Origin of the sequence: Ktedonobacter sp. SOSP1-85, from assembly GCF_016587415.1 — a bacterium.
Taxonomy (GTDB): Bacteria; Chloroflexota; Ktedonobacteria; order Ktedonobacterales; family Ktedonobacteraceae; genus Ktedonobacter.
This window is the reverse complement of the sequence record NZ_BNJI01000003.1, coordinates 55,664-171,006: the sequence shown is the minus strand read 5'-3', so window position 1 is coordinate 171,006 and position 115,343 is coordinate 55,664. Positions and strand designations below refer to the sequence as shown.

At 54.1% G+C, this 115,343-nt stretch carries 99 protein-coding genes and 9 pseudogenes (2 of these 108 running past the window's edge); 47 read left to right on the top strand and 61 right to left on the bottom strand.

The features are described 5' to 3' along the window. Positions 1–34 carry the beginning of a LuxR C-terminal-related transcriptional regulator gene (locus KTE_RS38725; protein WP_201391416.1) on the bottom strand. Its footprint begins 3,146 nt before the window's first position, so the window shows 34 of its 3,180 coding nt (coding positions 1–34); it begins with the start codon at positions 32–34; its stop codon lies off the left edge, out of view. On the opposite strand from KTE_RS38725, the gene KTE_RS38720 reads away from it, so the two are divergent. Both KTE_RS38720 and KTE_RS38715 read left to right on the top strand, forming a co-directional pair. Further along, positions 14–1,039, top strand: a complete 1,026-nt coding sequence (locus KTE_RS38720; RefSeq protein ID WP_201391414.1) for a transposase — start codon at positions 14–16, stop codon at positions 1,037–1,039. The two genes, KTE_RS38725 and KTE_RS38720, sit on opposite strands and share 21 nt — an antisense overlap. A 255-nt stretch (positions 1,040–1,294) precedes the next feature. Continuing rightward, positions 1,295–2,080, top strand: a pseudogene (locus KTE_RS38715) (IS6 family transposase). Between the two features lie 19 nt (positions 2,081–2,099). Here the strand turns inward: KTE_RS38715 and KTE_RS38710 are convergent. The 3 genes from KTE_RS38710 to KTE_RS38700 are packed head-to-tail and all read right to left on the bottom strand — an operon-like array spanning position 2,100 to position 4,100. Further along, positions 2,100–2,999 (bottom strand): ABC transporter ATP-binding protein, encoded by a 900-nt coding sequence (locus KTE_RS38710; protein WP_236600915.1) that lies wholly within the window; start codon positions 2,997–2,999, stop codon positions 2,100–2,102. Between the two features lie 32 nt (positions 3,000–3,031). After that, a complete protein-coding gene (locus KTE_RS38705) occupies positions 3,032–3,358 on the bottom strand; it encodes a hypothetical protein (RefSeq protein WP_201391412.1) in 327 nt (108 codons plus the stop codon). After that, complete coding sequence (locus tag KTE_RS38700) at positions 3,348–4,100, bottom strand: transposase (RefSeq protein ID WP_236600914.1); 753 nt, start codon at positions 4,098–4,100, stop codon at positions 3,348–3,350. Before KTE_RS38700 ends, KTE_RS38705 begins: the two co-directional genes overlap by 11 nt. A 45-nt stretch (positions 4,101–4,145) precedes the next feature. Here KTE_RS38700 and KTE_RS38695 point away from each other — a divergent pair, with 45 nt between their 5' ends. Beyond that, positions 4,146–4,553, top strand: coding sequence for an MFS transporter (locus KTE_RS38695; RefSeq protein WP_201391410.1), 408 nt, complete (start codon positions 4,146–4,148; stop codon positions 4,551–4,553). 44 nt (positions 4,554–4,597) lie between these two features. Continuing rightward, the gene (locus KTE_RS38690) at positions 4,598–4,951 is read left to right on the top strand and encodes a hypothetical protein (protein WP_201391408.1); all 354 of its coding nucleotides are present in this window, start codon (positions 4,598–4,600) and stop codon (positions 4,949–4,951) included. Between the two features lie 146 nt (positions 4,952–5,097). Here KTE_RS38690 and KTE_RS38685 read toward each other — a convergent pair whose 3' ends face one another. Beyond that, positions 5,098–5,928: an SDR family oxidoreductase gene (locus KTE_RS38685; protein WP_236600913.1), complete on the bottom strand. Its 831-nt coding sequence runs from the start codon at positions 5,926–5,928 to the stop codon at positions 5,098–5,100. 119 nt (positions 5,929–6,047) lie between these two features. On the opposite strand from KTE_RS38685, the gene KTE_RS38680 reads away from it, so the two are divergent. Further along, the gene (locus KTE_RS38680; RefSeq protein ID WP_201391406.1) at positions 6,048–6,683 is read left to right on the top strand and encodes a TetR/AcrR family transcriptional regulator; all 636 of its coding nucleotides are present in this window, start codon (positions 6,048–6,050) and stop codon (positions 6,681–6,683) included. A gap of 381 nt (positions 6,684–7,064) precedes the next feature. On the opposite strand, the gene KTE_RS38675 is transcribed toward KTE_RS38680, so the two are convergent. The 3 genes from KTE_RS38675 to KTE_RS38665 all read right to left on the bottom strand — a co-directional run bounded on the left by KTE_RS38675 (position 7,065) and on the right by KTE_RS38665 (position 9,566). Beyond that, on the bottom strand, positions 7,065–7,850 hold the full coding sequence (locus tag KTE_RS38675) for an IS6 family transposase (protein ID WP_201391404.1): 786 nt from the start codon (positions 7,848–7,850) through the stop codon (positions 7,065–7,067). Positions 7,851–7,928: 78 nt separating this feature from the next. After that, the gene (locus tag KTE_RS38670; protein WP_236600912.1) at positions 7,929–8,708 is read right to left on the bottom strand and encodes an MIP/aquaporin family protein; all 780 of its coding nucleotides are present in this window, start codon (positions 8,706–8,708) and stop codon (positions 7,929–7,931) included. A gap of 39 nt (positions 8,709–8,747) precedes the next feature. Continuing rightward, positions 8,748–9,566, bottom strand: coding sequence for an IS6 family transposase (locus tag KTE_RS38665; RefSeq protein ID WP_201391403.1), 819 nt, complete (start codon positions 9,564–9,566; stop codon positions 8,748–8,750). A 739-nt stretch (positions 9,567–10,305) separates the two neighbouring features. Here KTE_RS38665 and KTE_RS38660 point away from each other — a divergent pair. The 5 genes and pseudogenes from KTE_RS38660 (at position 10,306) to KTE_RS38650 (ending at position 15,769) form a co-directional block, all read left to right on the top strand. Beyond that, on the top strand, positions 10,306–11,340 hold the full coding sequence (locus tag KTE_RS38660) for a UDP-N-acetylmuramate dehydrogenase (RefSeq protein ID WP_201391401.1): 1,035 nt from the start codon (positions 10,306–10,308) through the stop codon (positions 11,338–11,340). Between the two features lie 569 nt (positions 11,341–11,909). Continuing rightward, entirely contained in the window at positions 11,910–13,415 is a 1,506-nt protein-coding gene (locus tag KTE_RS48350) for a hypothetical protein (protein WP_236600911.1), read from the top strand. A gap of 38 nt (positions 13,416–13,453) precedes the next feature. Beyond that, complete coding sequence (locus KTE_RS38655; protein WP_307812088.1) at positions 13,454–14,317, top strand: FAD-binding protein; 864 nt, start codon at positions 13,454–13,456, stop codon at positions 14,315–14,317. Then, positions 14,311–14,643 (top strand): annotated as a pseudogene (locus KTE_RS48345) (DDE-type integrase/transposase/recombinase); the annotation flags it as partial. The gene KTE_RS38655 and the pseudogene KTE_RS48345, both read left to right, overlap by 7 nt. 409 nt (positions 14,644–15,052) lie before the next feature. After that, positions 15,053–15,769, top strand: a complete 717-nt coding sequence (locus tag KTE_RS38650; RefSeq protein ID WP_201391397.1) for a response regulator transcription factor — start codon at positions 15,053–15,055, stop codon at positions 15,767–15,769. An 85-nt stretch (positions 15,770–15,854) separates the two neighbouring features. Here KTE_RS38650 and KTE_RS38645 read toward each other — a convergent pair whose 3' ends face one another. Beyond that, on the bottom strand, positions 15,855–16,715 hold the full coding sequence (locus KTE_RS38645) for a DoxX family protein (RefSeq protein ID WP_236600910.1): 861 nt from the start codon (positions 16,713–16,715) through the stop codon (positions 15,855–15,857). A 52-nt stretch (positions 16,716–16,767) separates the two neighbouring features. On the opposite strand from KTE_RS38645, the gene KTE_RS38640 reads away from it, so the two are divergent. The 3 genes from KTE_RS38640 (at position 16,768) to murB (KTE_RS38630) (ending at position 20,729) form a co-directional block, all read left to right on the top strand. After that, entirely contained in the window at positions 16,768–17,760 is a 993-nt protein-coding gene (locus KTE_RS38640; protein ID WP_201391395.1) for a cell wall metabolism sensor histidine kinase WalK, read from the top strand. Positions 17,761–18,061: 301 nt separating this feature from the next. Beyond that, the gene (locus KTE_RS38635; protein ID WP_201391393.1) at positions 18,062–19,456 is read left to right on the top strand and encodes a cell wall metabolism sensor histidine kinase WalK; all 1,395 of its coding nucleotides are present in this window, start codon (positions 18,062–18,064) and stop codon (positions 19,454–19,456) included. 163 nt (positions 19,457–19,619) lie between these two features. Then, a complete protein-coding gene (gene murB / locus KTE_RS38630; protein WP_201391391.1) occupies positions 19,620–20,729 on the top strand; it encodes a UDP-N-acetylmuramate dehydrogenase in 1,110 nt (369 codons plus the stop codon). Positions 20,730–20,826: 97 nt separating this feature from the next. On the opposite strand, the gene KTE_RS38625 is transcribed toward murB (KTE_RS38630), so the two are convergent. The 12 genes from KTE_RS38625 to KTE_RS38570 all read right to left on the bottom strand — a co-directional run bounded on the left by KTE_RS38625 (position 20,827) and on the right by KTE_RS38570 (position 35,736). Continuing rightward, positions 20,827–21,843: a hypothetical protein gene (locus tag KTE_RS38625; protein ID WP_201391389.1), complete on the bottom strand. Its 1,017-nt coding sequence runs from the start codon at positions 21,841–21,843 to the stop codon at positions 20,827–20,829. A gap of 76 nt (positions 21,844–21,919) precedes the next feature. Next, positions 21,920–23,908 carry an acetoin utilization AcuC family protein gene (locus KTE_RS38620; protein ID WP_201391387.1) on the bottom strand — a complete coding sequence of 663 codons (1,989 nt, stop codon included), beginning with the start codon at positions 23,906–23,908 and terminating at the stop codon, positions 21,920–21,922. Further along, a complete protein-coding gene (locus KTE_RS38615; RefSeq protein WP_201391385.1) occupies positions 23,883–24,644 on the bottom strand; it encodes an HPP family protein in 762 nt (253 codons plus the stop codon). Before KTE_RS38615 ends, KTE_RS38620 begins: the two co-directional genes overlap by 26 nt. Positions 24,645–24,650: 6 nt before the next feature. Then, a complete protein-coding gene (locus KTE_RS38610; RefSeq protein ID WP_201391376.1) occupies positions 24,651–25,805 on the bottom strand; it encodes a CaiB/BaiF CoA-transferase family protein in 1,155 nt (384 codons plus the stop codon). 392 nt (positions 25,806–26,197) lie between these two features. Beyond that, positions 26,198–27,220 carry a universal stress protein gene (locus KTE_RS38605; RefSeq protein ID WP_201391374.1) on the bottom strand — a complete coding sequence of 341 codons (1,023 nt, stop codon included), beginning with the start codon at positions 27,218–27,220 and terminating at the stop codon, positions 26,198–26,200. 626 nt (positions 27,221–27,846) lie between these two features. Then, a complete protein-coding gene (locus KTE_RS38600) occupies positions 27,847–28,026 on the bottom strand; it encodes a VIT1/CCC1 transporter family protein (RefSeq protein WP_255553086.1) in 180 nt (59 codons plus the stop codon). 21 nt (positions 28,027–28,047) lie between these two features. Beyond that, positions 28,048–28,236, bottom strand: coding sequence for a hypothetical protein (locus KTE_RS38595; protein WP_201391372.1), 189 nt, complete (start codon positions 28,234–28,236; stop codon positions 28,048–28,050). A gap of 138 nt (positions 28,237–28,374) precedes the next feature. Continuing rightward, positions 28,375–29,043, bottom strand: a complete 669-nt coding sequence (locus KTE_RS38590) for a hypothetical protein (protein WP_201391370.1) — start codon at positions 29,041–29,043, stop codon at positions 28,375–28,377. A gap of 16 nt (positions 29,044–29,059) precedes the next feature. Then, on the bottom strand, positions 29,060–29,710 hold the full coding sequence (locus KTE_RS38585) for a hypothetical protein (protein ID WP_201391368.1): 651 nt from the start codon (positions 29,708–29,710) through the stop codon (positions 29,060–29,062). A 136-nt stretch (positions 29,711–29,846) separates the two neighbouring features. Beyond that, positions 29,847–31,814, bottom strand: coding sequence for an FAD-dependent oxidoreductase (locus KTE_RS38580; protein ID WP_201391365.1), 1,968 nt, complete (start codon positions 31,812–31,814; stop codon positions 29,847–29,849). Positions 31,815–32,007: 193 nt separating this feature from the next. Further along, complete coding sequence (locus KTE_RS38575) at positions 32,008–33,264, bottom strand: acetate kinase (RefSeq protein WP_201391363.1); 1,257 nt, start codon at positions 33,262–33,264, stop codon at positions 32,008–32,010. A gap of 114 nt (positions 33,265–33,378) precedes the next feature. Further along, entirely contained in the window at positions 33,379–35,736 is a 2,358-nt protein-coding gene (locus tag KTE_RS38570; RefSeq protein ID WP_201394504.1) for a phosphoketolase, read from the bottom strand. A 768-nt stretch (positions 35,737–36,504) separates the two neighbouring features. On the opposite strand from KTE_RS38570, the gene KTE_RS38565 reads away from it, so the two are divergent. Further along, a complete protein-coding gene (locus tag KTE_RS38565; protein WP_201391361.1) occupies positions 36,505–37,671 on the top strand; it encodes a cell wall metabolism sensor histidine kinase WalK in 1,167 nt (388 codons plus the stop codon). Positions 37,672–38,106: 435 nt separating this feature from the next. Here the strand turns inward: KTE_RS38565 and mgtA are convergent, their stop codons facing one another. Together mgtA and KTE_RS38555 are read right to left on the bottom strand one after the other, a co-directional pair. Then, on the bottom strand, positions 38,107–40,671 hold the full coding sequence (mgtA, locus tag KTE_RS38560; RefSeq protein ID WP_374226883.1) for a magnesium-translocating P-type ATPase: 2,565 nt from the start codon (positions 40,669–40,671) through the stop codon (positions 38,107–38,109). A gap of 215 nt (positions 40,672–40,886) precedes the next feature. Further along, positions 40,887–41,531, bottom strand: a complete 645-nt coding sequence (locus KTE_RS38555) for a DoxX family membrane protein (RefSeq protein WP_201391357.1) — start codon at positions 41,529–41,531, stop codon at positions 40,887–40,889. Between the two features lie 422 nt (positions 41,532–41,953). Between KTE_RS38555 and KTE_RS38550 the strand changes: the two genes are divergently transcribed. After that, positions 41,954–44,014: a PAS domain S-box protein gene (locus KTE_RS38550; RefSeq protein WP_201391355.1), complete on the top strand. Its 2,061-nt coding sequence runs from the start codon at positions 41,954–41,956 to the stop codon at positions 44,012–44,014. 49 nt (positions 44,015–44,063) lie between these two features. Here the strand turns inward: KTE_RS38550 and KTE_RS38545 are convergent, their stop codons facing one another. Both KTE_RS38545 and KTE_RS38540 read right to left on the bottom strand, forming a co-directional pair. Further along, entirely contained in the window at positions 44,064–44,759 is a 696-nt protein-coding gene (locus tag KTE_RS38545) for a VIT1/CCC1 transporter family protein (protein WP_201391352.1), read from the bottom strand. 95 nt (positions 44,760–44,854) lie between these two features. Beyond that, entirely contained in the window at positions 44,855–45,895 is a 1,041-nt protein-coding gene (locus KTE_RS38540) for an NAD(P)-dependent oxidoreductase (RefSeq protein ID WP_201391351.1), read from the bottom strand. A gap of 356 nt (positions 45,896–46,251) precedes the next feature. Here KTE_RS38540 and KTE_RS38535 point away from each other — a divergent pair, with 356 nt between their 5' ends. Then, the gene (locus tag KTE_RS38535; protein WP_201391349.1) at positions 46,252–46,584 is read left to right on the top strand and encodes a hypothetical protein; all 333 of its coding nucleotides are present in this window, start codon (positions 46,252–46,254) and stop codon (positions 46,582–46,584) included. A 61-nt stretch (positions 46,585–46,645) separates the two neighbouring features. Here the strand turns inward: KTE_RS38535 and KTE_RS38530 are convergent, their stop codons facing one another. The 4 genes and pseudogenes from KTE_RS38530 to KTE_RS48335 all read right to left on the bottom strand — a co-directional run bounded on the left by KTE_RS38530 (position 46,646) and on the right by KTE_RS48335 (position 50,755). Next, positions 46,646–47,677, bottom strand: a complete 1,032-nt coding sequence (locus tag KTE_RS38530; protein WP_201391347.1) for a universal stress protein — start codon at positions 47,675–47,677, stop codon at positions 46,646–46,648. Positions 47,678–48,426: 749 nt separating this feature from the next. After that, positions 48,427–48,795: pseudogene (locus KTE_RS50195) on the bottom strand (universal stress protein); the annotation flags it as partial. Positions 48,796–49,710: 915 nt separating this feature from the next. Further along, positions 49,711–50,316 (bottom strand): hypothetical protein, encoded by a 606-nt coding sequence (locus KTE_RS48340; protein WP_236600907.1) that lies wholly within the window; start codon positions 50,314–50,316, stop codon positions 49,711–49,713. Next, entirely contained in the window at positions 50,204–50,755 is a 552-nt protein-coding gene (locus KTE_RS48335) for a transposase (protein ID WP_236600906.1), read from the bottom strand. The genes KTE_RS48340 and KTE_RS48335 overlap by 113 nt, the downstream gene beginning before the upstream one ends. A gap of 420 nt (positions 50,756–51,175) precedes the next feature. On the opposite strand from KTE_RS48335, the gene KTE_RS38515 reads away from it, so the two are divergent. Continuing rightward, entirely contained in the window at positions 51,176–51,517 is a 342-nt protein-coding gene (locus KTE_RS38515) for a hypothetical protein (protein WP_201391343.1), read from the top strand. Positions 51,518–51,549: 32 nt separating this feature from the next. Here the strand turns inward: KTE_RS38515 and KTE_RS38510 are convergent, their stop codons facing one another. The 3 genes from KTE_RS38510 to KTE_RS38500 all read right to left on the bottom strand — a co-directional run bounded on the left by KTE_RS38510 (position 51,550) and on the right by KTE_RS38500 (position 54,237). Continuing rightward, a complete protein-coding gene (locus KTE_RS38510) occupies positions 51,550–52,584 on the bottom strand; it encodes a universal stress protein (protein ID WP_201391341.1) in 1,035 nt (344 codons plus the stop codon). 221 nt (positions 52,585–52,805) lie between these two features. Then, complete coding sequence (locus KTE_RS38505) at positions 52,806–53,627, bottom strand: ATP-binding protein (protein ID WP_201391339.1); 822 nt, start codon at positions 53,625–53,627, stop codon at positions 52,806–52,808. Between the two features lie 52 nt (positions 53,628–53,679). Then, entirely contained in the window at positions 53,680–54,237 is a 558-nt protein-coding gene (locus KTE_RS38500) for a universal stress protein (protein ID WP_201391337.1), read from the bottom strand. 371 nt (positions 54,238–54,608) lie between these two features. On the opposite strand from KTE_RS38500, the gene KTE_RS38495 reads away from it, so the two are divergent. The 6 genes from KTE_RS38495 to KTE_RS38470 are packed head-to-tail and all read left to right on the top strand — an operon-like array spanning position 54,609 to position 59,673. Beyond that, positions 54,609–55,787, top strand: a complete 1,179-nt coding sequence (locus KTE_RS38495) for a 4Fe-4S dicluster domain-containing protein (RefSeq protein WP_201391334.1) — start codon at positions 54,609–54,611, stop codon at positions 55,785–55,787. Beyond that, entirely contained in the window at positions 55,768–56,235 is a 468-nt protein-coding gene (locus tag KTE_RS38490) for a cyclic nucleotide-binding domain-containing protein (RefSeq protein ID WP_201391333.1), read from the top strand. Before KTE_RS38495 ends, KTE_RS38490 begins: the two co-directional genes overlap by 20 nt. A gap of 4 nt (positions 56,236–56,239) precedes the next feature. Further along, positions 56,240–57,082: an FAD/NAD(P)-binding protein gene (locus KTE_RS38485; protein WP_201391331.1), complete on the top strand. Its 843-nt coding sequence runs from the start codon at positions 56,240–56,242 to the stop codon at positions 57,080–57,082. 1 nt (position 57,083) lies between these two features. Then, the gene (locus KTE_RS38480) at positions 57,084–57,872 is read left to right on the top strand and encodes a hypothetical protein (RefSeq protein ID WP_201391329.1); all 789 of its coding nucleotides are present in this window, start codon (positions 57,084–57,086) and stop codon (positions 57,870–57,872) included. Beyond that, positions 57,853–59,139, top strand: a complete 1,287-nt coding sequence (locus tag KTE_RS38475; protein ID WP_201391327.1) for a Ni/Fe hydrogenase subunit alpha — start codon at positions 57,853–57,855, stop codon at positions 59,137–59,139. The genes KTE_RS38480 and KTE_RS38475 overlap by 20 nt, the downstream gene beginning before the upstream one ends. A 15-nt stretch (positions 59,140–59,154) precedes the next feature. Next, positions 59,155–59,673 carry a hydrogenase maturation protease gene (locus KTE_RS38470; RefSeq protein WP_201391325.1) on the top strand — a complete coding sequence of 173 codons (519 nt, stop codon included), beginning with the start codon at positions 59,155–59,157 and terminating at the stop codon, positions 59,671–59,673. Positions 59,674–59,785: 112 nt separating this feature from the next. Here KTE_RS38470 and KTE_RS38465 read toward each other — a convergent pair whose 3' ends face one another. The 3 genes from KTE_RS38465 to KTE_RS38455 form a co-directional block, all read right to left on the bottom strand. Beyond that, positions 59,786–60,931, bottom strand: coding sequence for an FAD-dependent oxidoreductase (locus KTE_RS38465; RefSeq protein ID WP_201391323.1), 1,146 nt, complete (start codon positions 60,929–60,931; stop codon positions 59,786–59,788). Positions 60,932–61,058: 127 nt separating this feature from the next. Further along, positions 61,059–62,072 (bottom strand): universal stress protein, encoded by a 1,014-nt coding sequence (locus tag KTE_RS38460; RefSeq protein ID WP_201391321.1) that lies wholly within the window; start codon positions 62,070–62,072, stop codon positions 61,059–61,061. A gap of 123 nt (positions 62,073–62,195) precedes the next feature. Beyond that, positions 62,196–63,161, bottom strand: a complete 966-nt coding sequence (locus tag KTE_RS38455; RefSeq protein WP_201391319.1) for a universal stress protein — start codon at positions 63,159–63,161, stop codon at positions 62,196–62,198. Positions 63,162–64,144: 983 nt separating this feature from the next. Here KTE_RS38455 and KTE_RS50190 point away from each other — a divergent pair. After that, positions 64,145–65,545: pseudogene (locus KTE_RS50190) on the top strand (HAD-IC family P-type ATPase). Between the two features lie 41 nt (positions 65,546–65,586). Here the strand turns inward: KTE_RS50190 and KTE_RS50185 are convergent. The 6 genes and pseudogenes from KTE_RS50185 to KTE_RS38425 form a co-directional block, all read right to left on the bottom strand. Next, positions 65,587–65,712 (bottom strand): annotated as a pseudogene (locus KTE_RS50185) (isoprenylcysteine carboxylmethyltransferase family protein); the annotation flags it as partial. A gap of 66 nt (positions 65,713–65,778) precedes the next feature. Next, complete coding sequence (locus tag KTE_RS50180; protein WP_374226869.1) at positions 65,779–65,877, bottom strand: DUF2933 domain-containing protein; 99 nt, start codon at positions 65,875–65,877, stop codon at positions 65,779–65,781. A 223-nt stretch (positions 65,878–66,100) separates the two neighbouring features. Then, positions 66,101–66,481 (bottom strand): cupredoxin domain-containing protein, encoded by a 381-nt coding sequence (locus tag KTE_RS38440; protein ID WP_201391313.1) that lies wholly within the window; start codon positions 66,479–66,481, stop codon positions 66,101–66,103. Beyond that, positions 66,478–69,318 carry a heavy metal translocating P-type ATPase gene (locus tag KTE_RS38435; protein WP_201391311.1) on the bottom strand — a complete coding sequence of 947 codons (2,841 nt, stop codon included), beginning with the start codon at positions 69,316–69,318 and terminating at the stop codon, positions 66,478–66,480. Before KTE_RS38435 ends, KTE_RS38440 begins: the two co-directional genes overlap by 4 nt. A 15-nt stretch (positions 69,319–69,333) precedes the next feature. Next, the gene (locus tag KTE_RS38430) at positions 69,334–69,474 is read right to left on the bottom strand and encodes a hypothetical protein (protein WP_201391308.1); all 141 of its coding nucleotides are present in this window, start codon (positions 69,472–69,474) and stop codon (positions 69,334–69,336) included. Between the two features lie 294 nt (positions 69,475–69,768). Next, the gene (locus KTE_RS38425) at positions 69,769–70,176 is read right to left on the bottom strand and encodes an Hsp20/alpha crystallin family protein (RefSeq protein ID WP_201391306.1); all 408 of its coding nucleotides are present in this window, start codon (positions 70,174–70,176) and stop codon (positions 69,769–69,771) included. Positions 70,177–70,579: 403 nt separating this feature from the next. On the opposite strand from KTE_RS38425, the gene KTE_RS38420 reads away from it, so the two are divergent. The 3 genes from KTE_RS38420 to KTE_RS38410 all read left to right on the top strand — a co-directional run bounded on the left by KTE_RS38420 (position 70,580) and on the right by KTE_RS38410 (position 71,845). Continuing rightward, a complete protein-coding gene (locus tag KTE_RS38420; RefSeq protein WP_201391304.1) occupies positions 70,580–70,867 on the top strand; it encodes an SHOCT domain-containing protein in 288 nt (95 codons plus the stop codon). 30 nt (positions 70,868–70,897) lie between these two features. Continuing rightward, positions 70,898–71,329, top strand: coding sequence for a DUF302 domain-containing protein (locus tag KTE_RS38415; protein ID WP_201391301.1), 432 nt, complete (start codon positions 70,898–70,900; stop codon positions 71,327–71,329). A gap of 105 nt (positions 71,330–71,434) precedes the next feature. After that, positions 71,435–71,845, top strand: coding sequence for a glutaredoxin family protein (locus tag KTE_RS38410; RefSeq protein ID WP_201391299.1), 411 nt, complete (start codon positions 71,435–71,437; stop codon positions 71,843–71,845). Here KTE_RS38410 and KTE_RS38405 read toward each other — a convergent pair. Beyond that, complete coding sequence (locus KTE_RS38405; RefSeq protein ID WP_201391297.1) at positions 71,820–73,241, bottom strand: cell wall metabolism sensor histidine kinase WalK; 1,422 nt, start codon at positions 73,239–73,241, stop codon at positions 71,820–71,822. The two genes, KTE_RS38410 and KTE_RS38405, sit on opposite strands and share 26 nt — an antisense overlap. Positions 73,242–73,244: 3 nt before the next feature. After that, the gene (locus KTE_RS38400) at positions 73,245–73,916 is read right to left on the bottom strand and encodes a response regulator transcription factor (RefSeq protein ID WP_201391295.1); all 672 of its coding nucleotides are present in this window, start codon (positions 73,914–73,916) and stop codon (positions 73,245–73,247) included. A gap of 339 nt (positions 73,917–74,255) precedes the next feature. On the opposite strand from KTE_RS38400, the gene KTE_RS38395 reads away from it, so the two are divergent. Both KTE_RS38395 and KTE_RS38390 read left to right on the top strand, forming a co-directional pair. Next, positions 74,256–75,443, top strand: coding sequence for an ISL3 family transposase (locus KTE_RS38395; protein WP_201391293.1), 1,188 nt, complete (start codon positions 74,256–74,258; stop codon positions 75,441–75,443). Positions 75,444–75,819: 376 nt separating this feature from the next. Then, positions 75,820–76,113 (top strand): hypothetical protein, encoded by a 294-nt coding sequence (locus tag KTE_RS38390; protein WP_201391291.1) that lies wholly within the window; start codon positions 75,820–75,822, stop codon positions 76,111–76,113. A gap of 71 nt (positions 76,114–76,184) precedes the next feature. Here KTE_RS38390 and KTE_RS38385 read toward each other — a convergent pair whose 3' ends face one another. After that, complete coding sequence (locus tag KTE_RS38385; RefSeq protein ID WP_201391289.1) at positions 76,185–76,859, bottom strand: transposase; 675 nt, start codon at positions 76,857–76,859, stop codon at positions 76,185–76,187. A gap of 125 nt (positions 76,860–76,984) precedes the next feature. Between KTE_RS38385 and KTE_RS38380 the strand changes: the two genes are divergently transcribed. From KTE_RS38380 to KTE_RS38370, 4 genes are all read left to right on the top strand, one after another. Further along, a complete protein-coding gene (locus KTE_RS38380) occupies positions 76,985–77,230 on the top strand; it encodes a hypothetical protein (RefSeq protein WP_201391280.1) in 246 nt (81 codons plus the stop codon). A gap of 375 nt (positions 77,231–77,605) precedes the next feature. Beyond that, positions 77,606–77,983 carry a glycoside hydrolase family 15 protein gene (locus KTE_RS38375; RefSeq protein WP_201391278.1) on the top strand — a complete coding sequence of 126 codons (378 nt, stop codon included), beginning with the start codon at positions 77,606–77,608 and terminating at the stop codon, positions 77,981–77,983. Positions 77,984–77,996: 13 nt separating this feature from the next. Further along, positions 77,997–78,218 (top strand): glycoside hydrolase family 15 protein, encoded by a 222-nt coding sequence (locus KTE_RS50175; protein WP_374226868.1) that lies wholly within the window; start codon positions 77,997–77,999, stop codon positions 78,216–78,218. A gap of 80 nt (positions 78,219–78,298) precedes the next feature. Next, complete coding sequence (locus KTE_RS38370; protein WP_201391276.1) at positions 78,299–79,798, top strand: RNA-guided endonuclease TnpB family protein; 1,500 nt, start codon at positions 78,299–78,301, stop codon at positions 79,796–79,798. Between the two features lie 122 nt (positions 79,799–79,920). Here KTE_RS38370 and KTE_RS38365 read toward each other — a convergent pair whose 3' ends face one another. Together KTE_RS38365 and KTE_RS38360 are read right to left on the bottom strand one after the other, a co-directional pair. Beyond that, positions 79,921–80,541: a heavy metal-associated domain-containing protein gene (locus tag KTE_RS38365; protein WP_201391274.1), complete on the bottom strand. Its 621-nt coding sequence runs from the start codon at positions 80,539–80,541 to the stop codon at positions 79,921–79,923. A 23-nt stretch (positions 80,542–80,564) separates the two neighbouring features. Further along, positions 80,565–82,130, bottom strand: a pseudogene (locus KTE_RS38360) (transposase). A gap of 733 nt (positions 82,131–82,863) precedes the next feature. Between KTE_RS38360 and murB (KTE_RS38355) the strand changes: the two are divergent. The 4 genes from murB (KTE_RS38355) (at position 82,864) to KTE_RS38340 (ending at position 86,944) form a co-directional block, all read left to right on the top strand. Continuing rightward, complete coding sequence (gene murB, locus KTE_RS38355; protein WP_201391272.1) at positions 82,864–83,901, top strand: UDP-N-acetylmuramate dehydrogenase; 1,038 nt, start codon at positions 82,864–82,866, stop codon at positions 83,899–83,901. Positions 83,902–83,964: 63 nt separating this feature from the next. Further along, entirely contained in the window at positions 83,965–84,942 is a 978-nt protein-coding gene (locus tag KTE_RS38350; protein ID WP_201391269.1) for a universal stress protein, read from the top strand. Between the two features lie 513 nt (positions 84,943–85,455). After that, positions 85,456–85,920 (top strand): MerR family transcriptional regulator, encoded by a 465-nt coding sequence (locus KTE_RS38345; protein ID WP_201391267.1) that lies wholly within the window; start codon positions 85,456–85,458, stop codon positions 85,918–85,920. Beyond that, positions 85,907–86,944 carry an aldehyde reductase gene (locus tag KTE_RS38340; RefSeq protein WP_201391265.1) on the top strand — a complete coding sequence of 346 codons (1,038 nt, stop codon included), beginning with the start codon at positions 85,907–85,909 and terminating at the stop codon, positions 86,942–86,944. Before KTE_RS38345 ends, KTE_RS38340 begins: the two co-directional genes overlap by 14 nt. A gap of 196 nt (positions 86,945–87,140) precedes the next feature. Here the strand turns inward: KTE_RS38340 and KTE_RS38335 are convergent, their stop codons facing one another. Next, on the bottom strand, positions 87,141–90,035 hold the full coding sequence (locus KTE_RS38335; protein ID WP_201391263.1) for a cation-transporting P-type ATPase: 2,895 nt from the start codon (positions 90,033–90,035) through the stop codon (positions 87,141–87,143). Between the two features lie 216 nt (positions 90,036–90,251). On the opposite strand from KTE_RS38335, the gene KTE_RS38330 reads away from it, so the two are divergent. Continuing rightward, positions 90,252–92,714 carry an HAD-IC family P-type ATPase gene (locus KTE_RS38330; RefSeq protein WP_201391261.1) on the top strand — a complete coding sequence of 821 codons (2,463 nt, stop codon included), beginning with the start codon at positions 90,252–90,254 and terminating at the stop codon, positions 92,712–92,714. Between the two features lie 77 nt (positions 92,715–92,791). On the opposite strand, the gene KTE_RS38325 is transcribed toward KTE_RS38330, so the two are convergent. The 3 genes from KTE_RS38325 to KTE_RS38315 form a co-directional block, all read right to left on the bottom strand. Beyond that, positions 92,792–93,706, bottom strand: coding sequence for a ferritin family protein (locus tag KTE_RS38325; protein WP_201391259.1), 915 nt, complete (start codon positions 93,704–93,706; stop codon positions 92,792–92,794). Between the two features lie 162 nt (positions 93,707–93,868). Continuing rightward, the gene (locus KTE_RS38320) at positions 93,869–94,189 is read right to left on the bottom strand and encodes a hypothetical protein (RefSeq protein WP_201391257.1); all 321 of its coding nucleotides are present in this window, start codon (positions 94,187–94,189) and stop codon (positions 93,869–93,871) included. Positions 94,190–94,212: 23 nt separating this feature from the next. Beyond that, positions 94,213–94,380: a hypothetical protein gene (locus tag KTE_RS38315; protein ID WP_201391255.1), complete on the bottom strand. Its 168-nt coding sequence runs from the start codon at positions 94,378–94,380 to the stop codon at positions 94,213–94,215. A 514-nt stretch (positions 94,381–94,894) separates the two neighbouring features. Here KTE_RS38315 and KTE_RS38310 point away from each other — a divergent pair. Further along, positions 94,895–96,958, top strand: a complete 2,064-nt coding sequence (locus KTE_RS38310; RefSeq protein WP_201391253.1) for a heavy metal translocating P-type ATPase — start codon at positions 94,895–94,897, stop codon at positions 96,956–96,958. Here the strand turns inward: KTE_RS38310 and KTE_RS38305 are convergent. The 3 genes from KTE_RS38305 to KTE_RS38295 form a co-directional block, all read right to left on the bottom strand. Beyond that, positions 96,932–97,315 (bottom strand): glycosyltransferase, encoded by a 384-nt coding sequence (locus tag KTE_RS38305; protein WP_255553085.1) that lies wholly within the window; start codon positions 97,313–97,315, stop codon positions 96,932–96,934. The genes KTE_RS38310 and KTE_RS38305 overlap by 27 nt on opposite strands. Positions 97,316–97,378: 63 nt before the next feature. After that, positions 97,379–98,074 (bottom strand): RNA polymerase sigma factor, encoded by a 696-nt coding sequence (locus KTE_RS38300; RefSeq protein WP_201391249.1) that lies wholly within the window; start codon positions 98,072–98,074, stop codon positions 97,379–97,381. Between the two features lie 194 nt (positions 98,075–98,268). Next, positions 98,269–98,730, bottom strand: a complete 462-nt coding sequence (locus KTE_RS38295) for a MarR family winged helix-turn-helix transcriptional regulator (protein WP_201391247.1) — start codon at positions 98,728–98,730, stop codon at positions 98,269–98,271. A gap of 63 nt (positions 98,731–98,793) precedes the next feature. Between KTE_RS38295 and KTE_RS38290 the strand changes: the two genes are divergently transcribed. Both KTE_RS38290 and KTE_RS38285 read left to right on the top strand, forming a co-directional pair. After that, positions 98,794–99,444, top strand: a complete 651-nt coding sequence (locus KTE_RS38290) for an ankyrin repeat domain-containing protein (RefSeq protein ID WP_201391245.1) — start codon at positions 98,794–98,796, stop codon at positions 99,442–99,444. A gap of 341 nt (positions 99,445–99,785) precedes the next feature. Further along, the gene (locus tag KTE_RS38285; RefSeq protein WP_201391243.1) at positions 99,786–100,682 is read left to right on the top strand and encodes a transglutaminase domain-containing protein; all 897 of its coding nucleotides are present in this window, start codon (positions 99,786–99,788) and stop codon (positions 100,680–100,682) included. 202 nt (positions 100,683–100,884) lie between these two features. Here the strand turns inward: KTE_RS38285 and KTE_RS38280 are convergent, their stop codons facing one another. Together KTE_RS38280 and KTE_RS38275 are read right to left on the bottom strand one after the other, a co-directional pair. Then, positions 100,885–101,610 carry an IS6 family transposase gene (locus KTE_RS38280; RefSeq protein WP_201391240.1) on the bottom strand — a complete coding sequence of 242 codons (726 nt, stop codon included), beginning with the start codon at positions 101,608–101,610 and terminating at the stop codon, positions 100,885–100,887. Between the two features lie 483 nt (positions 101,611–102,093). Continuing rightward, positions 102,094–102,384, bottom strand: coding sequence for a GYD domain-containing protein (locus KTE_RS38275; RefSeq protein ID WP_201391238.1), 291 nt, complete (start codon positions 102,382–102,384; stop codon positions 102,094–102,096). A gap of 293 nt (positions 102,385–102,677) precedes the next feature. Between KTE_RS38275 and KTE_RS38270 the strand changes: the two are divergent. Continuing rightward, positions 102,678–103,398: pseudogene (locus tag KTE_RS38270) on the top strand (IS6 family transposase). Between the two features lie 114 nt (positions 103,399–103,512). Next, positions 103,513–103,674: a hypothetical protein gene (locus KTE_RS38265; protein WP_201391236.1), complete on the top strand. Its 162-nt coding sequence runs from the start codon at positions 103,513–103,515 to the stop codon at positions 103,672–103,674. Between the two features lie 381 nt (positions 103,675–104,055). Here KTE_RS38265 and KTE_RS38260 read toward each other — a convergent pair whose 3' ends face one another. Further along, positions 104,056–104,874 carry an IS6 family transposase gene (locus KTE_RS38260; RefSeq protein WP_201391234.1) on the bottom strand — a complete coding sequence of 273 codons (819 nt, stop codon included), beginning with the start codon at positions 104,872–104,874 and terminating at the stop codon, positions 104,056–104,058. Between the two features lie 296 nt (positions 104,875–105,170). Here KTE_RS38260 and KTE_RS48325 point away from each other — a divergent pair, with 296 nt between their 5' ends. After that, positions 105,171–106,919 carry a hypothetical protein gene (locus KTE_RS48325; RefSeq protein ID WP_236600905.1) on the top strand — a complete coding sequence of 583 codons (1,749 nt, stop codon included), beginning with the start codon at positions 105,171–105,173 and terminating at the stop codon, positions 106,917–106,919. Positions 106,920–107,221: 302 nt separating this feature from the next. After that, positions 107,222–108,001, top strand: coding sequence for an SDR family oxidoreductase (locus KTE_RS38250; RefSeq protein ID WP_201391232.1), 780 nt, complete (start codon positions 107,222–107,224; stop codon positions 107,999–108,001). A gap of 155 nt (positions 108,002–108,156) precedes the next feature. On the opposite strand, the gene KTE_RS38245 is transcribed toward KTE_RS38250, so the two are convergent. The 3 genes from KTE_RS38245 to KTE_RS38235 all read right to left on the bottom strand — a co-directional run bounded on the left by KTE_RS38245 (position 108,157) and on the right by KTE_RS38235 (position 112,168). Further along, positions 108,157–109,455 (bottom strand): transposase, encoded by a 1,299-nt coding sequence (locus tag KTE_RS38245; RefSeq protein WP_201391229.1) that lies wholly within the window; start codon positions 109,453–109,455, stop codon positions 108,157–108,159. Positions 109,456–109,547: 92 nt separating this feature from the next. Beyond that, positions 109,548–110,834: an MFS transporter gene (locus KTE_RS38240; protein ID WP_201391227.1), complete on the bottom strand. Its 1,287-nt coding sequence runs from the start codon at positions 110,832–110,834 to the stop codon at positions 109,548–109,550. Between the two features lie 101 nt (positions 110,835–110,935). Then, on the bottom strand, positions 110,936–112,168 hold the full coding sequence (locus KTE_RS38235; protein ID WP_201391225.1) for an RNA polymerase sigma factor: 1,233 nt from the start codon (positions 112,166–112,168) through the stop codon (positions 110,936–110,938). 344 nt (positions 112,169–112,512) lie between these two features. Here KTE_RS38235 and KTE_RS38230 point away from each other — a divergent pair, with 344 nt between their 5' ends. Together KTE_RS38230 and KTE_RS38225 are read left to right on the top strand one after the other, a co-directional pair. Further along, complete coding sequence (locus KTE_RS38230; protein ID WP_201391223.1) at positions 112,513–113,070, top strand: GNAT family N-acetyltransferase; 558 nt, start codon at positions 112,513–112,515, stop codon at positions 113,068–113,070. Between the two features lie 57 nt (positions 113,071–113,127). Then, a complete protein-coding gene (locus tag KTE_RS38225; protein WP_201391221.1) occupies positions 113,128–114,705 on the top strand; it encodes an IS1182 family transposase in 1,578 nt (525 codons plus the stop codon). 127 nt (positions 114,706–114,832) lie between these two features. On the opposite strand, the pseudogene KTE_RS50170 reads toward KTE_RS38225, so the two are convergent. Both KTE_RS50170 and KTE_RS38215 read right to left on the bottom strand, forming a co-directional pair. Next, a pseudogene (locus KTE_RS50170) lies at positions 114,833–115,135 on the bottom strand (SIS domain-containing protein); the annotation flags it as partial. 110 nt (positions 115,136–115,245) lie between these two features. Continuing rightward, positions 115,246–115,343, bottom strand: a pseudogene (locus tag KTE_RS38215) (IS6 family transposase); its annotated part runs 7 nt beyond the window's last position; the annotation flags it as partial.

Genomic DNA, 115,343 nt, shown 5'->3' with positions numbered 1-115,343 from the left:
ACCAGGTGAGAACATGCGCGGCTGGCTTTGGCATCGGTTTCTTTCTTCTTCCCAACAGACGTTTCCCCAACATCCCAACATCCCAACGCGGGTGAGTATAGCAGAAGCGAGGTACGTTGGCAAGCCTGTGTATGTGCTCAAGATTGACCTGTCAGCAACGTTCAATGACGTATGCAACGAATGGCTCAAAAACGACCGGCAGCCTGTTGAAAAAATCTTTGTCGAGCTTGACATGAGAGGATGGGTGAAGTGCAATGTAACAGGAGGAGTAACGACCGTGATGGGTTTCAAAGAGCGAACGTTTGCCCCTTTGACGGCTGTATCTTTAGAGGAACTGGTCCCGCAGGACCATTTTTATCGACATCTGGAACGCAAACTTGATCTCTCGTTTGTGCGAACGTTTGTCGAGGAGGCCTATGCCAGCAAAGGCCGGCCTTCTATTGATCCGATAGTGTTCTTCAAGCTCCAGTTGGTTATGTTTTTTGAAGATATACGCTCTGAGCGCTTGCTCATGCGTTTAGTTACTGACCGGCTCAGCGTTCGCTGGTATCTTGGCTACGACCTGGATGATCCTTTGACTGACCATTCAAGCCTGAGCCGTATTCGAACGCGTTACGGTCTCGCTATTTTTCGTCGCTTTTTTGATGCCATTCTTGAACAATGTCAACAGGAACATTTGATTTGGGGGAGAGAGCTCTACATCGATGCGACTAGAGTAGATGCCAATGCCTCTCTTGACTCATTGGCCACTCGTTTTGCGGTCGAGGCACGGGAAGCTTTCCAAAAGCACTTGCAGGAGCTCTTTCAGGAGGGGAACGAGCAGCAAACAACAGAGCCTGATCCCTCTCCCACCGAAACCAACTATCAGCCCATTGTCTTCTCAACATCCCTTGCAAAAGAAGAGCAAGAGATACGCTTGGCGCAGCAAGCCTCCCATCATGATTGGTACGCCAAAGGGGGAGAGCAACAACGTGAGGTGCGAGGGCTGAAACCTGGCCAAATCATGCTTGACTCTGATGTGCAATACCTCCTGGAATAAAATCAGATGAACTGGAACGCATGAACCTTGCGTTTGCTTTCAAAAGGTTTTACTCTAAAAAGAGGAGAATACACGTGTTTGTCGATGCCTCGCGTATGCGGAGGGGGAACTCATGCCCAGGCAACGATATGAGCGCCGAGAACCGACACACGAATGGTCGGACATTCGTCCGTTGCTTAAAGAGGTTGTGTTGCAAGAATGAGGGTGCGATGGTACACTCTTCTTTATTTGAGGCGTAGCCGAGGAGTACCCTTGATGAGTCATCAGCATTCGTTCAAGTGGCGTCACTTTCAGCCCGACATGATTCTCCTCTGTGTGCGCTGATACCTGCGGTACGCGTTCAGTTATCGTGACCTGGAAGAGATAATGCTCGAACGGGGTCTGCGTATTGATCACACGACGATCTATCGCTGGGTGCAGCGGTATGCGCCGGAACTGGAAAAACGCTGCCGACCGTATCTCAAAGCATGCAACGACTCCTGGCGCGTTGATGAGACCTATCTTAAGATCAAAAAAGCCTGGGTCTATCTCTACCGAGCCGTCGATTCCGAAGGGAAGACACTGGAGTTTCTCTTGAGCCCGACGCGCGATGCCGAGGCAGCGAAACGCTTCTTCCTGAAAGCACTCGCCTCGACTGCTCGTTTCGTTCCTCTGGCATGTCCGGTCGCTGAGCAGGTGACTCAGCCCATAGCTCTGACTGACGTCATAACCATCACGTCAGCCCCTCGTGTGATCAATGTCGACAAGAACGCGGCCTATCCCAAAGCCATTGGTGAGCTCAAATCCGCTGGAGCGCTGCCTCAGCACGTGGAGTTGAGACAGGTGAAATATCTCAATAATCTCATCGAACAAGATCATCGCTTCATCAAGCGGTTGACGAAGCCGGGGATGGGCTTCTTTTCCTTCGAGACAGCTTGGCGAACCGTACAAGGCTTCGAGGTGATAAACATGATTCGGAAAGGGCAACTACAAGGCGTGAACAAAGGAGATGTGCGAGGCCAGAATGCCTTTATTGCCAGGTTCTTTGGAGTGGTCGCTTAAACGACACCAGGAAGGAACTTCATTCTTCTTTTGATTTCTTCATAATTCTTGCAACACAACCCATGACCAAGATCTGGTCGGCAGAGAGAATCGTCGAGAGGCGATGCGCAATCGCCAGCGTCGTGCGTCCTCTCCTGAGTTCAGCGAGAGCCATTTGTATGAGGCGCTCGGTATGGGTATCGAGCGCGCTGGTCGCCTCGTCGAGAATCAAGATGCGCGGATTTTTGAGGAAGACACGAGCGATGGCGACGCGCTGCTTCTCTCCACCTGAGAGCGTGTTGCCACGTGGGCCCACCACGGTCTCGTAGCCGTGAGGCAGTTGCAGAATGCGTTCGTGGATCTGTGCAGCCTGTGCTGCGGTCATCACCTCTTCATCAGTAGCACCGGGATATCCGTAGGCGATATTCTCGCGAATCGTCGCGTTGAACAAGTAGGTTTCCTGTGTGACGATCCCGATCTGCTGGAGGAGGCTCTCCTGCGTCACGGAGCGCACATCCTGGCCATCGATCTCTACCATGTCTTGCTCCACATCGTAGAACCTAGGGAGCAGATAGGCTGTGGTGGTCTTGCCTGCGCCGCTTGGACCAACCAGGGCGACGAGTTGCCCTGGTTGAACCGTGAAATCGACATCTATCAGTGTTGGTCGCTCCGGTTGATAACGGAAATGTACATGATGGAAGCGAATATGTCCGGTGACCTGACCAAGTGCCTTGGCATGGGAACGATCGGCAATCTCGATGGGAAGATCAAGGTAGGCGAAAAGGCGTTCGAAGAGGGCGAGTGCTGCTTGGATGTCGAGAGGGACGCCGAGCAACTGACGTAGGGTGGGAAAGAATTGGCTTTGGAGTGTGAGAAAGGCGACCAGTGAACCAAGGCTGATCCGGCCTCCAATGACCTGAAGTCCTCCGGAATAATACACCAGAGCTGGGCTTGACTTTGTACATTTCCAATTTAATAACAGACTGCCCACGATAATCGCTCAAGGGTGGAGCGGGGCACTAAAACCACGCCTGGATCGGTGGGTGATGTGGGAAAAGTTCCCTGGCCCCACAGACGGCGCCTGATGAGAGCGAGCACATCACAGAACGTGGCAGTGTGCTTGCGGTACCAAGCGGCTTGAGCGACAGGAAGCAGTCCATCAGGATGCAAAGCCCTCCCAAAGAGTGTCACGAGGCTGAAGAGGCCAAAGAGGAGAGGCGTCGAGCGCTCAATGGCGCGATCCGACCATTGGCGTTGTGTTTCGATGCCCAGATGGGCGCGTCCCTCCTCAAATGTCACTTCCAGACTCCAGCGTGCGCATAAAATCCTTGATGATCTCTATTGCTGGCTGGGCAGGGTCAGTGGAAAAGATGGCTTTTGGAAGATGCTTGCCTGAGGGATCGCGCGTGAGAACCCATCGAATCGGTAACGGCTGATATCCATAGCGGTACCACAGAGCCGTGCCGGTGCAGATCTGCAGGATTCGTTTTCCTTGGCCATACCAGTCCAGGGTGAGGGGTTGCCAGACGGTTTGCGAGTCCTGTAAGATCATTTCCAGAGCAGGAAGACGTTGGCCCACCACCCGCGGGCGACCAATGGTCTGCTGAGTGCGCTCTGGAGGTGGTTCGTGGAGCACTGCATCCAACTGGCCAGTTGTGAGTAGGGCCACCTGCTGATGCTGGGCATGCAGACCCAATTCCAGCACACTGTACGCAGTGTCGCCCATCAGCTTGATAGGCTGATCGGGAAGCCATCGGCGGACCAGACTGATCATCTGATGCGCCCACATGCTGATGGTTTTGTGTCGCTTTCCCAGCCGTGTGCTCACTTCGGGAGTCGTCGCGAGCACACACAGGAAAGGTAAAGCCCATCTCTGTTTGGTCCAAGGAAGGCCCACGACCACTGCCATCACAATCCAGCGCAATCCGGGGCTGCTCACCGAGCGTTCTTTACTGGAGAGCGCGCTGTCGCGGTAATGCCCTCGCTTGCTGATTTTGCTGCCCCACCGCCGTTCCAGCGTTTCGTCGATGACCAGATCCACACAGGCTCCGGCTGGTACAAAGGTTTCGACGATCAGCAGGAAGAGTTGGCGGCTCCGCTTTATATCGCCCTTGGTCCTACATGGGCTTTTGGGTTAAACGCTCTCTCGTTTCTTGTCTCATTTCTGGTCATTATGGCAATCAAGCTCCCAATAATAAAGGAGGATACGGCAAAGGAGAAGCAGGGATTTTGGTCTGAGTTTATGGAGGGCCTGCGCTTCTTTGTGGGGAGTCCTATTCTTATTACGTTACTTATTAGTGGCATGATTTTTATGTTCGGTGGGATGGCATATAACTCCTTTGAGTACCTCTACGGAGTAGAGAATTTGCATATACCCGAAGTCTGGCTAGGGTTATATGTTGGGAGTTTTGGTATAGGTGTGGTGTTGGGGCTTCCATTCATTGGGTACCTAGCAAAGCGCTTCACCGAAGTCAGGTGCTCTGGATTGGTTTGATCTGTAGTGGCGTTGTGATGATGATTCTCTCACGGAGCACTACCATGATTCCAGGCATGATTTGTGGCTTCTTATTTGGTGTTTTTAGCTCCTGCATATTCGTTTCTGTACGACCATTGACTGTCCTGGTGACGCCTCGCAAATTGATTGGGCGTGTCATGGCTTTTGAGATACCAATGATTACCGTCGCGTCCCTGACAGGAGGTTTGCTTGCTAGTACACTCGCCTCGACGCTTCTGGCTAATTTAGATGTTACAGTCTCAGGCATGCATTTTGGTCGCCTCGATACTATCTTTCTTCTGATAGGGATCATGAGTATTAGCGCAGGAATCTTCGCGCGGTTGACCCTTTTCCGAGCTGTGAAGAAGTATCGAGCTGAGCAGGCAAATGCTGGCTAGATTTGCAGATCTTAAATGCATACAGGAGGTATGCAATGGCTGAGTGGTCGCTTGTGTAATGTGACCGACCAAGAACAAAGAGCGTTCGCAGGAGCCTGGATTGAGGGACGAGCGAACGCTCTCTAATTAAGAAACAGGTGAAATACCTAGAGTCTATTGAAAAGCATCCCGCCTTCAGCATAGATCTCAGAACCAACCACGAAGGAGGAATCCGAGGACGCGAGGAACAGAGCAACCTTGGCGATCTCCTCAGATGTTCCTAATCGTTTGACAGGCGAACGTTGCCCAATATGTTGTTTGAACGCGGCATATTGTTCTGGTGAGAAACTTCCCAGGATTGAGGTTTCGGTTGGGCCAATCGTGATGGTATTGACGCGAATACCACGCTCAATTAACTCAGAGGAGAGAGAGCGAGAGAGCGAGTGGATCGCGGCTTTGCTTGCCGAATAAATTGAACTGCCGGGAATTGCCATGTGGGCATTGATCGAGCCACTGAGAATGATGGATGCTCCATCATTCAAAAGGGGCAAGGCTTTCTGAATGGTGAAGAATGCCCCTTTAAAATTGGTGTTGATGACCGCGTCAAAGTCTTCTTCCGTGATTTTTCCAAGCATACCTTGAATGACAATACCTGCATTGACAAAGAGAATATCTAAATTGCCAAAGGTGGCTTTTGTTTGCGCCATCAGCTCATCAATATCACTGAGTTTTGAAACATTCGAGGGAACAGTCAGCACACCTTCACCCAATTCTTTCTCGACAACCTCTAATGTTTCACGGTTGCGTCCTGAGATCACGACTTTTGCACCCTGGGCATGAAACTCCTTGGCAGTAGCGAGGCCGATACCGCTATTGCCTCCAGTTACCAAAGCCACTTTTCCTTGAAGTTTAGACATAGATGTATCCTTTCGATAAAGAGGTCGAGAGACAGGCTTATCTGTCCTTTTCGAACAGAAGACCACCAGACTAGAGAGCATGAAGGAGAACTCGCCTGTATCGGCTACTTTATGGTATAGTATTAGCGGACGATAATCCGTTTCTTAGCACATTATACGGACGATAATCCGTTTTGTCAAGAGGGCATAGGAGGCTTTACATGGAGCGACCAGGGAAGGCTGTTGAGCTGAAACAGAGGCGTGAAGAGCGTCGTGATGCAGTAGCTAATAAGCAGCAGTTGCTGCAAACAGCGCAGGAGCTTTTTGCAGAGCGTGATATTGAGTCGGTCACGATGACGGAAATTGCAAAAGCGGCTGGCGTTGGGCAAGGAACTCTATATCGACATTTTGCCCATAAAGGGGAACTTTTAGAAGCATTACTTACCCCACATTTTGAGCAATTTCAGAAAGAGGCGAAGGGCAATTTTGGTTTTGAGCAGGGTGAGGCACAACCAATTCAGCTCATCTATCTGTTCCTCAAGAAGTTCGCGCGCTTCATTGAAGAGCATACAACGTATCTGTTGGCTTTATACAGGGCATATCAGGCGCAGGGGGATCGGAGTTTTTATCAGTGTGAAGGGTTTACCTGGAACAGGGAAAGAGTTGTATTCTATTTCCAAATTGCCGTGAAGATGGGGGCATGTCGTGCAGATCTGGATTGCGAGTACCTCGCGGAGTGCTTGTTGGCGGCGATTCAGGTGGACCTCTACCTCTATCAGCGGCATACGCTTGGTTGGAGTGAAGAGCGCATTGTGAATGGTCTTGCTCAACTTCTTGACGGTCTGGACGTACATTGAGGTATTAATTGCGAATGCGCTTGAGTTGGAACGCCTATGGTTTTTGGGAGAACAGTGAGTCAGAGTCTCTTTTTCGTAGGCTGCTCTCGAAGAAAGCACACACCTCTGCAAGATGCGGACCTGTCTGCCAGCCGAGAAGTGGTCGAAGCCTTCCTCACGGCCGCGCGTGGCGGGAACTTTGACGCGCTGCTCGCCGTGCTCGATCCAGAGGTGGTACTCCGACGCGATCCCATGTCCGTGCCTGCGGGCGGAGCAGGAGAGCTTCATGGTGCAGCGGTTGTGGCGAAGCAGTTTGTGGGACGAGCCCAGGCAACCCAGACGGTTGTGTTGCAAGAAATCGCAAAGAAAGAAACTGGATGTGGTTGTTCCTCACCATCTTTCTTACACGGCCGCTCCAAACAGCGTGGCAACCAGTGCGACCTGCCCTCCGACATCTCCTTTTGCCACCCCTTGTACTTGCCCTTTCCTCAGGATGTTCATTATCTCGTATCCTTGTAAGGTTCGCCAGGCCGTCGCGAAGGTGAAAAAGCCCATTCCTGGCTTCGTCAGCCGTTTGATGAATCGATGGTCTTGTTCAATCAGATTGTTGAGGTATTTCACCTGCCTCAATTCTACGTGTTCAGGCAGGACTCCAGCGGCTTTCAAGTCGGCAATGGCTTTGGGATAGGCCGCGTTTTTATCGACATTGATCACACGAGGAGTCAGTATCATGGAAGTGGGAACTGTCGGAGCCGTGGGCTGTGCTCCCTGTTCCTCGCTGGGACACGCTTGAGGTGCGGAAACCACAGTGGAGTGCAGCACTTTGCAGAAAAAGCGTGTAGCAGCCTCGGCATCGCGGGTTGGACTCAAGAGAAACTCCAGCGTGTTCCCTTCGGAGTCGACGGCGCGATACAGATACGTCCAGGCTTTTTTGATCTTGATGTCTGTTTCGTCTACTTTCCAGGAGTCACTGCAAGCTTTCAGGTACGGTCGACAACGTTTTTCCAGTTCGGGAGCGTAGCGCTGAACCCAGCGATACACGGTGGTGTGATCGACGCAGAGTCCACGCTCGGACATCATCTCTTCCAGATCGCGATAGCTAAGCGCGTATCGTAGGTACCAGCGTACGCACAGGAGAATAATCTCGGCTTGGAAATGACGCCATTTGAACGGATTCTGCTCGGCCATGGGGTCCTCATTTGCTTTTTTCGCTTCACTTTAGCAAATCAGCTTACTTCTTGCAACACAGCCTGCACAGTTCCTCCGTCACGGCGTGATCAATTTTCCCTCCTGATCGGTATTGATTTGTGGCGCTTTGATATGGTTAAAGATGCATCGGTAGCGTGGGGCGTGGAACAGCTTGGCCGTCAACACATCGTGTATGCCCACCAGGCTCAGCAATCGAAAGAGGCCCACGGCAAGCAGTGCCCCGATGGGAGAAGCAAGGACATACGCCCACTGGTCGCGCCAGAACCAGGAGACCAGAGCGGGGCCAAAGCTGCGAGCGGGATTGAGGCTGGAGCCAGAGATGGGCGCAGCCTGCCAGTAGAAGAATGCCACCAGAAGCCAGGTCATGAAAGGGGTCCAATGCATCAGGCGATGGCTGCTGAGAAAGAGAAAAATCGCCAGAACCAACAGGCAGGTGAGTCCCATCTCGATGAGAAACACGCTCCAGATAGGATATCCCATCCCTGGAGCGGTGATCCCATTGTGGACACGTGCCGCGCTCTCCTTCCAGATCAGCACGGCCACTCCCGCCCCGAGCACAGCCCCAAGCATTTGACTTGCGAGATAACAGGCAAGATCATGCTGATGCATCTTGCCTTGCAGCCAGAACGCGAGCGAGAGAGCCGGGTTGAGATGGGCGCCGCTCAGCTTGCCCAGAGGTGAGATAGCCACGAGCGGTCCGCTTCCCGCGAGCATCAATCCCGTCATCAGCCGGCGCACGCTGTGATTGGGAAGCACGGTAGCCAGCGGTGAACCTGAGCCGAACATGAGGGTGACCACGCTGAGTACGATGAAGGGATGTGTCAGAATTGAGAACACAGAAGATCACATCATGTCTGGCTCCATCCAACACTCCGTTTAGGCTACCAGGAACAGGGCTTTCAAGGTATCCAATCGATGGCAGAACAGACGGCGTTGATCAGCAAGAGAAATGTATTGCTTCATCGTGGTACGAAACCGGAAGAACTGGCGTACCTCGTCGAACGCCCTGCAGAAGCGTGATGCCGACGTGAAGCTTCCAAATCCGCGCATGGGATAATAGCGCTGCTTGATCCCACGATGGTCTTGTTCCAAGCGGTTGTTCAGGTACGGGTTACAGCGATGGAGAACCTCATAGCCGAGCATCACACGGATCGCTCGTGGATAGGAGTTATGCCCGTCGGTCGTTATGCGTTCTGGCACAGAACCAACTGTCTCAACCGCCTGCTTGAAAAACCGTTGAGCTGCATCCATATCCCGTTTCTCGCTCAGCATGGAATCAACGAGATTGCCATCCCGGTCGATGGCCCGATAGAGGTAACACCACTTCCCGTGGACTTTGACGTAGGTTTCATCGACGTACCAGGAGGCTTGCGCTTGTCCGCGTCTTCTGGCACGGAGTTGATCCGCCAACAACGGTGCAAAACGAGCTTCCCAGTCCCGAACCGCCTCATAGGTAAACACAAAACCGCGTTCGAGAAATATCTCAGCGAGGTCACGTAGACTCAGCTTATAGCGCAGGCGCCAGAGGACAACAAGAAGAACAATCTCTGTCGGGTATTCTAAGTAATTAAAAGGAGTGCCAGTTCGTTCATTAAAGATGCGTTGGCAGGTTGAACAGCGGAAGGTTCGGTAGCCGAGTACTGTTTTCTTCCTCTGTTCCCTGATCACTGTGGATAGACAAGATGGACAGTTCATGAGGCACTCCTACAAAAAATACTTGCGTGATCATCAGTTTACCACAAAAGGAGGGATCTCGGCTTGAGGTCTTGTTCTCAGTTCTGACGCATCCCTGGAGAGCGGTCAGACGTCGACGAACAGGTATTCCATCAGTGTGAGCACAATGCCATCGATCTGTGTTCACCTTGAATGAGAAGAAACAGTGTGTATGTGACAGGGAACAGAGTGACTTGGAGGGGCAAGAGAAAACAATATGTGATGGTCGTGTCTGGGTTTCTTGCATTCTGCGCTCACTGCCACTGCAACATCTCACCACAGCTCGCTGCAGTGCAACGTCATCCTTGACAGCACTTGACACCATCCCACCATCCCCTCACATTCCCTTACGAAAGGTGAGCTACATGAGAACCTCTTCTGCACCTACCCTTGCTTGTTCTCGCATCCTGGTTGGCGTATCAGCAGCGGCAATGGATGAGAAACCCCTGTCACAAAGGCAACGTGCTACTTCTGGAGCCGAGAGAGGGGGCTGATTAGAACGCCTGGGGATTTCCTTGCCTGCCAACCTGTAGCAAGCGTGTGAACACCTTTCCGCCGAGAGACAGAGGGCGAGTTTCATAGCTGCGGACAGGTTGTTGATTGGATGGTCCTGGACTGTCCCGGCAGCCGGAGCGTTGCTTCAGGAAGATCTCGATGTGCTTGTCATCCTGAACGAGCTTCGAGTCGGCCGCTTTCGCTTACGGAAGTGAGGAAAAAACACATGGTTCTCGCTATCGAACAAGCATACAAACTGATGCACTCCCATTTTCGTGACCGGGTGTGCCGAAACGAACCGCTGACGCAGCATTGCTCCTTTGAAGTCGGAGGACCAGCTGATCTGTGGGTTGCCCTGGAAACCCATGAGGAACTGGAGTCCTTGCTCCGTCTCTGTACTACCCATCAATGGCCGCTCTTGCTGGTCGGGGCGGGAAGAAACGTCATTTTTGCTGATGCAGGCGTGCGCGGCATCGTTGCCCGAATGGACCTCCAACAGTACGAAATCGAAGACCATCGTAATGGTACTGCCACACTGATTGCAGAGGCAGGAGTACGCTGGCCTCAAGTGCTGCATCAGGTGATTCCCGCAGGCTGGGCAGGCCTGGAATTTGGGATTGGCATCCCGGGAACCCTGGGCGCTGGCCTGATCAGTAACGCCGGCGCTCATAACCAAGAACTGGGACAGGCGCTCGAATGGATCGAAGTCTTAGATGCCCGGAATTGCAATACTCATCTCGGAGATCCGTTTCCCACCCTGGTCACCCGCCGCTATGACCGTGATGATTTAGATCTTGGCTACCGCCACAGTCGTTTCCGCATCAATCGCTACACCCATCTCGATGGACAAGGGAACCTGATCTTCCCGATCCGTCAGTTGATCGAGCCCGCAGAAATTGTTGTGAAACTGGGACTCCGTTTGCATCGTGAAGATCCTCAACAACTGGCTGCGCGTTGTAACGGGTACATCGAGGAGCGCCGGGCCGATGAGCCGCCCCTGCCAAGAACCGGACCCATCTTCAAAGATCCTCCTGGGTATCTGGCAAAGGATCTCATCGCACAGGCTCATCTTCAGGGGAAAACCTTCGGCAAAGCACAGATCGCTGTACAGAATCCTAATTACATTGTCAATACCGGTGATGCGACGGCGAGAGAGATATTCTCCCTCATCGTAGAGGCTCATCAAGGGGTTCTGAAGCACGCTGGCATAGAACTGGCATTGAATGTTGACATCCTCGGAGCCTGGCCTGGTCGTCCTTAAAAGGATTCGAGGGGATTTCAGCTAGTTTGGACTCCCCAACGGCGTGAAATCATTACTGAGGAGGGCTTGTGCGAAGAGACAAAGACGGCAGTGAACGCTATCATGGATGCCTGAGAAGGGGCCACGAGTGCCGTTGTTATTGATGCCATGACAAGTGGAGCAGCATCGGGTGCTGTCTGTGCATCAGCTTCCGCCACGGGTACTGTCTATGCCATTGAAGAGTGGATGTTTTGCTCTTGGGGATACGCTCTCATCATTGGTAGAGCAAGCGGTACCAGGCCTGGTAACGCGGCTGGAACGGGACATGCGTGCCTTTCTCCTCGCAGGAGCGGGTAATGATGTGTAGCCGTTTGTGATACGTGGCATCAGGAGAGATTTCCTGACGGTGACACCAAATAGTATCGCACGCTTATGCTGCAGGTTATCGTATTCCATACATTGGATTGCTCATTGGGCTTGAACACGAGTGGATACACCAAGGAGCGGGTATCAGGGGCTTTACGAGTTCTGCTCTCCTTGAAAAGAGACATCCGTAGCTCATCCTAGAGGACATTCTGTGGGGAGAGAGCATGGCAACGTATCCAACCATCACGCGACGACAGTTATTGGCGTATACATTAGGTATAGGTATAGGAGCAGCCAAGGCTGCTCCCTGGTATTTTGATGTCAGGAATGTGTTTCCCTTTCATACAAGGAAAGGGCTAAAGAAATTTCATCAGCCTCTACGCGGCATTGGTCCTGGGGGGATTCCGGTTGCCACTCCAGACGCCTTTGTCGCTCCCACCACAGGGGTGACGCATTATTCACTCTTCATCAGGCAATTCACGGTTCAATTACATCCCGACCTTGGAGCAACAACGTTATGGGGCTATCACTCGGTCGTTCCGCTTGGTGGGCGAGCGCAAGTGCAGAGGCACCTTGGAGGCATCTTTGTGGTGCAGCGCGGGAAACCAATACAGGTCACGTTTACGAATGAGTTGCCACCGAAGCACATTCTGCCAGTTGATAGGAGTGCCAACTTCCCTGGTGCTCAGAAACAGCAGAATGCAACGACGACGCACATACACGGTGGATTTGTACCCTGGACCAGCGATGGCTGCCCATGTACCTGGTTGACGCCAGATGGGCAGTATGGACCGAGTGTGCAGAGTCAAAATGGGAACATCTACAAATTGCTCAACCCTCATCTCGAACCTGATCAAGCGGAGTACTACTATCCCAACGATCAGAGTGCACGACTGGTCTGGTATCACGATCACGCTTACTGTCTTACCCGGCTCAATGCCTCTGCTGGAATTGCCAGTGCCTATATTATACGCGATCACTTCGAGTCTGAATTGCGTAACGATGGCCTGCTCGACTTTGTGGAACATGGTGGGCGCGAGATTCCTCTCATTATCCAGGATAAGATTTTCGTTGGAACTGATCTCGAGCGCAAAGATCCCAGTTGGCCGGGCCCCAGGGAGGTGGGCAGCTTGTGGTACCCCCACGTCTATGAGACGAACCGTTGGTCGCTAGGTCCTCATCCTCTGGGTTTGCCACCAGATCGCTCGGTTGTCCCAGAGATGTTCGGTGATACCATGCTTGCGAATGGCACGGTATATCCCGAGACAACCGTTGAGGATCGGCGCTATCGCCTACGTGTTCTCAACGGTTGCCAGGCGCGATTCCTGAACCTGCAATTGTATATAGATAATGGGAGTGCGGATAGCATTACTCTCAACAATAATTCAGAGCCGACCAATGCAGCAGGCCCCGATTTCTTTGTGCTAGGGACAGAAGGGGGATTCCTACCCAAGCCAGTGCGTGTTCCTTCCAATCACCCGTTCGATCCCGCCTCTCTCAAGGGTAGCCTCATTACAGCCCCTGCTGAACGTTGGGATCTCCTTTTCCCTGAACGTAGGCCCAGGTTTCGCCCTTTCCCTTTTCCAAAGAAAGGATCATACGCATGTTGTTTGACAGGGAACAAGCTTATACCGTTCTTCATCCTCATTTTCCAGGGCTGCTCCAGCTCCAGGAGCCGTTGGCGCCCCATTGTTCTTTCGAGGTCGGGGGGCCAGCTGATCTCTGGTTGACCCTGCAAACCCCTCAGGAACTAGAAGTCTTGATTCGGATGTGTATGACCCATCAGTGGCCTTTACTGCTGGTGGGTGAGGGAAGAAATATCCTTTTTGCTGATGCTGGTGTTCGAGGCATTGTCGCCCGCATCGATTGGCAACAGTATGTAATTGAAGAACGCTCAGAGACATTGATTGCTGATGCTGGCGTTCGCTGGTCTCAACTGCTTCCTCAACTGCAAGTCTTAGGGTGGGCCGGACTCGAATTTGGGATTGGCATTCCTGGAACCCTGGGGGCTGGTCTGATCAGTAATGCCGGTGCTCACAATAGGGATTTAGGACAAAGCTTGCAATGGATTGATGTGCTCGATGCACGTGCTTGCAATACGGGTCAGTATGATGTGTTTGTCCCCCTGGTTGAAAGACATTATGCCCGTGAGGATTTAGATCTGGGTTACCGGCACAGTCGTTTTCGTGTCCATCGTGCTACTCATATCGATACTGATGGCAAGCTCGTCTTTCCAAGCAGACAACTGATCGAACCGGCTGAAATTGTGCTCCGATTAGCCTTGCGATTGCAGCGCAAATACCCCCACCAGATAGCCGCTCTTTCTCACCAATATATGCAGGAGCGTCAGACCCAGGAGCCTGCCTTGCCGAAAACTGGCCCTGTCTTTAAAGATCCTACAGGATCTCTTGCAAAAGACCTGATTGCGCAAGCGGGCCTTGGAGGAAAAGCCATAGGCAATGCGAAGATTACTGAGCAAAATGCAAATTATATCGCTAATCTGGGAGGTGCAACCGCTCAAGAAATCCTGTTGTTGATTCTTATGGCCCACCAACACGTTCTGGCACAATCTGGAATCGATTTACTGTTAAACCTCGAGATTCTGGGTGAGTGGCCTGTGGAGCAGGTCTAGAATATGTACCACGCGTCATTCTCACTGACCAATTGGCAAGCTATGTCATTGTGAAAAAAGAAATCATGCCAGGTGTGGAGCATCGCCAGCACAAAGGCTTGAATAATCGCGCCGAAAACTCACATCAGCCAACTCGGTAACGCGAACGCACGATGCGAAGGTTGAAATCTTTGGGTCAGGCCCAACGTTTTCTTTCGGCCTTTGGTCCTATCTCTGACCATTTTCGGCCCCAACGACATCGCCTCAACGCATCAGCGTATCGTGCACTCTTGCAGGAGCGCTTTCATGTAAGGAACGAGATCACAGGAGTAGAACGAGCCGCATAGTACACCAAACTCCTCGCCCCTTTTTTGCTTTTGCCCTTCCTCTTGCTCATCTTTTCAAGAGAACGCTTCCTTTCTCTCGCTAAGTTGACAATACCTTCCATCAAAACGGGTCAATCTCAAGGTCACTGGATTTTGCCACCAATACCAATGTGTCCAAGAGCCTCTTTGGTTTCATTACCCGCACGGACAAAGAACTGTTTCTTAACGAAGACAGGAGCCTGTACCTCTGCAGGGGTTGTGGCTGAGTTTGGTCGATGGCAGCACGGGCATGGCTTTTCTTTGATGAGTGGTGTGGGATATACTAAGGGCACACATTCGTGCCAGAGAGAGGAGTTGTGCTTGTTCCCAGGACATGGTTCATCACGTGATTCCTTCTCATGGGAACGCCGCCTCGAGAGGATAGACAGCTATGGCTGCAAAGAAAACCACCGTTGTGACTGCTGATGATGATCCGCGTTTGCTGCGGCTCGTGTCACGCAGCCTTGAACTTGAGGGCTATGAGGTCATTGCTACCCAAGATGGAGCGCAAGCCCTTCAGGCTGTGGAAACCAGAATGCCCGATCTTGTGCTTTTAGATGTGATGATGCCCAAACTTGATGGCTTTATGGCCTGCACGCGGATACGCGAGTTCTCCACCGTTCCCATCATTGTCATGACCGCCAGGGGCCAGGACAAGGACAAGGTCCTCGGGCTGGATTTAGGAGCCGATGATTATCTGACCAAACCCTTTAGTGTCGATGAACTCCTGGCGCGTATTCGCGCCGTTCTTCGGCGTACCTCCTTCGCGACGACCGAGGGGAAAGGGATGCAAGCCACGACGAAGATCGGTGAGCTGACCATCGATTACGCGCAACATCTGGTCAAGCGAGGGGCAACGGACATTGTGCTCACCCCTGTCGAGTATCGTCTCTTTGCCTATATGGCGCAGAACGTTGGGCGCGTCCTGACGCATGATCAATTGTTGGAACATGTCTGGGGCAGTGAATATCTGGGAGAGAGCCACATGCTCCAGGTCAATGTGAACCGCCTCCGGCAGAAAATCGAACCAACACCGTCTCAACCACGCTATCTCCTGACCAGAATCGGCATTGGCTATCTCCTCGTCGACCCGCAGCCCATGCCATAAAGGGAAGCTTGCGAACCAACGTGAAGAACAAACGAGGAGTTGCGTCGACGCAACTCCTCGTTGAGAGTGTTTGTGATTCCTGTGTTTAACTTGTGGCCACCTTGGGAAGGGGCGCCTGTTTTTTCGCGAGCGAGCCTGTCCAGGGCGTTCCCAGTAACGGGAGCAGGTACCGATCTACACCGTAGTAGCCAGCAATCCGCCAGGACAGCACCAGGAAGAGAGCCAATGTTCCAATGATGGGGTTGATACTCACCGCGCCCGCCAGCAGGAAGTTCAGGTTCATGAAGACACCGAAGAAGGCGGCAATTCCTGTCAATACTCCAAAGATCAAGCCCAGGCCAATGCAGACTTCGCCGAAGGTGACGATATAGGAAAAGATGGCAGCGTTGGGCAGGACGAAGTGTTGGAGAAAGGCAGCATACCAGCCCTGCACCGCTGGATGAGGGCCTCCTGCCTGGGCCAGTGCTCCTGCGATAAAGCCCTTAAGCCCTGCCCCATCGTGGCCGCTGAAGACCCAGGCTCCTCCCTTGACGGCCTGGCCGAAAGACGCGTCGAGCGTAAAGGACCGGCCCGTCAGTTTCTCCAGGCCAGCAGTGAGCCACTCATAGCCAACATACAAGCGAACGATGATCCAGAGCCAGGCGATGCGGGTGTCCGCGAACAGGAACCGTGCCACTGGTGGCTCGGCAATTTGAGTTGACGCGCGTGGTTGAAGTGTTTTCAACATCTGCATGATGTTTCCTCCCTGAAACGATATGTACGCTCGATTGAACGAAAACGGATGATACCCCAGAGAAGAACAATCCTTGCTCACCAGTACCAGTGGATCGGCGCCCTCGGTTGTTACCTCCCTGACAGTGATAAGCATATCTGGTAGGACTCTCTCACCCGTCACAGCCAGGGAAAGAGGTATCACAGCCATATCACATGCAGAAAATCTCTTCATAAGCGCTTTCCTGTCTGCCTCCCAAATATGGGAGCATAAAGAAGGGACACAGGTGCGCCTCCCCAGGCGGCGCTTTCCTCCAGAAACCTGGGCAACCACGTGTGCACTCCTACAAGACGAAACGGTGTATCAGCACCAGGAAATTATCCAACAACCTTGTGGGAAGCGCCTGCCTATCCTGGTCAACGCTGTCCCACTCTCTTCTTCTCATTGGCACAGTATGGAGCCCTCAGAGCATCACTCCCTGGATCAATGCGAGCAAGAATGCCTGGCCCTGGTGATTCACCAGGATGTGAGTGCGCTCAAGCAGGCCGAGTCCCTCAAAGATGAATTTATTGGCATCGCGGCCCATGAGCTACGTACACCGCTCGCAATCCTCAAAACAGCCGTGAGTAGTTTCATTCATCAAGCGGTGCGTGGGCATGGCACCCTACTCGAAGACTGGCAACTGGAAAGGCTCGAGGATGTTGAGCAGGCGACCAATCGCTTAACCGATTTAACGAAAGACCTGCTGGACGTGACCCGTTTACAGTCAGGCCGCAACGTCCTCCAACGGGCTCCCACCAATATTGTCGCGCTCACCCGACGCGTGGTCGAGCGTTTTGCCCGGATGACAACGCGGCATCATATAGAACTACAAACCGCACAAGAGGCCCTTGAAGTCACTATCAACGCGAAACGTATTGAGCAAGTCCTCACGAATTTATTCTCAAATGCTATCAAATATAGTCCGCAAAGGGGATCAGTGATTGTCCGTTTTGCTGCCAGACCAGCCGAGAATATGCTGGAGATTCAGGTCCAGGATACCGGGATAGGCATTCCCCAACAGCAGCAGGCAAGTATCTTTGGGCACTTTATCCGCGCTGACAATGCCAGGGCCGCGGGCATTAGCGGAACCGGACTGGGCCTGTATCTCTGTCGGATGCTCGTTGAGCAACACGGGGGACGCCTCTGGCTCACCTCAGAGGAAGGGAAAGGCTCAGCCTTCTTCCTGACGCTCCCCATTGGGGACGTGTCGCAGGGCGAGAACGCGACTGCCACATAAGTTCCAGCTCTTCTCTCCCATCTCTCCCACCTCCTTCTTTGTGACGGGATGCAATCAAACCCGGCATGTTTGTGTTAGTATTGTGATATCTCGTCATGTGCGAGTGACGTGCTTGTGTCTCTCTCCAGGCTATACTACAGTCACATCAGTGACGATCTACTAGCCAACAAAAGGAAATGCCGTGAATGCTCCAATGCCACGAACGTGTGGCTGCTTTTCTGTGCCTGGAGAGAGCTTGGGGACCACACCAACAACCTCATGCTTGGATCTGATGGTGTATGCACGATTGTTAGGAAAACAAGTGTTTGCAGGAGAAATCGATGCTGCCACAGCGGCAGCGCGCCTGCTTCACATGCTCTTGCGTTGTGCACATCAGCTCCAGGGAGCGCTTCTCCTTTGCCTACCCGAGCAGCACTCTCGCGAAGTTGCCCATGTTCTGGCGCTTCACTTTCCACTCATAGGAGGTCTTACTACGCATGGGCAGTGGTATCTTCTGTCCTTGCAGGGGATTAGTATGCAGCATCTCTTGCAGATACTTCCTTCTCTTCACACACAGGATGCCATCATGCAGGCAACGCCTCTCACCGAGGGACGCGTCTCCTATCCTCTGCCAATTACGCTGCCTTCTCACGTTGTGCTGGAGGCGCATGTGGGTGAGCATGCAAATGAGCACGGCGAAGCAATTCCAGCATCACGCTTCCATTTGCCACCCGTTGCCACGTTGCTCATGATGCAAACGACAGGTGATACGCAGCGTGTTATCGAGCCAACTCCCTCCAATACATTGCCGCTCTGCGTTCAGGAGGCCGCAGGAGTGGCTCTTATGACGATGCTTCTTGCACTCGTGAGCTTGCATCCATCTTCTTCTGGAGGGAATTTCATCCAGGCCGAATCTCAAGAGACCCTTAGCCACGAGTTACGTAGCCCACTTGCGGCAATCAAAGGTTACACCCATACCTTGTTGCGCTATGAACACCGTATTCAGCCTGAGGAACGGCGTGAGTTTCTCCAGGAGATCGATGAGGCAAGCAGCCATCTCGCAAGCCTGGTCGATCAGCTCATCGAGCTCTCCCAACTGGAGACGGGGACCCTTCTTTTTGAGTTTAGCCCTACCAATCTGGTGACGGCCGCTGAACAAGCCCTGCTAGGGGCTCGGTCACGCTGGGAACAGCATATGTATGCGCATGCGCAGCAGCCTCGCTTCTCGTTGCGCCTGGAGGATGAAGACACGTTGGGGGAGCCGCTGGTGTATGCTGACCCACAACGGCTGCGCTATGTCGTGGATATGTTGCTCGACAACACAGTCAAATATTCGCCCCAGGGAGGCGAGATCGAGATTCTCCTGCGTCACCCCTTACCCACCACTCTCCTGCTCGGGCAAGAGCGGGACAGGTTTGAACCGCAAGGGAGCGCCCAGGAAGCGCATGAGACGACAGAAGCCTTCATCGAGCTCTGTGTGCGCGACCATGGTATTGGCATTCCGCCCCAGCAGTTGCAGCGCATTTTTCACCGCTTTCACCGGGTCGATAGGAGTCTGACACGTGAAGTGAGCGGGCTAGGGCTAGGACTGACCCTTTGTAAATATATCATTCATAAGCACCGGGGACTGATCTGGATTGAGAGCACGTTAGGCGTGGGGAGCACGGTCCATGTGATCCTTCCTGCCTACCAGGAAGAGGGGGGGTGCTCTTTGTGATCGGCACCTGATCTCTTGTTGGTTTCTGTATCATTCCTGTGAGGGGGTATGGCCTCTGCTTGGTAGAGGATCAGTACACCACATATGCTCTTCCCTATCAGACAACGCTCACGCAACCCCAAAGGAGAGCGTATTTGTAGGACAGAGAGGCAGAAAGGGACACATGATGAGAGCGTTTGACATCGACAACTCCTATAAGATGCTTTCTCCCCATTTTCATCAACGTATTCATAAGCAGGAGCCTCTGGCCAGGCATAACGCATTTGGCACAGGCGGGACCGCTGATCTCTGGCTCACCTTGAAGACGCGAGAAGAGCTCGCAAAAATGGTCCAACTCTGTACGAAAGAGAACTGGCCGCTCCTGATAGTCGGCGCAGGCTCTAACATCCTCTACGCTGATGCTGGGATCCGTGGTATTGTTGCGGAGATGGGGCTATCCTCCTATGACATTGAGCCTCTGTCTGAGCAAGAGGCCCTTGTGCTTGCCGATGCTGGAGTCCGCTGGGAACGTTTGCTGAGGCGCACAGCCTCTCTGGGCTGGGGTGGTCTTGAGTTCGGCGTGGGTATCCCGGGAACACTGGGTGGAGGCGTCGTCAGCAACGCAGGCTCTCATACACAGAGTCTCGGCGATGTCTTGAACTGGATAGAGGTCCTGGATGCGCGCGGGTGTAATTTGAAGACGCAAGGCGAAGATGCCGTTGCCATTCTGCGGCGTTATCAACATGCGGAACTGGCGCTCGGTTATCGCACGAGCCGCTTCCGGCAGCAGCGCCGCGCCACAATAGACGCCGAGGGACACCTGGTATTGATCCCGCGAGGACTGATTGAGCCCGGAGAGATTGTGGTACGCCTGGGTCTGCATCTCCAGCGAGAGGATCCTGGCGTGCTCACTTCCCTCATCGAGAGGCAGAAGCAGGCGCGCCAGCAAGCGGAGCCGGAGCAGCGGCATATCGGCTCAGTCTTTATTGATCCTCCTGGAAGGCGGGCCGATGAACTCATCGCCCAGGTTGGCCTACGGGGCGCGTGCTATGGCAAGGCGCAGATCTCGCCCAAAGACGCCAATTATATCGTCAATCTAGGTGGGGCAACGTCGAGTGATATCCTGGCTCTCGTCGTCAAGGCACATCACCAGGTCCTGCTCCACTGCGGGGTCCAGCTCGAGCTGAATCTTGAGCTCCTTGGCGAATGGCATACCCAGCAGGTCCAGGCTGTGCCCATAGAAGTGAGCTCTGCCACGGCACAGGCATCCACTGAGCCGCATCCCAATGTCTAAAAGCTTTCTGCTTCAAGAAGAGGGCCCGCGCGCCATCAGGGAGTCTTGATGGTGCACGGACCCTCTTCTTGGGTTATATATGCAAGAGCCGGGCCACTCATGGTTCTTGCGAGGTGAGCATATCCTCCACGGCACGGCGCGGCGTGGGCGTCGTGGAGTATGTGTATCCCATGCGCAGAATCATTTGTGGGTAGTCGGATGGCCCCAAAAGCGTTTGCAGTTGGGTGCGCATTTCCGGGACCTCCAGCGGCTGATTGAAAAACGAGGCCTGAATGCCCTCTGTGCATGCTGCCAACAAGACCCGTTCCAGGGCCTGGCCTGCCAGTAACCAGTCGAGCGGCGAGTCGCCAAAGGTTCCCAGGATCGCCAGCACAGGGGCCTGCTGCAGGGCGCACTGTATTGTGTGCTCTTCGCTGTGGCTCAGGTTCAGCGTTCGCACCCAGAAGGGACGGCCTCCTCCACGCGGGTGGGCCGAGACAGGTATCCCATCAGGAGCGGGCTCCGGCCGTAACCACTGCGCCAGCTCAGCGCGAAAGCCCTTATTGGCCCATTGCTGTCGATCTCCCTTCAGAATAAGGTCCGAGAGACGCTGGCGCAACTCTCCTTCCACAAACCGTATCCAGGCTCCTTCAAGGCCTACTTGCTTGCTCAACTGATCAAGCGATGAGCGTGGTATCGGCTCAGGAGAGACGTCTCCGCGATAGGTGTGGCGCCATGGGAGCGCAGAAAAGAGGCGTCGATCCTCTTCATTTGGTTCATGGGAAGAGATGACGGTCATCCTGGCGACCAGGTTGGCACATTGGGAATCGGGGAGAAGCCGGAGCGTCTCTTGCAGACCAAAGTAACGCAGCGCCACTTGTATATTCATACAGGCCGCACCACAACTGATGAGGAGCTCGCGCCCCTGGGGATCAGCAATCGGCAAGCGACGCGAGAGATCGGCATAGACCTCAAGGGTGTTACCATGCACCTGAAAGAGCCAGGGTTGCACGTTATATTCGGAGGGAGCCAGCGCCGCATAGTGTACGACAAATTGGAGTTGTTCCGTGATTGATCCCTCACGCGGAAAGGCTCCTTCTTGCATAGCGGGTGAAGACGCATGAAACGTGTCCATAAGTTGTTCCTTTCCTCTCCAGTGGCGAGAGCTCGACACCAACATCACACAACGGGTTCCTTCTCCTGAAAATACATTACACCAGCGCCGAAGGGGTACGTTGAATAACCTGGCGAAACTCTTCAACTTCGCGAGGATCAACCCATTTGCCAATCCGCACCAGCAAGACATTGACTGGATCCATCATGATATCAGGTTCCGTAGTCGCAAATTCAGCGAATCCTTGAGAAGCGAACAGGTGGATGAGCATTTCTCGGTAGCGATGGGGGGTGCTATGGAGTCCTTCGATATCCCAGTGCCAGGAGAGACCCAGCGCACATAAGATGAGGTCCTCCAGCGTCTCCAGTTCAAGGGCAAATTCGAGCAAACGCCTGGCAACACCCAGTCCACGCCAATGCTCGCTGACCTCAATAGCGATTTCATAGGCATTTTCGAGTTTGCTCCACCAGTTATCTAGTGGCGCGAGCGTAACCTGGCCAATGATGGCGCCCTCTGGCGTATGAGCGAGTGCCAGGGCGCAATCTGGATTTCGCGCAATCGAAAGAAGCAACTGGTGCTCTCGCTCCGGGAAGCGAGCGAAGGCATGCATGCCTGTGTCGACATGGAAGCGCTCTACGAGCGAGGTCGGACAAAAATCGCGCAGGATGACCTTCCCGCGAGGCGTGGAAATGACCCGGCTGCGAGAGGGCGTCTCCCCCTTATCAGGATGGAGCAGGTCAAACAGGCCTGTCAGCGGGGACGGCGTCTGGCGAGCTGGTAGAGGAAACGCGTGGCGAACCGCCGAGGGAAGAAGAAGGCGGCGTGCTAGAGTGGCTACCAGCCGATTCTTCCAGCAAATTTCGTCATGCCGGGGTTGGACCGGAATCGCATCGCGCGCATCTTCAAATGTCGTTGGGAAGCGCCGTTGTGACAGATTCTCTTCTGGAGCCAAGAGAGCAGCCGCGTCCTCAGTGCGCTGGTCAGCTATCCAGACAGGATACCATTGCGTAACCCAGGAGGGAGGAAGGCGTGGTGGGAGAGGAAGCTGGGCCATTTCCGCCCAGACACTACTCCATGCTCGCGGAACCACGCGATAGAGGTCATAGCCCCCGCCTCCTACGGCGACCCAGCGTCCGGCACAATAGGTATGTGCGAGCTCATGTGCGAGCTGCGCCTGGGCCTTGATGCCGCGCATACTCAAAGAGAGATGCGTGAGCGGGTCCCAGGCATGGGTATCGCAGCCATGCATACTGATCAGGATATCCGGCCCAAATGAGGTGAGTAGCGGAGCCAGCAACATCTGCATGACCTCTACATATGAGTCATCCTCGGTAAAGGGCTCAAGCGGCACATTGACGGTATAGCCTCGCCCACTCCCACTGCCCAGTTCCATAAGCTCGCCAGTCCCTGGAAACAGGGAGCGGCCCGTTTCATGGAGCGAAATGGTCAGCACACGCGGATCATCATAAAACGCGTTTTGTACACCATCACCATGATGTGCATCAAAATCGATGTAGGCTACTTTAGCTTCACGGGTACGCAAAATATGCGCAATCGCGATGGCGATATCGTTATACACACAGAAGCCCGAGGCCTGGCTCGCCTGCGCGTGGTGCCAGCCACCAGCCGGGTGGAAGACGTGGAGTGGCTGCGTGTCATCTTGTTTGCACTCTTCCTGATTGGCTCCCATGACGGACTCCAGCGCCGTTATTGTTCCTCCCACAATGGTCGACGCCGCTTCATGCATTCCTGGGAAAACGGGCGTATCGCCTGGGCCAAGACCATAGCGCGCCTCTAGCTGCAACTGCTGTTGCTCATCTAGCGCAGGTGTGGGCATGCTCAAGCGCTGTACAGCCTTGATGTAGTCCTCGCTATGGATGAGGCGTAATGTCTCAAGCGAGGCCGGTTGGCCTGCCCTCAAGCGTGTCTGCGCGCTATCAGGATGCCATAGATCACTAGCTTCGAGCAACTCTATGCATGCCTGTAAGCCCCGCGCATGCAAAGGATGCTGTGGGCCAAAATCATAGCCTAATTCAGCGTTTTCAAAAATCAAGGCGGCATTATGCCTGTTCGAGGCGTGTGACATGGTTTTGCTCCTCTGTTTGTTGCTGCCCACTGGCAAACTGAATGCCTTCTTGGATCAGGCGCCGCAGGAAGGGACCGGGATTGATCGTGGCAACACGAAGTATGGCCTGGCGCGGTTCATCGCGTGATTCTTCTAACTTCCAGGGTATGATGACCAGGCTACTGACGGGCACATGCAGCTCTTCCGCTGCCACCAGAGCCCTGACAAGAGGAGCCAGGCCGCCCAGAGGCAGCGCGATGCGGATCTCAAAGCCTGGCTCAGACGCCCCTAGCAAACGTATCATAGCGTGCAGTATATCGCTACGCGACAGTAACCCCACCAGTACATCCTCTCCACCCTGGCCTGGCTCAATCACTGGAAGGCAGTTGATGCCTCGGTCAATGAACACTTGCGTGGCGGCGGCAATAGAGGTCATAGGCGTAACATAGGCCGGGACAGGGGGCATAATCTCGTTGAGTGGAATGTCCTGCCATGGGTATGCCAGAGAGAGCGTGGCTTCTTTCTGTTTTGCGAGCGCGATAGCTAACTCTACATCCTGTATGGTTAGCAGGCCTTTCAACAGGAGGATGGGTGCGGACTTGAAAGCACCAGGTCGCGTCTGCTTCTTATTACGCACTGTATGAGCTACGGGGAGGTGGTGAAAATGGTGCTGGCGCAGTATATGGACCGCCTGCCCAAGCGTTGCCTCTGGCTCAATAGTCACGAGTGTGGTAGACATAATATCGCCGACAATCATAATGGTTTACCTCGTTTCGACTGTCTGACGAAGAGAGCATAGGTTGTTATCTTCGCCAAGGCGAGGAGGAGCATTATAGAGCCTGGGAGGTGTTGCTTCAAGGCGCAGCGGTGAGCCAAGGAGCCGAATGCACCCAGCTGTCGGGTGCGGGCATTCCCAGATAAATCCACGATGGGCAAGCTGTGGATCATGAAAGACATCACTAATAGAGCGTATTGAACCCGAGGGAATGCCAGCACGATGCAGGTCATCGAGCCAGTCCTGCGTCGTACGCTGTAGAAAGAGCTTTTGTAGAGCAGGAATCAGTTCCTCGCGATGTAGGACGCGTTGGGCGTTGGTTGTGAAGCGAGGATCGGTCGCCAGTTCCTCTTGGGCCAGCACCTGGCAGAGCAGGTGAAACAGGTGATCATTGCCACAGGCGACAACGATATGCCCATCACGCGTGGCAAATGACTGGTAGGGCACGATATTGGGATGAGCATTTCCATAGCGCTCGGCTTCTTCGCCGGAGACAAGGTAGTTGGAAGCGACATTTCCAAGTAATGAGATGGCTGCCTCTTGCAGAGAAATGTCAATATGTTGTCCCTGCCCGGTCTGATCACGCACACGCAGGGCCGCGAGAATGGAGAGGCAGGCCAGAACGCCGGCCATAATATCGGTGATGGGGCTCCCCACTAACGTTGGCTCTCCGTCAATCGCGCCCGTAATTGCCATCAGGCCTGATTCCGCCTGCGCAACAAGATCATAACCAGGTTGTGCCGCGCGAGGCCCATCCTGTCCATACCCGCTGATAGAGCAATAAATAAGACCAGGATTGAGGTGTTTCACATCTTCATAGCCCAGCCCTTTTTTAGCCAGCGACCCCGGGCGAAAATTCTCGACAACGACCGTTGCCTGGCGAAGCAATTCAAGCAGTTGCTGCTTCTCCTCGGGCTCATTGAAATCGAGAGTCACGCTCATCTTATTGCGATTCAATCCCAGGAAGTATGCGCTCTCGCCTCCGGCAGAGGGGGGACCAAACCCGCGTGTATCATCACCCTGCCCCGGTCGCTCAACCTTGACGACCGTAGCCCCCAGGTCCCCCAGCATCATGGTACAATAAGGGCCTGCCAGGACGTGCGAGAGATCCACAACAATGATATCTGAGAGAACAGCATTCATATAAGCACGCTCCTCCCGCTCTAGCATAATACGATTGAGCGGATGACTTCAGCCATCTTTCCCTCTCACTCGTCTCTTAGCAAGAGGCGAAGGGACGCTATGGCTATCTTTGCTACACAACAGGCTGGTATGGATATGCTATGACATAGCATAAGACGTAACGTTCACAATGGCATCAAAGAAGCATACCTGCTCCTCACAGAATGCTCACGCACCTCTTCCATCAAGAAGCGTGCTCCCGCTTAGTCAGAGCATGCTTGCGGCGCTCCTATCCTGTCTCCAATCTTTTCTCACAAACCTTTCAAAGGAGGCCTGGCTGACACAACCTCTTCACATCTTTGCGTCTTCCCTGGCATTTGTGGAGACAATAATTCTAAGGTCCGGCATAAGACTTATGACAGATGTGAGGCCGAGTGCTCTTCGTGCTTAGGCTTGCCTTGTTCGCTCTGCCTAAATGGCCTTGTGATGAGCATCGGACATTTTGTGTCATTGAGAACCTTTTCGGCCACGCTGCCCAGCAGGATACGCTGGACCCCGCTTCGACCATGCGTCGCCATGGCTATCAAGTTAGCGCACTCACCTTCAATAACACTCTGGGTGTGCTCCACATGCTGGACAATGGTTTCTCCAACCTCTGTAGCACATATGACAGAGGTTGTGAACAGCACATCCTGAGAGGCGAGGGGATTCTGTTTGAGGCGCGCGATAACCATTTGCAGGTAGTCCTCAGCCGCCAGCATCGCCTGCTCCACTTGCTCAGTGCTGGCCTTCTGCTGGAACTTCCATCTGCTGCTTGCTGCGGGTGGAAGGGCAACGACCTGGACGAGATGGAGCTCCCATGGCGTCGTGGGACGGAGCGTAGAAACCAATTGGAGCGTTGGCTCCAGGGCTCTCTCGGCCAGCTCTGAGCCATCCAGGGGCACGGTAATGCGCCAGGATGGGGTCATGGAGAGTACGGATGGGTGCCCATGCGCATTGAGAACCAGGATAGGAACCGGGCTACGGCGTGCGAGCTGGCGTGCCACACTGCCTAGCACCCAGTTCGCCAGATCTGTTTTTCCTCGGCTGCAGAGCACAATCATATCAGCCTGTTCCACGCGGGCGGCAGACGCGATGCCTGGAGCTGTAGCTCCCAGCTCGATATCCGTTTCAAGCGGAATGCCTGTCAGTTCAGCGGCATACGTTTTGGGGATGATCGAAAGGTAGTGGTGCGCGAGCGCATACTGCGTTTCCAGCGCGCTGGGGGCCAATCCCATCACAGGCTCAGCGCCAAACGAACCACTCCGTACAGGCGTGTGAATCACGCGTACCAGGACGAGTGAGCCTCCCGAGGTACGCGCGATACGTGCTGCAAAGGGAATCGCCTGTTCAGCGACGGCTGTCCCATCCAGTGGGACCAGAATATGATGAAACATGTGTCAAAATCCTTTCATTGAAGAGCATTCGCTACTCCTGAAACGCTTCCTTAATCGCTATAAGCTATAGAAACTGTATGGCTTATCTATCACGTGTCAATAACAGCCTATGGCCCTGCGTTCACAAAACCTTCTCAAATCACAACCAGAAACGTTCACTCTTCACAACCAGCAAGAGCACGTAAAAGCCATCTTTTCCATTCCTCCCCCTCTCGCAAGCGCACCTCCAGGTAAAAGGAGGGGTAGCGCTCACTTTTCAAGCGTCCTCACAAACAGTAAGGCCATATTGTTATGTCCTTGAGAGAGATATAGATGCGAGATCCTCTCGTGAACGTTCTGAGGCATGAAAGAAATAACATTCAATGGAGGTATTGAGAGGTCCAGATGGAGTGAAGAAAGAAGGAGTTTCTCATGAAGACCATGATTTACTCTTGCGTTATCGCCACAGACCTGGTGCCACCAGGGCGCCACTGCGAATTCAACCGGCAGAACACCAGTTGACGGCCATGGGAGGCCAGCATCATAACCAGGGCGGCTTTTTCTGCGCTCACTGTGGCCAGGAATTTGCACTGTTGGTATGTGCGTCGCTTTAACCACCCCTGCCTATTCAGCGCTTTACGTACCCATCATTTGCGCCTTATCCACTGAATGGATGAAGGCGCCCAGAGACTGACCATGAAATGGCGCGCGATCAGAAAGGCTGCTGCCGCCGCTAACCCACCAATAACGGCGGTCTGCAAGGCGCTACGTAGAGGCCTGATATCGGTGAAGCGACTTTTGTCATAGCCAAAGATCAATAACGCCAGGAGGGTGACCTTGACCCGTTTTCATAGAGTGACAAACCCGACGCTCTCGCTAACCCCGTCTCCTTTTCCTTCGACGATGAGTTGGTGTAGCACCGTCCTCAAGACCTTTCCCATCTCGTTCAACTGCTCATGGGCCGTCTCAAAAAGTGTAGGGCTGCCTATGGGATGCGCAACGAGTTTAAGCTCATCAGTAAGTTGGCTTGAAAGCATCTTTCCAGACTCTCCTGCTTCCATAAGGCAGAGGTATGCCTGATTTCTTGCCAGTAAAAAGGAAAAGCATTGAGCGAGCCTGCGAAGGGCCTTTAGCCAAAAGGGTATCTCGTTGCGCATCCCATGGGTTGTTGTATGTTATGGGGCCACAGGACCCTGCTCCGTGGCTGGCTGCGAACGAGAGGTGGTAAGTCGGCGCGCCATGGTGCGGTTCGCCGATTGGAGAGCGCGCACAAACAGCCAGCCGGCAATGAGCATCACCCCCACCAATCCAATCCACATGACGATCAATGCAACCGTCGGATTCGCGTTACTGGTAAAGATGTGGGCAAAGCCAGCCAGGTAGCCCTGGCTATTCGCCTCGATCGCGAAGACCAGCGCCCCATAATACAGGGTCGCACCCAGGACGAGAAACGCGGTCGCCAATCGATAGGCGGTCACATCATCGTCGACCCGCCGCGAGAGCTTCACCGCCAGAGCCAGCAGCAGGCACAGCGCGGCCAGCGGCCCGGTGAGCGGGAGGGCCTGGTTGACAACGATATTAGGCGCAAAGAAGATCCAACTCAGCGCAAAGGTCATTAACAGCACAGCATCGCGCATGAGCAGGTACGACATCCACCAGATATCCGCGCCCAGGCGCAGGCCGCAGCGGCGCAGGGTGCGCAGCACATATGGACGGCCCAGATGCAGCATCAAGGTCATCGTCCAGAGGACGGGAAGGAAAGCGACGATCGTGGCAATCAGCCATTGTGATCCACCTTGGACAAGCGCATTCGTAATTGCATTGGCGACATCATCGGGTTTCATGGCTTTTCTCTCCTTCTTATTTCGTCGAAGACGATGATTCTGAGATCGCTGTTTCATTGGCGCGGCCGCCGGTTTTTAAGCTATAGCCCGCAGCGATTGCACCCAAGATTGCCAGGAGGGCAACAGAGACATACCCCAATCCAACGGCCCAGTGCGGATTGCTACTGGTAACCAGGAAGGAACTGATGTTTGCCAAGGTGCCGCTTACCACACTGTTCGATTGCACACCCAGCACATAGGGTATAAAGTAGAAAGCAGCGCCCACCGCCAGGAGCAAGGTCGTCAAACGAAAATCGCGCAGGTTGTGATCAGGATCACCAATCAGCTTGATCAGCAGGGCTCCAAAGAGGCAGACCGCCGCCAGCCCTCCGGTAAGCGGGAGCTGATCGGTTGTGACCACATCCGGGAAGAAGAACATAAAGCTCATTATGACGCCGGAGATAATCAGCAGGTCACGCAAGGCAATGTAGACCAGCCAGAGCAGGTCCGCGCCCAGGCGCAAGGTAAAACGATCGATCATATCGAGAATGTATGGGCGAGCCAGGTGCAGGCCCAGGATCACCAGCCAGATGATCGGCAGCGCCGCTGCTAGCGTTCCTTCCAGAAACTGCTCGCCACCGGCATTTACCCCATTCACAATGGCCTGTGTCAGTTGATCGGGTGTCATCGCGTCTCTCCTCGTTCTTTCTCTTTTGCGAGGTATGAGTGCATGGCTAGCACCCCGCAAGAGCTCGGATACTCTAAGCATCTCTTTTGCAAGAGACACTTGTTCCTCATGTCAACAATTCATCTCTGACCAGTTTTTAGTCTCTTTTTGCTGCTTTACCTTCTTTCGCCGCAACTACATGCACACTCGGACAGAGGTACGCAACATCACAGCGCAGGCAGCGACTCGCCTCGCGACGGGCCTGTTCTTCTGTCAAGCCGAGCGCGAATTCCTGCGAGCGATTGCTGACCGCGTCTTTCTGGCGCAGCGGCATAATCGCGCGCGGGGTCGCGCGCAGATCCAGAGTAATCAAGCCACCAGAGGGCAGCGTTGAAGCTGTCTGAAACTCATCTTCTGGCAATTCACTCACTGCGCTCGGTGAGAGCTGACGCAGATACGCGTGAATTGATTGCGCAGCTTTGCGGCCATGAGCCGCCGCATGAATGATGTCTGTCGGGCCAGAGGTCACATCCCCGGCAGCAAACACGCCAGGGGCCCCGGTCGCCAACGTGGTTGGATTGATGAGCAACCCACCCCAAGGAGCCACGCCGACACTGGTGCCCTCCGGCAAAAATGCAGGATCGGGGGCCTCGCCAATAGCCACCAGGATGGTCTCGACTTCCAGATCGAACTCGGTCCCAAGCACCGGTTCTGGTCTGCGCCTGCCCTGAGCATCTGGCTCACCAGGAAGCATGCGCTGGCAGCGAACCGCGACTAGCTTACCATCCGCGCCGAGGAGCTGCACTGGAGCAACCGATTCCTGAAGCGCAATGCCTTCCTCCAGTGCCGCCCGTACCTCTTCAACCTGCGCGGGCATCTCCATGCGTGTGCGGCGATAGAGGATGCTGACCTGTTGCGCACCAGCGCGCAAGGCCGAACGCGCGGCATCCAGGGCAGTGCTACCGCCGCCGACCACCGCCACCTTTCCGGAGAGCCTGGTCTCTGGCTGGAGATTAAACGCTTTGAGGAAGGTCGTCGCCGGAATGACTCCTTCCCAGAGCAATTCGCCCCAAATCCCCAGGCGCTGGCTACGCTGCGCTCCAACCGCCAGTAACACCGCGTCAAACTCTTGCTGGAGTTGAGAGAGCGAGATATCTCGTCCGATGGCCATATTGAAGTGCATTTCCACCCCAAGCGCGCGGATGGCCTCGATATCGCGGTTGAGTTCCGCGCGGGGCAGGCGATATTCGGGGATACCGACGGCCATCATGCCACCGGCCACTGGCATAGCATCAAAGATCGTGACGCGATAGCCACGGCGAGCCAGGTAGTAGGCCGCGCTCAGGCCAGTCGGACCAGCGCCCACAATCGCGACACGCTCGGGATGGTGCTGCGTAGGATGCGGGATCACCCGTGTGTTGGAAGAATGATCGGTGGCGAAGCGTTTCAGGTCGCGGATGGCAATCGGCAGGTCAAATTCGGCCCGTCGGCACGCATCTTCACAAGGAGCCGTGCAAACACGACCACAAATGGAGGGAAACGGGTTGGACTCTGAGGCGACCCGCAGCGCTTCCTCGTCTCGTCCCTCGGCGATCAGGCTCACATACAAACCTGCGTTAGTACCTACTGGGCAGGCCGCCTGACAGGGAGCGCGCAGATCTTCTTTGCGCTCTCCTAGCCAGCTTCGCCAGCTTTGCCAGATAGCCTTTCGCTCGGCAACATGCCAGGCACGACCCTCGCCCCAGGGCGTTTCCCCAGGCTCTTCAGGCGTGGCGCGAGTATAGGCGTCAAGCGGCAACCAGCCACCCTCTGGCGGCAGATACGTAAGAGGGCCACGCCGCGCAAACGCGATCTCCTCTAGGCTCTTCTCAATGGTGATAGCATTCGTCGGACACTCCTGTGCGCAGACCTGGCAGCCGATGCAGTCTGCTACCTGGACTGGGGCCAGCATCATCCAGCTACGTGCGGCTGACTTGCCAGGAGTGGGGCTGAGCAGCTCTTGCTCCTGCCCTCGCTCTCCCTCTCCTGACGGGCGAGTCATATCCAGACAGCGCACTGGGCAGAGATCCATACAAATACCGCAATTAATGCATGCGCTTGAGTTGACATGAAAACGATAGGCCATACTCACCTCCTTGTGCGAAACAGCTCGTTCGCACTCACACGATTCCAGTCGGGTGTTCTCGCTTGCTGTAAAGACGTTGCCACATCTTTCCTTTGAAGAAGAGTATAAAGCCGATCTATCACATCAGTATCACGCCGATTGACATTGGAATCACAGCTAACTATCAAGCGTGACACGGTACGCAAGGATCTGCTCATCCTGGGCATTTCAGGTCTTCTTGAGAGGAATGCTGGCCCATTTTCCAGCGCCAGCATTCCTGCGCAATCACCCAGTTTTCCTGGGCATGAACGACCAGGACACGAATATGTGAAGTAGGAGTAGCGATGTCCTGGTCATCTGTCGATCCTGCGACGCTATTTTTGGCCTCATCAAGCTGAAGCCCCAGAAAGCCGAATGCCTGGCAGACCGCCGCTCGTATAGGAGCAGCGTGTTCCCCCACGCCACCAGTAAAGACAAGCGCATCCATGCCGCTCAGCGCCGCAAGCATGGCCCCGATAGCAGTTCGAAGTCGATACACGTACATGTCTCTGGCCAGCACCGCGCGTGGATTCCCTGCCTCTGCCGCTGCGAGCACGTCCCGCATGTCGTGAGATAGACCTGAGATCCCACGCAGACCAGAGCCTTGATTGAGGACCGTATCCAGGTGTTCGATGGTATAGCCCTGGTGGCGTAGCAGGTGGAGCAAGATGCCCGGATCGATGGAGCCAGAACGGCTCCCCATCATGAGCCCCTCCAGCGGCGTAAACCCCATCGTTGTATCCACACTCTGCCCGTGTGAGATTGCCGCAAGCGAGCACCCATTGCCCAGGTGACAGGTCACCAGTTTCAACGACGCAAGAGGGCGTCCCAACAGCGATTCGGCGCGTTGCGAGCAATACTGATGACTCAGCCCATGAAAGCCATAGCGACGAATGCCCTGGGCAATCCATTCGTATGGGCCGGGATAATATGAGACAGCAGGTGAGAGATGACGATGAAATGCCGTATCGAAGACGGCAAGCTGTGGCGTTTGTGGCAAAGAGGCTTCGATGCTGTGGATACTCTCGAGGGCCGCTGGATTGTGTAGAGGGGCATATAACGCGAGCTGCGCAATGGCCTCTTTGACTGCTGGTGTAATGAGGGTTCCATTCTCATACTGCGCGCCACCATGGACCACACGATGCCCGACAATATCAATTTCCGCAGATCGGGTGAGTACCTGCGTTGGACCACTCCACAGGGTCCTGATAGTATGTGCTACGGCAAGGGACCACTCTATCTTGCCCGTAAAGGTCTGTTCAGTGTGGCGACCAGCGCTGGTTACCACATGCAGTTGCATCTGTTTACTCCCCATCTGCTCCAGATGAGCGGCCCACGTTGCTGCCGGTGGCTCACCTGGCAAGTTGCCAGAGACAACGTACAGGCAGCATTTCAAACTACTTGACCCCGCGTTTAACACCAGGATATTCACCAGGCTCCTCCTTGAGGATAGATTACCAGCGGAACACAACAATGCCTGCCAGGATCACCCATTCCTCCATGGCTTGGCAGGCATTGCGTCTTCCTAACAAGTGCGAATACTCTCTCAGTCAGTCCATACCCAATCACGTACGTGCGGCATATCTTCAAAATTGGCTCTCACATAGGCTTTGTGCCGAGCAAGCTGATCGTTGCACTCAGCGATAAGAGGAGGGGTGAGCGCTCGCACACGAGGAGCACGTCGCATCGCCTCGATACAGAGGTGATAACGGCTCATGCCATTCAGCACTACCATGTCAAAGGGCGTCGTCGTCGTGCCCTCCTCGTTGAAGCCACGCACATGGAAGCGAGGCGTGTTGGGACGCCCGTGTATGATCTCGTGAATCGCTCGTGGATACCCATGGAAAGCGAACACGACAGGCTTATCCTGCGTAAAGTGCTCGGCAAATGTCGCCTCATCCAGGCCATGCGGGTGCAGATAGGGATGATAGAGCGTCATGAGATCAACGACATTCACGACACGCACTTTCAATTCTGGGAGATGTCGACGTAACCACCAGGCCGCCGCAATCGTCTCCTGCGTGGGAATGTCACCGGCACAGGCAAGCACGACATCTGGCTCGACCTGGTCATCGTTACTGGCCCAGTGCCAGGTCGACAATCCTCGCGCGCAATGCGCGACCGCGTCCTGCATATTCAGCCATTGCAATTGTGGCTGCTTATCAATCACGATCAAGTTCACATAGTTGCGACTGCGGAAGCAATGATCGGCCACAGAGAGTAACGAGTTGGCATCTGGTGGTAAGTAAATGCGCGCCACTGTCCCTTTTTTTGAAAGCACGGTATCGATGAGCCCGGGTCCCTGGTGACTAAACCCATTATGGTCATTGCGCCAGCAGGTTGAGGTCAACAGAATGTTGAGCGATGCAATTGGCTCGCGCCAGGGGAGTTTGATCTGCTCCTCCAACCATTTTGCGTGCTGAATGGTCATGGAGGCCGAGACCATCGAGAAGGCTTCATACGTCGCAAAGACGCCATGTCGTCCTGTCAGCAGATAGCCTTCTAACCAGCCCTGGCAGAGGTGCTCGCTGAGCACTTCCATGACGCGTCCATCTGCGGAGATATGATCATCATTGGCCATGATGGTTTCAACCGAGCAGCGATTCCCAACTTCAAACACGTTCCCAAGGCGGTTGGAATTGGTTTCATCAGGGCAAAAGAGGCGAAAATTGTGCTGCTGCGCATTCCTGGTAAAGATGTCACGCATCATCTTGCCGAGCTTACGGGTGGATTCGTGGCGTTCACGTGCAGGCTGCTGCACCTCAAGAGCGTAATCTGTAAAGCCTGGGAGATCCAGGTCATCCAGCACCTTCCCTCCATTTGCATGCGGATTGGCTCCCATGCGACGCTCTCCTACGGGGGCGAGCGCTGCAAGCTCGGGAAGAAGACGCCCGTGCTCGTCAAAAAGCTCTTCCGGTTTATAGCTGCGCATCCACTGCTCAAGCAGACGCAAGTGCTCGCTCTTTGTTTTGACCTCCGCTATCGGCACCTGGTGTGAGCGAAACGACCCTTCAATGGGGAGACCATCGACTTCTTTTGGCCCTGTCCATCCTTTGGGGGTACGTAGAATAATGGCAGGCCACTTTGGTCGCATGCTGACACCATTCCTGCGCGCCTCCTCTTGCGTAGAACGGATCTGCTGATAGCAGGTATCGAGCGTCTCAGCAAAAACCTGGTGCATGTGCAGAGGATCGTCGCCTTCAATGAAATGGGCCTCATAGCCATAACCCGCGATGAGACTGCCTATCTCGTCGTTACTGCTACGTCCCAGCACGGTTGGACCAGAGATCTTATATCCATTGAGATGGAGAATAGGAAGCACAGCCCCATCACGAGCCGGGTTCAAAAACTTGATGCTTTTCCAGGCTCCCTCTAGTGGCGCTGTCTCTGCCTCTCCATCACCGATAACAGCGGCAACAATCACATCCGGATTGTCAAATGCCGCGCCGAAGGCATGTGAAAGTACGTAGCCAAGCTCTCCTCCTTCGTGAATAGAACCTGGGGTAGGGACACTGACATGGCTTGGGACGCCCCCCGGTGTCGAGAACTGGCGGAAGAGATGACGCATGCCCTCAGCATCCTGGGTGATGTGAGGATAGATATCTGTATATGTGCCTTCCAGATAGACATTCGCTACGATCGCAGGCCCACCATGTCCAGGGCCGGCCAGGTACAGCATATTGGCGTCATATTCTTTAATCAGGCGATTCAGATGCACGTAGATGAAGCTCAGACCCGGTGACGTTCCCCAATGGCCGAGGAGTCGCGGCTTGATATGTTCGGGGCGTAGTGGTTCCCGTAATAAAGGATTCTCCCGCAAGTAAATTTGTCCGATGGTGAGATAGTTCGCTGCATTCCAATAGCGATGGAGCAAATCAAGATATGCCGGATCAAGCAGTGGCATCATACCCTCCTTGTAAAATGTGTCTCTCTAATTACTGGTCCTCTAGAGAGGATAGCGCAGTGATGACACGATCTGCTCACAAAAATGGGGCACAACCACACAATGCGTATACGAGCCTCTCATCGCTGTACGTTGCCTGGTCCCTGTGAACGACCAGTGACAAAGAAACAGCTTGCCCTGGGCAGGCTGTGTGGTGAGATCTCTCTCTCACGTATGATGAACCCGGCTATTTTCCATGCGTAAGAAAATTGCGTACAGGGCAAGGATATCATCATGCACTCCCTTTTGTGACCTGATTGTGATATTTTCTGGGCCAGTAGAGGTTCCCTTGTGTTCTTAGTGATGTAGGATACAAAGACAGAATAGGAACATATCCCGTTTAGTAAGGAAGATAATGTGATTGCCCAAGAGCGACCATCCTGTAGCTGCTCTTCTCCGCCAGAGAAGAGTACATCTACCCCCCCATGTTTCGACCTGATCATGCTTGCTCGCTTCGTTGGAAGGCAACTTTTCACTAAGGAAATAGAAGTAGCTACAGTGGCTACGCGTCTCCTACAGCGTCTCTTGCATGTTACGGCTTCACAAAAAGGTGCCCTTCTCTTCCCAGAGCAAACATCTCTGCTGGGCGAGGGCCCTAACCCCGTCTCCCAGCATTTTCCTGTGGTTCCGCGTTCCTCTTCAGGGGAGAAGAAACGCTGGTATCTTCTGGCGTCTCAAGGAATCAGCATAGAGGACGTGGCACAAACGATAGCACGTCGTTCCCCCAACGTGCTCAACGAACAGCCTCTATCAGGCGTCGTGGAGTGCACGTTCTATCACCTGCCAGTTGCGGTCCCTTCTCAAGCTGTTCCAGCTGAGTTGACGTTCGAGCAAGGGGCGACATCTAGCGACGAGGCCGAAGCTCATATTCATTCTCCCCATTTACCTTCACATGTAGAGTTCCTCCTCTTCCAGGAAGGCTTCGTTCCAGAGGAAGTGTCCGAGAGCAGTGGTATCAAGTCAACGCTACCAGCATCTCTCCCTTTATGCATACAAGAAGCGGCTGGTACAGTGCTGATGATGATGTTCCTTGCGCTTGTAGGCGCACCATCACCAGTTCCTTCTCCTGTAAGAAAACAGGAGAAGGAACTGGTACAAGCGGAGTTGCTAGCAACATTAAACCACGAATTACGGAGCCCGCTCGCAGCTATCAAGGGCTATGTGGAAATATTACTGCGCCACGAGCAACGTATCCAACCGGAGGAACGCCACGAATTTCTTCTGGCAATTGATGATGCGAGCACGCGTCTGACAAAACGTATTCACAACCTTTTAGAGCTGTCCCAACTGGAAGCAGGAATAGCTCTATTTGAATTCAGCAGCGTTAATGTTGCAGTGCTCGCGCGTGAGTCTTTTCTGACAGCCAAAGTGCGCTGGGAGCAAGAAAATACATCTTCTTCACAAGAAGGGGACTTTTCTCTCTCTCTAGAAGATGAAGATGGCTCTCCCACACTGGACGAACCTGTAATCCAGGCCGACCGACAACGTTTGCGAGAAATGCTTGAGCATTTGCTCCACAACGCTCTCCAATATTCTCCGCAGGGGGGAGAAATTGAGGTCTTGCTGCGTCCGGTACCACTTTCCGAACTTAGAGCAATGCAGGAAGAAAAGAGCCAATTCAGACAGACCTGGTCAGAAGGTGAAACAGTTCCTCCCATGTTGGAGATCCGGGTGCGCGATCACGGTATCGGGATTCCTCATAGCCATCAACAGAGCATCTTTGACCGTTTTCGCCAAGTAGATATGAGCTTGATCCGTGAAGTCAACGGGCTTGGTTTGGGGCTCTCGATCTGCAAACATATCGTTGATCTGCATAAAGGAAGCCTCTGGGTAGCGAGCGAGGTCGGAAAAGGTAGCACGTTCCATATCTGGTTACCAATCAGGAAAGCCGTGTGAAGGAGGTAGCCTTTCCTCGGCGTGTTCAACTGTCCTTTGAGCAAGTGTACCCCTTGCTCAGGCCCTTCGTCGAGTGGGCTTGTTTCAAGTAGCCGCTCATCCCGACATCGTTGAGCATGTCCACGAAAGCACACCCGAGCAACTGGCGCAGGAGTATCGTGCAGGCACCTTACCGCTTCCGCTTATGGCTGGGGCATTCGCCAAAACGTCTGGGGCCAACCCTGCGGTTCAAGGATGGTACGCTAGGAGACGCATGGACCCTCCTCTGCGCAATGTGCAGAGGAGGGTTTCATTCACCTTCTTTTTTCAAATGCCTCGATGCTACTTCCAACTTTCGGTTTCAACCGTGGGCAAACCCCATTCGCTTTGCGGCAAGCGGGCGACTACGTACAAGCCGTCCGAGAGAGGCTTTTGCGCTCACCATTTCCAGTCCACTCAACTCCTTCGCATAATCGGTCGTTTCACTGCTTCAACTAAGAGCAAGTAGGTCAGGGTCATCGCCGCCAGGAATAGGAAGTACAGCCCTGGCAGAGGCACGAAGCCAAAAAGACGGGCAACAAATGGGATAAAAGGAAGAGCCAGTCCCACCACCACAATCAGACACGTCGTGATGACCAAGGGACGGCTGGGGCGACTGCGGAGAGGATTTTCAGCAGTGCGGATCACAAAGAGCACCAACGTCTGGGTTGCCAGCGATTCGACAAACCAGCCAGTCTGAAACAGCGGCTCAGATGCGTGAAAGACAGACAGCATCAGCCAGAAGGTCAGGAAATCGAAGATCGAACTCACCGGGCCGATAAACACCATAAAGTTGCGAATCAGGCGAATATTCCAGTGTTGTGGCTTCCGCATAAAGCTGGCATCGACCCGATCCGTTGGAATGGTCACCTGCGCCAGGGAGTAGAGGAAGTTGTTGAGCAGGATCTGGGTTGGCAGCATCGGCAGGAAGGGCAAAAAGAGGAAAGCCCCGGCCATACTGAACATATTACCGAAGTTGGAACTCGTTCCCATCAACAGAAACTTGATGACGTTGCCAAAGGCCTTGCGCCCCTCCAGAATGCCCTGATGCAGGACCGGCAGGCTGCGCTCCAGGAGCACAATGTCGGCTGCATCCCTGGCAACATCGGCTGCGGAGGCCACCGAGATACCCACATCCGCAGCGTGCAGTGAGGGAGTATCATTAATGCCGTCTCCCAAAAAACCTACGACGTGATGCCGGCGCTTTAACGCCAGAATGATGCGGTTTTTCTGCGCGGGTGAGACGCGCGCGAACACCTGCGTTTGTTCCGCGATGTGACCAAGCGCAGCATCGCTGATGTGGTCCAGGTCGCTTCCCAGGATCATTGAATCCACCGGGAGACCCACCAGTGAGCAAACGTGGCGCGTCACCAGCTCGTTATCTCCAGTTAAAATCTTCACCTGGACGCCGTCGCGCGCGAGGGCCTGCAGGGCCGCTGCTGCATCCGACAGTGGTGGGTCAGCGAACGTCACGAAACCCGCCAGGATCAGATGCTGCTCATCCGAGATGTGGTAGGCAGGCTTTGGGGAAACTGCGCGAAAAGCAACAGCCAGGACGCGGAACCCCTGAGCACTCAGGCGCTGAGATACCTGCGTATAGTGCTCTCTGTCCTCGGTACTCAACGGATGAGGAGTCCCATCGAGTTCGTACTGGTCGCACACCTCCAGGACACTTTCCGGTGCCCCTTTGGTGATCAGGGTGGCGTGTTCCCCTTTGGCAACCACCACGGAGAGGCGCCGCCGCTCGAAATCAAACGGGAGTTCCGCTTGTTTGCGGTAGGCATCCAGGTCGAGCTGCTTGTGCTGAACGATCGCTTCGTCGAGGGGGCTGCGAATGCCGGTCTCATACGAACTGTTGAGATAGGCAAGGAGGAACACCCGCTCGGATGCCTGTTCCGCCAGGTCCAGCGCTTGATCCAGTGCTATGGCCCCGCCAGTGAGCGTTCCAGTTTTGTCGCTGCAGAGCACATCGATACTGCCAAAGTTTTGCATGGATTCCAGATGCTTCACAATCACTTTCTGCCTGGCCATCCGCACGGCGCCCTGACCCAGTGTCACTGTCGTGATCATGGACAGGAATTCTGGCGTCAGGCCAACGGCAAGCGCAATCGCAAACAGCACCGACTCGAAAAGGTTATGATGAAACAAGACGGCAATGAGAAAGATAAAGAGGACCAGAAAAAAGACCGTCTGCATAATCAGGAGCGCGTAGCGACGAGTGCCCCGCTCAAAATTGGTCTCCGGCGGCCGATGCCGCAAATGCTCGACAATATCGCCAAAGGCGGTTGCCCTGCCGGTCGCGGTGATGACAGCAGTCGCGGTGCCGCTGATGACAGAGGTGCCGAGAAAGACTCCATTCTGCTTTTCCGCGAGGGCCCATCCACCGCCTTCCTCTAACTCAGCCGTTTTGGCGACCGGGAGGGATTCTCCAGTCAGCGCTGCCTGCTGCACATGCAGATCAACTGTTTGGAGCAGACGAGCATCGGCAGGGACGAGATCGCCTGCGGTCAGACGAATGACATCACCGGGCACGACCTCACGACGAGGAAGCTCTTGCCATCGTCCATCTCGCAGCACGCTTGCCATCGGCGCGACTCCGGCGCGCAGCCGCTCAACTGCCCGTTGCGACCGGTACGTCTGGATAAAGTCGAGAATGATGCCGAACAGCACAATCAGCACAATGATGCTTGCGCTGACTTCTTCACCCAAGACAGCAGTCACCCCACTGGCAATGAGCAAAATGATGACCAGGGGATTCAGGAACAGGCGGGAAAATTGCGTGATCCCGGCCATGTGGGGTGCGCTGGCGGTTTCGTTGGGCCCGCTCGTTTTGAGGCGACGATGGGCTTCCTCGGTACTCAAGCCCTCTTCAGAGGTTTGAAGCCGGACGTACAGCTCCGGCAGCGAGTAGGTGAGGACGTCCTTTGCCAACGTAGTCGACAGAGGTGCGCTGGCTTCAGCAGTTGTTTGCTGGGTAACTATTGGGGGCACGGGCATGGTTCCTTTCTTGTTTCACGAGATGCTGGCATGAGCGTGTGTTACCGAGCGTCCTCCCGAAGAGGACAATGGCCGTAGAGATGCACCGGTGCAGTACGCTTCCTCTACCAAAGGGCTTTGACAATAGCTATTGTCAAAGCCCTTTCCTCACACATTTCTCCACTTGTATGGAAACTGCAGGTATGTTCCTGCAACCTCAACTAACTTGTAGTAGCCGTTGCAATGCGCGTCTGTTTCCTGGTCAGTGAACCCGTCCAGGGGGTACCCAGCAGCGGCAGCAGGTAGCGGTCAATGCCGTAGTAGCCCGCGATCCGCCAGCCCAGGACCAGCAAGAGCGCCAACGCACCAATCACCGGGTTGACGCTCACCGTCCCTGCCAGCAGGTAGTTCAGGTTCATAAAGACACCGAAGAAGGCGGCGATACCGGTCAAGGCGCCAAAGATCAAGCCAAGACCGATCAACACCTCGCCAAAGGTAACCGTGTAGGCAAAGATCCCCGCGTGAGGGAGCACTACATGCTGGAGGAAGGCCGCGTACCAGCCCTGTACCGCCGGGTGTGGTCCACCTGCCTGGGCCAGTGCGCCCGCAACAAACCCTTGGATAGCGACGCCGTCATGTCCACTGAAGACCCAGGGGCCACCTTTGGCAGCTTCGCCAAAGGAGCCAATGGCGATAGAGTGACCGGTGAGCTTCTCGAAACCAGCGGTCAGCCATTCATAGCCGACATATACACGAATGATGAGCCAGAGCCACGCCATACGCGCATCCGCAAAGAGAAATTTTGCCACAGGTGGCTCTGGAATCTGGGTAGATGTACGAGGCTGAAGTGTGCTAAACATACTCATGTTTCTCTCCTCCGTGAAAGAAAATCTATGATCAAGATAATGACAAGGTCTGTTTCTCTGAGAGAGGTGGTGACCGTATCCTCTCGCCGTTGAGTGCTGCTCGCGGTCACCATCTCTCTGACAGTCATAAGCATACACTTCTCTTCTCACTCCCCCATCACAACCGCTCGCAAAAACCTTACGAGCACATCACAGCCAGAATAGGCTTATAGCACTCGGCCAAGTTAGCCCCGTCCATGTATCATCCCCTACCGAATAGTTAACCTCATGTGGTAGTATCTATAGAAGAAAAGGATAGACAGCAGTGCGAACAGATGACAAACGCACCTCTCGTTCCAGCAAAGCTGGGAAATAGTTGAAAAGTCACGAGTGAAGAGAGCGACCGAACGAACATCAATCATATCTCAAAGAGGTTTTTGCTCATGAATCAGGATCGCCACGCTCACCACCAACAGCATGGTGATAGATATGCCGCAGAAGCAACGCCATTCATCGAGGAGAAAGAGATGAGTGCCCTTGAGTGCACGACTATGGCAACGTTACGAGATCTGCTGCGTCTCTCTCCCGACGCATTGATTGTGGTCAGTCATGAAGGCTCCATTGTTTTTGCAAATAAGCAGATGGTGGCCCTGTTTGGCTATCGCCAAGAGGAGTTGATCGGTCAACCTCTAGAGTGCTTGCTTCCTGAACGTTTTCGGACAGCACATGTCGCCCATCGCACCACGTATACTGCTGCACCACGTATGCGATCTATGGGAGCCGGACTCAATCTGTTTGGGAAGCGGAAAGATGGAAGCGAATTTCCCGTGGATATTAGCCTGCGCCCGGTTCTCGTGGGAGACACAGTGCATGTCATTGGCGCGATTCGTGATATGACCATCCAGCGTCTTCTGGAGCAGGAGCGTCTACAGCAAGCCGAGCGTCTCCGTATGCAAGCCGATCTCATCAATCTCTCGCGCGACGCTATTCTCGTACGAGATCCCATTAGTCGCATCCTCTCCTGGAACCATGGGGCGGAAGAACTCTACGGCTGGACGGCTCAAGAAGTTCTTGGGCGCATAACGCACACCTTGCTGAAAACCCGCTTTTCAGGGAGTCAAGCGACCATTGATGCACAGCTTGAGCGAGAGGGCCGATGGGAGGGAGAACTTCACCATATCCATCGTGACGGCCATGTCGTGATTGTAGAAAGCCGGCAGGTTCTTATTCGTAATCCACAGGGATCAGCAACAGCTATCTTAGAGATCAACCGGGACATTACTGAGCGGAGGCAAGTAGAACAGGCCCAATCGCGGATCCACGCTACCACCATATCCCAGCGTACCTTTCTCCAACAAATTCTCGATAGCTTACCAAGCAGTATCTATGTCGTCCATGGGAAGGATGCGCGCCTGGTGCTGGCGAATCGCGCGGCTGCCACGATCTGGGGTGCTGTCTGGCCTCTCGAGCAGCCTATGCAGACGTTTCTCGAGACGCACACTATTGCTATTGTCGATCAGCAAGGACAACAGTTCCCTTCAGAGGCTTGGGCGACCATGCGCGCGCTCCTGCATGGGGAAACCGTCTTTCAGCATCAGGAATTTATTCGTCAGCCCACGGGGAAAAGTCTCCCTATTCTGGTCAATGCCGTGCCGCTGACTTCAGCATACTGGCACAGTGTAGAGACGCCAGAGACGCAAGAAAATCAGCCCCATGAACAGGAGCCGCTGGCCCTGGTCGTTCACCAGGATGTCAGTGCATTAAAAGAGACGGAATATCTCAAGGACGAATTTATTGGCATCGCGGCCCATGAATTGCGTACGCCCCTGGCGATCCTCAAAACATCTGTGAGTAGCATGATCGTGCAAACGGCCCGTGGTCATGGTCCACAACTGGCTGACTGGCAGCAGGAGATGTTACAGGATATCGAGTATGCGACTGATCGCCTCACGGATCTGACCGAAGATCTCCTCGATGTCACTCGTTTGCAAGCAGGCCAGATTGTCTTACAGCGTGCTCCGACAAACATGATTTCCCTGGCACAACGGGTTGTGGAACGTTTTCGTCAGACGGCGACCCGGCATCACCTGGAATTGCGAACAGAACACACAACCCTCGAAGCCCCTATCGATCCCAGGCGCATCGAACAGGTATTAACGAATCTGCTCTCCAATGCGATCAAATATAGTCCACAAGGCGGGCCAGTGACTGTGCAGCTTGAAGCGAATATCGCGGCCCAATCGGTCGACGTTCGTGTGCAGGATGCTGGTATTGGCATTCCTCAACAGCAACAAGCCCAAATCTTTGGCCGGTTTATGCGTGCCGATAATGCGAAGGCCGCTGGCATCACTGGCACTGGCCTGGGTCTCTATCTCTGCCGTACGCTCATCGAGCAACATGGAGGACGGCTCTGGTTTGAGTCCAAAGAAGGGAAGGGCACGACCTTCTTCCTGACGCTTCCATTGGCAACACCGGATACCACAGATACCATCTCATACAGATAAGGAGGATTTCGCCCTATCCATTGCATGGATGAAGGCGCCCAGAAGTTGACTATGTAATAGCGCGCGCAATCAGAAAGGCAGCCGCAGCCGCTACCCCACCGATAACGGCGGTCTGCAAGCCACTACGCAGAGGCCTGGTACCTGTGAAGCGCCCTTTGACATAGCCAAAGATCAGGAGCGCCAGGAGGGTGATACCAACGGACGTTATTAAGGCTGTCTGTGCAGTGGCAAGCAGGATGTAGGGACTCAGTGGTATGATGCCACCAACGATATAAGAGAGCGCGATGGTCAGCGCGCTGGCGAAGGCACGCCTGGGATCTGGCTCTTCCAGTCCAAGTTCAAAGCGCATCATAAAATCAACCCAGGCTTGGGGACGCTTACTTAACGCGTCCACAATGGGGGCACTCTGTTCCGGCGTCAAACCGTACGAGGCGAAAATTTCTCTGACCTCTTCTTTCTCCGCACCTGCTTTCTCCTGGACCTCCAGTTGCTCTCGTTTTCGCTCACTTGCATAATGCTCCGCGTCGCTGCGCGCAGCGAGATACCCTCCAAGCCCCATTGCAATCGATCCTGCGGCGATTTCTGCGAGTCCCGCTGTCACAATAATAGCGGTCGAACTCACAGCTCCTGAAAGGCCAGCGGCAAGGGCAAATGGCACGGTGAGGCCATCCGACATACCAATGACAATATCCCGAATAGTATCGCTGGCGGTGAAATGGCGCTCGATATGTGGTGTTTGTGGCATGATCTACTTTCTGTCCTTTAGGTATACACGTATTCAAACCCCATCTTCACTTACCTCCAACCAGGTACGCATTCCTGACAACAACGGATGTATGCTTACCCAAGCGGTACCTGGTGCTGTGGCCTGGCGTGCAAATAGCCGCGAATATTTTCAATAGTGATGTCGAGGATACATCGCAAAGCTTCTCTTGTGTTAAAGGCCATATGGGGAGTGATGATCACGTCGGGATGATGGTAGAGCGCGTGATAAGAAAGCAATTGTTTGCACTCCTCGGCTTGCGAGGGCATAGGAGACATATTCCCTTCATACTGGAGAAGCTCTTCGCCCTCGGCGGTGTCGAGTCCAGCCCCTGCCAGGATATGTGCGTGCAAGGCCCAGAGTAAGGCCTCGTTATCTACTAGCGCTCCACGGGCGGTATTTATGAGCAACGAGCCTGGCTTCATCCAGCCCAGAGTCTCACGGTTCAAGAGATGGTACGTCTGCGGATTTGCTGGCACATGCAATGTGACGATATCCGCCTGCTTTAAGAGGCACGGCATATCAACATACGTCACACCTGGCATGTCTACGAGCTGTGGATTGCGCTGTATATCGTATACCAGTACTTGCATCCCGAACCCCCGGGCAATATGGATGACACGCGAACCAATCGATCCGGTACCTATGACGCCGAGTGTTTTGCCGAAGAGATCCATCCCACATAGGTCACTCATTGCAACACCTTTCCCCCGCTCATGCGCCAGAATACGGTAGAGCTTGCGCGATAAAGCCAGTAGCAGGGCAAATGTATGCTCGGCGACCGCGCTCTCCCCATACCCCGGGACATGCGAAACCACAATCCCACGTTGCGTCGCGCAGGGGAGATGAATATGCTCGTATCCCGTTGAGCGTGTTGTAATGTAACACAATTTAGGCATCTTCTCCATCTGCTCACAACCAATATGTGAGTGCACAAAGGGCACAAGGATCTCCGTTTGCGCCAGCATCTCTGGATTGGCATCTGCCAGGGGACCCGGGATCGCCAGAATGGCCAGCTCATCTGATGCCAGCTGTTCAGTAAGGTACCGGCTTTCATCCGCAGTGGCCTCAGTAATAAGCATCTGTCGCTTTGCTGGATGTGTATCTTCTGTGTACATATGTTCTCTCCTCTCTTGCGGCCAAACATTCTCTTCCCATTGTGTGGGGTCACTAGAGTAGAGCATAGAGAACTGCCATCACAAACCTATCAAAGCAGAGCTTCTGGTGTCACAACCACCTTACAAAGGTTGAATTTCGACAGTGATTGTTTTGAGAAAGGCGTGTTCCTTGCTCGTGATCCAGTCGTGAGGGAACAACGTTATGCTTCTATAGAGGAAGATATTGTGGTGGAGGAAGGATACTCTACAGCTTTATCGGGTGATGCGCATGTATTTCTCGTCCGCGATGCGGGAAAGAGTAGCACCACTGACAGAAATCAAGCAGTTCATATAAAGCTGAGAAAAGGGGGATAGTGATGACACTCTATGAACCACTTAACATCTGTCTACTAGCAACAGAGCAGCGGTATCCTCAGCATGTCATGGAATTCAATGAGAATGTGTTGGGTTCAGTGGGATGTAAGACAAAGGGTTGGAAGGCAGTAGATATGCTAGCATTCCTGGAAAGCTCCTGGCCTGAGCTTCTTGAGGCCATGGCCCTCCTAGTTGTGGATGGGCAGCAAAGCTCCATCTACATCCCTACCTACTCGACGCAAAAGCCCGCGTTTCACGTTCATCTACGTGGGCATATCCCCGCTCAGCTCTGCCATACAGAGGTGCGCCAACACGCGCTTGTCGCGGTTCACTAGCACACGCGTGTACTTCTTTGAGGAGGCGGTGATTATGATCACCGCCTCCCCTCTAATAGCACTAGAACAATCCCACGAAGGGGTGTTGTTGCCATTCCTCTTGCGTTTTTCCGTTTTTCAGTTGTATCTCGTGAGGACCAGAATGGGCTTTGCGTATGCTCGCTGGTCGCACGATGAGTAGTGGTCGACTGGCTCTTGAGAGCACCCGCTCGGTAATGCTTCCTATTGCCCAGCGCGCCAGCCCCTTGCGCCCATGGGTCGCCATGGCGATACACTCACAACCAGGGGTATTCTGGTCTGCCAGGTGTCCCTTCTCGCTGGCGTCGAGGATGGCCTGGGCAACCTCGATATCACAATGCAGTGAGGAGGTCAGATGTAAGTGCATCGTTGGTGGACATTCACGAAGAAGTCGCACCTCAAGCTCTTTCAGGTAGCGCTGGGCGTTGCGCATCAGCGGCGAGCCCTCTTTATCCGTTACGCCGTCTTGCACAAAAAGCGGGAGGACACACAAGAGATGTAGCGTGGCCGTGCCCGAGAGTGAGAAGGCATAACTCAATTCGATTGCCGGCTGCAACGCCTCTTCAGCCAGCGCCGATCCATCCAGGGGAACGAGTACCGCTATCTCCTGGTTCGTAGAGAACATGTCAGGGGTATCCTCTTCACGGAACACCAGGACCGGGACCTGGCTATGGCGCGCGACCTTTTGGGCGACGCTTCCCAGCAGCCAGCGTTTCGCATCTCCTTTGCCGTGACGGCACATGACAATCAGGTCCGCCTCCTCTTGCTGGACATACTCCAGAATCGCGGTCGCGGGATCACCCTGAACAACGCTCGTGGTCACTTCAAGGCCCTCCAAACAGGGAAAGGTCGTGACCTGATTGAGGTAATCGTGCGCGCTTTTCTGGTCGGCTTCTATGGCATCGGCCAGGATCATCGTTGCATCAGCAGAGATCCACGCATACTCCATAGGAAGCAAGGTCGCGCGCACCAGAAAGAGTGATCCGCCAGTCTTGTGCGCCAGCTGTGCCGCGGGAAGCAAAGCGCCTTCCGCCCGCGTTGAACCATCCAGGGGAACAAGAATCCGTCTCATCATAAGACAACTCCTTCTTCTTGAGGAAAGCGCCTGCCCACTGTATCGGGCAGTACGGACCTTTCCCTTCGCTTTTCATCATGGCCTACGATGACTCTCATCGTAAAACGCTCATCCTACTATGCCTGCACCACAGAGCCTCTCACGGCAGTTTTCTCACAGGTCCGCACATCCCTTGGTCGCTGCTCGCTTGCCTCGATAACGAGGAGGGGTAGGTTCGTCTGGACCAGCACACGTTCAATCACATCGCCCATCGGCCAGGGCGTGGTTCCATAGGCCTCATCCTTCATGAGGAGCAGGATGGTATCAGGCGTCCCAGCCGTGGTTGCTTTTTCTGACGCTTCCCTGTGTTCAGCACACCGTATCAGGAGATCTGTGATGTCGCTGCCCACATCAAGGCTCCAGGTGACGGGGAGATGGTTCCCGGCGCTATCATCAAACATGGAATCTTTGATGGCGCGTAGATGTTCCTGAACGGAGGAAATTTCCTTCTCCAGGGATTCTCTGGTAGCGTTACTTTGCACAGTTCCTACCAGGTGAACGACGGCCCGCCCGGAGGCAAGCACCCTGGCCAGGAACGCTGTCGCCTGGAACACGGAGCAGGCATGGGTTCGCTCGTTCGCGGCCACGAACAGGTGTAATGGTCGTCGTGCTTGGCCCGGGACAATGTGTGGATGTGGTCCATGCTCATGCAAGATGAGGACGGGTAATGCTGTGTGACGTAGTACCTCTCTGGTCACGCTCCTGCTCACCTGGTAAGACAAAGACTCGTGGTCGCGGGTGCACAAGATAATAGCATCGCAAGCGTGCGTACACGCCACATCGAGAAGCGTTGAGACAACAGGTCCAACGACGACCAGGAGTTCAACTGGACAATGTTGCAACCAGGGTAAGGCGAGCAGGGTATCCAGGTAGGCGTTTGCTTCCTCACACGCGGAGGCCGTCGCAATTTGAGCTGATGCCGGAAGCGCCAGAGACGCGGGCCACCACTCAATCGCTGGCGTGACGACGCGTAATAACACAAGGCTTCCATGCTGGGCCTGAGCCATCTGGGCCGCGATAGGGATAGCGTGCTCCGCGCGCGGGGAACCATCCAGTGGAACAAGAATTTGGCGAAACATACGTGCGCTCCTCCCTTGTGACAATGGTTACGATATACTGCCGTTCTCTGGAAGAGGTGGGGAAAAACGTTTCCCCGCCGTCTTTCACAAGCATAGACCAGCATATTCACCGCCTTATCACAGGAGCCTCACTCCTCCACACGAAACGATCACAATGACCTGCCCAAAACAGGCTCTTCCGAAGACATCGAACTGCAAAAGAGAACTGGCCTTAGGCGCCAGTTCTCTTTTGCTTCTGTTTCGTTTGCTGGTGTGTCAGACTCTTTGCTTTCTTATTTTCTAGTTGGAGTCCCGGAACATATGAGGAATGGAGCAGTGAATGCCGAAGACGGATCTTCAACCTCTGTGCTTTACGCGGCCCTGCTCGGGCGAGGTCATAGGGTCGGCTCTTTTGTCTATGGTCGATCTGCTCAGCATCCACCGTCCATGTCCTCATTCCACCATTCCTCCTCCCCTCCTACACTTATAATATAGGTCATACACTTCTCAAGGCGATCACAAAGCAGGTTAAATCTCTCACCAACGTTTCACATTTTTCCTGGCAAAAAGTACTTTGTTTCTTGTTTGGACTAACGGCTACCCGCCAGAACATCGATTGAAGTTCCGTGAAAGCAGCCCAGAACGATGAAAAAGCGAGCAAATCCGCTACAGTGGAAGCAAAGCAGGGACTTTAGGCTCCTGCCGAGTCAGGGGATAGCGCGTTCGCTTCGGCAATTTCGTGCCTTTTGCTCTGCCCGCCGATTTTCCACGTGGTTGTGGGGGTCGGGCAGGGGACCCCGAATGTGGCAACAATTTGTGAAGCCCGCGACGCACCTGTTGTGGGCTCGGACAACGTTGCTTGTTTTCCCACGGGCGAAACTGAGCCTGGACCTCATCACGAGCGAGAACAATGATATTGTGAGCGATGGCAACGAGCTAACTCCAGACAGTAAATTGTTGTGGGGTGCGCACGCGCGGTTTGTCCCACAACAAGCTTTGTTTCTCAAAGCGGTATCCATGTTCCTGACTAAAGCGATGGACGTATCCCAAGGCAACCTGAGCGACATCGGCTTGCGGATCGCCGATCCAGACAAACCAACTGGTCCGTGGATCACGTTTGGTTCGACTCGCTGTCGGCCGCACGACGCGGACCACCGTCACGTCCAGCCAGGCCGCATTTTTGAGGTGCATCTGTTGCCAAACGCTCACCTCGACAGGACGGCCCGCCTGGTCCTGCCCGCTCCACTCTCCCGTTGGGTCCGCGTGCGTTGCCTTGTCGGATGGTTGCAACTTGTCGCCCCATTTGCGAGGCGCACCGCGTTTGCCTGTTGGGGGAGGAGCGGGGCGGTAAAAACAGCGATTGCCTTTGAGTCGGATCAAGGTTCCTGTGATCGGCAAGCCACTGAGTTGGCACCACAACCAGGCCGAGTCATACCCACGATCCATGTAGGCCAGGGTGTTTTTCGGGAGGTGAGGAGCCAGACGCGCCAGTTGGAGAGCGGCCACCTGGGCCGCAGTGGTCGAGGTCTCGATGCGGCGCATGGTCCAGGACGTAGGTCCAGCTACCTGGGGTGGCTGGCAGGGCGACCACGGTCGAAAACTGCCACCCGTAGGTAATGGCCTGTTCTCCATCCGGCAAATTGGGTACCTTTTGCCCGCTGCGATCCGGCGAGGTCACCGCTTTGGGACGCGCAATGTTGCTGGCATCTATGCCAATGCGCAAGGGGTGATCCAGGGCTGGTCGAACGAGGTACTCAAGAAACAACTCGCGCAAACGGCGCTCGTCGATTTTGCCGTCCGACAAGGCTTCATAGACGCTGTCCCACGTCCGTTGAAAATGCGGCGACAGCGACAATTCGATCAGCGATTGAGCCTCACACTCGCTCAGCAGGGCGTCCAACAAGTTGAACAAGGCGTCTTTTCCCTGGAGAAAGCTGCTGTACACGGCGTGACGAAATTCGTTCCATGTGTTAAGGTGCATTCGAGCAAGCTCCTGCGTATTCGTAATACAGGAACCTTACTCGCTTGGGTGGCTTTTCGCAAGGGAGGTCACCCAGTTCTTAGTTAGTCCAAACTAGAAACTTTGTAGGCTATATTATTGCCGCAAAAAGGCACTCATGTGATTATTGCGCTTCTCTGTGCAATGCACTGTGAGCAAAATGAGAGAACCAGAAGGCTATGAAGTGACGACCGTGAGAACTTGTGAGCATATCTTTAAGTGGAGAGTTGTTTATCGCGGACCATGTTCTCTGGCACACGCGAGGTATAGAAGGTGGATTAAGCAGATGACGCAAACGCAGCAGGACTGGTCAACAGAGGCCACGCTATATCAAGCGCGGGAAGCGCCTGCCCCTGGCAGGCAGAGAGCCTGATCGCTTATAAACGCTACCCGGTCCCCATCTTGACGCTGGTGCTCCTGGTACTCAGCGCTGGCTTCTGGCTGACCAGGCTGCCATTCATCTCGCATTGGCTGCTCTTTAGCGGTATCCTCCTGGGCGGCCTCCCTCTCATGTGGGATACGCTCAAGCACCTGTGGCGTCGTGAAATGAGCGTTGACCTTATCGCGATACTCGCCATCATTGGTTCGCTGCTTTTACAAGAGTATCTCGCGGAGACGGTGATTGTGCTTATGATGGCGGGAGGAATCGCCCTGGAGGACTTCGCGCTGCGTGCAGGGAAGCTTCCCCAAACACGAGAGAAGGAACATGCTTATTCTCTGCATGTTCCTTCTTTAGCCTCTTAAAAGATATACAGGGGACTCTTGGTGGCGAGCCTCTATCCCGGTTGCTGTATCTCCTGATGCGAAACTGTTGCTGCGCTCGGGATATATTCTTTGGGCGTGGCATGCGTGTGTGCAATCAGCAGAGGCACCGTTGTCATGTCCAGTACATGTTCGGTAATACTTCTATGTAAGAGGTGTTGTAAACCAGTTCTACCATGGGTAGACATAGCGATCAGATCGCAGCCTGCGTATCCCGGGACATCGCCAATACACTCGCTTTCACGAAAAATGCGCTTCCAGATCTCCTCTTCACGTGTATACGTTACCACGGAATAACTTGTCGCAAATGTCGAGGAGGCAAACTCGCCCATACGCAGACGTGTGGCAATCGAAGCCAGGTAGGCCTCTGCTTCCGCCTGCACGGCCTTATTTTGCTGCTCCGCCTGAGCGCTTGTGAAATGCTCATGAGCAGTGACGGAGCGGATAGCGCAGGTAAGATGGATCTGCCCTTGTGCGCTGCCCGCCAGGAGGCGCGCCATCTCCGCCGCGGGCAGCAAGGCTTCCTCAGCCTCTGGTGAGCCATCTAGTGGCACCAATACTCGTGGCACGTGGAATGACTGGCCTGGTTGAAGCATTAGAGGGGAACACCCGTCGCGCATGACTAAAACCGGGACTGGACTGTGACGAATTACATACTGGGCGATGCTGCCAAAGAACCAGCGTGCAACCCCTGTCTGCCCCTGGCTTCGCATTACGATGAGGTCTGCCAGTCGCTCTCCCGCAAGCTGTACAATTGTAGTACCGGGGATACCAATCACCACCTCTGTGGATACAGCGATATCCTCCAGTTTCGAGGTACGAATGACGTGTTTGAGATAGGTCTGGGCATCATGGACAAATGTTGTACGAATTTGCTCAGCCATGTAGCCAGGTACTGTTGGATAGAGACTTGTATAGAGAAGCTCAGGCGTAATTACTTTCACAAGCAATAGCGAGGCGCCAGTTGCACGTGCCAGGAAAGCCGCCATAGGTAACGCCTCTTCAGCACGTTTTGAGCCGTCAAGTGGGATAAGTATGCGCTTGAACATAGATGATCTCCTTCGTCCACTTTGACCTTGACACTCATCAGATCGCGGCATCAAGATGGTATCAATATTGTGTTACCAGGAGTGTAGTTGTTATGCCTCACATGTTTCTCTCGCTCTTACGAAAGCATATCACAGCTCGATCACGGCACTCGCAGTGTCGTTACAGCTTATTCTACTACTAGACTAAGCGTAGCGCGAGGTACACTCTAGCGGTGACCTTGTCAGAAGTTGTTGTACTGTTTCCATAAGAGGAGAGGTCGTTGTGAGAAGGATATGTGTAACCCCTGGCTCCAATGCAGACTCAAAGGGTTCCCAGTGTGCAGCCTGTACGGCGTACAAATCTGGGCGACCATCTGAAGCCAGAATAGCTTCAGGGGACGCTTCATGGTTGGTACCATCGAAATGGCTTTGCCAGCGACCATGGAGCCGTGCCAGCGCGACCTCTGGCGGCGGGCAGACACACTCGATAAAGACAACCTTGGCCCCAATGTCACCGCTGTATGCGCCAATACCTGTCGTTCCTCTCGACGTGAAAAGCTGGCATCAAAGATTACCGACTGCCCCTGCTCCAGATATGGTAGCGCGCGTTGTGCGAGAGCAGCATACGTCTTCCTGTTCCAGGAGGGGGTATAGGTTCCTTTGCCATAATGTTCCGCCTGATGCATAGCGGGCGACTGCTGTGTGAGTTGTTTACGGATGACATCCGAGGAGAACAAGGGAAAGGAGAGATACTGTTGCAATGCGTGAGCGAGCGTGCTCTTCCCGCTCCCCATGAGCCCGCCTATGCAGAGTAGCAGCGGGTGGTGCGTGTCGCTGTTTGTGGTGCGAACGGCGAAGGCAAAGAGGTCAGAGGCCTCCTGAATAGCTTGCCTGCTCTGATTAGTTTCGATCTCGGGATCATCGAGGAGGAATGAGGTCACCTTGCCGCGTACGCAAGCTCGGTAACAGATATAAAAAGGGAAAAGTGTGTAGAGATCGGTATCCCCGGTCTCCGCGATATAGGCCTGGAGGAAGTTCATTGCGAGATCATGGTGCTGTGCCATCTCTAGCTCCATTTCTAGGTCTAGGAGACCTTGCACCCAGCACTAGTTACTTTTATTGCTCATGGGGCGCATGGTCGACATGTGTCAAACTTCTCAACCTATTTTCCGTTGTTCCTGGCAACGTTTGGTGCTCCTCTGCTTCAGGATAGAGAAGGTTGGACATCCAGTGCATCAGTTTTTGTACTAGTTTCATTCCAGGCCGCTCTTCCAGGCGGAAAAGGCAGAGGGAACTGGTAACCTCATCCAATACCTGCTGCGCGATGGGTCGTGGGAGTAAGACAGTCCTACTCTCGCGGATAAAGAGGAGGATCTTGTCACACATCATTTCTTGCGCAAAGATCTGAATGCTACGCGCCGCATCTCGCGTTTCTATGGCGCATGGCTCTATAGCGACCCTTACTTGCGCAGCTTGACAGCGTATGGCTTCAAGAAAGTCATTCGCCTGCTCAATCAGTTCGAGGCGTGGACCCTCTGCCCATTGTTGTTCTGAGAGAGGAAGCAAAGCAAGAGGGGTCAAGACCGCTCTGTGTTTGCGCGCAAAGCGTGCCGCCTTGTTCAGTGCCTCCAGGTCTATATCTTCTACGAAGGGCAATAGAAAACGGCTACCCATAACCGTCACCTCCTTTGCTTCACAATCTATATCTCGGAAAAAAGATTTGTCGCAGTCAAGAACAAAGCTTCCTATTCATCATAGCAACAATATCCTATGAATATTACAAAACCATCACCAGTGCTTTGCTTGTATTCACAATGCCTTCACGCTTCTACCCTATGCTCTCGACTCCATGGTACAAAGGGAACGAGGCATTGTGTGCTTTTCGTGATGTGAAGGTTTTCTTGTGTGACTATATTGAAATTATCTGAGAACATCATATATACCTGAGAGGAATGGCATTAGGAATAGCTGAATCGTCAGGAGATGAAGAGCATGAACGTGTTGGTTGATTGCATCTCCCAAAGAACAGAAAGGATCTATCAACGATGACTGCCGCTTCAATAACCAGGACCTATGCCGTGGTAGAGCGTCAGCATATCCAGCAATTGTTTGAAGTGCTCTCAACCCATGGCTATCAGCTTATCGGACCAACGGTACGTGACTGTGCCATCATGTACGATGTGATTACTTCCGTAGATGATCTTCCTATTGGCTATACCGATGAGCAGCGTGAGGGCTATTATCGCTTAAAAAAGCGTGATGACGAGGCGCTCTTTGGCTACAATGTAGGGCCTCATTCATGGAAGCGTTTCCTGCATCCTCCCGTACTCCGTCTCTGGCGTGCCAGGCGCGAACACACGGGAACGAGTTTTCAGATCACCCCTGAACTGTCAGAAGTGCCTAAGCGGGCCTTTATCGGCGTACGCTCCTGCGATTTGCATGCCATTTTCATTCAGGACCGCGTCTTCCTGGGAGACAGGTATGTTGATCCCGCTTACCAGGAACGGCGCAACAACATTTGCATTATCGCGGTGCAGTGTGGCCAGGCGGGCGGCACCTGCTTCTGTACCTCGATGCAAACCGGTCCCCGGGCGAGCCATGGCTTTGACCTGGCGCTCACCGAAGTGCTAACGCCACCCCGCCATTATTTTGTCGCGGAAACGGGAACCGCGCTTGGGGCAGAGCTCCTCGAGGCGATTGACCATGTAGAGGCAAGCGAGGAGGCAATCCAGCAAGCCTACGCTCTTACGGAGCAGGCCAGTCAGCAAATGGGCAAGACCATGGATACCACTGATATCAAGGATCTGCTCTCTCGCAACCTTGAGCACCCGCAATGGGAGAATGTCGCCACGCGCTGCCTGACCTGTGGCAACTGCACCATGGTCTGCCCCACGTGTTTTTGTACCTCGGTAGAAGACACGACAGATGTCACTGGAACACAGGCCGAGCGCTGGCGCACCTGGGATTCTTGCTTTTCCCAGGACTTCTCCTATTTGCACGGTGGGAGCGTGCGCTCGTCCGCGAAATCCCGCTATCGTCAGTGGATGACGCATAAGCTGGGGACATGGATTGATCAGTTCGGGAGCTCAGGATGCGTCGGATGTGGGCGCTGCATTACCTGGTGCCCAGTCGGCATCGATATTACAGCAGAGGTTCGCGCCATACGCGCGAGTGATTCCTTTGTCCGGAAAGGAGACGAGGATTATGAGCACCCCACCCCTTGAAGCAGCCATTAACGCCCATCCGTTCTTTATCGGCATCGCTCCCCGCTACAGGCGCCTGCTCTATGAATGCGCGGTTGAAACGAGCTTTGATGCTGGAACCTACATTTTTCATGCGGGGGAACCTGCGTCCCAGTTCTATCTTCTGAGCTCGGGCAAAGTCGCGCTGGAGATAAGCGCCGCACCACGCGGCCCCTTGTTGATCGATACCCTGGAGTCTGGTGAGGTGCTTGGTTGGTCCTGGCTCTTCTCACCCTATATCTGGCATTTTGATGCGCGAGCGCTTCTGCCAACACATGCCATTGAGATCGATGGAACATTTCTGCGTATGCAAGCCAAGCAAGACCACCTGTTTGGCTATGAATTGATGACGCGCTTTACGCAAATCCTGATCGAGCGCTTACAAGTCACACGCATGCAATTACTCGACATCTATAACCCACAGGGGTGAGGGAATGATGGAGCCCGCTCAGACACAAGTCACGCTCCCCCGGCTGTACCAGGTGCGGCGGCGCTGGCATGAAATACGCGATACCGTTTCGCTTGCTCTCGAGCCCGTAGATGGTGGTGAAATTCCGTCCTTCGCCACCGGGCAATTCAATATGCTCTACATCTTTGGCGCGGGCGAAATTCCTGTTTCGATCAGCGGGCATCCCTTGAGAGCGAGGCCCCTGCTTCACACCATACGCACGGTTGGGGCCGTCTCCCGGGCGCTCTGCCAGCTCAAGGCAGGTGAGACACTTGGCGTGCGTGGTCCCTTCGGCAGCCACTGGCCCCTAGAACAGGCTGAGGGCAAAGATATTCTCATCATCGCAGGCGGCCTGGGACTCGCACCCTTGCGACCTGTGCTCTACCAGGTCGCGGAGCAGCGCGCAAAGTATGGGCGTATGACCCTGATCTATGGAGCACGTACACCCGCCGATGTCCTGTATGCCCGCGAACTCGCGCGCTGGCGAACCCGCTTTGATTTCGAGATCAAGGTCACGGTAGATGCCGCGCCCGGAGACTGGCGCGGCAACGTCGGCGTGGTAACGCGCATCATTCCCCGCGTGGCATGTGATCCCTCCAACACGCTGGCCTTTCTCTGCGGGCCAGAGATTATGATGCGTTTTTCCGCACTTGAGCTCGCAAAGCGCGGCCTGACCCCGGAGCAGATCTATGTCTCCTTAGAGCGCAATATGCAGTGCGCCACGGGCTGGTGTGGTCACTGCCAGTTCGCGCCCTACTTTGTCTGTAAAGATGGTCCGATTTTTCCGTATCACCGTGTCCAGCATCTGTTGAATGTGCGGGAGGTCTGAGATGAGTGCGACCCATAAGCCCAAACTCGCGGTCTGGAAATTCGCCTCCTGCGATGGCTGCCAGTTGAGTCTGCTTGATTGCGAGGATGAGCTCTTAACATTGGCGGGCGAGATCGAGATCGCCTATTTCCTCGAAGCCTCCCAGGCTATCCAGCCAGGCCCCTACGATCTCTCACTCGTGGAAGGCTCCATTTCGACGCCCCATGACCTGGAGCGTATCCAGCATGTCCGCCGTGCCTCGAAGTACCTGGTCACCATTGGTGCGTGCGCGACGGCGGGTGGCATTCAGGCGCTGCGGAACTTTCAAGATAGCCAGGAGTACCTGGCGCTGGTCTATGCCTCTCCAAACTATATTGAGACGCTTCAGACCTCGACTCCCATTGCCAGCCATGTCCGGGTCGATTTCGAACTCTCTGGCTGTCCCATTAATAAGCAGCAGCTTTTGGAGGTAATCAGCGCCTATCTGCATGGTCGCAAGCCCAACATCCCCGCGTACAGTGTCTGCATGGAGTGTAAACGCAGGGGGACGGTCTGCGTGATGGTCGCGCAAGGCACGCCGTGTCTGGGACCGGTCACGCACGCGGGCTGTGGCGCGATCTGCCCAGCCTATAACCGTGGCTGCTATGGTTGCTATGGACCCAAAGAGACGCCAAACATGGCGGCCCTCAGCGCGCAGTTGTGCCAGTGTGGACTCCGCAGGCAGGAGGTCGTGCGTGTATTGCGAGGCGTGAATGCGTATGCTGAGGCCTTCCGCCGGGAGAGTGAGACATATGAACAGCAAAACCTATAACGTCGACTACCTGGCTCGCGTGGAGGGCGAGGGCGCGCTCCATGTTCAGGTAAAAGGCAGCCAGGTCACCGATGTCAAATTGAAGATCTTTGAGCCACCGCGCTTTTTTGAAGCGCTGTTACGAGGCCGGGCCTATAGCGAAGCCCCCGACATCACGGCGCGCATCTGCGGCATCTGCCCTATCGCCTACCAGATGAGCGCTGTCCACGCGATGGAAGACGCGTTGGGGATCAAAGTAGAAGGCCAGCTTCGCCTGCTGCGTCGTTTGCTCTACTGTGGCGAATGGATATCCAGCCATGCCCTGCATATCTTCTTCTTGCATGCCCCCGACTTTTTAGGATATCCCGACAGTATTCAGATGGCGAAGGATTATCCCGAGGTGGTTCGCCGGGGACTACAACTCAAGAAAGCCGGGAACGCCATCATTGCCTGTATCGGGGGACGCGAGGTCCATCCCATCAATGTACGCGTGGGTGGCTTCTACAAACTCCCCTCCAGGCGGGACCTCGCTCCGCTAGCGGAACAAGTAAAATGGGCTCGCCAGGCGGCCTTAGAGACAGTGCGCTGGACCGCTCAATTTCCCTATCCTGATTTTGAGCAGGCGTATGAGTTCGTTGCCCTCTGTCCCGCGCACGAATATCCTCTGGATGAGGGGCGGCTGACCACGACCAGGGGGGTATCGCTGAATGCGCGGGAGTTTGAGCAGCACTTCATCGAAGAGCAGGTCCCCTACTCGCACGCGCTACACGCGGTGCATAAGGGTATTGGCCCCTACTGTGTGGGCCCCCTGGCTCGCTATACCCTCAACTTTGACCAGTTCCCTGAACTCATCCAGGAAGAGGCCAGGGGCGCGGGGCTAGGGCCTATCTGTCGCAATCCCTTCCGCAGCATTATCGTGCGTAGCCTTGAGGTGCTCTATGCCTGCCATGAAGCCTTGCGGCTGATTGAGCAATACGAGCCACCTGATCGCGCGGCCATCGAAGTTGTCCCACGCGCCTCTGAAGGATGGAGCATCACCGAAGCACCGCGGGGCATCCTCTATCATCACTACCAGCTTGATGAGGAGGGTTTGATTCTGAAGGCAAAAATCATTCCCCCCACTTCACAAAACCAGAAGATGATCGAAGAGGATCTTCGCCGCTACATCCCTCAGGTCCTGAACGCTCCTGGCGACCAGCTCCTGCAACGCTGTGAACAGATGGTGCGGAACTACGACCCCTGTATCTCGTGCGCGACCCACTTCCTTAAACTCACCATTGAGAGATGATCCCTGGTGTGCGCCATGAACAGGAAATCAGGCCCGGGTAGAGCAACAGAGCAATTCCAGCAGCCAGCGCTCAGCGTTATTGGTATTGGGAACGAGGACCGCAGTGACGATGGACTGGGACTTCTCATCGTCAGAGATCTGCGCCAGCACTCATGGCCTCACACCCAGATCCTGGAAAGTAGCGGCGAGGGGACCGCGTTGCTGGAGGCCTGGGAAGGGACCAGCAGCGCGATTGTGATTGATGCCGTGGTAACCGGCGCTCCTCCAGGAACGCTGTATTCCTGGAACCTGTGCACGCATCCCCTGCCTTGTCGCTCTGCCTCTTCCTACTCCAGCCATACCTTTGGTCTGCCCGAAGCGCTGGAACTGGCCCAGATCCTCCAGTGCTTGCCAGAAATGCTCCTGCTCTATGGCATCGAAGGAGCCTGCTTTGAGCCGGGACACCGGCTTACCCCGGCCGTAGCGCATGCGATGCCGATCCTGCTCCAGTCGCTGGAGCGCAAGCTCCACGAACTGCTACGAGACACGCTGTAAGCGCTATGTGATAAAGTCGACATGCATAGATGGCACGTAAAAAACGAGCGGATGGCTGCAACTGAGCATTCTTTCTCAAACTCGGTTGCGACCACCCGCTCGTTTTCACATGTTAGTGGGTTGCCTCATTTGAGGCGGGTTCAGCCCAAGGAACATTCCCTCTCCCAGGGTTGTCACTCCCCTCTACATGGCTGTGCTTCTGCTGCCTGAGATAGCGATGGATCTGTAGTCCCACATCGCGTCCTTCCCGCAAGGCCTCCTCCAACGACTCCAGGCTATGGACGACATCTCCCGCGGCAAAGACACCTGGCATGAGCGTCGTAAAGGGGTCTGTCAGTCGCAGCTCCTCACCACATGTCGTTGCTATGGTCAGTCCGCGAGGGAGAAATGACAGATCGGGAGCCTCGCCAATGGCGACAATTACCGCTTCGACGGGATAGCACCGTCCGCGCCCCGGGGCAAAGGCCAGGTGCGAAGTGTGATCGTCGCGGACCCAGCGTGTCTTCTGACAACGTATCCCACAGACATTCATATCTTCCGTTCCCAGGAAGCTCTTCGGCATGGTGAACTCGTGGATGGAGATGCGCTCATGCGGGCGCAGCAACTGCTCTCTTGCGGTTACAGGCAGTTCCGACAGGGGGGCTGGATAGAACACGTGGACGGATCTGGCCCCTGCTTCTACAGCATGAGCAGCGACGTCAAATGTATAGCGACTTCCTCCCAGGACAACGACCGTTCCCGCACATCCACCCTGTGAGGAGAAAGGCCGGGTGGAGAGTATCTCCAGCGCGGAGCACACACCTTTCAGCGCCTCTTCGCCTGGCAGATCGATAGGTACCTGCTGTTGCACGCCGACTGCCAGTAATACGGCATCAAAGCTCCGGCGTATCTCGTCAAACGAGATATCGCGTCCAATGCGGGTCCGTAAGCGAAGTACGCCCCCTGGTCGCAAGAGGAGCTCAAGTAACTGCTCTCTGGCCTGAGACGACAAACCAAAGGAAGGCATGTCGAGGGCGAGCATTCCACCCGCAGTCGGTTTCTCCTCGAAGATCGTGATCTGGCTATATCCCAGAAGCGCCAGGACATGTGCCGCATTGAGTCCCACTGGTCCTGAGCCAATAATTGCGATACGCTCGTCATAGACGTTATGGAGTATTGGAGCCATGGGGACAAGCAGCGAGTAATCCAGCAGCTTTGTATCAGGGTTCGAGATCACTACCTGTCCGCCACTCGTCCTGATCTGTGTGTGGTAAACCATTCCCAGCTCCTTTCCAACAAGAGAGATGCATTGTGGGCGTGCTCTCTCCATACTTCCCTTTCTCTCTAGGATAGGATCGTGCTCTCACACATACATCTCTAAGCACAGGTCCTGTTTCTCGGTCATATCACATGTTATTCTGGTAGCCCTCCTCCTCCAGATGCTCTTTCCTAATCATATCCGCCGGGCGCACCAGTAGTAACGGAAGCCTGGTTGCTTGAAGCACACGTCCAGCAATACTGCCCATCGTCCACTTTTTGATTCCACTATACCCATGCGTTGTCATGGCAATGAGATCACAGGGTTCAATGACGGCGCCATCTTCTGCTCTCTCACCATCCTCAGCAACCCGGACAATCCCTTCCGCGATATCCCTCTCCACGGAGACGGACCAGGTGAGTTTGAAGCGGAGCTCGGGGCCAACGTTGGCCACCAGGCCTTCGCGAATACATGTACAGGTCGCTTGCAGATTCTGCCTGGCATTTTGCAGCAGCGCCTCGCTTTTTGCCCCTTCGCTGCTCTCTTTTGGCACCATAACCATCTGGGTGAGGTGGAGTTCTCCTTGCCCAGGAGATGACAAGGCTGCCACCAGGGCTGCCGCAGGAGCGATCACATCCTGAGATCGAGCTGAAGCATCTAATGGGATCAGGGCACGAACACCATTTGCGCCACCGCCGTTGGGGTGAGCGAGCAGAGGTTTCTCATCGCGGAGAATGAGTACCGGGACAGGCGCATGATGAACCACCTTCTCTGCGACGCTACCTAGCACCCATCGTTTCACCCCTGTATACCCATGACTGGACATCACCACAAGGTCAGCTGAGAGTGTGTTGATCATAGAAAGGATAACAGTTGCTGGATTCCCCAGCACCACCTGCTTCTTGAGCGTCACCCCTGCCAGGTCAGGGCGGCGAAGCAAGGCATCAAGGTAATTACTGGCATTAGCGAGACTACTATTGAGAATGGCATGCATGGCAGCAGGCTGCATCACGCCATATGAGAGATACGCATAGGAAACATCGGCTACCTGCAATAGGGTGATCGTTCCACCTGAGATACGTGCCAACCGCACTGTAACTGGTAATGCCCCTTCGGCAAGAGGTGATCCGTCCAGAGGCACAAGAATCTGTTGAAACATCATCAAGCTCCTCTCTCTCCTTTGATCAAAGGTCTCTCTGCTCCTACTCTTAGAAGAAAGTGCTCGCCTTCATGATATATGCACGCTTCCCTCAATGGGCTCACTCCATCTGGAGGTACTCTCCATTCATCCACCATTCGATTCGCCTGCTGATATTTGAGGACGCACGATAAGTGTGGGAAGCCTGGTTGCTTCAAGTACGCGTTCAGTGATACTTCCCATGATCCAGCGGTCAGCACCTTCTCGTCCGTGTGTTGCCAGTGCGATCATATGACAGGGCTGGGTCTCCCTAACGTCTTGCTCTTGAGTGTCGGTCTCAGCAATCTTGATGAGGGTATCAGCGACATCTCTACCAAGCGCAACCGATGATGACACCAAGAGATGCAAATGTGCCATCTCCCCTTCGTGGAATTTCTGTGCGACAGAGCATAAATAGGCATGCGCTCTCGTTATTGCCTCTTCAGCTTGCTCATCCTGATGAGAGAGAGGCACGATATGTGTCAGATGGAGGCGTCCCTGTGCCGGAGCAGATAATGCTGCGCAGAGGCCTCCTGCTGGAAAGAGTGCCGTTTCGGCCAAGGGTGAGCCATCGAGAGCTACCAGCGTACACATCGAACGCGTTCCATTTGGTGTCAGAGGCAATGAGCTCCCCCCGTCCTCACGAAGAACTAGAACAGGAACATCACTCGCGTGTGCAACTTTTTGGGCAACACTCCCTAAAGCCCAGCGTTTGAAGCCTGTCATGCCATGGCTGCACATGACAATCAGATCGACGGCTTGTAAGCGCGCCGTCGAAAGGATGGTCTGAGCAGGCATACTATCGGCGACCTCCAGGGTCGTCGGGATATGCGTCAACGCTTCTCTTACCGCAACAGCGTGTAAATAGGTGCTTGCTTGTGCATGGAGTGTTTCCACATGCTTCTCCGCAGTCTCTGGCGGTTGCAGGAAAGAGACCACCATGTCAGCAGAATGGGTAAGCACTCGAAGCAGGATGACCGAGCCACCGCAAGCGTGTGCAATATGAGCAGCAATGGGAATGGCACGCTCAGCCCGATCTGATCCATCCAGTGGAACTAAAATTTTTTGAAACATGGATTGCGCTTTGCCTCCAAAGCCTTTCACTCATTGAGTGAGATCTACAGACAAGCTTACTGTTCTATACATGTATTCTTTTTACGCCTCTGTTCCTTTCTTTCACCGAGAGTTGTCTCATGGGTGCTTTGTGCTTCCACCTCGACAGGCATTTTCCCTCGGCAATGGACCCAATAAGCAGGCATCTTCTCAGTGGTTTCTGTCAAATAGATGGTGCATTGCTGTGCATCAACCACTAAATGGGCAGGCTTCTCCAAGAATGCAGGCTCTTGCTGTTGAAGCCATGCCATCACCTCCGCAGTTGTCTGGCAATGTGGGCAAAAGGCTCGGTCACCAAGGACACTGCGATTGCTCCTCAGCAGATGTTTGGGATACCAGCTCGCAAGAGCCAGGAGGCATATCCGAAGAGGTTCATGCAGATCCATTTCATCCCATCCTTCCTCTGTGGCGTCCCTGCTTCTTGTCGAGAGAATCGTAAACCGTGCAATGCGACGTGGGCTTGAGATGCTTTTTGCAAGAGAACTCATGAGCGTGCTCTCTGCTATCTAGCTCTGCAAATCCCAGTATGAGCGGCCAGCGCTACGACGTAGCGCGGAGTCTCTCCATTTCCCGCATTAAACAAGCGGTTTCAACCACAGCACATGTTGAGAGAAACGCTGTGGGCACATGGTACGATAGCATTATCGTAACAAGGCGTGCAAGTCAACTATTGCCCAGAAAGAGACCCAAGCAGTGAGCGCCTACCGATGCCCAGATCACTCGATGTTGAGACGGAACAGGAGAGATTTCCAACTTCCAACAAGCCGCTCTTGCCTCGCACATCTTTCGGGAGGGGCACGCAGAGGAGAAGCGTTGTCAGAGGGATGTACCATGATTCTGAAAAGGTGAGGTACGGCAAGAGACTACGGTCCTGTTTGTGCGTGTGGTCACAGTGGAAAGAGAAGCTCCTTCATCAGAAGAAGCTTCTGCAGGAGAACACATAGATGTCCAGCCAGATGCCATCCGAATCGAGATCACGTGAGACTAACGCTGCTTCGACATCGCCTGTTTCTTCGGACGCGATCTCCTCACACAAAAGACCTCAGCAGCCTCAAATCGAATCGGTGACGGCACGTTTCCCGCCACCAGAACAAGCATCGATTCCTCTCCTGCTTCGAGCGTTACACTCAACGCAGCAAGGACTGACCAGCCGTGAGGCGGCTCGACGCCTGGTCGCCTACGGGCCAAATGAACTTCGTCGGCACGGTGATCGTACATGGCTCAAAGATTTTGCCGTGCAATTCATTCATCCCTTGGCACTGCTCCTGTGGGCTGCGGCAGCACTTGCCCTCGTTGCCCACACAGCTGTCCTTGCGATAGCGATCATCGGAGTGATCCTGCTCAATGCTGTCTTTGCGTTCTGGCAAGAACAGCAGGCAGAGCGTGCGGTCGAAGCACTCTCTAGCTATCTTCCTCATCGGGCGACGGTCATACGAGATGGTCGTCGACAAGGGATCGTGGTGCGAGAGTTAGTACCGGGGGACGTTCTCCTGATTGAAGAGGGCGATGCCATCAGTGCTGATGCACGCCTCTTCGACGGTGCCCTGGAGGTGGACATGTCCATGCTCACCGGTGAATCGACGCTAGTTGAGCGGTATGCAGGAGCACCTGAGGCCGAAGGAGATTTCCTTTCGCAATCGGATCTGGTGTTCTCTGGAACGGTTTGTACAGGCGGCCGGCACACACTCTGGTCTATCGGACGGGGATGACGACTGAGTTGGGTTGTATTGCGGCGCTCACTGAGCGGGTTGGTCGAGAGGAAAGTCCTTTAGAGCGACAGGTGCGACGCGTCGCCTGGTTGATTGCCGCAGTGGCAACCGTAGTAGGCCTCGCGTTTTTGCCCATCGGTGTCCTGGCGGGCCTTTCCTTACGGGACGCGTTTGTGTTTGCAGTAGGGCTGTTAGTCGCGAATGTGCCAGAAGGGCTTTTACCAACCATCACCCTGGCGCTGGCAATGGCGGTACGTACCCTGGCCCGCCGTGGGGCATTGCTGCGCCGCTTGAGTGCGGTCGAGACGCTTGGATGTACCGATGTGATCTGCACTGACAAGATGGGCACGCTTACCCGTAATCGGATGACGGTGACGCTCCTCCTCGACGCAACGCTTGCACAGGACTTCCTCTCTGGGGAGAGCGCAAGCGGCAAGCATGCGCTCCTCCAGTCATTACTTGTTACTATGGTGTCCAGCTCCACTGCTGACGTTGACGAACAGCGAGAAATGGGAGATCCAACAGAAGTCGCGCTGTTACATGCGGCTGCGATGTTGGGTGCGGATGTCAGTTCGTCGGCTCGTGATAGGCGGCATCATGCGCTGTTCCGCTTCGATCCCACACGACGGCTCATGAGTACCGTTGATATGACAGCGGAAGGCAGATATGTTGGGTATACCAAAGGAGCGCCAGTCTCGGGTTGTGCGCGGACGGACGAAGCTAAAAGCGAAGAGGATGAACACCCCTGCATTAATGATGACCAGGAGCCAAAGGCCATAGGCTGGTGCTTCATGTGTGTGCATTGGAGAACTCCTTCTGATGATTGTTCTTTTCTTTTTATCAAGTGCTACTGTTTTTGGCTGTCCTGTCTATTCTCCCTGGTGATCATTTCTATCATGGTTCCCGTGTCCAAGATGCATAAAGAGCATCATCAAAGGACACAGCAGGAAGAGCAAAAATGGAAGCACGCCCAGCAGGTGTGCACTATGTTCTGTGATGAGAAAAAAACGCTGATGGCGAGAAAGCCGAGAAGTACCCAGGTCGCGATTCGTGATTGGAATCCTCTTCCTCTCGTCGGTGGATGATCATGGACGTTCTTCATCTCATGGCCCCTCTCTCTACGGTGTGGTGGCTTGCATGCGCAGGCAACACGCATGCACATGCGACAATGCTTGTGCCTCTCGTACTTCACTATTCGACAATAATCTTTCCCCGAAGCATGCCCATCTGACAGCTGAACTCATATTCGCCGGGTTGCTCTGGGAGAAACTCTACCGGGATGGTTTCCCCGGTTGGGAGCCGGGCGCTCTTGCCGAAGTGGCTCAACACGACCATCTCTGAGCAAGCGGCCGCCTCTTCACGGCGAAAGTTGAAGCGTACCGGCTTGCCATGTTGGACGACAATCACATCGGGGGTATAGCTGCCTTTGACCAGGATCATGGCCTCCTGGTAGCCACGAGAGGTGCTTGTTGCCCGTACACTACCCTTGCGTGGCCCCCAGAAGAACCAGGCAATGCCACCGATCACGAAGAGTCCACCAAGGAGCGCCAGGATATTTGTCAGGTTCATCATGTTCCGCTTTCTGTTCTTCTCTCTATCCGTTGCCCTGCGTTCGCAGTTGCGTGCTCCGCGTGTGACTGGGTTCTGTTGGGTTGCGCTGCTCTGATGTGCTTTTTCGATATCACCCCGTTCCGTTGGAAGGTGTTCTCTGAAAGGGGAGGCGGATGTTTATGAGGCCATACTGGTTCCCCCTTGGGATGCCAGCCTCGCAGGCGATTGGCGTTTGTTACCACCGTGACTGAGCTCGCCGCCATGGCAGCAGCAGCGAGAAGAGGACTCAGAAGAATGCCGGTAAAGGGGTAAAGAATGCCCATTGCAATGGGAATGCCCAGGGCATTGTAGATGAAGGCGCCAAACAGGTTTTGCTTTACATTACGCATGGTCGCCTTAGAAATGGCAATGGCTGTCACTACTCCGTTCAGGCTTCCACTAATGAGCGTGATATCCGCCGCCTCGATGGCGACGTCAGTGCCAGTGCCAATAGCCAACCCGACATCAGCCTGTGAGAGCGCGGGCGCATCGTTTATCCCATCCCCCACCATCCCGACTTTTTTTCCTTCCAGTTGGAGCTTTTGCACTTCGTGCGCTTTGTCTTGAGGGCGCACTTCAGCGAGCACACGGTCTACTCCTACCTGAAGCCCGATGGCAGCGGCGGTTCGCCGATTGTCGCCTGTCAGCATCACCACTTCGAGCCCCAGACGCTTGAGCGCAGCAATGGCAGCGGTCGATTCTTCCTTCACCGTATCGGCAACGGCCACAATGCCCGCGGCCTGCCCGTTTATGGCGATGTACATAGGCGTCTTGCCGTCATCGGCCAGGTGCCGAACCTCAGCCTCCAATTGCCCCAGCTGAATATGTGCTGTATGCAACAAGGCCGCGTTCCCAAGGTGTACATGTTTCCCAGCAACATCTGCTTCGACTCCCTGACCAGGAATAGCCTTGAAGTTGCTTACCTCGGACATAGCGAGGTGACGCCCTTTTGCTCCCTCCACGATAGCTGTTGCCAGAGGATGCTCAGAATTGCGCTCAACAGTTGCTGCGAGGGTGAGGATCTCGTCCTCGTCGAAGCCGGTCTTAGCCACGACATTCGTCAGTTCAGGTTTGCCGCGAGTGATAGTACCAGTCTTGTCCAGTACGATGGTTTGCAGGTGCATCGTGGTTTGGAGTGCATCGCCCGAGCGAATCAGAATGCCCTGTTCGGCCCCTTTGCCAATCCCCACGGTCAGGCTGGTCGGGGTAGCTAGCCCAAGTGCACACGGGCAGGCAATGATCAGGGTAGTGACGAAGACAATGAGCGCGTACACGATTGCGGGCTGTGGCCCGAAGGTGAACCAGATGACTGTTGCCGCAACTGCCAGCATCATGACCGTTGGCACAAAGTAGTGCGAGACCTGATCGACGACGCGCTGAATGGGGGCTTTGGAGCCCTGGGCATCCTGCACCAGGCGAATGATCTGAGCCAGTGCCGTATCCTTGCCAACCTTGGTGGCGCGGAAGCGGAAACTACCCATCTGATTCATGGTCGCACCGATGACTTCGTCGCTCGCATGTTTTTCCACGGGGATGGATTCTCCGGTAAGCATGCTCTCATCAACGGAGGAGGTGCCAGAGAGCACAATCCCATCGACGGGGATTTTTTCTCCGGGCCTCACCACAAGGATATCGCCTACCAACACTTCCTCAATGGGGATGTCTTGCTCGATGCCATCGCGTACCACGCGCGCGGTCTTTGCTTGCAAGCCAATGAGTTTCTTGATGGCCTCACTGGTGCGTCCCTGGGCCCGCAATTCGAGGGCTAATCCCAGGTTGACCAGGGCGACAACCACCGCTGTGACATCGTAAAAGACTTCTGCCAGTGCCATTGACGGGAACATCTGTGGGATGGCGACGGCAACGCCAGAGTAGAGCCAGGCAGCAGAGATACCGATAGCGATCAAGGTATGCATATTGGCTTGCCGATGTCTAAGTGCCTGCCACATGCCAGTAAAGAAGTGACTCCCCGCCCAGGCGAGCACCGGCAGTGTGAGCAGACCAAGCAAGGCCCAGACGAAGCGTCGCACATCGCTCCCCGGTGTGAGCCAGTCGCGCAGTCCCGGGAAGAACTGTGGATAGGAAAACACGATCACAGGCAGTGAGATGATGGCGGCGAACCAGAATTTGTGGAGAAGTGTGGTGTACTCACGTGCCTGGTCTTGCTCAGCCTGGTCCATCGCCGTCTCAGTTGGAATTGCTTCGCCTCGCACCTGATAGCCTGCTGCTTCAATGGCGCGAGTAAGGCCTGTCCGGTCAATCAGCGTCGGTAGGAAGGTCACCTGTGCCCGGCTTGTCGCTGGATTGACGGTAGCCGCAAGCACTCCCGGTGTGCGCGAGAGGGCCTGTTCAATGCTGATGACGCAGGATGCGCAGTGCATGCTCTTAATGTCGAGATACGTCGTCGCCCTCCCTATGGTATACCCTGCCTCGCGCACCTGATCAATGATCGCTTCGAGGGTGATGGTAGATGGGTCGTAGGTGACATGCAGCAGATTGCTCTTTGGATTGGCTGCGATCTGTGCGATGCCTGGTAGGGCTATGAGGCGTTCTTGCAGGCGTAGAGCCCCCTGATGCCCACCCCAGTTACTGACCGGAAGCTCGATGTACTGGAGTTGTGCTGTCTCCCCAACGCCGGTGGTTGCTGAACGACTGTGCTCACGGTCGAACTGGTGCACACAATGTGCCGAACAGAAGTAGAAGGGTTCTTCACCCGCCGTGCGTGTGGCGAATGCCTCTGTTTGGGCAATGGTCATGCCACAGACGGGGTCTTGCACCTGTGGCGAGGCTGACCCCTGCGTTGTTGTTTCGTGTAGCATTCTTCCACTCCTTTCTCAGAAATGCACCTTGTTCTCTTCACTGGTGAGTGTCGCATGCCAGGCTGAGGCCGCCGTGAGGGAAAACTGAGGCTCGGCTGAGGATTGTGCAGGAAACAATGACTGGTGAAATGCTGGCTGGACGAGATCTTCTTGCAAAACGCTGGGCCTCCAGGCCGTGATAGTAACCGCCCCCCCCGGCGTCTCAAGCTTCGTCCGGCTGCATATATTGAACCATTACGCGAGGATACCTAGATCAGAGGAACACGCAACACGCAAAAGAACACTGAGCTATATTGCCAACGCTCTTTTGTGTGTTGCGCCTCGTCTGATTGCAGTGATATAGGCCAGTTTTCATAGTAGTTTCGATGAAAATGAGAGGCTAGCTACGCTGCTTGATCTGAGCAAAAATTCGCGCAAAAGTATGTTCGCCTCATTTGCCTAATAAAGCGGCTAAGAATGCAGACACGCTGGAGGATGCCCAGCATTGCCTCGGCGCTCACCGTGGGTCGCAGCGAGTCGTTTGAGCGTCAGTCGAGCGGGGCGCGTCTGCGTGCTAATGGGCAAGGCTACTGTCAGCACGCCGTTCCCATAGGTAACATTGGCGCACTCTCCATCAACTGGAATGGGAAGCGCTAGTTCGCGGTGATAGGCTCCAGCACTCCACTCATCGAGCAAGAGATCAAAGATCTCTTTGAGCATGGCACGCAGGTTCCCATGGAGAATGAGGCGGTCATCACCGGTAAGTTCGACCAGAAAGTTCTCAGGTTCTAGCCCAGCCATAGGAGCCGCAACCATCAAGCGCTCACCCGTACGATAGACCTTGACGGGAATATGCTGCTGTTTCACCTGTTCTTGCATGCTCTTTCCCTCCTGTCATTCCAGGGGAAATGTGAGATGGTAATTCGCTATCTTCAATATACCAAATGTCCTGATCTACTCTCTCTTTGGCAGAAACCCATGCCTAAAGATTGGGCTTCTTGATGTCTGGCAGACCTCGTCTCTCAGCCAATCCTCAGTTCTCCATCAAGAGAGCATCAACAATGCCCGCCATACTTGAAGCAGGATGCAAGGGGCATCAAGACCAAGACAGGGACAGAGAGAAAGAAACAGCACTGTCATGCAGGCATTCGCCCTCGCTCCTCTCTGCGGGAAAAGCGCCATATGCTTTCACCAGCGTGCAGATGCAAAAAACTGTCAATACGCGTATGCGGCAATGCATGTTTTCGGGCGCATGCGCAAATAAGAAAGGAAGGTTACTCTTATGATGATGTGGGGCTATGGATATAGTTGGCCGATGGTGCTCTGGATGGCCGTTTGGAATCTTTTCTGGCTCGTCTTGCTGGGGTTAGCCATTTGGACATTGGTTCGCTGGCTGACCCGTTTCACATCCGAGCGTACGCACAGGGATGGTTCACCGGCTGGGCCTTCTGCACTCGAGATTCTCCGCCAGCGCTACGCGCGGGGTGAGATTGATGCCGAGACCTTTGAGCACATGCGTGAGCGCCTTCAAGTTCCAAATGTGCATGAAACACCTTTACGCCAGTCCTAAAGCAAGCGACAGGGACAAAAGGAGCAAACGATGGAATATGTGTATGGTTTTGGGATGGCCCTTTCAGGCCCATATGAAGACGTGGTGCTACGCGTCAAGGAAGCGCTGAAAGCGGAGGGCTTTGGGGTGTTAACCGAAATTGATGTCCAGCAAACACTGAGCGAGAAACTTGGTGTGCAGATGCCCCCGTATCTTATTCTGGATGTTTGTAATCCGCACCTGGCTCATCGTGCGCTAGAACTGGAGCCAGCAATAGGGCTTCTCTTGCCATGTAATGTCATCGTGAGAACGCTTGGCAAGGAGTGCTCTGTCGAGGTCGCTGACCCGAATGCGCTGATCGACCTCTCTCGCAATCAACAACTCACCCCGATTGCCGAGGAGGCAAAACAACACCTGCAAAGAGCCATTGCCACACTCCAGGAGGATCGTTCCGCTGGTTCGGCATGCGCTCCGTCTCCGTAAACCACTTGGAGGTCAATCTGGCAGAATGGTCAGCGAAAAGAGCATTCAATAATAGCAGGTTGACGTCCATCTTAACGTTGCTTGAGGTAATGAAGGAGAGGCTCGATGGAAACGTCTTCTTCTCTAGAATTTGATGGCGTACAGTTTCAGTGTATCCATGTACTGCTCCTCACACAGGAGCATTGTTGTTTCTGCGAGCAAGCCCAGGAGCTTCTGCGGAGCCTCTCCTATGAATACTGGCTCTCGATTGCCACGCTTGATATGGGTTCTCCCCTGGGATGGCGCCTGGCGGTGAAAGGGGGATTGTTATTGCCACCTGGCATGCTGATTGATGGCAAGCCGTTCTCATATGGTCGTCTCTCCGAAGGGAAACTGCGACGTGAGTTGGATTGCCGACTGCACGGATTGCATCGGCTTTCGTCTGTTCCCTCTCCCCTTCATGATCTGCGTGCAGAAATAAGCGCATTGCCGTTCGTCAACAACGCGTGGATTATCCGAGAGGAAGACGTACCGTGACCAGGGTGCCCTGTCCCGGCTGGCTTTCCAGCCGGATCGTCCCTTGGTGCTGTTCGACAATCCACTGGGCAATGGGCAGGCCTAGACCCGTTCCCCCCGGATCACGGCTGCGGGCTGGGTCAGCTCGATAGAAGCGCTCGAAGACGTGAGGCAATGCCTCCGGCGCTATTCCCACACCCGTATCACGTACCAGAATATCGACACGCTCCTCCTGAGGACGTAATCCGAGGACAACTTCCCCGCCAGCAGGAGTATACTTCAGTGCATTGTCCAGGAGGATCAAGAGGAGTTGCTTGAGCCGATCCTCATCGCCCTCGATGTGGGCAGGTTCGAATGGCCCAAGGCGCAAGGTTTGGCCTTGCGCAAGGTGACGCGCCTCATGAAAAGCATCCAGGACCAGGAGATCTACGTCGATCGGGCGACGCTTAAGGCCGATCCCGGCATCCGCACGCGCCAGCATTAAAAGATCAGCGACTAGGCGAGAGAGACGAGTCGCCTCTCGTTCCAACTCCGCCAGGGCCTCTTCACGGTCTCCGGCTGGCATGTTCTGCTGGTGGTGAAGAAGTTCGATATTGCCCAAGATGGCAGTGAGTGGTGCACGGAGTTCATGGGAGGCGTCTGCCACTAAGCGCTGTTGGGTCCGATGGGCAGCTTCAACGCTGGCAAGCAACTCATTGAATGTCGCCGCCAGCCGCCCAAGCTCATCATGGTGCGCTGGCATTTCGATACGGCGGGAGAGATCACGCGACAGGGTAATCGTTTGAGCTGTCTGGATCATCCGGGTGATGGGACGGAGGGCATTGCCCGCGATGGCCCAACTTCCCAGTAGCGCCAGAAACAGGCTGGTCAGCCCAAGGAGCGGTAGTATCATGCGAAATGCTTGGATGGAGGCGTCCAGGCGCCCAAGAGGCGTCACAGCTTCAAGATACCCTGCTCCTTGTGCGGTATGAAATGGCAGCACATAGACGCGCCAGCGCTGTTCTGACGTGTTTATCAGGCTAAAGGCGCTTGTTGCATCAGGTATCACAGGTGGGGATCCCATCAGGGGCGGAAAGAGGCCCACGATAGGATCAAAGGCTGGCCTGGTGGGCGTGTGCAGGATAGCCCGTGGATCGACTGAAGGAAGGGGCGCGGTGCCAAGCGTTTGGTCTTGTAAAACGCCAGTTGAACTATAGAGGTGCAGCGCAATCTCAAAGCCTTTTTCTCTCTGCAAGAGATGAGGCCTGCTAGTTGACGTCACTTCGCTTGCCGCATGTTCAGTGCGAACGATGAGCATCCGGTCGATATCGTCATACTGACCTCGCGCATGAATCGCGTAACTGAGCACCGTCATAAGAGGGAGAATGAGCGCGAAGAGTGTCCCATAGCAAAAGGCAAACCGCAAGCGAATGGACATTGGCTAAGGCTCCCGAAGCACATATCCAACATTGCGGATTGTTTGGATCAGGCGTGGCTCGCCCATCGCTTCCAATTTGTGTCGCAGTTGCTTGACGTATACCTCTACTACGTTAGTATCAAAGTTGTAGCCCCACACTCGTTCGAGCAAGAGATCCTTGGAAAGGACCTGGCGCGGATGAACAAGAAACTCCTCCAGGAGTTTGAATTCCAGGCTCGTCAGTGGAATGTCTCGTGATCCACGCTGTACGACGTGGCTGCCCGTATCCAGAACGAGGTCCGTAAAACGGAGCACTGGCGGACGGTCGAGCTGTTGTCGTCGTAGGAGCGTGCGAATGCGTGCAACCAAGACATCAAACGGGAACGGTTTTGTTACGTAGTCGTCAGCGCCAGCAGTGAGCCCTTGCACCTGGTCAGCTGGGGTATCCTTTGCAGTGAGCATAAGCACAGGTAATTGTTCATCAGCAGCGCGCAGCCGACGTAATACCTCATAACCGTCCAGGCCAGGCATCATCACATCCAGGATCACCAGGTCTGAAGGGTGTTCACGCGCAGTGGTCAGCCCCTCGCGGCCATTGCGGGCCGTTTCGACCGCAAAGCCCTCGTAGGATAAGCCGCGTTTCAAAAGACTCGTGACCGCCGGATCATCATCAATCACCAGGATATGTTTTTGCATGGAGAGCGTCCTCCTTCCAGCTCAAATAGCTTCGTCTTGTCATCCCTCCAGGGAGATTCTAGCCCTGAAGTATCACGACTTCATCACAAGGTACGTTCACCGGGTCACGACGAGATCATATCCTGAACACGCTTCTTCAGGTACCTCTCAGCGATCACTCAGCATTGTCTCAGAAAGAGGTAGTATGGTGTTTCCAGAGGTTCTGAGCGATGAGGATTACTTCTCTGCGTTCTCCCATCAAGATATTGACTATCTTTCGCCTGATGGAAAAGCAATGATAGGCTGGAAAGTAGGTGACACGTCAGATCGCTTGCTGAATAAGGATGTCTCGACACCCTCTTGCTTGTATACATGAACACCGCAGATCAATTGGTGCGTATCCTGGGAGGAGATGATTGGAGTTATCGCCGAGGCAAGCGCTATGGAACGCTTCTGTTGCATCTGGAAACACACCGCCCAATCGATGTTCTGCCTGATCGCACTGCTGCGACCCTTGCCAAATGGCTGGCAAATCACCCTGAAATTCTGGTCATCAGCCGAGATCGCGGCGGCGAATATGCTTTGAGATCTCGTCAAGGTGCTCCTCAAGCAGTTCAAGTCGCAGATCGCTTCCATGTCGTGCGTCATCTGGCAGAAGTGCTGGAGCGCAGTTTTCATCGCCATCGCCGACTTCTCAAACACATTCGTGTTCCTGTTCCCAACGTGAATGCGAATCCTCTTACAGTTCGTTATGCCCGACCAGATCGGGAGTACCGGAAGGGACAGGCAAGAGACAAACGTGTTGAGCGTTACGAGGCTGTACAGCGTTTTGTGAAACAAGGTATGAGTCATCGCGAAATTGCACGGCGATTCCAGATGCATCGAGAATCAGTTCTTCGTTATGCGAAAGCAGAGAGCTTTCCTGAAAAGCCTTCCCGCTCTCCCAAGCCTGGTATTCTGACTCCCTATGAACCCTACCTGCGAGCTCGCTATCAAGAAGGGTATCGTAACGAATTGGGACTGTGGCGAGAAATTGTGGCACAAGGGTTTACCGGCACACGAATGACCGTGGTGCGCTACGTGTTGGGCTTATGCCAACTGGAACAACAGGGGGTGTTCTCCCTCCCATATCCCAGACAACTGAACTCACTCCAAGTCGTTTGTTTCATTGGCCTGCTCTTGCGACACGATGAGGAATTGAGTCAAGAGGAAGTGCAAGCCTTGTCCAGGCAAAGAAACTCCACCCTGAGTTGGAGCGCATCGCTGTTCCAACTGTTTCTCCAGATGGTACGAGAGCGCCGGGGAGAAGAACTCGATCTGTGGTTCTATGCAGCGTTTCACAGTGGTATTCCTGAATTCCGCTCGTTTGTCGCCAAGTTGCGCCAGGATCAGGAAGCAGTGCACGCTGGACTCATTTTTTCTTGGAACAATGGTGTTGTGGAAGGGCATGTTCATCGTTTGAAGTATCTTAAGCGGCAGATGTATGGTAGAGCGAATTTTGACCTCCTGCGCCAGCGCGTTCTTCACGGTTCAATGGATTCATCATGAGCATCAAAAAAGCGTCAGACCCGGGTTTTCGGGAGCAGTCCAGTCTGCTAGGTTTAGCATTATAGAAGTGCAATCAAGGGATTCGATTATGAAACAACCCATATTTAAAGGGGAATTTATAGCTCAGCTCCTGCACTACGGCAGCGCCCGAGGATCCTGTGGTGAGCTGTTCCTATCAGCGACGCACCTTCCCCCTGATCCTGGTCAAGAAGCCACGCCCATTTCTGCCACGAATCAATCTGTAACGCTCTGCGCCAACACATACAAATCAGCCTCTTCTTACACGCGATACACTGGTAGAAACGGGGCTCTTAACGGAGAGTAGAAGTCTTCTATCAAAGATTTTTTGTTCGGGAGAGTGAGACAGGAGAGCATAATGATACTTTCTTTCCCAAAAAAGAGTTTATGCTTCATTATTATAAGCCTGACCATCTCAATAGTGTTTCTGACAGGTTTACCTACAACTGCATTTGCTTCTTCGAAGCGCACAGCAGCATGGTATCCGCAGAATAATCAATATAGCAGCGGAAACGATGATGGTATTAATAGTAATAACAATTACTATTATGGCTCTTTCCAGGGAAATGATGGCAACTCGGGCTACAACTGGGGCACCAGCCAGGATAACTCCGGCAATAGTGGCAACCAAGTGATCCATCAGGGGCACTGACAGAAAAGCCCCATAGGCATTAAGTGAAGAGCCAATCAAGACCATCGAGAAGCAGTTGAGCCAAGCAGAGTTCAGTCGCGCGAGGATTGACCCGACAGCCTGACCGCATCATCCAAGAGAGTTGGCTGACCAACAGGCGCAAGCGGCGTAAGCCACGGAGCACTTCCAACCCTTGTCAGGCAAGAGAACGCACTACCGCTGAGGCTTTGACCAAACGGCGCCAGGGATCCTGCCTGCATCCCGCACAAGAGGAGCCAATGTTGGACCATAACCGCCATCAATTTAGCATACAGCTCACATAACGCTCGCCAGGGATGCTCCGAGCGCCACTCTTCAATGTGCCCCTGGCTTTTCCAAAGCTTGAAGAGGAGCTCGATCACCCAGCGTTCACGCATAATTACCAAGGCATGCGCTGGTCCCACATGCTTAGCGGCAGCGTTGGTCACAATGAGTGTCCAGGCAGCCAAGTCCCATTGCTTAGAGTTGACTGCTTGACCTTTATCAGCTGCCTCTTGCGCCAGGCGCTCGCGCCGTTGGGCCACGACCTCGTCGGGAACGCGTACCATCAGCAGGCGAACGGGCAAGGGATCCTGTGCTCCTAAATAAACATGCTTCACCTTGACCTGTCCAATGGTCCGTGGCAAGATCCTCTCCAGTTCAATCCGCTTGCCCTCTCGATCCCAAAAGACCGTGTTGGCTTTGGGATGCTGGTAGAAGCGCACCTTCTGCTTGTGGAGGTGACGCAAGTGGGCCAGGCTCCAGTACCCAGGTCAGCAACGTACAAGCTGCCAGGGCGAACTGGCTTCTGACTCAGGGGCCCATGCAATTCATGCACTCGCCCTGCTGACAAGCGTGGTCCCATGAGTTGCCCGTGTTTGACATCCCAACGCACATGCAGCTTGAGCGCGGCCTGGCTGCATTCACTGTGTTCTTGACTGCCTCCCCCACATCCAGGCCACAGCTCTTTGAGCGCGGCTTGCAGGATGATGGTCGAGCTGTCCTCAACAACCACCTGCGTGAATGGCTTGAAGAGGGCAATAGGGGCCGCTTGCACGGTCACAACCTGTTCCACCAATTCCGAGAGCACCGCTTGCAAAAACTTGGCTGCCTCTGGTGAAGGGGTAGGGGAGATTACCGACTTTAAGCCTGTGAAGCCTGCTGGAAGCAGAGCCTGTGACCATCACCTGGCGCGTTCCGTCCAGGTAACCCGTGGCTCATTATCCTTTGATCTGGTTTGTCGCCCGGCCTTAAGCTATACTCGCGATACGCACACGTTGTCCCTATCAGAACAGGGGGGAGTATTCCACAGCGCAAGCCCTGATTCGGGATTGCGTCCTCTGTACAACTTGAACCTGATAATCTAGGGGGAGTACGTGCACTGTTTTCTCTGCATGCTGGTCAATCAGCACTCTTCTTGTTAGAGTATGCTGAAGCAGGCACGGAGACGCTGACTTGTCCTCCGTTCTGTAATTACCAGGAATCTTTTGACCATATGCTGTGGTACTGGCGAGACTGGCTCAGCCAGTGCAAGTATCAGGGGCGCTGGCGCGAGACGGTACAACTGTCGGCGCTAGTCCTCAAACTCCTGACCTATGCGCGTACAGGCGTGTTGGTAGCAACTCCTACGACCAGCGTGCCAGAACATATTGGCGGCACTCGCAATTGGGATTACCGCTACATCTGGTTACGTGATGCGGCTTTCACGCTCAACAGTTTGCTCACACTGAGTTTGACGCAGGAGGCTGAGGTATTTATGGGCTGGTTGGATGGGTGTTGTCGTGACGACTCCCCACGGCTAAAGCCAGGGGTTTTACGGCGCGGTTTCATAAACTTGATGAGGAAGGCGCATTGCAGCCAGTATATGGCATAATGGTGTACGTGTCTTGACAGAGACTATGGTCCCCCATCTGGAAGGCTATCGACAAAGTTCACCAGTGCGTATTGGCAACGGAGCGCACGATCAGTACCAACTTGATATCTATGGAGAACTGATGGATGCTCTTTCCTTATATAATCTTTCTCAACCTCTCTCCTATGACATTTTGGGCTTGAGCCCACCGCAAGCCCCGTCTCTTGAGAGCGGGGTAAGGTGTGTCCGGGCTTGAGCCCTTGCTTGTTGAAAAGATGTTCTAGGCATGCTATACTCAGTATCAGGAGTAGCACACGGGGCAAGGAGGAAGCAGACATGGCCAAGGCGACCAGCACGATACGATCGGCATTGCACTACCAGCCGCAGCATGCTGAAGTCTTTGCGGCCAATCAGGCCCTCTTCAACCGTGTCGTCGCCTTCTACTTCGAATGTATCCAGGCTCATGAAGGCCTCCTGGTTCTCACAAACAAAGAGGCGCTCACGGCGCTGGAAAGGCTCACCCATGCGACAGAGGCAAACCCTGCGTCCATCATGCCGCTCACAGACATCGCCCCAGATATCCCGGCCATGTTTCGCCGTGCCGCCATCAATGCGGCGCTTGGTTCTGCTCGCTCCTTCTTTTCCTCACTCAAAAAATGGCGAGCGCGCAAGGAGAAATACGAATTAAAGAAGCCCCGCAAGGGCAAAAAGTCGAAGCCGTTCCGAGAGCGGCCACCGGTCCCACCACGTAGCTGGAACAAGTCGGTTCCCTTCTACGCGAGCCAGTGGAAAGAGCGCTGTGATCACTGTATCCTGCTCAAGGTCTGGACCGGGACGTGTTGGTCCTGGCTCAAGGTTGGTCTGCTCTCACGCGATCTCCCCGAAGGTTTCCAGATGGGTAGCCCTTCCCTGGTTCGCAGGGGAAAGCAGTGGTGGCTGCATACTCCCATCGAAAAGACCTTCGCTGCTCCCGCCAACGTTGAGCAGCAGATCACGACCAATCCCCAGACCCGCATCTGTGCGGTCGATCTCAATCTCGACCAGCACATAGCCGTATGCAGCGTCCAGACAGTTGAAGGCACCATCCTGGCCACCTCCTTCATCGGAAATGGCACAGAGATAGCGGGCTTTAGGAAGTTGCTGCTTGGACGCATTGCACGCAACCGATCACAGACTGGCATCCTGGCGGAGAATGAACAGGACAATGCCGACCTTTGGCGCAAAATCCGCCATCTTGATGAACACATCGCGCACCTGGTCAGCGGTCGCATTGTCCAGTTCGCCAAGGAACATCAGGCCAGCATCCTGGTCTTTGAGCACCTGGGCAATCTCCAGCCAGAAAAGGGGAAGTATTCGCGTCGTGGCAATACAAAGCGAGCCTACTGGATGAAAGGGCGCATGTTCCGCTACAGCAAATATAAGGCGTGGAATGCAAGTGGCATCATCACCAGCCGGGTCAATCCGCGCAATACCAGCAGACACTGTCATCGCTGCCACGCCGCTGTCATTCGCTACAAGCAGGGACAGCCAGAATCAGGCTATACTCCCGGCGCTGCTTTGGTCGTCTGCCCACAGTGCCAGATGCGCGGACATGCCGACCGCAATGCCAGTCTCAAGATCGGTCAGCGCTTGCTTGAGCGCTATGCAGACCCCTTCCAAGAAAAGCCTCATACTGCTGTGCGACGTGCAGGCAGAGTCTCGAAAGAGACAGGTGTTGCTCTCTCCCAAGACGCCAAATGTCAAAAGGGACCATCCATCTCTGAGGCTAGGCATGGAGAACGCAACGTGCATGGCACCGCGCAACAGGGAACGCTCTGGATGGACGAGCGCCCCTGAGCTATTCCTCCCCCACTACGGCAGTCACACCGAGTAGAGGCTACGCCTCACCTACTCAGAATGCCGACTACGGAAGAGTGGCAGAAGCTGCTCGGTTTCAACCGATGCGGAGTGTCACAGACTTAAGAGAAGCGTTCTCCTCTTAAGTGGAGGCTAAGGGATCCTGCCTCAAAGCCTGCTTGTTTCACGGCTTTTACCAACTGTTTATGGTTAACCTGTTCCGGGTCATACTTCACATAAGCCATTTCAATCACTGGATTTACATAGGTGTAGATCACACCAGAGAGACGAGCCAGCGCTCGTTCCACTTGAAGCGTGCCGCCGCCGCCATAACTTAGATTCTCGATGGACATGGTAAGACGCTGTATGTTCATAATGGTCACTTTTCTGCTTGCGCTCTCGATAAGGCAACTAAGTAGGAAGGGAAACTCACCGATTCGTATTGTGATGTACCTTCCACCCTCTATCTCATGGGAGAACGGGTAGTCTTTAGTATGGCATAACAAGCTGTGAGCAGACTGAGTATCACCTGTGGTGTAGCTGATGGACATGAGGATGGCCGTTACGTAGAACCAAAGGCTTCGTATCCTAATCATAGGATTTTCTTGGGATTGATCAAGTAGAGATAATCCCTTTTGGAGACGTTTTACCCACAGGATGCGCAACGAGATAAACTCAAGTAAAAGGGAAAGAAAAGTTATCCCTTGAAGCAGCAACCAAGAAAACTGAGGCCTCTCCGGCATACATGCACGGAGGTTCCTGTTGCTCACCCACCGTTTCCGGCCTCTCCCGAAGGAGAAACCGGCTCTTGGTGGAGATAGGCAGGACTTTTCAGCCGACGCGCTCTGGCACGGGCAGCTTTGCCAGAAGCCGACACGCCCATGCTTCGGGGGAATGGCTCCCCTTCATTCGCACGTTGGTGCAGATCCTCCATCACGGCTTGCAGGCGCGGCTCCGCACCTTCCCAGACGTGCTGGGTGATGGAGGGTGTTGTTTGCTTAGGTTCCAGGTGGGCAATCAGGAAGGCCGAATACAGATCATGCTGCACTGGTCCCAACCCGCACTCACAACGGTGCCAACGCTGTGATCGTGACTTCTTGTGATACTGCCCCGACTTCTGGCAATATTGAGACAGTTTGGTTTGGTAGGCTGAAACTTCGCGCAGGGTGCCGCCAGTTTTTGCAACTATGCGAGTCAAATGCGCTACAAACATCCCTGGGGCGCGAAGTCCGATGCTTCGACCATACTGCTTCTGCCATCCTTGGAACGAGGTTTTCTCTATAGTGATCGTGTTCCCCACCGAAGCGATGCGATGAGCTAGGTGTCCATGCAGACTCTTGCGGTGAGCAGCCAGCCTTCTTTCGGTAGTGGCGTGTTGTCGCCTGGTTGCCTGGTATCGCTTACTCTCCTTCCAGGTTCGGCGACCTTTTTTTACCCGTCCCCTTTCGTCGTAATTGTCGGGATTCGTGGCGCGTCTTTGCCGCTCCATCTTGCGCTGCAACCGGCGTTTTTTGCTGGCATTGGGGGAAAGCTCCTGGCAGAACGTGACCAGATCCGCCTTTGCGCGACGAGGGACAAGAGCGAGGGTCGATGGGCCAATATCCAGGCCCATCGTGTCTTTGCCTCCCTCCTCATGCTTCGGTTTGACGAAGGCATGGCCCTCTAACACCAATTGCACGTAATAACGATTGCTGTCCTTATCGGCTCCCTGTGCCTGTGGTGAGGAAGCTTTGCGGCGAACCAGGCGCACATACTTGATGAGGTGGCGCATGCCATGCTGCACCACTGGGTCTCGCCAGTCGATGATGGCTGGGATGACCTCTTTGTTCCAGATCAGGAAGCCGCCATCGCCCGCATTGGGATCACATACGAAGCGCATGCCGACATCGTTGCGTTTGCCCTCCACGCTATCGATGCCACGTCCCTTGCTGCGGAAGCGTACTCGTGTGGCTTTCCCAACACAGACCCGATTGACAGCCTGATAGGCGCGAGTCGCAAGGGTTTGAGCCATCGTGCTCTCAATGTGATCGGCGATCCACGAGACACGGGCAGACTTGGCATACTCGTGCAGCTCATATTCTGAGAAGTGGTATGTTGTGCGTAAGGCAGAAAAAGCCTAAGCGCGTTGCTGTTTGTGCGAGCGTGGGAGAGCCCGCGCCTTGTTCCATGCTGGATCATTGCGCATGCATCGGAGCCGCTTCATGGCTTCAGAAAGCAGAGCGTTGTACAGGCACCGAGCCGCTTCCAGGTGCGCACGTACCTGGCGTTCCTGGCTCCAATCGACCTGGAGAGGGAGTTCGAGAAGAAAGGTCGGTATCTTTGCTCGCTTCATGACGTGCTTTGCCTTCCAATGTAGAGGATCTCTTGAGAAAGAGAGGGACTGCTGTCCACCCCTGGTGTCTTTCTCCACGTTCACATACCTATACAGCTATTCCAGTTGGGCAGGCTTCTTTCGGTCACTCGACGACGTACCGTTCGGAAATAGATTCGTGAGAAACAACTCCGTGCTCTTCAGGTAGGTCGAAGAGGAGGATACCGGATCCGGCGCTCTGACTGAAATGAGCTTCTTTGCAAGCGCGAGACAATACAAGACGATGATCGTTCTTCATCCTGTGGAGAACACAGTGCGAAAGAAGAGCGATGCTTCCTCTCCGCCCACCCAGCCCGAAAGGAACGCCCATTCATCCCCGCCTTAGAAAGAGCGGGGCTTTCTGGGCCGTTCTCTGTAATCACGCTGTTCATCAGAAGTACATTCTTTGTCCCCTCCTGCTAGAGTATCGATGAAGATCTGATGCTTCCATCCCAAATGTACTGCACCAGGCAAGCAGGAGCAGAAATAGTCGTTGAGAAGCAAAAGCTCCCATGGCCGAGAGTATCCTGACAAACCTCTAGCCCCAGGTGGTTGTCGGAAACGATGGGCGACGAACTGAGAGAAAGAGCTTGGATAGTGGGCGCAAAATTGAAGGTGTATGAGGTTGGAGCGTATCTTTGGAGAAACCATCTTTTGCGTAGAGAAGGCGTAGGAACGCGATAAGGATTTAAGTGAAATTAAAGGAAGCTAGACGATGATGAGCTTTGATGTCCAACATGCCTACGCAGCATTACAGCCGTATTTTCAAGCGCGCATCCACCTGAATGAGCCATTGGCATCTCACAGCGCCTTTGGTGTTGGAGGGCCTGCTGATGTATGGGTGACATTGGAGAAGCAACAGGAATTGATCGATCTCGTCAACATGTGTGCAGAGCATCGTTGGCCGCTTCTGCTGGTTGGTGAAGGAAGAAACATCCTCTTTGCCGATGCTGGAGTGCGAGGAATCGTTGCTCGCATCGATTTCCATCACTATCAGATTGAGATGCAGACAGAAACATCCGCCTTGCTCATTGTAGAGGCAGGCGCACGCTGGGCTCAAATCCTCGACAAGTTACTTCCTCTGGGATGGAGTGGATTGGAATTCGGCGTTGGCATTCCTGGTACCCTTGGAGCAGGCATTGTCAGTAACGCGGGGGCACACAATTGGGATCTGGGGCATATCCTGAAATGGATCGAGGTGTTAGATGCTCGGGGGTGCAACAGCGAGCCGGAAGATCAGTTTGCCCCGGCCAGCATACGCTGCTATACCCGTGATGAGCTTGACCTGGGCCACCGGCAGAGCCGTTTCCGTGTCGAACGCTCAACCTTTATCGATCACGAGGGGAAACTGGTGTGTCCTCCACGTCGCCTCATCGAACCGCCTGAGATTGTGCTGCTCCTGGGATTACGTCTCTCCTATCGCGATTCCCAACAATTACTTACCCAGCGTGATCGCTTTCTGCGCGAGCGCCGCCTGAATGAACCTCCACTCCCACACACAGGGCCGATCTTTAAGGATCCCGAGGGAGGTAGTGCCCGGGAATTGATTGAGCGAGTGGGATTACGAGGTCAGGTACATGGGCAAGCCCAGATAACGGAACAGAACGCGAATTATCTCGCGAACCTTGGAGGTGCTCGTGCAGAAGACATGGTTCGGTTGATCATTGCTGCCCATCAACAGGTGCGTAAGCAGTGTGGAACTGATTTGACTCTCAATGTCGATCTCCTGGGTGAATGGTCTCATTCAGGTTAAAATAGCGTATTCTGAAGCAGCAAAAACGTTGCTGCTGTCCATAAGAAAAGCGGGAGAAAAGAGATGTTGCGCACCATTCTTGTTCCTCTGGATGGTTCACGATGTGCCGAGCATGCGCTTCCCGTCGCAACACGCCTGGCTCGTGGGGCGAAGGGATCGTTACTGCTCGTCCGTGTCATCGAGTTCGCCGACATTGTCTGTCAGACAACGGAGTTAGCAACGCGCGATCTGGTCGAGCTCAGCAAAAGAGCCCGCCGTAGCGCGAAAGCGTATCTCAATCGTATTGCCGCGCAAGAGGACGTGCACGATCTTCCATGCAGCACCAGAGTGGTTGAAGGCTCTCCAGCTCAAAATATCCTCAAGCTGGTTCAAGAGCTCCATGCCGATATCGTTGTCATGAATAGTCATGGCTTCACCGGCATCAAACAGTGGACGCTGGGAAGCGTCGCGCATCAGGTGGCGCGGCACAATAGCACGCCTACGCTCATTGTACGAGAAAACGAGCCGCTTCCACCGCTTCTCATGAAGAGAGAACCCGCTGCAGAAGAACGTCTACGTATTCTGGTCGCACTTGATGGATCCTCGCAGGCAGAAGAGGCGCTTGTCCCTGCGATTCAGCTAAGTCTGGCGCTTTCAGCACCAGGGAAAGCAGCGCTTCATCTTCTGACCGTTGTGCCAGTTTCGCTCCCAGGGGTAATATTCGCGCAGAACATACAGTCGAAGAAGAAAGAGGCGCTTACCACGTTGGCCGCGAAGCTAGAGGCGCAGGGAGCATCAGAGTATGATCTCCAGGTAACGACATCAGTCGTACAACACACAGATATTGCTGCCGCACTGATCACGTATGCACGAGAGCACGTCGCCCAACCTGATGGCTGTCAACTCATCGCCATGACAACGCAGGGGGCTTGGGGTTGGTTCATGGGAAGCGTCGCTGAGCGTGTCTTGAATCATACGCCCCTCCCGCTCTTGATGGTTCGCCCATTGCACACGCCTACACAACAAGAGCGTCCTGATTCAAGAAGCCTTTCTATCTATTGAGTCAGTTACCTCACGCCTCTGTGGCGGAGGCTTGTGTTCCTTTCTGAGAAGTGGAGAGCAGAGGAAACGATCACCTGTCATGGAGTAGACATGATGAAAGGGAGGGGAATCGAGCAAGCGAGCAAGAGATCTTTCACAGTGACAAACAAACTTATTAGAGCAAGTAGCTGCACATTTGCAATCCTATAACCTTGCGCTAAATATTTGAGAGCATCCACCTCTCGTGTCCCTTTCTCCTCGAAAAGAGAATGCAGTTGTAGTGGCCTCTGTGTACTGGTAGCATGTATATCTTTTTTTGTCGTTCAAGGTGAATGCAGATCGATGTCATTGCACTCTTGGTAAATTAACTGAAGGGTGGACCGATTTTGCACTCAAGGGTGGGAATTTGATCTGAAGCATGGGAATTCATGCTTCGATGCCTGGGCAAGCCACTCCACATCCAGGGTATTATCAGAGAAAGTGGTAAATATCTCTTGACTTAAAGCGCTTGAAGTTTGCGATACTAAAAGGTATATGAAAACATTGACTGATACCGAAGAAAAGCTCACGATTCAAGAAGTCGCGCGCCGGAGCGGGCTGGCAGAATCAACCTTGCGATACTACGAAAAGATTGGTCTGATTGCACCGATTGAACGCGACCGTTCAAGCAAGCACCGCCGTTATAGTCCGATGACCGCCGAGGTCATTGAGGTCTTGGCATGTTTGCGCGGTGCCGGTATGGGCATCGCTGACATGCGGAGATATCTAGAAAATATGAAACGTGGCAAGAACGCAGCAGGTGACCAACGAGCATTATTCGAGCGTCATAGCGACCGAGTGAAGGAGCAGATAGATGCCCTGCAAAAACAGCAGGCCTACTTAGACGCCAAGGTCATGCTCTGGTCAGCCCGTGAGCAGAGCGACACTTCGCAGGAGATGGACGCGATCAAGATGCTACAACAAATGGCAAAGGAGTTGAGAGACAATGGAGATATCTAAGGAAACAGTACTGGTCACTGGTGGTTCAGGCTTTTTGGGTGCGCATACGATCGTGCAACTGCTTGAAGCAGGCTATCACGTGCGGACGACGGTCCGCTCACCGCAGCGTGAAGATGATGTGCGAGCACTGATACGAGCAGGTGGCACGACAGATGACAGCAGGCTATCGTTTGTAGTTGCTGACCTCATGAAAGATAATGGTTGGCAACAAGCAATGGAAGGTGTTTCGTATGTGCTTCATACGGCCTCGCCATTTCCTGGCCAGCAGCCAGAAGACGAAAACGAACTGATTCTTCCTGCCCGAGACGGCACCTTGCGCGTGCTTCATGCTGCGGAGAAAGCTGCTGTGAAACGGGTGGTGATGACCTCCTCGTTTGCAGCCGTCGGTTATAGCCCGAAACCAGCCAACGAACCATATACCGAGGAAGACTGGACAAATCCAGACCAGCCAGGCTTGCCAGCATATATCAAGTCAAAGACGATTGCGGAACGAGCTGCTTGGGATTTCATAAAGAAAGACCATGGCAAACTGGAGCTATCGGTTATTAATCCAACCGGTATCTTCGGTCCGACGCTTGGGAAAGACTTTTCATCGTCGCTCCAAATTATTCAGACAATGCTCGAAGGCAAAATGCCGGCAGTACCAGATTTGAGCTTCGGCGTAGCCGACGTCCGTGATGTGGCCGATGCCCATATCCGTGCGATGACCAACCCGAACGTCGCCGGTGAGCGCTTTATCGTAACCAGCGACAAGATGATGAGTTTCTATGATATGGCAGTTGCCCTGAAAAAGGGATTAGGTGAGAAGGCGACAAAAGTCTCGACGAAACGTCTGCCAAACTGGCTTGTCAAAGTCGGCAGCCTCTTCAATACCCGTTTCAAGCAACTTGCGCCACAGGTCGGCAAGCGAAAGCTCATATCCAACGAAAAGGCCAGGCGAGTGCTAGGACTCAAGCCACATGATAGCGCTGAAACCATTGTGGCCACCGGCCAAAGCCTCATCGACCACAACGTGATTCAATAAATCTCTCTGATGTATCAAAGGGGTGTAGTTCTCGCCTGTTCTCATGTTTCGGATGCCTAGCCGATGACCAGATCATATCCTGACGGCAAGGACGGAAGACGCGGGAGGCGCGTAAGCAATGTATTTACAACATTTCTGACTTCTCCTCCAGGTTTGGAGCGGTTTTTCCAAGCAGCGAAGCGTCAAGTTTCACCCTTCAATGTAAATTCCCACCCTTGAGTGCAAAATCGGTCCACCCTTCGGTTAATTTACCAACTCTTGCTGACGGAATAGCTGTTCGTCGACGTCTGACTGCCCTCCAGATCTCATCGACACTCCACATCAGAATTGGCAGCACAGCGAGAAATGCCAGGTCAGTTGGCCCAAGCGGTCTGGTTCCAAACACCGCCTGGAGGGGAGGAAGATAGATCATCGCGGCGGTAAATGTGAGCTCAAAGGCAATCCCCCAGAGCAAGAGCGGATTGGAGAAGATACCTACCTGCCATAAAGATGCTCGTTCCGTTCGTGCCGCGAATGCCACTCCAACCTGGCAGGCGACGATGCTGGCAAAGGTCATGGTCGTGGCCGTCAAGTAGGTATCATGCAAGGGGGTGCCAGGGCCTGTGGGAGCGCCAGGATGCCATCCAGAACGTCCCAAGACCAGAAAAAATCCCGTCATCACGAGTATGGCGGACACCATACCAAGTAGCCCCCATGCCCGGAGTAGCATATTCTGCGTGATGACCGACTGACGACGTGATCTAGGTGGACGTTGCATAAGTCCAGGTTCGGCTGGCTCACGTCCTAACGCCAATGCGGGAAAGGTCTCGGTGCCAAGATCGATTGCGAGAATTTGCAGGACGGTAAGAGGCAGTGGAATGAGGCCGCCTGCAAGCGCGAAGAGGAGGAATGGAGCAATCTCAGGGATTGCGTGCGCAAAGATATAGAGAATAAATTTGCGTACATTGTCGTAGACTTGTCGCCCATCTTCAATCGCAGTGACGATCGTGGCAAAATTATCGTCGGTTAAAATCATTGTTGCCGCCTCGCGAGCAACATCTGTCCCCGACTGACCCATTGCCACACCAATGTCCGCACGGCGGAGTGCTGGCGCGTCGTTGACACCATCTCCCGTCATGGCAACAATATGTCCTTCGCTGCGCAGGGCGTCGGCAATCCGAAGCTTCGTTTCTGGAGCACTTCGCGCGAAGATAAATTCCCCCGGTCGACGCAGGAGATGGTCCAACTCTTCTTCAGGCATCTGCTCGATGGTTTCCGCTGAGACAACTTGCGGATATCTCCCACCTATATGGACCTCGGAAGCAATTGCAGCGGCTGTTGCAGCATGATCTCCAGTGATGATGTGGATACGAATCCCTGCCTCGTGACAGCGAGCAACTGCGTCAGGAACCTCAGAACGTGGGGGATCAGCCAGACCAGCAATACCAAGAAATATGAGATCTGATTCAACCTCCTCCCGGTCCTGTGGTGATGAACCCGTTGGGAATGATCGTGTGGCTAGAGCGATGAGCCGCAAGCCACGAGCTGCATAGGTATCCGCTCGAACCAGAAGCTCCGCCCGCCGATCGGTAGTCAAGCAGGTGGATGCATTTTCGGCCTCAGCAATATAGCGGCATCGAGGCAGTACAGATTCCGGTGCACCTTTGATGTGTCCAATAAGCCTGCCATCTGCCGCTACATCTACGGTACTCATCAGTCGCCGTGTTGGGTCGAAGCGGAACAGCGTGTGGCGGTGCGTATCCCGAGCCAACGAATTGACATCCGCGCCAAGCATAGCAGCCGCGTGCAGCAGCGCGATCTCTGTTGGATCTCCCATTTCCCGCTGCTCGTCAACTTCAGCAGTGGAGCAGGATACCATTGTATCAAGTAATGGCTGGAGGAGCGCGTTCTTCTGGTTTGCTTCGTGAACGGTGAGGAGCTCCTGTTCAAGAGTCGCGTCGAGGAGGACGGTTACTGTCATCCGGTTACGGGTTAGCGTGCCCGTCTTGTCAGTACAGATCACATCGGCACATCCAAGCGTTTCAACTGCGCTCAAACGGCGAAGCAATGCTCCACGCTGGGCCAAGCTACGTACCGCCATTGCCAGCGCGAGCGTGATGGTTGGTAAGAGCCCTTCTGGCACATTCGCGACTAACAACCCCACCGCAAATACAAACGCATCCCGTAATGAGAGGCCAGCCAGGACGCCGATGGGCAGAAACGCGAGGCCTACCACAGTTGCCACTGTGGCAATTAACCAGGCAACTCGTCGCACTTGCCGCTCCAAAGGACTCTCCTCACGGCCAACACGTTCAGTCAGTGCTGCGATGCGACCAAGCTCAGTCGTCATCCCTGTCCGATAGACTAGAGCATGCGCCGAGCCGCCAGTACAAACTGTTCCAGAGAACACCAGATCCGGCAGAGAGAGTATCGTCCCTTCCGATTCGGGTGCTCCTGCACGCCGTTCGACTGGCGTGGATTCACCGGTGAGCATGGACATATCCACCTCCAGTGCTCCATCGAGGAGGTGTGCATCAGCGCTGATGGCGTCGCCCTCCTCGATAAGGAGGATATCCCCAGGTACTAACTCCCGCACCAAGATGCCTTGTCGACGTCCATCTCTTAAGACCGTCGCTCGGTGAGGCAGGTAGCGAGTGAGCACTTCGACTGCGCGCTCTGCCTGTTGTTCTTGCCAGAAAGCAAATATAGCATTGAGTAGGATTACCCCGATGATCGCCATCGCAAGTACAGCTGTGTGGGTAACGAGAGCAAGTGCCGCCGCAGCCCACAAGAGTAGTGCCAAGGGATGAATGAATTGCAAGGCAAGATCTTTGGGCCAGGTGCGGCCACCGCGTCGACGGAGTTCATTTGGCCCGTAGGCAACCAGGCGGCGGGCCGCCTCTCGACTGGTCAGTCCTTGTTGAGTTGAATGCAGCGCGTGAAGCAGTAGAGGGACAGATGTATGTTCCGGTTGTGTGAAACGCGCCGCTATGGGTTCGACTTGAGGCTGCTGAGGCTTCTTGGTTGAGGAAGTCGCATCCAAAGAAGCGGGTCGTGCCGAAGCAGCTTTGCCCTCACATGGTCTCGGTTCAGATGGCATCTGGTTGGACATCTGTTTTTTCTCCTACAGAAGCTTCTTCTGATCTGATAAGAAGACCTCTCTTTCCACTTTGACCATACTACACAAACAGGACCGTAGCCTCTTCCCTCGATCAGCTATTGTGGAAAGGTAAACTTACAAGAGAGAACTCTATAGTGGCTCGTCAGCATCAAAAGGCATCTAGCGGCGTATTTCTTATGCATCTATGCTAGAAAAAGATCGAAATTAATGATGAGTGTTCAGGGCCAGCGCCATTCCATACAAGGATTGAGCACATATGAAGTGGAGAGGCAGCGCGCACGGGGGTTAGGGTGTGTAATACCACCTGCTACCGGTCGTTCATACCTGCGAATTTTGCGTGAGAATGTGCTAAACACAATCAATACCATCCTCTTCTCCATCGCGCTGGCCCTCGTCCTCCTGGGACAATACCTCGATGCGTTGATCTCTGTCGGCGTGATCTCATTCAATATGATCATCAGCTTGATTCAAGAAGTGCGGGCAAAGCAGACACTTGATCGCATCGCGCTGCTGGCTCGCCCCAAAGCAGTTGTGCTACGTGATGGGCTTGAACAGTCGATAGAGCCTGAGGCATTAGTGGTCGGTGATATCTTGATCGTGGGCTCTGGTGATCAAATCGTGGTGGATGGGCCGCTCGTGGGTGATGGATGTATTGAGGTCGATGAGTCACTGCTGACGGGCGAATCAGATCTGATGTCCAAGCGCGAGGGAGATCGGCTTTATTCTGGGACGTTTTGTGTAACCGGCAAGGCGTGCTATCGCGCAGAACAGGTTGGAATACAGAGCGTGGCAGGAACGCTCACGGCCCGTGCCCGAGCACATCGCACCATGCCTACGCCGCTCCAACGCGAAATCGCCCTGATTATCCGCGTGTTACTCCTGATCGCCATTGCCTTAGAAATGCTTCTCGTTGCGTCCTCAATCATTAGCGTTATCCCTATTGTGGAAACGGTACGTATGGCGATGGTCATTATTGGCATCGTACCAAATGGCCTCTTTCTTTCCATCAGTGTGGCCTACGCCCTGGGAGCCGTCCGCATTGCCCGCAAAGGGACGCTGGTACAACGCTTCAACGCGATTGAATCGCTCAGTCATGTCGATGTGCTCTGTACGGATAAGACGGGGACGCTGACGACCAATACACTGGAACTTGTGGCGTTGCATCCTTATGAGATTGATGAGGCCAGGCTACACCTTCTGCTAGGAAGCTATATTGTGCACCTATCGAGCCAGAATGCGACCAGCGAAGCCATTGGAGCCGCGTGCCGAGAACATGCGCTCCATGGATTGCATGTGCGACAAGAAATGCCTTTTTCTTCGATGCGTAAGTGGGGAGCACTGGTCATGTTCGATACAGCTATGCAAGGAGTGTATGTCCTGGGAGCACCAGACATGTTGCAGCCATTTCTGGTTCCTGAGAGCGAACTGGGAACCTTCATCGAAATGGAGAGAAAGCAAGGGCGACGCGTGCTCCTCTTTGCCCATACTGATGCGATGGGTCTGCCCCAAACGGGCGACGGCGAGGCTTGCTTGCCACATAACTTGACGCCGCTTGGCGCTATTAGCTTGCAAGATATAGTACGCCCCGAGGCACGCGAAACCTTGACGCAATTTACCGCGCTGGGGGTGCAGATCAAAGTCATCTCCGGTGATCATCCCCAGACGGTCGCGGTACTCACGCGCCAGCTGGGTTTGGATGCCGAGATCAAGATGCTGACAGGGGCAGAACTTGACGTGCTGGAGGACGCCCAGTTAGCACAGCGAGTTGAAGAAACAAGCATCTTCGGTCGCATCACTCCGCAGCAAAAAGAGCGGATAATTCAGGTGCTGCGCAGTCACAACCACTATGTTGCCATGATCGGCGATGGCGTGAATGATATCCTCGCGCTCAAACAGGCCAACCTGGGTATTGCCATGCAAAGTGGCAGCCAGGCAACATGCGGAGTCGCGGACCTGGTCTTACTCTATGATACATTTGCCTCGTTACCGTCAGCCGTCCATGAAGGTCAACGGATTCGCAACGGCATGCAGGATATCTTGAAGCTCTTTTTAGCGCGTGTTGCGACTGTGGCACTGCTCCTTATCGCCATTACCTTTATTGGCGGCTTTCCCTTCCAGCCCCGACAAACCTCCCTCCTTACGTTCTTTACGGTGGGAGTGCCGACGCTTGCATTGGCCTACTGGGCACGACCCGGACGGGTGTCAGGGGAGAGCTTGATTCGCTCGTTAGTCCGTTTCGTCCTGCCCGTCTCTCTAATAACCTGTTTGATCGCTATTGGCGTGTATCTCGCCGTGCTTATCCCAGCCTTACAGACGTACCCAGCGCCCACCAACCCATATCGCGAGGGGGCTTTACCACTGGCACAAACTGCCATGACCGTGTTTTTAGTCTTGTGCGGACTCCTACTGGTACTCTTTGTAGAACCCCCGAACCGTCCCAGGCCGGGACAGAAGGGAACGTGCGGTAACTGGCGCCCCTCATTGCTGGTTCTAGGGTTGTTCATGTGTTTGAGCAGTATCCTGGCTCTTCCTCCATTGAGTGCGCTTTTCAACCTACAGACATTAGATTTTGTTTTGTACCTGTTGATTGGGTGCGCCGCGCTCTTGTGGGCTACATGCATATGGGTTATCTGGCATTTTCATTTTTTCGAACGCTTTTTCCAGTTCTAACTGGCCCATATGTTGACACTCCCCCGCGATTTATCCGGGGGAGTGTCAACTTCAAACATGCTGGATCTGCAAGAGATCTAGCTCACCAGGTTAGCCTGGGCCTGCTTAAAGGCGGCCCCGTGCATTACCTCATCGCCGCGGATTTGACGGAACGTTTTCGCTATTGTGTGATCGCCAGCACTCTCGGCTGCTTTGGCGTACTTGGTATACATCTGAATGGCACCCGCTTCCGCAGCGCGGCTCTCCTGCAAGTTGGCAGCATTCGTCCCAACAAGCCCAGAAAGATTGGCCGCGTTGGCGAAGTGGTCCTGAAGCTCTACAGCAGCAATCCCGGTATACAACTTCCCCAGACCCGGATGTGCGGCCTTCTGTGCGAACAACGTGTACTCACCCCAGGCCTGAGCTTCGCTGTGCTCAGCGTCGGTCAGGTTTTTCTCCGTCTGGCCACCACAGACTGCCGTGCTTCGATGAATCGTCGCAGCCTGGAGGCCTGGTGCTTGAGGAACCTGTCCCTGTCCCCCGAGCGCGTTCAAGGCGCCGGTGAACAGGCGATGATGTGTGACTTCGTCTTCCGCAAACTCGTTGAAGCGTGGGGCTACCGTCGTGCACCCCTGTGCCTGGGCCTGTTTCGCGTATTGCTTATACGTTGAGATGGCCTCGTTCTCCGCAGCAATCGATGCCTTGACATTGGCAGTATCGTTGCCGACGAGATTGATCTGACCCGCCAGGGTCGTGAAGTGATCCTTGTACTCGTCGTTGCCCGTGGTGGACCAGAGGTGGGCCAGTTTGGGTTGATGCGTTCGCGTGGCTTCATCTGCGAAGGCATGGTACTGAGCATAGGCGAAGGTCTCAGTATTCATCGCATGCAACACGTTTGCCCGTGTGGAGGGTGACACGGTATGCGAGGCTGCCTTTGCCATCCCTGACGCGGTAAGCAGGATCACTCCGCAGAGCAGGACTACTGACAGACAGAACGTTTTCACTATGTGCATGGAAAACCTCCTCCAGTCTTTGCAAACACGACGAAGAGAGCAAGAGAGTCAGCAAGTAGGGAGCATTCCACTTGCTTCTGTTGAATGCGTACATTGGACACGGATACCCCTTTCCCGACCATTGCTGTTGATGGCTGCCAAGCACTGTGGTATTGGCGTTAATCACTTTCGTACCACCTGATGTGCAGAAGAGCTTCTCACTCTCTGCTCATGGTTCATCAGGACTGATATCGAAGATGCGCGGATTTCCTGATGGCGAATCTGCCCTCCCAAGAAGCCGATAGAGGCAAAAAGCGCATCATTTACAAGGGGGAGCACAACCATCGCCACGACAAGGGTGCGAGGGAGCATTGGTTTGTTGCGGTAGATGAGGGCTCCCACCACTGCAATGATCCCGGTCAGGCACATGACTCCCAGCCCAAATCGAGAAATGGACTCATGCGCGTTGATCATGGCAGTCGAAATGCCGGGTATATCTTCCACGACCTCCTCAGCGGCCTCGCCACTCAAAAAGGTTGGGATGGTGAAAAGGGCAATTCCCCGAGAAACCAGAGAGACGCTTTTTGCAGAAAGACATTGCGATAGATGAGTGCGACAAGAAGGAGCACGGTCAAGAAAATGGATCCCAGAATAGGAACGTGGGTGAGCCAGAGGTGAACGTGGGCCATATTCATGATCGTCATCCTCCTTCTGTGGAGTATCAACCACTCACACGCATCTCTTTTTTCAACGTTTCTCTCGTACGAAGTATAAGCACATGGAAAAATAGGAACATGAAAATAGATGCGCTTAAAGGGCGACGTTGGCCCTATGGTGCAAGCAGGCTCTTGGACGCCTTGATGCTCTTGCGTGTTGTATTCGCTCACATTTGAATCCAGGGATAGTATGATAAGGGATGGCTATGGGGGGAGAAGCAAATGAGTGTCATCTGCGCTCCTTCACAACCAGTCCTCTCGAAGGAGAGCAAGAGGAAAGCTTTGGAACGTGATGGCTGGACGATATGTGCCTTGCAAACAGTTGTTGCGTTGGCATCATTTCTTGCCACGCTGGAGAACAGCGGAACAGTTTTGGCACCTGTGTGGTAGTTGTGATAGAGCTTCAACCTCTTGCAAAGCGTCTGTGATATGAGCACGCTATGATATTTTCCGTAAGAGATGGCGTGCAATTATACATGAAGGGAGAGGCTGTATGCACAAACAAAAAGAGCCCTCGCCCACGATGGCGAAGCCGTTATCATCACAACGTACTCCTCCAAACGCTCCCATGACATTCTCCAGGGCTGGGCACCCGCTGTCTGGCTGGAAAAACATCGTACGTCACTATCCCCTTCCTCTGATCACCCTTCTTCTCCTCGCCAGCAGTATCGTTGCCTGGCTGAGTGGGCATGGAGATCAGGCCCACTGGATCCTCTTGGCAGCGATCGTGATAGGCGCTCTTCCACTGCTGTGGAATACGCTCCAGCTACTTAGGCGCAAAGAGTTCGGCGTCGATGTCATTGCGATCCTGGCCATTGCGGGATCAGCACTGCTGGGCCAGTATCTTGCGGGCGCCTTGATTGTCTTGATGCTTTCAGGAGGTGAAGCCCTCGAAGCCTATGCCGTTCGGCGAGCTCGATCCTCGTTATCGGCATTGGCTGAGCGTGCGCCCCGGACGGCACATATCTGGCGCGGCGAAGAACTGGTGACGATCCCAGCGGAAGCGATTGAGGTGGGAATGGAGATTGTGGTTAAACCGGGCGAGCTGGTTCCGGTTGATGGTGTGATCATCTCTGGCTCCTCGAGCATGAGTGAAGCCGATCTGACAGGGGAACCTGTCCCTGTGCGCAAAATGGTTGGCATGCTGGTGCTCTCAGGAAGTGTGAATCTGGATGGCGTGGTGCAGATCCGTGCGAGCAAACGTAGTGCAGAGAGCCAGTACGCACAGATTGTCCGCCTGGTTGAGGAAGCGCAGGCACAAAAAGCGCCCATTCATCGTCTTGCCGATCGCTACAGCATTGTCCTGACCGTTGTGGCGGTGACTCTGGCTGGCTTGGCCTGGGCCCTTTCAAAAGACCCAGTCTATGCGCTGGCTGTGCTGGTGGTTGCGACCCCCTGCCCACTCATCTTAGCTACCCCCATTGCGATTATGTCGGGAATCGACCTGGCCGCTCGTAATGGCATCATTGTCAAAAGCGGCGCATCCATTGAGCAATTAGGTGAAGTGGACGTGGCGGTATTTGACAAGACGGGGACGCTCACCCTGGGGATGCCAAAAGTGACGGGGATCGTGCTGGCAGAGCGAGCGGAGCACGAGGGTTCCCTGCAAATGAGCGCGTGTGAGATCACGGAGCGTGCCTGTGGACAGGGATCGGTAGGACCGCTGCTGTGTCTGGCTGCCTCGGTGGAGCAGCTTTCGACCCATATCCTGGCGAGGGCCGTCATGGAAGCAGCTCAACAGTGTTCTTGTCCCCTTCGCTGTGCTCACGATTTCGAAGAAGTGTTTGGGAAAGGGGTACGGGGACAGGTCCCAATTGTCCCAGAAGACCGGCAGGTGGCGTGGCTCTCTGACAAGCATATAGTAGAGGTCGCCGTGGGGAATCGCACCTTTATGCGCTATCTCGAGATTGTGGTTCCCCAGGCCTTGTTGGCTGACCGAGAACGGCGCAGAGAACGAGGACAAATTTGTAGTTTTATTGCCGTCGATCGGCAGGTAAGAGGATTACTGGTGCTTGAAGATGTTCCGCGTCCGGAACTGGCCCAGCTCTCCAGCCAGTTGCGGGCAACAGGAATCAAAGAAACTATTCTCCTGACGGGCGATAGCGAGGTCGTGGCTCAGCAGATCGGGAAGACCGCTCGGGTGGATCACGTCATCGCTCGTTGTCTGCCCGAACACAAAGTCCAGGTCGTGAAGGACCTGGAGCACCATGGGCACCGTGTGCTTATGGTCGGCGATGGGATCAATGACGCCCCTGCGCTGGCGACTGCGACGGTGGGCATGGCGCTGGGAACCCAGGGGTTGACTGCGGCGGCCACGGCTGCCGATACAGTGTTGCTTTCGGGTGAGATTTTGCGGATCCCCAAGGCAGTGCATCTGGGGCGGCGCGTCATGCGTGTAGCGCAGCAAGGGATCTGGGTTGGTATTGGACTCAGCGGCATCGCCATGCTGTTTGCGGCCTTTGGTTTTATTGCCCCGGCGGCAGGAGCATTGTTGCAAGAAGGCATTGATGTGCTGGTGATTCTGAACGCCTTACGCGTGGGGAGAATCACCTTCTGAGTGCCCACTTTCTCGCGAAGGCGGGAACGCGCAAGAGGCCAATGCTTTCGCATCGCGATAGTACCACGCCATTTCACCCTCCCCCAACAACCAAAGGGCCAAAAACAGCCAGCAGATGGCATTGGAAACCGTGAGATAGTCTCTATTGTTGTAGAGGCACGAGGTCGCTTGACTCATACGTCGATACATGGCTGGGTTGGTCAGTAATTCGTAGAGATGAGAGGCAATATGAGCTGTATCCCTGATCTCAATGAGAAACCCATTTTCTCCATCGCGAATTTGTAACGGGATGCCGCCTGTTTGATAGACGACCACTGGCTTCCCTTTCATCAAGGCTTTGGTGACTTTGACCTCAATGCCTTCTCGTACGGTTCGCTAAAACACGTTGCAAAAGAAGTGTACGGCGAAGCGGCATCCTCACTAGGAATCCGTTTCGTCCCGCGTATAGGAAATCAACATGTTCCGCAGTTCCTGGCGTGCCCGATAGAGGCGCACTTTGAGCGCGGACTGCTCGATGCCCAGACGCTTGGCCGCAGCAGCAGTGCTCAATCCTTCGATATGTCGTAAAACAAATGCCTCACGCAAGGTGTCGGGAAGTGCCGCCACCGCGTCTTGAATAGCCAGGCGTAATTCGTTGCGAAGCACATGCTCATCTGGCGTGTCTGCCTCCCCCATTCCCATGGCGAAGAGGCTGGCAGTCGATCCATCATCTTGTTCTTCGGGGAGAGGCAGGGGAGAAACCTGTTTCCGGCGATGGTGCATATGTGCAGAGTTGACAACAATGCGATAGAGCCAGGTGCTCAGGCTACTCTTGGCTTGAAAGGTGGAGATGTGACGACAGGCCTGAATAAAGCTCTCCTGCAAGACATCGTGTGCTTCTTCTTCGCTTTCAACGAAACGACGAGCTAGCTGAAAGAGCCGTCTGGCAAAGTGTTTTACCAGACAGGTGCAGGCCATCTTCTCCTGACGTTGTAGCCCCGCTAACAACTCCTTTTCATTGGTATACACCTCAAGGGGATATCCCATATGTCCATCACGTAATGTGAGCACTCCTTTGTGATAGTGGATCTTTTTTGTGTTCGTGCCAGTTGCCAGGGGGAAATGAGCCTGCCCCACGCAGCGATAGCGCCTCCCTGGAGAACCAAACTCTGGAGGCCGCTACTGAAATAGAGGGATAAAATTTTGTGCTGCTTGTGTGTTCTGCACAACCAGCACAACTCAGACATCGCCTGCGGCGCTCACAGGGTAAGAGTTCCCAAGACTCAGGTACTCATGCAGTAACGAAACAGATTTGGAAGAATATGAGCTGGCTATTCCTCGCTCGCGCTGTGCAGCATGCGTTCCATCAATGTGACCGCTTCAGCGATGGTTGCCTGTTCGACAGTCGTAAGCTGAGCAAGCATTGTTCCAAGTTGTGCAGTTCGCCTGCGCCGCCCTTCACGCAGCACATCCATACCCTTGGGCGTCGCAACCAGATGTATGGTGCGACGGTCATGGGCATTTTCCTGACGTTCAACCAGCCCCTGCGCGACCAGAGCCGCGACGATCCGGCTGATAGTAGGTACAGCAACCTGCTCCGCTTCAGCTAGGTCGGTCACGGTACATGGACCGCCAAATCCGATTACCGAGAGCGCCGAGAGACGCGCTGGCGCTAATCCAGTCGACAAATCCTCCTGACGCGCACGCCGCAGCAGATGAATGGCCACGGAATGCAGGTGGTTGGCGATATCCGCCTGATTGCCAGCAGAAGAACTTGAATCTTGACCTGTCATGTGATACTCTATCCTTGTGGAAATTAGTTAGCTATGCTAAGCATTTAAGCGAAAGGAATGTTCATGCCTCAGTTCAACGATCTTTTTGCGGCTATCGCTGCCGGTGATGACGCACAGCTCAGCTCCCTTCTCGCACAGCAGCCCGAGTTGGTCAATACCCGCTCACAGGCAGGAGTATCCCCTGTGCTCTGGGCCTATTATACAGGCAAAACAGACCTCCTCCCAACCCTTTTCACTGCCAATCCACTGCTCGATATTTACGACGCGGCGGCATTGGGAGATCAAAGCAGGCTGCTTTACCTGTTGAACGATGCACCGGCGCTAGCCCACAGCTATTCGCAAGACGGCTTTACAGCGTTGCACCTGGTGGCCTTTTTTAGCGACAACACCGCTGCGGCATCTACGTTGTTGGATGCTGGAGCCCAGGTGGATGCTATCGCGCGCAATAGCCAGCAGGTCACTCCATTGCATAGCGCAATAGCCGGCGGGCATTTTGCCGTTGCCCGCGTCCTTGTGGAGCGCGGCGCCAACGTGAATGCCCGTCAGGAGAGGGGTTTCACGCCTCTCATGGAAGCCGCCCGGAATGGTGACGCCCCGCTGGTAGACTATCTCCTCCAACATGGCGCCGATCCCACGCTGGCTAAGGATGATGGACGTACAGCCGCAGATTGTGCGCGGGAAGCTGGGCACGCCGAGGTGACCTCAAAGCTCTGAGGCATGGCCGGGGCTTTCCAATTCTCCTCTAGCATCCGCCTCGGCTCGCGTAGGCGCGAAGGTTTTCCTGAGAAAGGAATGTTTCTCCCATGTGCTCAGAATTGGAAGGCCCTGGAATGGCCTAAGATATGCTTGCCCTTGAGCATAAAGCCATTCCTTCTTGAGCTGGAAAAAGCCATTCGCCCTCATCTTGTTAGAGCTGTCTCTTCAATTGGCAACTCTAAGGAGGAACCTGACACCTAGTGTCAGGTTCCTCCCTCTATAGTCTTGGCAGGGAAACATATCGAGCGATGAAGCACAGTATTGATGTTCCTACAAGGCTAAAAAAGGGGGCTAGTAATATGATAGACGAGATCCTAGCGTTTTACCGTAAACAAAGTCCAATTACCCAACCTGGGAAATACGCTGCCTTCTACAAAGATCTTCCAGAGAACATTGAAACCCTCTGCACGATTGTTCAAGGTCTGATCGTCCACTATGCCTGTGGTGATTTGTATGGCTGCCAGATAACGGCAGAGCGCGAACGCGAGCTAGATACGCGCTACGTGGAGCTGATGTTGGCGCGGATGCTTGAGCTAGATGCGCGTCCTTTGAGTGAGACAAGAAAGCCGCAGCAACGCTTGGTAGGGTGTTGCCGGGACTTCTCGGTGCTGCTCTGCTCAATGCTTCGCTATCAGGGAGTTCCCGTACGCGTTCGTATGGGCTTCGCCAGCTATATCAGTCCCTGGCCGGGCTTCTTTATCGATCACGTCGTTGTGGAATACTGGCACGAGGGACGCTGGCGCATGGTTGATCCTCAGATGGACGCCCTCTTGATCAAGCATAATGGCATTGATTTCGATGTGCGGGATATGCCCAATGGGCGTTTCTTGACAGGCGGCGTGGCGTGGCGGTGCTGTCGCATCGGTGAGGTGAAGCCAGAGGCCTTTGGCATTCATCCTGAGAACCAAGAGATACGTGGCTGGTGGTTGGTACGTGACAAAGTGTTGCAGGATCTTGCTGCCCTCAACAAGGGTGAAATGCTTTGCTGGGACGCGTGGAGCATGATGCTGAGGAAAGAATTTAGCAATGAGGAAGCCCACCTGCTTGATAGCATCGCTGACCTGACTGAGAACAGTGACATAACCTTCGCGGAACTACAGCACTGTTTTACGCAGAACGCTTCTGTGCGCCTGGATGGTCATGTGTGCAGCAGTAGTCCAGCACTGGGGTCTCACGAAGTTCTGCTTACGCTCTAGCGTGAGGATACGAAGAGGGGCGTTTTTGTCTTTTGCAAGAACGCTCTCCTCTCACCTTGCACCTGTGATGATTTGGCGGGGGATTGCACTCTGCGCTGACCTCCCGAAGATATTGTCAACTTATTCGCAGGGATAAAATATATTGATGAGCTAGAACGAAGTGGGGCGTTGCAGTGCGGGGAAGGTGGGAATGTCTCTGGGATTATGCGGCCAGTTTCACCTCAGTCACCTCATTCCATTGCTGGAAGCGGTCCTGGAAAATGGTACGATATTCTCCGGCACACAAACGGTGGCGTCGCGGCTGGAAATGCCCAGCAATGGGACCAAAGGCGGAGAGAAAGCGTTGGGCGTGTTTGGACGATTTGAAGCGCCGCATCTTCTTTTCCCGCAGTCGAGTGGGTTGGTGGGAGTTCTCTGCTCGATTGTTCAGTCCTTTGTGCTGCCGATGTTCCACGCTTGGCAAGATCTCGCGTTTGGCTGCGTCATAGCTCTTGAGTTTATCGGTGATGATCATGCGTGGGACATAGAGTAGCCCCTTGAGCAGTTTATGGAAGAAGCGTTTCGCCGCTTTTTTGTTACGTCGGCTTTGCACAAGGATATCGAGCACATTGCCGTCCTGATCCATTGCTCGCCAGAGGTCATGCTTCTTGCTATGAATGGTGAGAACCATTTCATCCATATGCCACTTGTCGCCACAACGAGGACGACGACGACGCAACTCGTTGGCATACATTTGCCCACATGTGAGGCACCATGGTCGCACGGTTTCGGAGGTGACGACGATCCCACGTTGCGCCAGAAGCTCTTCCACATCACGAAAACTGAGCGAAAAGCGAAAAGAGAGCCAGACGCCGTGACTGATAATTTCAGGTGGAAAGCGAAAACCTTTGTAAAGGGGAGCGGATGGAGCAGATGTTAATGTATTCATGAAATTCAGCATGCCAGCTTTTCAGCAAGTTGACAATACCCAAAAATGTCGCCTCCGCGATGCGGCATTTTTGTGCCCAGCCCCGCGAGGCCTTGCAACTCCTGTGTGGCAGGTTATCACAGTAATACGGGTAAACCAAAAAGCCCTGAGAACATCCATCGTGGCTCTCCTGCCGTCATAAGGCAGAGGTATTACTGATTCCTTGCCAGAAAAAGGCGCGGGCGTTGAATGGGCCTGGAGAGCCATTACAAGCGAATGTGCATCTCGTTACGTAACCTGTGGACAGATCCAGTTTTCGGGTCATTTACCAGCTTCCGCCTGTCTGGCACTCGATACGCATGGTATATTTGCCATCTTTTTCTGACAAGGCCCTTTTTTGGCCATCTCAAGGCGTTATTTGCCCTCCTGTTAGACGCGCATTTCGGGCACACGTCAAGCTTGCTGAGGAGCATGTGGGGGAGAAACTGGAAGCGCGGTCATGCCTCACATCTTCTGAATAATGGCCTCCATTTCGGTCTCGTTGTACGCACGAAGGGTCTCAGTGTGAACGTTGCCAAGGCTCCCGAGGGCGAGTAAAGCCGCCATCCCCGTCTGCTCATCTGGTGCCTCAACGATCGTGACGGTGTCATGCTGCCCCTGGGTCCAGTAGCTGCTGCTTAACTTGCATCCGCGACGCTCCAAATCGGAACGGAATTGGTGCATACGCTGGACGGCGTCCTTGGCGTTCTTCACTCCTTGATCCGTCCATTTGGTGAGGACGATGTAGGTGGGCATAGCCTTGCTCCTTTCTTCTCTCTGTGCTTGTCACACTTCCAGTTCACCCCACCTATGATGCATCACGCCCCTATGGCACCAGTCGTAACACCTTTGGGGCATCTGGATTCTCGCGTGTTTCGTCTCTGATCAGCCAGCACCTAAACCTGGCAAACGAATGTGGAAATGGGTACGCTTCACACGTGACGTTTTTCTTCCCTCACTGACCTCCAACCAAGGTTTCTTAGGAGACACATTTCTCGCGGGTATTGTCAACTTGCTGAGTGGCTCCAATTTCTGATAGACTCAGAGCCATGAAAACACAAGCACCTGCATCCCGCTACAAAGGCTTCCGCTTCCCGGCTGAGATTATTGGCCATTGCATCTGGTTGTACTTCCGCTTCTCGCTTCCGTTTCCGTGATGTCGAAGAGATAATGGCCGAGCGTGGGATCGTGTTGACCTACGAAACCGTCAGACAGTGATGTTTGAAACGTGGCCAGACGTACGCCAATGAGCTGAAACATCGTCGCCCAAAAACGGGAGACAAGTGGCACCTGGATGAAGGGTACCGGCATCGATCAACGGCAAGACGCACTCCCTTTGGAGAGCTGTTGATCAGAACGGCAATGTTCTGGATATCCTGGTCCAGAGCCGACGCAGCAAACATGCGGGAAAGCCAGTTCTTCCGCAAGTTGCTCAAAGGGCTGCACTATGTCCCGTGAGTGATCATCACCGACAAGCTGGCCAGCTACGCCGCTGCCAAGAGGGAAATCATGCGTAGTGTCGAGCCCCGTCAACACAAAGGCTTACACAAGCAAGCAGAACGTTCGCATCAGCCGACGAGACAACGCGAGCGAACCATGCGGCGCTTCACATCACCTGGCTCTGCTCAACGCTTTCTTTCCGCTTTTGGGCCCATCTTGGATCACTTTCGGCCGAAACGGCACCGTCTCACTGCAAGGGATTACCGTGTGCTCATGCAAGATCGCTTTCTCATTTGGAACGAGGTAACCAGAGGGAAAACTGCCGCTTAACACTACGCCACCTCCTCCAATCCTCCACTTCTTTGCTGTTCTTTTCCCATCTTTTTAAAAAACTCTTCAATTACTTTGTCAAGTTGACAATACCTGTGGACGTGCCCGCCCATTGTGCTCATCTTTGGATTCCTGGCCTGGCAGCGTTTTTCGACCTGGCCATCCTCGCATGACCTGGTGGAGACCCTGGTTGTGAGCAGTGTCTATGCCGGGATCGCTGTGGCGTTTCTCGCCATGCTGGTCCTGGGCGCGATCTTTGATCGTCCGAAGGACTAGTCCGATTGAGGGAGAGGAGCCAGGGGAGGATGTTCTGGTTTCTCTCGACGATGTTTCTCCTTCCTCTATATAGGAAAGGAATGCTTCGCAAGAAAACCGGTCAGTCGAGGTAGGAACGCACGTGACGCTGACCGGTCTCATCGTGGATCACAAATACTTCCACGGCCCTATTATAGCCCCTAGTGGGGCGGAAGGAAAGAAACGCCTTTATGAGTCGAATTACTGAACAAACATCAGGGTATCCTGGCCTTCGCTTTCGCAGCCCCTGTGATCAGTGTGGCCGGATCGAGACCCTGTATAAGATCAAAAGGATGTGTCAGAATTGAGAAGGAAAGAGCGAACAACGTGTGTTCGATACAACTCCTCTCCATTTCTCTCTGTTTAAGCAGTTGGCATCAGAGCCTTCAAGGTATCGAGACGTTGGCAAAACATCGTGCGTTGTTGTGAGAGAGACACAGACTGTTTCATCGTCATGCGGACACGGAAGAATTGGCGTAGCTCATCAAAGGCCCGACAAAAACGGGCTGCCGAGGTGAAGCTTCCAAACCCACGCATGGGATAATACCGCTGTTTGATGCTACGATGGTCCTGTTCCAGTCGGTTGTTCAGATACTGATTGCAGCGATGGAGGACTTCGCCGCCAAGGACCTCGCGAATCGCACGAGGATAGGAGTCATGCCCGTCGGTCGTCACGCGTTCTGGCGCATGACCAACCGTCTCAAGCGCCTGCTTGAAAAACCGTTTGGCGGCATCCATATCCCGTTTCTGGCTCAACATGGAATCAACGAGATTGCCATCCCGGTCGATGGCACGATAGAGGTAACACCACTTCCCATGGACTTTGACGTAGGTTTCGTCGACGTACCAGGAAGTTCGCGTTTGTCCCCATCTCCTCACACGAAGTTGATCTGCCAACAACGGAGCAAAACGAGCTTCCCAGTCGCGAACCGCCTCATGGGTGAACACAAAACCTCGCGCTAAAAACATTTCAGCAAGATCACGCAAGCTCAACTTGTACCGAAGCCGCCACAGGACAACGAGCAGGACAATCTCTGTGGGGTATTCCAGATAGTTGAAGGGAGTGCCGCTGCGTTCATTGAAAATGTGGTGGCAGGCTGAGCAACGGAACATCCGATACCCGAGCGTCGTTTTCTTGTGCTGTTCTTTGGTGGTTGTTGACAGGCAGTACGGGCAGTTCATGGGACACTCCTCCTGAAACATATGCGTGACGATCAATCTATCATACCACGGGGTACGCTGCTTGTGGTCGTGTTCTCAGTTCTGACGCATCCTCCAGCCCATCTCAAGAAGCCCACTGGCAAGAGGGAGCTGGAGGGCTCCTTTTACTCGCCTCAGCACAGCAAACGGGCTTGTTAACCATACTAGAAGAAGCTCTCTCTGGTTTAGCTTCACGAAAACCATCACGATTAGCCAGCCTTTCCAGTTCCTCGCGCTTCCGGCTTTCACTCACCTTGTTGTTTCTTGGGGCTGTGGGTTTGCATCGGACCTGGGACTTGCGCAGCTACACGGGCGATGCCCTCGCTTTACTTACTGGACGTCCGCGTGCCTATGGCTATTTTCACACGGAGCGATTCCTCGCAGAAGTTGCCGAGTCCAATGGTGCCGAGATGCTAACAAATGCGCTGGCGAGATGGACAACTGGCCTGTGGTATCCTTCCACTCAGTCTGGCCCATGTACAAACCCATCAGCCTGCTTTTACGTGGACGGGCATCGCAAGCCGGTCTACACAGATATGCTCATTCCTCGTGGGCTAGTAGGGCGGTTGAGCGCTATCTTGGGATGCCGAGCGCTCGTGTTGCTGCATGATGCTCGTGGTCATCCTCTGCTGGCAACTACCCATCGTGGAGATCACCACTTGACGCTTGGGTTGCCAGCTATTGTGAAGCGTTATGAGCAGGAAACCGGTCCTGGTGCTGTTCAGCAAAACGTTGTAGATCGTGAGGGGATGGCAGTTGAATTTCTTGCCCTACTAGGAAGTGAAGGGCGAAGCATCATCTCTGTCCTGCGAGCCGATCAATATGCTGGACTCGACTCATTTACTGATGTTGGAGACTTTGTCCCGCTGCGTGTCTCAAAACAGGGAAAGATTCTGCGTGAGGTGGCACCTGCATCCATTACCCTTCCTTTACCAGAACAGAAAGGGCAATCTCTCCAGCTTCGTGTCGCTCTGATCCGCAATTTATGCCATCAGGTTCCACTACCTCCTACAGAAGACGAACGGGAATATCCTAAGCGCTGGGATGCGGACTTGAACTGGGAGGATCGCAGGTGGTGGGATGAGGGATGGCAGGCTACACCAGCCTCTCGGCCAGCCACCACTCCGAAACTTATCCCCATTGTGACAACCGCTTCAACCGTTGATGCTGTGGAACTGGCTCAAATGTACATAGAGCGCTGGCCGTTGCAAGAAAACATCATCCGTGATTTCTTGCTCCCGTTAGGATTGGACACGAATCATGGCTACAGCAAAAAGCCTGTAGAGAATTCTGAGGTGGTAAAGAAACGAACAGCCCTGGAAAAACGGCTGGCGAATGTCCAGAGGTGGGCAGAAGGAGCACGTAAGCGCTCCCACAATGCGAGCAAGCTGTACCGAAAACGCTGCAAGCTTACCAAGGAGCAGGCAACAGAACTCTACCGCGCGCTCAATGATCATCAGATCGAGTTAGAGCAGCAGGGAATAGAGCACTGGCTCCTGCGGAAAACCATGAAAGAGCAAAAGGCTCTCGCCGATGCTGAGATTGAGAAGTACCAGCAGCGACAATGGAAAGCCTATCATACGAGCAATCAGGAGTTTGCGAAGTGTGAGAAGTACTGCCGCGAACAACGTGAAGTCTTACGTGCATTAGAAGATCTAACGGTCAGTAAGCGAACGATGTATGAGTTGGATAATCGGAAGGATCAGGTAATGACCGTCTTTAAGGTTGCTCTCACGAACCTGGTCATGTGGACGCGAGATCACTATTTCCCAACTTCCTTTGCTCAAGCGACTTGGAAACGACTCGCCCCCTTTTTCCACCTTCCAGGATTGATTGTCCAGAGTGATGAGACGGTGACGATTGCATTTCGCTCCTTCAATGATCGACAGTACAACCGTGATCTTACTCTTCTCTGTGAGCGGGTGAATGCTGCATGTCCGCATTTGCCAGATGGTCGCCGTCTGCATTTTTCCGCTGAAAATGTTCCTCGTCCCATTCTAAATATGCAAAAACAGTGCGTGGCCTGAAACCCTGATTACTTCTTCAGTGATGTCTGTTCGTTGCTGCTATTCTGTGGAAATGTTGTGTGTGCTTCGTACAGAGAAATGCTGCGGTCCCACTTCTATCTCCTATTCCACCATATTCTGGCTGAGAGATCCCGGCTCTGTGTTCCAGTAGACCTGAAGCTTTCGCTCATATCACATACGCTCTTCCACTTGAATAGTAGTCTATACAGGTAAGTCGCATTTTTCGCGTATTCTGCTTCTACAATTCATTTTTACTTATCTGTTTGTGTAATTCCACATGAGAGTAAGGAGATACAATTTCAATGCATGCGAATCAAGGACGACGCCGTATAGCCATCGTGACAGGGGCAAGCCGGAGTCAGGGAATAGGAGCAGCCGTATGTCGGGCCTTGGCTGAGATGGAGGTAGATGTCTTTTTTACGTATTGGCAGGCTCACGATCAAGCGCTCTATGGGCAAGAAGAAGAGGGGCCCTATGAACTGCTCTCAAGTTTGCGAAAGCAGGGTATACAATGCGAATGCCTGGAGGTAGATTTGAGCCTTCCCCAATCAGCAGGCCACATCATGGACGAAGTGGAAACGCGTTTAGGGACTCCTTCCATTCTTGTGAATAACGCTGCCCATGATGATAGGAAGGTTCCATTTGATCAGCTGAATGCAGACATATTAGACACCTATTATGCCGTGAATATGCGAGGAACAATATTATTGAGCGCCGAATTTGCTCGCCGTTTTTCTTTCGCGACAGGCGGTCACATTATCAACCTCACCTCTGGGCAAGGGGTAGGAGCCATGCCAGGAAAAATTCCCTATATAGCGACGAAGGGAGCAATAGAAGCATTCACTGTCACTCTTGCGGCTGAAGTTGCGTCGCAAGGAATTACTGTCAATGCTGTTGATCCGGGACCCACAGATACAGGGTGGATCAGCGCTGATCCAGAACTGAAACGAGCGATGATAGCACAAGCGCCATTTGGCCGTATTGGGCAACCAGAAGATGCAGCGCGTCTCATTGCCTTTTTAGCGAGTGATGCTGCCGAGTGGATTACTGGACAAATCATCCATTCACGTGGCGGTTTTTAAGGAAGCCTTCCGTAAGGGGTGCCAGAGAACGATGATTCGATAGCATCCTTGCCTCTCTTTCCACCAAGTGTTTTTGCTGATGTGTGCTCCTCCAGCCTTTTTGTCTGCATGTGTTACATTTTCTCTCTATCTTTGCACTTTTTAGCTGAGCAGCTTTAGGCAGCAAACAGCTCAAACAACGTCTCAGGGTGAGCGCCGGAAAGGAACTGGTCGTGGAGCCACGCAAGCAAACTGCGACGATGACGACGCTGGATCTCGCGTCGCGCTTCGCCAATTGTCACTGGGCGTTGCCACGAGAGGCGCAAACGCTGCTGCTCTTCCTCCAGAAAAACGTAGGCCAGCATCGCCAGCGCCCAAAACCGCAGGAGAGCTGAAGCGCTCATCACTTGATAGTGATCCAAGCCGAGTTCTTCCTTGCCATTGCCGAAAAAGACCTCGATGTCCCAGCGCGCGGCGATGTGCGCGAGCAGCTCTTCCGCGTCCGCCTCCAAGTCGCTGGAAGCCCAGTACCGCGTTTGAGCGAGCGGGGCCGTCAGGCTGTGGCGCACGATAACAACCTGACAGCGATAGAGCTTGCGCACGCTCGTCTTGACCACATGAACGTAGACCTTCTTGCCCCCGCGTGGCCAGCAGACCAGTTGAAAGTCTTGCTCACTCAAACCAGCGGCATACTCACTCACTTTTTGCCAGCGCCACCCTTGGGCAGCGGTCTCATCGGGAACCCGTAGCCAGCGATTGCTTTTCATGCCAGTCGTGACGAGAAAGTCCCGCTCGCGAGCGGCATGCCACAAGCATTTGGCGCAATACCAGCTGTCCAGCAAGATATGCGTGTGTGTGCCAACGACTGGCTCGAACGTGCGAATGAGGGTCTCCATCAGCTCGATCTTGCTCTGGAATGGCACCTCTTCGGCCTCGCATACCCTGGTCTGACGGTACAACTGCGGAGCCAAGGGACACGTGCGATCCAGTAGCACGTAGAGTCCTTGCACCAAACTGTGCCCAACAATGCGTTGGTCATAGGTGGTCGAGTGGTGCTTGCCCAATCCTTGCATCTTGCGCCCTTTCGGTTTACTCATCGTCGAATCGTCCCCGATCACATACCCGGTCACCAGGGGCAGTTTTGGACGGCCTCGGCGCTTGGGCTGGTGTTGACGCTGCTGCTCGCGTTCTGCTTCCACCAGTGGCTGCATCTCTGCACGGAAATGCTCCAGCCAGATGACCACCAGCGCCTCTTGCACCCACGGGGCTTCCGCGAAAAACCGGCTCAACCCACTCAGACTGGGTGGCTCACCCACTTTGCTCAGCACTCCCGAGAGTGTGCGCTTCCCTTCGCACTCCATCAGCTCCAGCAGTACGGTCACGAAGTACTGATATTGTGGCTTAGAGAACACCGCGCGGAAGCGCTCGGCAAAGTGGCGCACTTCTTCATCCAGACAGATAATAGATTGTGGCATCGGGCACCTCCGTGGTTTTAAAGCTGTCTATTCACCTGTTTGATACTCCATGGAGTCCTTTCCTGCTCCAACCTTTCCAAAAAGTGCAAACATCACGCGCTCACACTTTCCCTGGACATCACTTGCCTCTTTAGCCGCATCCCACCCAGCGTAAGCAGGGCTAGGACGCCTGTGAGAAAGTAGACGCTGCCCTGGATATTGAGCAACAGCACGGGACCAAGGCGATCACCAAGCCAGCCAGCCAGGATGATACCGACAAGCAGCATCAGCGCGCTCACGGCCTGGATCGCGCCAAAGACGCGCCCGCGCAGGCGATCCTCAACAAGTATCTGGAACAGCGTTTGTTTGCTCACCTGCGCGCCAGCGTTCGGAATGCCCACTAGAACAAAAAGCACCCCGACCAGCAACACACCTCCCTTCACAAACAGTGGCAGATCGATAATCAGCAGATCAATCAGGCCAAAGAGACAGGTACACACGCTGAACAAACGCGCCGGAGTGACACGTTTGCCAAACTGCCCCATCACCAGACCACCCAGCAGGCTGCCAATTGCCTGGACCGCAAGCAATATTCCGTAGACTGCTGATCCTCCGTTCAGCACCAGCTTCACAAAGATCACCAGCATAATGCTAAAGACTCCCTCACCCAGGCTTTGCGCCGCCAGCATCACAAACAGTACGAGCAAGGGTGGCTGACGCAAGATCAACTGTATACCGTCCAGCCATTCAACGCCCAGCGTGCGCCAGTTCGGCAACCTTGATGCCGTCTTCTCGATGGCAGGCTGCTCAGCCGTGCTCTCTGCGTGAGCTTGCTTCGGCAGTTTCATCAGCGAGAGCATAACCACGACAAAGAGAAAAGAAACGAGATCCAGCCAGATGGTGGTGTGTAGGCCAAACAGGCCGAAGAGAATACCACCCAGCGCGCCACCAGCCAGGCGCGAGACGCTTGAACCCACAGAGTTCAGCGAATTTGCCGTCACCAGCTGCTCCTCGCTGACCAGGTGGGGAATCAGCGCGCTTTCCGCTGGCATGATAAATTGTGAGGCGACTGCTTCAAAGAAGAGCACCGGATAGAGTATCCAGAGTGAGCTTTTATCGTGCATGAGCAGCAAGGGTAGCAGGCCAAGAGCCATCAGCAGGTTGCCGATCAGCATGGTGCGACGGCGGTCCCAGCGGTCCACAAAGACGCCCGCCACCGAGCCCAGGAGAATATTTGGTCCAAAAGAGATAAGAAAGAGAATACTGGTGGCCAGGGCTGATCCGGTGAGCAGATAGACATAGACTGGCAGGCCAACCTGGAGCAGCCAATCTCCGGTTTGTGAGATCAGGCCGCCCAGCCAGAGCAGAACAAAATTGCGTTGACGTAGAGTCGCAAGCATGATAAAACCTCTTCCTTAAGTCGTCAAAAAAAACAACAAGGACCAGGGGCCTGGAGTGATAGGCCCCTCGATGAAGTGCAAAATGTGGGAAATATCTTTGCCTAACAGGTTGTTTCGTGGATACCGAGAATCTTCAGCGTATCCCGTTGGTAGACCACATCGAGCCGAGCGGAATCGCCTGCGCTCTGGAAACCACTGAGCAGCGCGGGCTGGCCTGCATAGTCGATTTCGCGCTCAGGCAGCCAGGACACACGAGCATACTGGCGCCAGAACTGCTGTGCCTCTGGTAAATCAATGGTCAGGTGAGGCAGTAGATTAATATCTTCAAACTCGCAGGCGTTACAGTGGATAAAGACTCCATGATAACCGTTGTCACCGTATTGGTAATCGAATGCATGCAGCATATCCAGGGAAGTCAGAATGCGCGTCTCGCAGAGATGCCCACACATCAAACATCGGGCCTTTCCAGAGTTAATCGCCGACCAGTAGAACGCACTCAAAGCAACTAACTGGCGATTGAGAATAGATCTGGGACTATGCAATCCCTCCCAGATTTGAGTGTGTGGGTGCCCGGCAATGTGCCAGCAACCAGGACAGGTAAAGCCAGCACGCCTGGTAGCAGGCTCATAATATTTGATGAGCCTGCACTTATTACACATGGGACACCAGATGCGCGTCTCCTGTTCAATCGGCTCCTCACCGGCGCGTTGGGGATCAACCAGGCCATAGGCTGCGGCCTCAGCATGCAACTCCGTTTCCATCACGCGGCGCAGAGCCAGTTTGCCGCGATAGAGTCGCTGCACAAGCGCGTCCTCGCTCAATCTAAGGCGCTCAGCTATTTCAGCATGTGGGGATTCGTGGATGTACCGTTCGATCAACACCGCGCGAGTCGTGGGCGGGAGCAGAGCCAGGGCACGATCGAGCAGGCGCGCGAGTTCACTACGCTCCAACTCGACCTCCAGGTTATACTCATCCGAAGGAAGCTCATCAAGATCCAGGTTCGACTCTCCTTCGTTCGCGGCAGAGAGCGTATACTGCGTCAGATGAGCGAGATCGCGCCCGTAGCTGCGCGCCCAGCGCAAGCAGACATTGCGCGCAATCGCCGAAAGCCATTTCGCCCGGTTCGTTGCGTTGGTGAGATCTTCCTCAAAAAGCTTGTGACGATTACGCCACGCCTCCAGCAGCGTCTCCTGTGCCAGATCTTCGGCCGTGCCAGGATTGCCGGTCAGGCGTGCGCAGAGCCGCACCAGGCGTGCGCGTTCCTCTGCCAAAAGCGCCTTAAAAGAGCTATCAGGTGATTGCGAAATGATGTCAGGTTTTTCTTGCGCTACCATAGTGTCCCTTCTTTTCTCCTCAACAATATAGCATTTTCTTCTCAGAGAAAGGCTGCTACATATGGCTTATCGCATCCCTGCACAAAAACCTGACACGTTTTTTGCGAAATTTTTTGAATTCTGGAGGAGCCGAGTAATCTCCTCCTGTGTGGGCACATCGGGACTTCCTTCCACTGCCCATGGTCCTTCATGATTGCCTAAAGCGTCGGTCAAGAAATGAAAAGGATGAGATTGACAGAAAAAGCTAGAGCCACTTGTAGCCATGATTTTGTCAATGGATTGTTTTTGTGAGGGGAATCAAGTATGCTCTTAGCATCTTCATGAATCGGAGGCACTCTTTTACTATGCCTTTTGGAACTTGGTGGCGAGGAACTCCCTTACCCGACCTTTCGCCTCTGCGAACATTCTCTGCTCGCATCTCGACGGATACTCAATTGATCACACGTCTTGCGAATCTCTCGAAGCCTGAAATCGACGATCGCTTTCAGACTGGGAAGCATCTCTATATTGCATTCATACGTGAGGTGCCGGTTGCCTATGGATGGGTGGCGACGCGAGAAGTCAACTTCCCTCATTTTCAGTTTTCTTTTACGATTCCTTCGAGAAATTGCTATCTGTGGGATTTTCTGACCCTTCCTGAATGGCGTGGTCGTAGCATCTATCCTCATTTGCTCCAAACGATCATCCGCCAGGAACCTCTGGTCGATCGCTTCTGGATCGGGTATGAGCCTGGTAATGAAGCGTCAGCGAGCGGTATCCGCAAAGCGGGCTTTCAAGTGGTGACTGACTTTGTCATCGCCGAAGGCCGTATATCTGGGCTTACTCTTTTCGACTCAAGTGAGTGCGCCCAGGCGAGTGGCGACTTCTTCAATCTCCCCATTGTGGCTCGTACAGGCCCGTGAGTAGAGATGGACCTGAATAGCTAGCCAAGAAAAACGTCCCTGAAAGGTGGGAAAAAGATGCAACCATCATCCTGGCAACCACCAATAGAGCTCTCAGAGCAAGAAGAGCAGATTGTGAAAAGGATTCGGAAGGCAAAATTGTTTGTCTTTTTACGCCAGCACCGGCATGAGCTGCTCGATGAAGCGTTCCAGGAAGAGTTGGCGGGTCTGTATCGGAAAGCAGAGCGAGGGCAACCGCCAGTGTCCCCAGCGATACTGGCGCTAGCGCTCATCCTGGAGGCGTATACGGGTGTTTCCGATGATGAGGTTATTGAGGCGACAATGATGGATCGGCGCTGGCAACTGGCCCTGGATTGCCTGGATACTGAGCAAGCGCCGTTCAGCAAAGGGACGCTGGTGGCCTTTCGTCAGCGGCTGATCGAGGCGCACATGGATCGACGGCTTATCGAACGAACCATAGAGATTGCCAGCCAAAGCCAAGCGTTTGGATCGCGGGCCTTACGCGCGGCGTTGGATAGCAGCCCGCTGTGGGGAGCAGGACGGGTTGAAGATACATGTAATCTGGTGGGACACGCGCTCAAAAAGGTCATGCGCGTGGTGGCAGGCCAGCAGGGGAGGGAGCTGGCTGAAGTGGCATCTGAAGCGGGGGCTGAGTTGGTTTGTGGGAGCAGCTTGAAAGCGGCGTTGGATCGCGATTGGGATCAACAGGTTCAGAAAGACGAGGCGCTGATATTGGTCTTGCAGGTCTTGCGCACAGTCGATGCCTGGGTCCAGCGATTGAACGATCAAGAGGACAAAGCTGTGGCAGAACCGATTCTGGCGATTGCCAAACAGGTTGAGGAGCAAGATGTGCAGATGAGCGAAGAGGGAAAGGTGAGCCTCGTCAAGGGGGTGGCTAAGGATCGGCGCATCAGTGTGAAAGACTCCGAGATGCGCCACGGACGCAAAAGTCGCAGTGTCCGGGTGGACGGATACAAGCGGCATGTACTGCACGACTTGGACACGGGTCTCATCCGCGCGGTAGGCATTACCCCTGCCAATGTCCCGGAAGCGAGTGTGACCGAAGCAATCAGTGCAGATCTGGATTGGCAACAGGTGGCATTGAAAGAACTGCATATCGATCGGGCCTATTTGAGCAGCCGCCTGGTTCGCGAGCGCAGCGATGAGTTGGAGGTCTATTGCAAAGCCTGGCCGGTTCGCGAAGGGAAACGCTTTTCCAAGCAGGCGTTTGTCCTGGATTGGGAACGGCAGATCATCCGCTGTCCATCTGAACAAGAAATGCTCTTTGTGCCCGGTGGTATCGTTCGTTTTCCCAAAGCCACCTGTGCCCAGTGTCCTTTGAAAGCCCAATGCACGACCAGTGCGAAAGGACGCAGCGTCAGTATCCATCCCGACGAAGCCTTACTCATCGAGTTGCGTCAACGTCAGCAGACCCCGCAAGGACGAGCCCAACTTCGTGAACGGACGGCGGTTGAGCATACACTGGCCCATATTGGCCGGTGGCAAGGACGACAGGCGCGCTATCGTGGCGTGCGCAAGAATCTCTTCGATCTGCGCCGCTGTGCGGTCGTCCACAATTTGCATATCCTGGCTCGTTCTCAGCAGAACGTTGCTGAGCTTCAGGATGCGGCTTGATTACTCGACCGGCTCTCTAAGCCAAATCCATGGTCCGTGCGATGCGGAAGATTCTCCCCGTGCCCTTCCTGGCGTAAAAGGCTATGGTCACCGCATCAATCTCAGCGCAGCGAGCACTACGGCTCAGCTAAAAAGTGCAAAGATAGAGAAAGACATCGTGCGGTTCGATCTGGTGGTAGGAAAGTAATGCAGCTCCCGCCGCCAGGTCACGCTCACATTCCAGGCTACGAACACGTTTCAATGACCAGTCACCATAAAGTGCGAGATCTTCAAAATCGATGCGATTAATCGGCGCGAGACCACCAGCACGATGGACCAGTTCGGCAGCGAAGGCGCGTGAGTGCCCTGATCCAAAGGTGTGAATGACGCCTCCATATTCAATGCATTCGGCACAGACCTGCGCCGCTTGCTGAATGGCTTCGGTCTGTGTTGTGAGAAGTTCTTCCTACATGTGGAGGAGTTGTAGCCAGCACGCTTGTAGCGAAACAGGTTGATCGTGATGTTCGTTCATATTTTTCCTTCAATACTGCCATTCTCATGGTCTCGATAGCTCAGCGAATAGCGCACATACCAGCGAACACAGAGCGAAATGATCTCAGACTGGAAGTGACGCCACTTGAAGGGATTTTGACTTTGGA

Coding starts and splice junctions, on each gene's coding strand:
- KTE_RS38570 (WP_201394504.1), bottom strand. CDS start 35,736: ATGCCACTGCTTGATCCGGCATATCTTGATTTGCTCCATCGCTATTGG.
- KTE_RS38475 (WP_201391327.1), top strand. CDS start 57,853: ATGAACAGCAAAACCTATAACGTCGACTACCTGGCTCGCGTGGAGGGC.
- KTE_RS38425 (WP_201391306.1), bottom strand. CDS start 70,176: ATGCAAGAACAGGTGAAACAGCAGCATATTCCCGTCAAGGTCTATCGT.
- KTE_RS38470 (WP_201391325.1), top strand. CDS start 59,155: ATGAACAGGAAATCAGGCCCGGGTAGAGCAACAGAGCAATTCCAGCAG.
- KTE_RS38490 (WP_201391333.1), top strand. CDS start 55,768: ATGAGCACCCCACCCCTTGAAGCAGCCATTAACGCCCATCCGTTCTTT.
- KTE_RS38370 (WP_201391276.1), top strand. CDS start 78,299: ATGGCCAAGGCGACCAGCACGATACGATCGGCATTGCACTACCAGCCG.
- KTE_RS38505 (WP_201391339.1), bottom strand. CDS start 53,627: ATGGCACAGCACCATGATCTCGCAATGAACTTCCTCCAGGCCTATATC.
- KTE_RS38625 (WP_201391389.1), bottom strand. CDS start 21,843: ATGGACACGTTTCATGCGTCTTCACCCGCTATGCAAGAAGGAGCCTTT.
- KTE_RS38605 (WP_201391374.1), bottom strand. CDS start 27,220: ATGTTTCATCATATTCTGGTCCCACTGGATGGGACAGCCGTCGCTGAA.
- KTE_RS38325 (WP_201391259.1), bottom strand. CDS start 93,706: ATGCACATAGTGAAAACGTTCTGTCTGTCAGTAGTCCTGCTCTGCGGA.
- KTE_RS38230 (WP_201391223.1), top strand. CDS start 112,513: ATGCCTTTTGGAACTTGGTGGCGAGGAACTCCCTTACCCGACCTTTCG.
- KTE_RS38465 (WP_201391323.1), bottom strand. CDS start 60,931: ATGGTTTACCACACACAGATCAGGACGAGTGGCGGACAGGTAGTGATC.
- KTE_RS38330 (WP_201391261.1), top strand. CDS start 90,252: ATGATGAGTGTTCAGGGCCAGCGCCATTCCATACAAGGATTGAGCACA.
- KTE_RS38350 (WP_201391269.1), top strand. CDS start 83,965: ATGTTGCGCACCATTCTTGTTCCTCTGGATGGTTCACGATGTGCCGAG.
- KTE_RS38405 (WP_201391297.1), bottom strand. CDS start 73,241: ATGTCCATTCGCTTGCGGTTTGCCTTTTGCTATGGGACACTCTTCGCG.
- KTE_RS38540 (WP_201391351.1), bottom strand. CDS start 45,895: ATGTACACAGAAGATACACATCCAGCAAAGCGACAGATGCTTATTACT.
- KTE_RS38660 (WP_201391401.1), top strand. CDS start 10,306: ATGGTTCTCGCTATCGAACAAGCATACAAACTGATGCACTCCCATTTT.
- KTE_RS38275 (WP_201391238.1), bottom strand. CDS start 102,384: ATGCCCACCTACATCGTCCTCACCAAATGGACGGATCAAGGAGTGAAG.
- KTE_RS38665 (WP_201391403.1), bottom strand. CDS start 9,566: ATGAACTGTCCATCTTGTCTATCCACAGTGATCAGGGAACAGAGGAAG.
- KTE_RS38675 (WP_201391404.1), bottom strand. CDS start 7,850: ATGGCCGAGCAGAATCCGTTCAAATGGCGTCATTTCCAAGCCGAGATT.
- KTE_RS38680 (WP_201391406.1), top strand. CDS start 6,048: ATGGAGCGACCAGGGAAGGCTGTTGAGCTGAAACAGAGGCGTGAAGAG.
- KTE_RS38235 (WP_201391225.1), bottom strand. CDS start 112,168: ATGGTAGCGCAAGAAAAACCTGACATCATTTCGCAATCACCTGATAGC.
- KTE_RS38420 (WP_201391304.1), top strand. CDS start 70,580: ATGATGATGTGGGGCTATGGATATAGTTGGCCGATGGTGCTCTGGATG.
- KTE_RS38645 (WP_236600910.1), bottom strand. CDS start 16,715: ATGAAGAGATTTTCTGCATGTGATATGGCTGTGATACCTCTTTCCCTG.
- KTE_RS38285 (WP_201391243.1), top strand. CDS start 99,786: ATGATAGACGAGATCCTAGCGTTTTACCGTAAACAAAGTCCAATTACC.
- KTE_RS38590 (WP_201391370.1), bottom strand. CDS start 29,043: ATGAAACCCGATGATGTCGCCAATGCAATTACGAATGCGCTTGTCCAA.
- KTE_RS38500 (WP_201391337.1), bottom strand. CDS start 54,237: ATGGGTAGCCGTTTTCTATTGCCCTTCGTAGAAGATATAGACCTGGAG.
- KTE_RS38685 (WP_236600913.1), bottom strand. CDS start 5,928: ATGCTCTCTAGTCTGGTGGTCTTCTGTTCGAAAAGGACAGATAAGCCT.
- KTE_RS38550 (WP_201391355.1), top strand. CDS start 41,954: ATGAATCAGGATCGCCACGCTCACCACCAACAGCATGGTGATAGATAT.
- KTE_RS38340 (WP_201391265.1), top strand. CDS start 85,907: ATGGAGATATCTAAGGAAACAGTACTGGTCACTGGTGGTTCAGGCTTT.
- KTE_RS38580 (WP_201391365.1), bottom strand. CDS start 31,814: ATGGCCTATCGTTTTCATGTCAACTCAAGCGCATGCATTAATTGCGGT.
- KTE_RS38260 (WP_201391234.1), bottom strand. CDS start 104,874: ATGAACTGCCCGTACTGCCTGTCAACAACCACCAAAGAACAGCACAAG.
- KTE_RS38250 (WP_201391232.1), top strand. CDS start 107,222: ATGCATGCGAATCAAGGACGACGCCGTATAGCCATCGTGACAGGGGCA.
- KTE_RS38225 (WP_201391221.1), top strand. CDS start 113,128: ATGCAACCATCATCCTGGCAACCACCAATAGAGCTCTCAGAGCAAGAA.
- KTE_RS38655 (WP_307812088.1), top strand. CDS start 13,454: ATGTGTATGACCCATCAGTGGCCTTTACTGCTGGTGGGTGAGGGAAGA.
- KTE_RS38485 (WP_201391331.1), top strand. CDS start 56,240: ATGATGGAGCCCGCTCAGACACAAGTCACGCTCCCCCGGCTGTACCAG.
- KTE_RS38555 (WP_201391357.1), bottom strand. CDS start 41,531: ATGAGTATGTTTAGCACACTTCAGCCTCGTACATCTACCCAGATTCCA.
- KTE_RS38615 (WP_201391385.1), bottom strand. CDS start 24,644: ATGATTGTCGGCGATATTATGTCTACCACACTCGTGACTATTGAGCCA.
- KTE_RS38310 (WP_201391253.1), top strand. CDS start 94,895: ATGCACAAACAAAAAGAGCCCTCGCCCACGATGGCGAAGCCGTTATCA.
- KTE_RS38240 (WP_201391227.1), bottom strand. CDS start 110,834: ATGCTTGCGACTCTACGTCAACGCAATTTTGTTCTGCTCTGGCTGGGC.
- KTE_RS38315 (WP_201391255.1), bottom strand. CDS start 94,380: ATGAATATGGCCCACGTTCACCTCTGGCTCACCCACGTTCCTATTCTG.
- KTE_RS38290 (WP_201391245.1), top strand. CDS start 98,794: ATGCCTCAGTTCAACGATCTTTTTGCGGCTATCGCTGCCGGTGATGAC.
- KTE_RS38345 (WP_201391267.1), top strand. CDS start 85,456: ATGAAAACATTGACTGATACCGAAGAAAAGCTCACGATTCAAGAAGTC.
- KTE_RS38335 (WP_201391263.1), bottom strand. CDS start 90,035: ATGTCCAACCAGATGCCATCTGAACCGAGACCATGTGAGGGCAAAGCT.
- KTE_RS48335 (WP_236600906.1), bottom strand. CDS start 50,755: ATGCACCTTAACACATGGAACGAATTTCGTCACGCCGTGTACAGCAGC.
- KTE_RS38620 (WP_201391387.1), bottom strand. CDS start 23,908: ATGTCACACGCCTCGAACAGGCATAATGCCGCCTTGATTTTTGAAAAC.
- murB (WP_201391391.1), top strand. CDS start 19,620: ATGATGAGAGCGTTTGACATCGACAACTCCTATAAGATGCTTTCTCCC.
- KTE_RS38720 (WP_201391414.1), top strand. CDS start 14: ATGCGCGGCTGGCTTTGGCATCGGTTTCTTTCTTCTTCCCAACAGACG.
- KTE_RS38280 (WP_201391240.1), bottom strand. CDS start 101,610: ATGAATACATTAACATCTGCTCCATCCGCTCCCCTTTACAAAGGTTTT.
- KTE_RS38535 (WP_201391349.1), top strand. CDS start 46,252: ATGACACTCTATGAACCACTTAACATCTGTCTACTAGCAACAGAGCAG.
- KTE_RS38415 (WP_201391301.1), top strand. CDS start 70,898: ATGGAATATGTGTATGGTTTTGGGATGGCCCTTTCAGGCCCATATGAA.
- KTE_RS38650 (WP_201391397.1), top strand. CDS start 15,053: ATGGCTGCAAAGAAAACCACCGTTGTGACTGCTGATGATGATCCGCGT.
- KTE_RS38440 (WP_201391313.1), bottom strand. CDS start 66,481: ATGATGAACCTGACAAATATCCTGGCGCTCCTTGGTGGACTCTTCGTG.
- KTE_RS38480 (WP_201391329.1), top strand. CDS start 57,084: ATGAGTGCGACCCATAAGCCCAAACTCGCGGTCTGGAAATTCGCCTCC.
- KTE_RS38595 (WP_201391372.1), bottom strand. CDS start 28,236: ATGCTTTCAAGCCAACTTACTGATGAGCTTAAACTCGTTGCGCATCCC.
- KTE_RS38435 (WP_201391311.1), bottom strand. CDS start 69,318: ATGCTACACGAAACAACAACGCAGGGGTCAGCCTCGCCACAGGTGCAA.
- KTE_RS38460 (WP_201391321.1), bottom strand. CDS start 62,072: ATGATGTTTCAACAGATTCTTGTGCCTCTGGACGGATCACCTCTTGCC.
- KTE_RS38610 (WP_201391376.1), bottom strand. CDS start 25,805: ATGAATGCTGTTCTCTCAGATATCATTGTTGTGGATCTCTCGCACGTC.
- KTE_RS38390 (WP_201391291.1), top strand. CDS start 75,820: ATGATACTTTCTTTCCCAAAAAAGAGTTTATGCTTCATTATTATAAGC.
- KTE_RS38510 (WP_201391341.1), bottom strand. CDS start 52,584: ATGTTCAAGCGCATACTTATCCCACTTGACGGCTCAAAACGTGCTGAA.
- KTE_RS38585 (WP_201391368.1), bottom strand. CDS start 29,710: ATGACACCCGATCAACTGACACAGGCCATTGTGAATGGGGTAAATGCC.
- KTE_RS38365 (WP_201391274.1), bottom strand. CDS start 80,541: ATGCCGGAGAGGCCTCAGTTTTCTTGGTTGCTGCTTCAAGGGATAACT.
- KTE_RS38495 (WP_201391334.1), top strand. CDS start 54,609: ATGACTGCCGCTTCAATAACCAGGACCTATGCCGTGGTAGAGCGTCAG.
- KTE_RS38455 (WP_201391319.1), bottom strand. CDS start 63,161: ATGTTTCAAAAAATTTTAGTTCCACTGGATGGATCAGATCGGGCTGAG.
- KTE_RS38375 (WP_201391278.1), top strand. CDS start 77,606: ATGCTGTGGTACTGGCGAGACTGGCTCAGCCAGTGCAAGTATCAGGGG.
- KTE_RS38545 (WP_201391352.1), bottom strand. CDS start 44,759: ATGCCACAAACACCACATATCGAGCGCCATTTCACCGCCAGCGATACT.
- KTE_RS38410 (WP_201391299.1), top strand. CDS start 71,435: ATGGAAACGTCTTCTTCTCTAGAATTTGATGGCGTACAGTTTCAGTGT.
- KTE_RS38295 (WP_201391247.1), bottom strand. CDS start 98,730: ATGACAGGTCAAGATTCAAGTTCTTCTGCTGGCAATCAGGCGGATATC.
- murB (WP_201391272.1), top strand. CDS start 82,864: ATGATGAGCTTTGATGTCCAACATGCCTACGCAGCATTACAGCCGTAT.
- KTE_RS38400 (WP_201391295.1), bottom strand. CDS start 73,916: ATGCAAAAACATATCCTGGTGATTGATGATGATCCGGCGGTCACGAGT.
- KTE_RS48340 (WP_236600907.1), bottom strand. CDS start 50,316: ATGCGCCGCATCGAGACCTCGACCACTGCGGCCCAGGTGGCCGCTCTC.
- KTE_RS38245 (WP_201391229.1), bottom strand. CDS start 109,455: ATGCCACAATCTATTATCTGTCTGGATGAAGAAGTGCGCCACTTTGCC.
- KTE_RS38530 (WP_201391347.1), bottom strand. CDS start 47,677: ATGATGAGACGGATTCTTGTTCCCCTGGATGGTTCAACGCGGGCGGAA.
- KTE_RS48350 (WP_236600911.1), top strand. CDS start 11,910: ATGGCAACGTATCCAACCATCACGCGACGACAGTTATTGGCGTATACA.
- KTE_RS38690 (WP_201391408.1), top strand. CDS start 4,598: ATGATTCCAGGCATGATTTGTGGCTTCTTATTTGGTGTTTTTAGCTCC.